Source organism: Pseudodonghicola sp., assembly GCF_048268305.1.
Lineage (GTDB): Bacteria > Pseudomonadota > Alphaproteobacteria > Rhodobacterales > Rhodobacteraceae > Pseudodonghicola.
The window spans coordinates 55,726-166,351 of sequence record NZ_JBLWVT010000004.1 but is presented as its reverse complement, the minus strand read 5'-3'; the positions used below and the strand labels follow the sequence as shown (position 1 = coordinate 166,351).

The 110,626-nt window shown below is 65.0% G+C and carries 116 protein-coding genes (2 of these 116 running past the window's edge); 35 read left to right on the top strand and 81 right to left on the bottom strand.

Translation table 11 applies throughout. The features are described 5' to 3' along the window. A protein-coding gene (locus tag ACN0V4_RS08940; protein ID WP_417675174.1) for a LacI family DNA-binding transcriptional regulator crosses the window boundary here: on the bottom strand, nt 1-971 show its 5' portion. 1 nt of this gene lie to the left of the window's left edge; 971 of the gene's 972 nt are visible here — the first part of the coding sequence; its start codon is at nt 969-971; its stop codon straddles the left edge of the window (only 2 of its three bases are visible, at nt 1-2). A gap of 183 nt (nt 972-1,154) precedes the next feature. Here ACN0V4_RS08940 and ACN0V4_RS08935 point away from each other — a divergent pair, with 183 nt between their 5' ends. The 6 genes from ACN0V4_RS08935 to ACN0V4_RS08910 are packed head-to-tail and all read left to right on the top strand — an operon-like array spanning nt 1,155 to nt 9,094. After that, entirely contained in the window at nt 1,155-2,231 is a 1,077-nt protein-coding gene (locus ACN0V4_RS08935; RefSeq protein WP_417675172.1) for an ABC transporter ATP-binding protein, read from the top strand. Between the two features lie 27 nt (nt 2,232-2,258). Beyond that, nucleotides 2,259-4,331 (top strand): hydantoinase/oxoprolinase family protein, encoded by a 2,073-nt coding sequence (locus tag ACN0V4_RS08930; RefSeq protein ID WP_417675170.1) that lies wholly within the window; start codon nt 2,259-2,261, stop codon nt 4,329-4,331. Next, the gene (locus tag ACN0V4_RS08925) at nt 4,328-6,325 is read left to right on the top strand and encodes a hydantoinase B/oxoprolinase family protein (RefSeq protein WP_417675168.1); all 1,998 of its coding nucleotides are present in this window, start codon (nt 4,328-4,330) and stop codon (nt 6,323-6,325) included. The genes ACN0V4_RS08930 and ACN0V4_RS08925 overlap by 4 nt, the downstream gene beginning before the upstream one ends. A 44-nt stretch (nt 6,326-6,369) precedes the next feature. Continuing rightward, complete coding sequence (locus ACN0V4_RS08920) at nt 6,370-7,407, top strand: ABC transporter substrate-binding protein (protein ID WP_417675166.1); 1,038 nt, start codon at nt 6,370-6,372, stop codon at nt 7,405-7,407. A gap of 51 nt (nt 7,408-7,458) precedes the next feature. Continuing rightward, nucleotides 7,459-8,301 (top strand): ABC transporter permease, encoded by an 843-nt coding sequence (locus ACN0V4_RS08915; protein WP_417675164.1) that lies wholly within the window; start codon nt 7,459-7,461, stop codon nt 8,299-8,301. A gap of 1 nt (nt 8,302) precedes the next feature. Further along, complete coding sequence (locus ACN0V4_RS08910; protein ID WP_417675162.1) at nt 8,303-9,094, top strand: ABC transporter permease; 792 nt, start codon at nt 8,303-8,305, stop codon at nt 9,092-9,094. A 212-nt stretch (nt 9,095-9,306) separates the two neighbouring features. Here ACN0V4_RS08910 and ACN0V4_RS08905 read toward each other — a convergent pair whose 3' ends face one another. Together ACN0V4_RS08905 and ACN0V4_RS08900 are read right to left on the bottom strand one after the other, a co-directional pair. Beyond that, nucleotides 9,307-10,521, bottom strand: coding sequence for a PLP-dependent aminotransferase family protein (locus ACN0V4_RS08905; RefSeq protein WP_417675160.1), 1,215 nt, complete (start codon nt 10,519-10,521; stop codon nt 9,307-9,309). A gap of 170 nt (nt 10,522-10,691) precedes the next feature. Then, complete coding sequence (locus tag ACN0V4_RS08900) at nt 10,692-12,323, bottom strand: MFS transporter (protein WP_417675158.1); 1,632 nt, start codon at nt 12,321-12,323, stop codon at nt 10,692-10,694. A 295-nt stretch (nt 12,324-12,618) separates the two neighbouring features. Here ACN0V4_RS08900 and ACN0V4_RS08895 point away from each other — a divergent pair, with 295 nt between their 5' ends. The 4 genes from ACN0V4_RS08895 (at nt 12,619) to ACN0V4_RS08880 (ending at nt 15,807) form a co-directional block, all read left to right on the top strand. Continuing rightward, the gene (locus tag ACN0V4_RS08895) at nt 12,619-13,968 is read left to right on the top strand and encodes an FAD-binding oxidoreductase (RefSeq protein ID WP_417675156.1); all 1,350 of its coding nucleotides are present in this window, start codon (nt 12,619-12,621) and stop codon (nt 13,966-13,968) included. 143 nt (nt 13,969-14,111) lie between these two features. Then, on the top strand, nt 14,112-14,570 hold the full coding sequence (locus ACN0V4_RS08890; protein ID WP_417675154.1) for a MarR family winged helix-turn-helix transcriptional regulator: 459 nt from the start codon (nt 14,112-14,114) through the stop codon (nt 14,568-14,570). Between the two features lie 193 nt (nt 14,571-14,763). Continuing rightward, on the top strand, nt 14,764-15,252 hold the full coding sequence (locus ACN0V4_RS08885) for an acyl-CoA thioesterase (protein WP_417675152.1): 489 nt from the start codon (nt 14,764-14,766) through the stop codon (nt 15,250-15,252). 15 nt (nt 15,253-15,267) lie between these two features. Beyond that, nucleotides 15,268-15,807, top strand: coding sequence for a MarR family winged helix-turn-helix transcriptional regulator (locus tag ACN0V4_RS08880; RefSeq protein ID WP_417675150.1), 540 nt, complete (start codon nt 15,268-15,270; stop codon nt 15,805-15,807). A gap of 250 nt (nt 15,808-16,057) precedes the next feature. On the opposite strand, the gene ACN0V4_RS08875 is transcribed toward ACN0V4_RS08880, so the two are convergent. From ACN0V4_RS08875 to choX, 9 genes are all read right to left on the bottom strand, one after another. Then, nucleotides 16,058-16,582 carry a YcnI family protein gene (locus ACN0V4_RS08875; RefSeq protein ID WP_417675148.1) on the bottom strand — a complete coding sequence of 175 codons (525 nt, stop codon included), beginning with the start codon at nt 16,580-16,582 and terminating at the stop codon, nt 16,058-16,060. A gap of 181 nt (nt 16,583-16,763) precedes the next feature. After that, complete coding sequence (locus tag ACN0V4_RS08870; RefSeq protein WP_417675146.1) at nt 16,764-17,126, bottom strand: hypothetical protein; 363 nt, start codon at nt 17,124-17,126, stop codon at nt 16,764-16,766. Nucleotides 17,127-17,193: 67 nt separating this feature from the next. Further along, the gene (locus ACN0V4_RS08865) at nt 17,194-17,940 is read right to left on the bottom strand and encodes a peptidase (RefSeq protein WP_417675144.1); all 747 of its coding nucleotides are present in this window, start codon (nt 17,938-17,940) and stop codon (nt 17,194-17,196) included. A gap of 39 nt (nt 17,941-17,979) precedes the next feature. Continuing rightward, on the bottom strand, nt 17,980-18,786 hold the full coding sequence (locus ACN0V4_RS08860; RefSeq protein WP_417675142.1) for a transglutaminase family protein: 807 nt from the start codon (nt 18,784-18,786) through the stop codon (nt 17,980-17,982). A 5-nt stretch (nt 18,787-18,791) separates the two neighbouring features. Beyond that, a complete protein-coding gene (locus ACN0V4_RS08855; RefSeq protein ID WP_417675684.1) occupies nt 18,792-19,736 on the bottom strand; it encodes an alpha-E domain-containing protein in 945 nt (314 codons plus the stop codon). A gap of 6 nt (nt 19,737-19,742) precedes the next feature. After that, nucleotides 19,743-21,173 carry a circularly permuted type 2 ATP-grasp protein gene (locus ACN0V4_RS08850; RefSeq protein WP_417675140.1) on the bottom strand — a complete coding sequence of 477 codons (1,431 nt, stop codon included), beginning with the start codon at nt 21,171-21,173 and terminating at the stop codon, nt 19,743-19,745. Nucleotides 21,174-21,365: 192 nt separating this feature from the next. Continuing rightward, complete coding sequence (gene choV, locus ACN0V4_RS08845; RefSeq protein WP_417675138.1) at nt 21,366-22,391, bottom strand: choline ABC transporter ATP-binding protein; 1,026 nt, start codon at nt 22,389-22,391, stop codon at nt 21,366-21,368. Between the two features lie 3 nt (nt 22,392-22,394). Then, the gene (gene choW / locus ACN0V4_RS08840; RefSeq protein WP_417675136.1) at nt 22,395-23,225 is read right to left on the bottom strand and encodes a choline ABC transporter permease subunit; all 831 of its coding nucleotides are present in this window, start codon (nt 23,223-23,225) and stop codon (nt 22,395-22,397) included. A gap of 197 nt (nt 23,226-23,422) precedes the next feature. Beyond that, nucleotides 23,423-24,352: a choline ABC transporter substrate-binding protein gene (gene choX, locus ACN0V4_RS08835; RefSeq protein ID WP_417675134.1), complete on the bottom strand. Its 930-nt coding sequence runs from the start codon at nt 24,350-24,352 to the stop codon at nt 23,423-23,425. Between the two features lie 173 nt (nt 24,353-24,525). Between choX and betB the strand changes: the two genes are divergently transcribed. After that, nucleotides 24,526-25,983 (top strand): betaine-aldehyde dehydrogenase, encoded by a 1,458-nt coding sequence (gene betB, locus ACN0V4_RS08830; RefSeq protein WP_417675132.1) that lies wholly within the window; start codon nt 24,526-24,528, stop codon nt 25,981-25,983. Nucleotides 25,984-25,994: 11 nt separating this feature from the next. Next, complete coding sequence (betA, locus tag ACN0V4_RS08825; protein WP_417675130.1) at nt 25,995-27,653, top strand: choline dehydrogenase; 1,659 nt, start codon at nt 25,995-25,997, stop codon at nt 27,651-27,653. Between the two features lie 12 nt (nt 27,654-27,665). On the opposite strand, the gene ACN0V4_RS08820 is transcribed toward betA, so the two are convergent. Both ACN0V4_RS08820 and pobA read right to left on the bottom strand, forming a co-directional pair. Next, a complete protein-coding gene (locus ACN0V4_RS08820) occupies nt 27,666-28,550 on the bottom strand; it encodes a crotonase/enoyl-CoA hydratase family protein (RefSeq protein WP_417675682.1) in 885 nt (294 codons plus the stop codon). A 161-nt stretch (nt 28,551-28,711) separates the two neighbouring features. Then, a complete protein-coding gene (pobA, locus tag ACN0V4_RS08815) occupies nt 28,712-29,896 on the bottom strand; it encodes a 4-hydroxybenzoate 3-monooxygenase (RefSeq protein ID WP_417675128.1) in 1,185 nt (394 codons plus the stop codon). A 52-nt stretch (nt 29,897-29,948) separates the two neighbouring features. On the opposite strand from pobA, the gene ACN0V4_RS08810 reads away from it, so the two are divergent. Next, nucleotides 29,949-30,854 (top strand): helix-turn-helix domain-containing protein, encoded by a 906-nt coding sequence (locus ACN0V4_RS08810; protein WP_417675126.1) that lies wholly within the window; start codon nt 29,949-29,951, stop codon nt 30,852-30,854. A gap of 117 nt (nt 30,855-30,971) precedes the next feature. Here ACN0V4_RS08810 and hemE read toward each other — a convergent pair whose 3' ends face one another. Next, complete coding sequence (gene hemE / locus ACN0V4_RS08805; protein ID WP_417675124.1) at nt 30,972-32,015, bottom strand: uroporphyrinogen decarboxylase; 1,044 nt, start codon at nt 32,013-32,015, stop codon at nt 30,972-30,974. A gap of 101 nt (nt 32,016-32,116) precedes the next feature. Here hemE and hemC point away from each other — a divergent pair, with 101 nt between their 5' ends. Next, nucleotides 32,117-33,076, top strand: a complete 960-nt coding sequence (gene hemC, locus ACN0V4_RS08800) for a hydroxymethylbilane synthase (RefSeq protein WP_417675122.1) — start codon at nt 32,117-32,119, stop codon at nt 33,074-33,076. Between the two features lie 148 nt (nt 33,077-33,224). Here hemC and ACN0V4_RS08795 read toward each other — a convergent pair whose 3' ends face one another. The 5 genes from ACN0V4_RS08795 to ACN0V4_RS08775 form a co-directional block, all read right to left on the bottom strand. Then, the gene (locus tag ACN0V4_RS08795; protein ID WP_417675120.1) at nt 33,225-33,806 is read right to left on the bottom strand and encodes an amino acid synthesis family protein; all 582 of its coding nucleotides are present in this window, start codon (nt 33,804-33,806) and stop codon (nt 33,225-33,227) included. Beyond that, nucleotides 33,799-34,641: a UPF0280 family protein gene (locus ACN0V4_RS08790; RefSeq protein WP_417675118.1), complete on the bottom strand. Its 843-nt coding sequence runs from the start codon at nt 34,639-34,641 to the stop codon at nt 33,799-33,801. Before ACN0V4_RS08790 ends, ACN0V4_RS08795 begins: the two co-directional genes overlap by 8 nt. A 1-nt stretch (nt 34,642) precedes the next feature. Further along, on the bottom strand, nt 34,643-36,103 hold the full coding sequence (locus tag ACN0V4_RS08785; RefSeq protein WP_417675116.1) for a 6-hydroxynicotinate reductase: 1,461 nt from the start codon (nt 36,101-36,103) through the stop codon (nt 34,643-34,645). A gap of 157 nt (nt 36,104-36,260) precedes the next feature. Next, on the bottom strand, nt 36,261-38,996 hold the full coding sequence (locus ACN0V4_RS08780) for a molybdopterin-dependent oxidoreductase (protein WP_417675114.1): 2,736 nt from the start codon (nt 38,994-38,996) through the stop codon (nt 36,261-36,263). Continuing rightward, on the bottom strand, nt 38,993-39,835 hold the full coding sequence (locus ACN0V4_RS08775; RefSeq protein ID WP_417675112.1) for an FAD binding domain-containing protein: 843 nt from the start codon (nt 39,833-39,835) through the stop codon (nt 38,993-38,995). Before ACN0V4_RS08775 ends, ACN0V4_RS08780 begins: the two co-directional genes overlap by 4 nt. 105 nt (nt 39,836-39,940) lie before the next feature. On the opposite strand from ACN0V4_RS08775, the gene ACN0V4_RS08770 reads away from it, so the two are divergent. Next, complete coding sequence (locus ACN0V4_RS08770; RefSeq protein ID WP_417675110.1) at nt 39,941-40,372, top strand: MarR family winged helix-turn-helix transcriptional regulator; 432 nt, start codon at nt 39,941-39,943, stop codon at nt 40,370-40,372. A gap of 156 nt (nt 40,373-40,528) precedes the next feature. Here ACN0V4_RS08770 and ACN0V4_RS08765 read toward each other — a convergent pair whose 3' ends face one another. The 7 genes from ACN0V4_RS08765 to ACN0V4_RS08735 form a co-directional block, all read right to left on the bottom strand. After that, complete coding sequence (locus tag ACN0V4_RS08765; protein WP_417675108.1) at nt 40,529-41,224, bottom strand: ABC transporter ATP-binding protein; 696 nt, start codon at nt 41,222-41,224, stop codon at nt 40,529-40,531. Continuing rightward, on the bottom strand, nt 41,224-41,934 hold the full coding sequence (locus ACN0V4_RS08760; RefSeq protein WP_417675106.1) for an ABC transporter ATP-binding protein: 711 nt from the start codon (nt 41,932-41,934) through the stop codon (nt 41,224-41,226). The genes ACN0V4_RS08765 and ACN0V4_RS08760 overlap by 1 nt, the downstream gene beginning before the upstream one ends. Beyond that, nucleotides 41,931-42,875, bottom strand: a complete 945-nt coding sequence (locus ACN0V4_RS08755) for a branched-chain amino acid ABC transporter permease (RefSeq protein ID WP_417675104.1) — start codon at nt 42,873-42,875, stop codon at nt 41,931-41,933. The genes ACN0V4_RS08760 and ACN0V4_RS08755 overlap by 4 nt, the downstream gene beginning before the upstream one ends. After that, entirely contained in the window at nt 42,872-43,798 is a 927-nt protein-coding gene (locus tag ACN0V4_RS08750) for a branched-chain amino acid ABC transporter permease (protein ID WP_417675102.1), read from the bottom strand. The genes ACN0V4_RS08755 and ACN0V4_RS08750 overlap by 4 nt, the downstream gene beginning before the upstream one ends. 14 nt (nt 43,799-43,812) lie before the next feature. Continuing rightward, nucleotides 43,813-44,448 carry a LysE family translocator gene (locus ACN0V4_RS08745; protein WP_417675100.1) on the bottom strand — a complete coding sequence of 212 codons (636 nt, stop codon included), beginning with the start codon at nt 44,446-44,448 and terminating at the stop codon, nt 43,813-43,815. Then, nucleotides 44,448-45,743, bottom strand: a complete 1,296-nt coding sequence (locus ACN0V4_RS08740) for an ABC transporter substrate-binding protein (protein WP_417675098.1) — start codon at nt 45,741-45,743, stop codon at nt 44,448-44,450. Before ACN0V4_RS08740 ends, ACN0V4_RS08745 begins: the two co-directional genes overlap by 1 nt. 102 nt (nt 45,744-45,845) lie before the next feature. Further along, nucleotides 45,846-47,282, bottom strand: a complete 1,437-nt coding sequence (locus ACN0V4_RS08735; RefSeq protein WP_417675096.1) for a hypothetical protein — start codon at nt 47,280-47,282, stop codon at nt 45,846-45,848. A 202-nt stretch (nt 47,283-47,484) separates the two neighbouring features. Here ACN0V4_RS08735 and ACN0V4_RS08730 point away from each other — a divergent pair, with 202 nt between their 5' ends. Both ACN0V4_RS08730 and ACN0V4_RS08725 read left to right on the top strand, forming a co-directional pair. Further along, on the top strand, nt 47,485-49,560 hold the full coding sequence (locus tag ACN0V4_RS08730; RefSeq protein ID WP_417675094.1) for a hydantoinase/oxoprolinase family protein: 2,076 nt from the start codon (nt 47,485-47,487) through the stop codon (nt 49,558-49,560). Further along, nucleotides 49,557-51,302, top strand: a complete 1,746-nt coding sequence (locus ACN0V4_RS08725) for a hydantoinase B/oxoprolinase family protein (RefSeq protein WP_417675092.1) — start codon at nt 49,557-49,559, stop codon at nt 51,300-51,302. Before ACN0V4_RS08730 ends, ACN0V4_RS08725 begins: the two co-directional genes overlap by 4 nt. Nucleotides 51,303-51,443: 141 nt before the next feature. Here ACN0V4_RS08725 and ACN0V4_RS08720 read toward each other — a convergent pair whose 3' ends face one another. Continuing rightward, nucleotides 51,444-52,034: a LysE family translocator gene (locus ACN0V4_RS08720; protein WP_417675090.1), complete on the bottom strand. Its 591-nt coding sequence runs from the start codon at nt 52,032-52,034 to the stop codon at nt 51,444-51,446. A gap of 117 nt (nt 52,035-52,151) precedes the next feature. Here ACN0V4_RS08720 and ttcA point away from each other — a divergent pair, with 117 nt between their 5' ends. The 8 genes from ttcA to ACN0V4_RS08680 all read left to right on the top strand — a co-directional run bounded on the left by ttcA (nt 52,152) and on the right by ACN0V4_RS08680 (nt 60,085). Then, nucleotides 52,152-53,048 carry a tRNA 2-thiocytidine(32) synthetase TtcA gene (ttcA, locus tag ACN0V4_RS08715; protein WP_417675088.1) on the top strand — a complete coding sequence of 299 codons (897 nt, stop codon included), beginning with the start codon at nt 52,152-52,154 and terminating at the stop codon, nt 53,046-53,048. A gap of 67 nt (nt 53,049-53,115) precedes the next feature. Further along, the gene (locus ACN0V4_RS08710; RefSeq protein ID WP_417675086.1) at nt 53,116-54,663 is read left to right on the top strand and encodes a putative bifunctional diguanylate cyclase/phosphodiesterase; all 1,548 of its coding nucleotides are present in this window, start codon (nt 53,116-53,118) and stop codon (nt 54,661-54,663) included. Between the two features lie 119 nt (nt 54,664-54,782). Next, nucleotides 54,783-56,597: a membrane protein insertase YidC gene (gene yidC / locus ACN0V4_RS08705; RefSeq protein WP_417675084.1), complete on the top strand. Its 1,815-nt coding sequence runs from the start codon at nt 54,783-54,785 to the stop codon at nt 56,595-56,597. Next, the gene (locus ACN0V4_RS08700; RefSeq protein ID WP_417675082.1) at nt 56,594-57,355 is read left to right on the top strand and encodes an MOSC domain-containing protein; all 762 of its coding nucleotides are present in this window, start codon (nt 56,594-56,596) and stop codon (nt 57,353-57,355) included. Before yidC ends, ACN0V4_RS08700 begins: the two co-directional genes overlap by 4 nt. Further along, on the top strand, nt 57,355-58,011 hold the full coding sequence (yihA, locus tag ACN0V4_RS08695) for a ribosome biogenesis GTP-binding protein YihA/YsxC (RefSeq protein WP_417675080.1): 657 nt from the start codon (nt 57,355-57,357) through the stop codon (nt 58,009-58,011). Before ACN0V4_RS08700 ends, yihA begins: the two co-directional genes overlap by 1 nt. 52 nt (nt 58,012-58,063) lie before the next feature. Beyond that, the gene (argB, locus tag ACN0V4_RS08690; RefSeq protein ID WP_417675078.1) at nt 58,064-58,927 is read left to right on the top strand and encodes an acetylglutamate kinase; all 864 of its coding nucleotides are present in this window, start codon (nt 58,064-58,066) and stop codon (nt 58,925-58,927) included. Between the two features lie 4 nt (nt 58,928-58,931). Beyond that, nucleotides 58,932-59,591 (top strand): ferredoxin, encoded by a 660-nt coding sequence (locus tag ACN0V4_RS08685; protein WP_417675076.1) that lies wholly within the window; start codon nt 58,932-58,934, stop codon nt 59,589-59,591. After that, nucleotides 59,588-60,085 carry a SixA phosphatase family protein gene (locus tag ACN0V4_RS08680; protein ID WP_417675074.1) on the top strand — a complete coding sequence of 166 codons (498 nt, stop codon included), beginning with the start codon at nt 59,588-59,590 and terminating at the stop codon, nt 60,083-60,085. The genes ACN0V4_RS08685 and ACN0V4_RS08680 overlap by 4 nt, the downstream gene beginning before the upstream one ends. A 48-nt stretch (nt 60,086-60,133) precedes the next feature. On the opposite strand, the gene ACN0V4_RS08675 is transcribed toward ACN0V4_RS08680, so the two are convergent. From ACN0V4_RS08675 to ACN0V4_RS08630, 10 genes are all read right to left on the bottom strand, one after another. Next, nucleotides 60,134-60,925 carry an amino acid ABC transporter ATP-binding protein gene (locus ACN0V4_RS08675; RefSeq protein ID WP_417675072.1) on the bottom strand — a complete coding sequence of 264 codons (792 nt, stop codon included), beginning with the start codon at nt 60,923-60,925 and terminating at the stop codon, nt 60,134-60,136. A gap of 9 nt (nt 60,926-60,934) precedes the next feature. Then, complete coding sequence (locus tag ACN0V4_RS08670; RefSeq protein WP_417675070.1) at nt 60,935-62,236, bottom strand: amino acid ABC transporter permease; 1,302 nt, start codon at nt 62,234-62,236, stop codon at nt 60,935-60,937. Between the two features lies 1 nt (nt 62,237). Then, nucleotides 62,238-63,506, bottom strand: a complete 1,269-nt coding sequence (locus ACN0V4_RS08665; protein WP_417675068.1) for an amino acid ABC transporter permease — start codon at nt 63,504-63,506, stop codon at nt 62,238-62,240. 132 nt (nt 63,507-63,638) lie between these two features. Continuing rightward, nucleotides 63,639-64,655, bottom strand: a complete 1,017-nt coding sequence (locus ACN0V4_RS08660; protein ID WP_417675066.1) for an amino acid ABC transporter substrate-binding protein — start codon at nt 64,653-64,655, stop codon at nt 63,639-63,641. A 210-nt stretch (nt 64,656-64,865) separates the two neighbouring features. Next, nucleotides 64,866-65,570, bottom strand: coding sequence for an ATP12 family chaperone protein (locus ACN0V4_RS08655; RefSeq protein ID WP_417675064.1), 705 nt, complete (start codon nt 65,568-65,570; stop codon nt 64,866-64,868). Next, entirely contained in the window at nt 65,567-66,238 is a 672-nt protein-coding gene (locus tag ACN0V4_RS08650; RefSeq protein WP_417675680.1) for an HAD-IA family hydrolase, read from the bottom strand. The genes ACN0V4_RS08655 and ACN0V4_RS08650 overlap by 4 nt, the downstream gene beginning before the upstream one ends. 2 nt (nt 66,239-66,240) lie before the next feature. Further along, entirely contained in the window at nt 66,241-67,290 is a 1,050-nt protein-coding gene (locus tag ACN0V4_RS08645; protein ID WP_417675062.1) for an RluA family pseudouridine synthase, read from the bottom strand. Then, nucleotides 67,287-67,667: a fluoride efflux transporter CrcB gene (gene crcB / locus ACN0V4_RS08640; protein ID WP_417675060.1), complete on the bottom strand. Its 381-nt coding sequence runs from the start codon at nt 67,665-67,667 to the stop codon at nt 67,287-67,289. Before crcB ends, ACN0V4_RS08645 begins: the two co-directional genes overlap by 4 nt. A gap of 42 nt (nt 67,668-67,709) precedes the next feature. Further along, the gene (locus ACN0V4_RS08635) at nt 67,710-69,026 is read right to left on the bottom strand and encodes a replication-associated recombination protein A (protein ID WP_417675059.1); all 1,317 of its coding nucleotides are present in this window, start codon (nt 69,024-69,026) and stop codon (nt 67,710-67,712) included. A gap of 5 nt (nt 69,027-69,031) precedes the next feature. After that, nucleotides 69,032-70,414, bottom strand: a complete 1,383-nt coding sequence (locus tag ACN0V4_RS08630; protein WP_417675058.1) for a trypsin-like peptidase domain-containing protein — start codon at nt 70,412-70,414, stop codon at nt 69,032-69,034. Between the two features lie 142 nt (nt 70,415-70,556). On the opposite strand from ACN0V4_RS08630, the gene ACN0V4_RS08625 reads away from it, so the two are divergent. After that, on the top strand, nt 70,557-71,009 hold the full coding sequence (locus ACN0V4_RS08625) for a host attachment family protein (RefSeq protein ID WP_417675057.1): 453 nt from the start codon (nt 70,557-70,559) through the stop codon (nt 71,007-71,009). A gap of 69 nt (nt 71,010-71,078) precedes the next feature. Here ACN0V4_RS08625 and rplQ read toward each other — a convergent pair whose 3' ends face one another. From rplQ to parC, 33 genes are all read right to left on the bottom strand, one after another. Next, nucleotides 71,079-71,498, bottom strand: coding sequence for a 50S ribosomal protein L17 (gene rplQ / locus ACN0V4_RS08620; RefSeq protein ID WP_417675056.1), 420 nt, complete (start codon nt 71,496-71,498; stop codon nt 71,079-71,081). 178 nt (nt 71,499-71,676) lie between these two features. Next, nucleotides 71,677-72,693 carry a DNA-directed RNA polymerase subunit alpha gene (locus ACN0V4_RS08615; RefSeq protein WP_417675055.1) on the bottom strand — a complete coding sequence of 339 codons (1,017 nt, stop codon included), beginning with the start codon at nt 72,691-72,693 and terminating at the stop codon, nt 71,677-71,679. Nucleotides 72,694-72,805: 112 nt separating this feature from the next. Next, the gene (rpsK, locus tag ACN0V4_RS08610) at nt 72,806-73,195 is read right to left on the bottom strand and encodes a 30S ribosomal protein S11 (protein WP_417675053.1); all 390 of its coding nucleotides are present in this window, start codon (nt 73,193-73,195) and stop codon (nt 72,806-72,808) included. A gap of 14 nt (nt 73,196-73,209) precedes the next feature. Then, nucleotides 73,210-73,578, bottom strand: coding sequence for a 30S ribosomal protein S13 (gene rpsM / locus ACN0V4_RS08605; protein WP_417675051.1), 369 nt, complete (start codon nt 73,576-73,578; stop codon nt 73,210-73,212). Nucleotides 73,579-73,780: 202 nt separating this feature from the next. Continuing rightward, nucleotides 73,781-74,425: an adenylate kinase gene (locus tag ACN0V4_RS08600; protein WP_417675049.1), complete on the bottom strand. Its 645-nt coding sequence runs from the start codon at nt 74,423-74,425 to the stop codon at nt 73,781-73,783. Then, nucleotides 74,422-75,792, bottom strand: a complete 1,371-nt coding sequence (secY, locus tag ACN0V4_RS08595) for a preprotein translocase subunit SecY (protein ID WP_417675047.1) — start codon at nt 75,790-75,792, stop codon at nt 74,422-74,424. Before secY ends, ACN0V4_RS08600 begins: the two co-directional genes overlap by 4 nt. A 107-nt stretch (nt 75,793-75,899) precedes the next feature. Next, nucleotides 75,900-76,373 carry a 50S ribosomal protein L15 gene (gene rplO / locus ACN0V4_RS08590; protein WP_417675045.1) on the bottom strand — a complete coding sequence of 158 codons (474 nt, stop codon included), beginning with the start codon at nt 76,371-76,373 and terminating at the stop codon, nt 75,900-75,902. 268 nt (nt 76,374-76,641) lie between these two features. Then, complete coding sequence (locus tag ACN0V4_RS08585) at nt 76,642-77,670, bottom strand: Atu2307/SP_0267 family LLM class monooxygenase (RefSeq protein ID WP_417675043.1); 1,029 nt, start codon at nt 77,668-77,670, stop codon at nt 76,642-76,644. Between the two features lie 176 nt (nt 77,671-77,846). Next, nucleotides 77,847-78,035, bottom strand: a complete 189-nt coding sequence (rpmD, locus tag ACN0V4_RS08580) for a 50S ribosomal protein L30 (protein ID WP_417675041.1) — start codon at nt 78,033-78,035, stop codon at nt 77,847-77,849. Nucleotides 78,036-78,038: 3 nt separating this feature from the next. Further along, nucleotides 78,039-78,617 carry a 30S ribosomal protein S5 gene (gene rpsE / locus ACN0V4_RS08575; RefSeq protein ID WP_417675039.1) on the bottom strand — a complete coding sequence of 193 codons (579 nt, stop codon included), beginning with the start codon at nt 78,615-78,617 and terminating at the stop codon, nt 78,039-78,041. A gap of 115 nt (nt 78,618-78,732) precedes the next feature. Further along, nucleotides 78,733-79,092 (bottom strand): 50S ribosomal protein L18, encoded by a 360-nt coding sequence (gene rplR / locus ACN0V4_RS08570; protein WP_417675038.1) that lies wholly within the window; start codon nt 79,090-79,092, stop codon nt 78,733-78,735. 11 nt (nt 79,093-79,103) lie between these two features. After that, nucleotides 79,104-79,637, bottom strand: a complete 534-nt coding sequence (rplF, locus tag ACN0V4_RS08565; protein ID WP_417675036.1) for a 50S ribosomal protein L6 — start codon at nt 79,635-79,637, stop codon at nt 79,104-79,106. A gap of 11 nt (nt 79,638-79,648) precedes the next feature. Beyond that, entirely contained in the window at nt 79,649-80,041 is a 393-nt protein-coding gene (gene rpsH, locus ACN0V4_RS08560; protein ID WP_417675034.1) for a 30S ribosomal protein S8, read from the bottom strand. 13 nt (nt 80,042-80,054) lie between these two features. Further along, entirely contained in the window at nt 80,055-80,360 is a 306-nt protein-coding gene (gene rpsN / locus ACN0V4_RS08555; protein ID WP_417675032.1) for a 30S ribosomal protein S14, read from the bottom strand. Nucleotides 80,361-80,378: 18 nt separating this feature from the next. Continuing rightward, nucleotides 80,379-80,939 (bottom strand): 50S ribosomal protein L5, encoded by a 561-nt coding sequence (gene rplE, locus ACN0V4_RS08550; RefSeq protein ID WP_417675030.1) that lies wholly within the window; start codon nt 80,937-80,939, stop codon nt 80,379-80,381. Beyond that, nucleotides 80,932-81,243: a 50S ribosomal protein L24 gene (gene rplX / locus ACN0V4_RS08545; protein ID WP_417675028.1), complete on the bottom strand. Its 312-nt coding sequence runs from the start codon at nt 81,241-81,243 to the stop codon at nt 80,932-80,934. The genes rplE and rplX overlap by 8 nt, the downstream gene beginning before the upstream one ends. A gap of 2 nt (nt 81,244-81,245) precedes the next feature. After that, nucleotides 81,246-81,614: a 50S ribosomal protein L14 gene (rplN, locus tag ACN0V4_RS08540; protein WP_005621870.1), complete on the bottom strand. Its 369-nt coding sequence runs from the start codon at nt 81,612-81,614 to the stop codon at nt 81,246-81,248. Between the two features lie 75 nt (nt 81,615-81,689). Next, nucleotides 81,690-81,920, bottom strand: a complete 231-nt coding sequence (rpsQ, locus tag ACN0V4_RS08535) for a 30S ribosomal protein S17 (RefSeq protein WP_417675026.1) — start codon at nt 81,918-81,920, stop codon at nt 81,690-81,692. Nucleotides 81,921-81,932: 12 nt separating this feature from the next. Further along, complete coding sequence (gene rpmC / locus ACN0V4_RS08530; RefSeq protein WP_417675024.1) at nt 81,933-82,139, bottom strand: 50S ribosomal protein L29; 207 nt, start codon at nt 82,137-82,139, stop codon at nt 81,933-81,935. A gap of 173 nt (nt 82,140-82,312) precedes the next feature. After that, nucleotides 82,313-82,786, bottom strand: coding sequence for an acyl-CoA thioesterase (locus tag ACN0V4_RS08525; protein WP_417675022.1), 474 nt, complete (start codon nt 82,784-82,786; stop codon nt 82,313-82,315). Between the two features lie 87 nt (nt 82,787-82,873). After that, entirely contained in the window at nt 82,874-83,494 is a 621-nt protein-coding gene (locus ACN0V4_RS08520; protein WP_417675020.1) for a 2OG-Fe(II) oxygenase family protein, read from the bottom strand. Between the two features lie 223 nt (nt 83,495-83,717). Then, a complete protein-coding gene (gene rplP, locus ACN0V4_RS08515; protein ID WP_417675018.1) occupies nt 83,718-84,131 on the bottom strand; it encodes a 50S ribosomal protein L16 in 414 nt (137 codons plus the stop codon). A 13-nt stretch (nt 84,132-84,144) separates the two neighbouring features. Continuing rightward, a complete protein-coding gene (gene rpsC, locus ACN0V4_RS08510; RefSeq protein ID WP_417675016.1) occupies nt 84,145-84,861 on the bottom strand; it encodes a 30S ribosomal protein S3 in 717 nt (238 codons plus the stop codon). Next, nucleotides 84,861-85,241 carry a 50S ribosomal protein L22 gene (rplV, locus tag ACN0V4_RS08505; RefSeq protein ID WP_417675014.1) on the bottom strand — a complete coding sequence of 127 codons (381 nt, stop codon included), beginning with the start codon at nt 85,239-85,241 and terminating at the stop codon, nt 84,861-84,863. Before rplV ends, rpsC begins: the two co-directional genes overlap by 1 nt. A 3-nt stretch (nt 85,242-85,244) precedes the next feature. Beyond that, the gene (rpsS, locus tag ACN0V4_RS08500; protein WP_160892467.1) at nt 85,245-85,523 is read right to left on the bottom strand and encodes a 30S ribosomal protein S19; all 279 of its coding nucleotides are present in this window, start codon (nt 85,521-85,523) and stop codon (nt 85,245-85,247) included. A 3-nt stretch (nt 85,524-85,526) separates the two neighbouring features. Beyond that, entirely contained in the window at nt 85,527-86,369 is an 843-nt protein-coding gene (gene rplB / locus ACN0V4_RS08495) for a 50S ribosomal protein L2 (RefSeq protein ID WP_417675012.1), read from the bottom strand. A 339-nt stretch (nt 86,370-86,708) separates the two neighbouring features. Next, nucleotides 86,709-87,005 (bottom strand): 50S ribosomal protein L23, encoded by a 297-nt coding sequence (locus tag ACN0V4_RS08490; RefSeq protein ID WP_417675010.1) that lies wholly within the window; start codon nt 87,003-87,005, stop codon nt 86,709-86,711. Next, complete coding sequence (gene rplD, locus ACN0V4_RS08485; RefSeq protein ID WP_417675008.1) at nt 87,002-87,619, bottom strand: 50S ribosomal protein L4; 618 nt, start codon at nt 87,617-87,619, stop codon at nt 87,002-87,004. The genes ACN0V4_RS08490 and rplD overlap by 4 nt, the downstream gene beginning before the upstream one ends. Beyond that, the gene (gene rplC / locus ACN0V4_RS08480; RefSeq protein WP_417675006.1) at nt 87,616-88,344 is read right to left on the bottom strand and encodes a 50S ribosomal protein L3; all 729 of its coding nucleotides are present in this window, start codon (nt 88,342-88,344) and stop codon (nt 87,616-87,618) included. The genes rplD and rplC overlap by 4 nt, the downstream gene beginning before the upstream one ends. An 18-nt stretch (nt 88,345-88,362) precedes the next feature. Further along, complete coding sequence (rpsJ, locus tag ACN0V4_RS08475) at nt 88,363-88,677, bottom strand: 30S ribosomal protein S10 (protein ID WP_008756422.1); 315 nt, start codon at nt 88,675-88,677, stop codon at nt 88,363-88,365. Between the two features lie 426 nt (nt 88,678-89,103). Continuing rightward, a complete protein-coding gene (tuf, locus tag ACN0V4_RS08470; RefSeq protein WP_417675003.1) occupies nt 89,104-90,279 on the bottom strand; it encodes an elongation factor Tu in 1,176 nt (391 codons plus the stop codon). Between the two features lie 128 nt (nt 90,280-90,407). Further along, nucleotides 90,408-91,052 (bottom strand): hypothetical protein, encoded by a 645-nt coding sequence (locus tag ACN0V4_RS08465; RefSeq protein ID WP_417675001.1) that lies wholly within the window; start codon nt 91,050-91,052, stop codon nt 90,408-90,410. Between the two features lie 85 nt (nt 91,053-91,137). Then, complete coding sequence (parC, locus tag ACN0V4_RS08460) at nt 91,138-93,486, bottom strand: DNA topoisomerase IV subunit A (protein WP_417674999.1); 2,349 nt, start codon at nt 93,484-93,486, stop codon at nt 91,138-91,140. Between the two features lie 250 nt (nt 93,487-93,736). Between parC and ACN0V4_RS08455 the strand changes: the two genes are divergently transcribed. The 6 genes from ACN0V4_RS08455 (at nt 93,737) to ACN0V4_RS08430 (ending at nt 98,110) form a co-directional block, all read left to right on the top strand. Then, nucleotides 93,737-94,354: an SH3 domain-containing protein gene (locus tag ACN0V4_RS08455; protein WP_417674997.1), complete on the top strand. Its 618-nt coding sequence runs from the start codon at nt 93,737-93,739 to the stop codon at nt 94,352-94,354. A gap of 198 nt (nt 94,355-94,552) precedes the next feature. Continuing rightward, a complete protein-coding gene (locus tag ACN0V4_RS08450; RefSeq protein WP_417674995.1) occupies nt 94,553-95,380 on the top strand; it encodes an SDR family NAD(P)-dependent oxidoreductase in 828 nt (275 codons plus the stop codon). Nucleotides 95,381-95,449: 69 nt separating this feature from the next. Then, on the top strand, nt 95,450-95,656 hold the full coding sequence (locus ACN0V4_RS08445) for a twin transmembrane helix small protein (protein WP_417674993.1): 207 nt from the start codon (nt 95,450-95,452) through the stop codon (nt 95,654-95,656). A gap of 2 nt (nt 95,657-95,658) precedes the next feature. Then, nucleotides 95,659-96,234: a cob(I)yrinic acid a,c-diamide adenosyltransferase gene (locus ACN0V4_RS08440; RefSeq protein ID WP_417674991.1), complete on the top strand. Its 576-nt coding sequence runs from the start codon at nt 95,659-95,661 to the stop codon at nt 96,232-96,234. A gap of 191 nt (nt 96,235-96,425) precedes the next feature. After that, nucleotides 96,426-97,184 carry an electron transfer flavoprotein subunit beta/FixA family protein gene (locus ACN0V4_RS08435; protein ID WP_417674989.1) on the top strand — a complete coding sequence of 253 codons (759 nt, stop codon included), beginning with the start codon at nt 96,426-96,428 and terminating at the stop codon, nt 97,182-97,184. Beyond that, entirely contained in the window at nt 97,184-98,110 is a 927-nt protein-coding gene (locus tag ACN0V4_RS08430; protein ID WP_417674987.1) for an electron transfer flavoprotein subunit alpha/FixB family protein, read from the top strand. The genes ACN0V4_RS08435 and ACN0V4_RS08430 overlap by 1 nt, the downstream gene beginning before the upstream one ends. A 109-nt stretch (nt 98,111-98,219) precedes the next feature. Here ACN0V4_RS08430 and ACN0V4_RS08425 read toward each other — a convergent pair whose 3' ends face one another. Beyond that, nucleotides 98,220-99,047, bottom strand: coding sequence for a DUF6473 family protein (locus ACN0V4_RS08425; protein ID WP_417674985.1), 828 nt, complete (start codon nt 99,045-99,047; stop codon nt 98,220-98,222). A 161-nt stretch (nt 99,048-99,208) separates the two neighbouring features. Between ACN0V4_RS08425 and ACN0V4_RS08420 the strand changes: the two genes are divergently transcribed. Then, on the top strand, nt 99,209-100,084 hold the full coding sequence (locus ACN0V4_RS08420; RefSeq protein WP_417674983.1) for a 3-hydroxybutyryl-CoA dehydrogenase: 876 nt from the start codon (nt 99,209-99,211) through the stop codon (nt 100,082-100,084). A gap of 150 nt (nt 100,085-100,234) precedes the next feature. Here ACN0V4_RS08420 and ACN0V4_RS08415 read toward each other — a convergent pair whose 3' ends face one another. Genes ACN0V4_RS08415 through ACN0V4_RS08385 form a run of 7 tightly spaced genes read right to left on the bottom strand, consistent with a single transcriptional unit; the run spans nt 100,235 to nt 105,648 of the window. Beyond that, a complete protein-coding gene (locus tag ACN0V4_RS08415) occupies nt 100,235-101,149 on the bottom strand; it encodes a lysophospholipid acyltransferase family protein (RefSeq protein ID WP_417674981.1) in 915 nt (304 codons plus the stop codon). A gap of 43 nt (nt 101,150-101,192) precedes the next feature. Next, nucleotides 101,193-101,462, bottom strand: coding sequence for an HPr family phosphocarrier protein (locus ACN0V4_RS08410; RefSeq protein WP_417674979.1), 270 nt, complete (start codon nt 101,460-101,462; stop codon nt 101,193-101,195). Nucleotides 101,463-101,470: 8 nt separating this feature from the next. After that, nucleotides 101,471-101,869, bottom strand: a complete 399-nt coding sequence (locus tag ACN0V4_RS08405; protein ID WP_417674977.1) for a PTS sugar transporter subunit IIA — start codon at nt 101,867-101,869, stop codon at nt 101,471-101,473. A gap of 7 nt (nt 101,870-101,876) precedes the next feature. Further along, nucleotides 101,877-102,761 (bottom strand): RNase adapter RapZ, encoded by an 885-nt coding sequence (gene rapZ, locus ACN0V4_RS08400; protein WP_417674975.1) that lies wholly within the window; start codon nt 102,759-102,761, stop codon nt 101,877-101,879. Next, on the bottom strand, nt 102,758-103,189 hold the full coding sequence (locus ACN0V4_RS08395) for an HPr kinase/phosphorylase (RefSeq protein WP_417674973.1): 432 nt from the start codon (nt 103,187-103,189) through the stop codon (nt 102,758-102,760). The genes rapZ and ACN0V4_RS08395 overlap by 4 nt, the downstream gene beginning before the upstream one ends. Nucleotides 103,190-103,192: 3 nt before the next feature. Next, a complete protein-coding gene (locus tag ACN0V4_RS08390) occupies nt 103,193-104,899 on the bottom strand; it encodes a sensor N-terminal transmembrane domain-containing protein (protein WP_417674971.1) in 1,707 nt (568 codons plus the stop codon). Nucleotides 104,900-104,946: 47 nt separating this feature from the next. Further along, complete coding sequence (locus tag ACN0V4_RS08385; RefSeq protein ID WP_417674969.1) at nt 104,947-105,648, bottom strand: response regulator transcription factor; 702 nt, start codon at nt 105,646-105,648, stop codon at nt 104,947-104,949. 338 nt (nt 105,649-105,986) lie between these two features. Here ACN0V4_RS08385 and ACN0V4_RS08380 point away from each other — a divergent pair, with 338 nt between their 5' ends. Further along, on the top strand, nt 105,987-107,585 hold the full coding sequence (locus tag ACN0V4_RS08380) for a phosphoenolpyruvate carboxykinase (RefSeq protein WP_417674967.1): 1,599 nt from the start codon (nt 105,987-105,989) through the stop codon (nt 107,583-107,585). Nucleotides 107,586-107,733: 148 nt separating this feature from the next. On the opposite strand, the gene dgt is transcribed toward ACN0V4_RS08380, so the two are convergent. Both dgt and ACN0V4_RS08370 read right to left on the bottom strand, forming a co-directional pair. Continuing rightward, a complete protein-coding gene (gene dgt / locus ACN0V4_RS08375) occupies nt 107,734-109,065 on the bottom strand; it encodes a dGTP triphosphohydrolase (RefSeq protein ID WP_417674965.1) in 1,332 nt (443 codons plus the stop codon). A gap of 64 nt (nt 109,066-109,129) precedes the next feature. Next, entirely contained in the window at nt 109,130-109,897 is a 768-nt protein-coding gene (locus tag ACN0V4_RS08370) for a sulfite exporter TauE/SafE family protein (protein WP_417674963.1), read from the bottom strand. Between the two features lie 177 nt (nt 109,898-110,074). Between ACN0V4_RS08370 and ACN0V4_RS08365 the strand changes: the two genes are divergently transcribed. Beyond that, on the top strand, nt 110,075-110,626 hold the start of the coding sequence (locus ACN0V4_RS08365; RefSeq protein WP_417674961.1) for an acyl-CoA dehydrogenase family protein. 1,110 nt of this gene lie beyond the right edge of the window; 552 of the gene's 1,662 nt are visible here — the first part of the coding sequence; the start codon lies at nt 110,075-110,077; its stop codon lies beyond the right edge, outside the window.

Genomic DNA, 110,626 nt, shown 5'->3' with positions numbered 1-110,626 from the left:
CAGGCGCTCTGACGGATTTCCAGCGCAAAGCGGGTGCGCAGCGGCGCCGCGACCGCGCGAAGTTTGGGGTCGAGCAGGACCGTGATCGCCCCGGTCCCGATCTCGTCCGCATAGGGCACGATCGTCGTCAGCGTCGGATAGAGCTGCCGGCCGATGTCGTAATCGCCCCAGCCCGCCACCGCGACCTCTCCCGGAACCTCCAGCCCGCGGCGATTGCATTCGAAAACGGCGCCAACCGCGACCACATCGGTCGGGCAGAGGATCGCGTCGAGGCGCGCGTCCCGCGCCAGAAACTCGTCCACGATCCGCGCCCCGGCGCCGAAACCGTCGGCCGCCCGGACCGTCAGCACCAGATCGTCGGCGAGGCCGGCGGCGAACATCTCCTGCCGGAAGGCCGGCAGGCGCATCGAATAGCGCTGGCCGCCACCGCCCGAAACCTCGACAAACCCGATGCGCCGGCGCCCCTGAGCGATCAGATGTCGGGTCAACTGCCGGCTGGCCGCGCCCACATCATAGCCGACGCCGCGGCCGATCGCCTGCTCCCCGCCCCAGCTTTCGACGACCGGGGTATCGGCACGATCCAGCAGGCGGCGCAGTTCCGGCAGATGCGGCCCGGCCACAAGTGCCAGCCCGGCGACCCGCAAGCCCAGCAGGCTCTGCACCGCGGCAAGCTCCTCCTCCGGGGTTTCGGCGATCATCGTGATCAACTGATAGCCCCGCTCGGCGGCGGCCCGGCGCAGGCCGACGGTATAGTTGTAGAAGGAGGAGTTCCGCATCGACGGCAGCACCGCGCCGATCACCTGACTGCTGCCCGCCGCCAGAAGTCCGGCCGACAAATTGGGCACATAGCCCATTTCCGAAGCCATCTTCAGCACAGCGTTGCGGGTTTTTTCCTGCACCCGGTCCGGATAGCGAAAGCAATTGGACACGGTCATGGGGGACACGCCAGCGGCCCGCGCAACGTCTTGCATCGTCAGTCTTTTCTGAACTTCGGATCTTGGCGCGTCAGGCATGCTGTCTCTCTGGCTTGCAGCAGGATGCGGCGGGGCGCCCCGATTGACAAGAGGCCCCGGGCACCGCGATTTGCGCTTTACAAAGAATTTGTAGCGCTACAAATTCAATACAGACGCCTTTCCGGCACCAGTGGAGCCTGCATGACCGACGCGCCATCTGCCCTGACCCTTTCCGCGATCCGCAAGAAATTCGGCGCTCTCATGGCGGTCGACAATCTGGATCTCGCGGTCGCCCCCGGCGCGCTCGTCTCCCTGCTCGGGCCGTCGGGCTGCGGCAAGACCACCACCCTGCGCATGGTCGCGGGGTTCGAACAGCCGGATTCCGGCCGGATCGAGATCGGGGCCGAGGATGTGACCCGGCTCGCCCCCAATCGCCGCGGTCTGGGCATGGTGTTCCAGAGCTATTCGCTGTTCCCCCATCGCACGGTGGCGGAAAACATCGCCTTCGGCCTGCGGATGGCCGGCGCCTCGCGGCAGACCCAGACCGAGGAGGTGCGCCGCATGCTCGACATGGTGCATCTGTCCGGGCGGGAAGATGTCTTTCCTGCGCAGCTCTCCGGCGGGCAGCAACAGCGCGTCGCCCTCGCCCGGGCGCTGGTGGTCAACCCCCGCGTCCTGCTGCTGGACGAACCGCTCGGCGCGCTCGACAAGGCGCTGCGCGAGAGCATGCAGTTCGAAATCCGCGAGATGCAGCAGCGGCTTGAGATCACCACCCTACTGGTCACCCATGATCAGGAAGAAGCGATGTCGATGTCCGACCAGATCGCGGTGATGAACGGCGGTCGCATCCTGCAGCTTGGCGCGCCAAACGAAATCTACGACCGGCCGCAAACCGCCTTCGTGGCGACCTTCCTTGGCACCTCGAATCTGTTCGAAGGCAAGGTCGGCGCCGATGGCAAGATGCTTGAGAGTGTGGCCGGGTCGCTACCGCTGCCCGCCCCGGCGATGCCGGGCAGCGCGCTGACCCTGTCGATCCGTCCCGAACGGGTGGTGCTGGGCGGCGCCGCCGCCGGCCTGCCGGTGCAGCTTGCCGGGCGGGTGATCGCCAGCTCCTTCCGCGGCTCCTATGCCGCCTATCGCATCGCCCTGGACGCCACCGGGGTGGAGATCACCGCCTATCGGCAGGCCGACGCCGCGCTTGGCGCCGAAGGCCTCGCCATCGGCGACCGGCTGAGCCTCGGCTGGCCGGCCGAAGACAGCATCATCGTGACGGCCTGAGCCAGAGGGCGAAGAATGAGAGAAGACATGAAAGATACTGCCACGGGATCACAGGGGCGCCTGAGAATCGGCATCGACGTCGGCGGAACCTTCACCGATTTCGTCATGGCCGATGCCGACACCGGCCGCGTCGCGTTGTTCAAGGAGCCCTCCACCCCCGATGACCCGTCGCGCGCGCTGATCGAGGGGCTTGAAAAGTTCCTCGATCGCGAGGGCGTCGGCCCCGAGGAAATCGGCGGCCTGATGCATGGCACCACCATCGGGTTGAACGCCATCATCCAGCGGCGCGGCGCCCGGATCGGGCTGATCGTGTCGAAGGGCTTTCGCGACATCCTGGAAATCGCCCGCTGCCGCATGCCCTCCTCCTTCGATCTGCACGCCGACAAGGAGGTGCCATTGGTGCCCCGCGCCCGGGTGATCGAGATCGACGCCCGTTTCGACCGCGCCGGCCGACTGAGCCGCGAGCCCGACGCCGCCGAACTGGACCGGGTGGCGCAGGAGATTGCCGCGCTCAACCTCGACGCGGCGGCGCTGATGCTAATCAACGGCTATGCCGATCCCGAGACCGAGGGCCGCATCGCCGCCGCCCTGTCCGACCGGATCGAGGCGCTGTCGATCACCTCGGCCGCGACGATCTGGCCCGAGATCCGCGAATACGAACGCACCCTGGTGGCTTGCCTGAACGCCTATATCCAGCCGCTGATGGACGCCTATTTCAATCGCCTCACCAAAGGGTTGGAGCGGATCGGAGTGACCGCGCCCCTGCTGGTCACCGCCTCGAACGGCGGCAGTCTCTCGGTCGGCTCGGCGGTGGCGCGGCCGGTGGAAACCATCCTGTCCGGCCCGGCCTCAGGCGTGATGGCGGCGGTGCGGCAGGCCAGCCAGTCGGGGATGCAGAACATCATCACCTTCGACATGGGCGGCACCTCCTCCGACATGGCGGTGGCGACCGATGGCGTCGCCGGCATCGCCACCCGCACCGATATCGGCGGCCTGCCGCTGGTGCTGCCGGTGGTCGACGTGAACGCCATCGGCGCCGGTGGCGGCTCCATCGTCTGGGCCGATGCGCTGGGCATCCTCAAGGTCGGCCCGCACAGCGCCGGCGCCTTCCCGGGCCCGGTTTCCTACGGCCAAGGGGGCACCGAACCGGCGGTGACCGACTGTTTCATCGCCGCGGGCTTCATCGATCCGGCGAATTTCGGCGGCGGCCGCATGCCGCTTGATGGCGAGGCCGCCCGTGCCGCGCTCGATACCGTGGCCGAACGCATCGGCATGACCGGCGACGACCGTCCGGCGCGCCTGGCCGAAGGGGCTCTCTCGGTCGCCTCGGCCGGCATGGCGGGGTCACTGTTCCGCACCATGGCCGAACGCGGGCTCGACCCGCGCGATTTCGTGCTGCTGCCCTTCGGCGGCGCCGGGCCGACGCATGCTAACCTGCTGGCCGAGGAGATCGGCATTGACCGGATCCTGGTGCCCCAGGCAGCCGGCGCCTATTGCGCCATGGGCGCTGCCGGCGCCGATCTGCGGCGCGATTTCGTCCGCTCGCTGCGCGTCGCGCTCAGTGCCGAGACCGCCGCGCAGACCGAAGGCGTCTTTGCCGCGCTGGAGGCCGAGGGCAACGCCTGGCTCGACGCCGAGCTGCCGCTGATCGAGGGGCGCCGCGCCGAACGCTCAGCCGACATGCGCTATGCCGGCCAGGCCTATGAGCTGCGGGTGGAACTGGAGCCCGGCGCCGATGTCGTCGCCCTGGCCGAGGCCTTCCACCGCGAACATGAACGGATCTATGGCTTCCGCGACATCGGCGCCCCGGTCGAGATCGGCACCATCCGGCTGGCCATGATCGGCGCCGGCCATCCGCTGGCCGCCTCTGCCGCCACCGGCGTCGATGGCGCCGCCCCGGTGCGCGTCCTGCGGCCCCTGTTCCACAAGGGCGCCTGGCACGAGGCCCGCATCCATGATCGCGAGACGCTTGGCGCCGGGGCCCTCCTGCCCGGCCCGGCGGTGATCGAACAGCCAGAGACCACCACCGTCATTCTTCCCGGTTGGACCGGCACGGTCGACGCCCGGGGCAATATCGTCATCGAAAGGACCAAGGCATGACGCAGGAGACCCTGGACCCCGTCCTGCTCGAGATCCTCGGCAACAAGTTCGCCTCGGTCACCGAGGAGATGTGCCTGACCCTGCAGCGCACCGGACGCACGCTCTATGTCAAGGAAACCGCCGATTTCGCCTGTGCGCTGGCCGGGGCGGATGGCCGGTTCTTCGCCTATCCCCGCTCGATCGGGGTTTCCGGCTTCGTCGGGCTGGAATGCCTGCCCGCGATCGAGGCCGCGGTCGCCGCCGGCGGACCCTTGGAGCCCGGCGACGTGATCCTGACCAACGATCCCTATCGCTCGGTCGGGCTCGCCACCCACCTGCCTGATCTCCATATGATCGAGCCCTATTTCCACGATGGCGCCATCGTCGCCTATGGCTGGTGCTTCGTTCACTGTTCCGACGTGGGCGGCCGCGTCGCCTCCTCGATCTCGCCGGTCAATACCGAGATCTTCCAGGAGGGGCTGCGCATCCCGCCGGTCAAGCTGATGAGGCGGGGCGAGATGTCGGCCGAGGTGAAACTGTTCCTCGACGCCAATTCCCGCACCCCCGAGGCCAATATGGGCGACATCCGCGCCATGCTCGCTTCGCTGGCGACCGGCCGGCGGCGTCTGGCGCAGATGCTGGAACAGCACGCCGCGGCAGAGCTGGCCGTGGCGCAAAAGGCGCTGATGGACTATGCCGCCGGCAAGGCCGAGGCGGTGCTGCGGCAAATCCCCGAAGGCCGCTACAGCTTTTCCGACTATCTCGACGACGATGCCGCCAGCCGGTTGCCGGTGCGCCTGTCGGTGACGGTTGAGATCGCCGAGGGCAAGATCCATCTGGATTTCACCGGCACCGATCCGCAGGTGGCGACCGCGATGAACATCCCCTCTTGCGGGCGGCCGCATGCCTGGCTGACGCTGCGGATGCTGGCGCTGGTGCAGACGCTGGACCGCCACGCGCCGCTGAACGCGGGTCTTTTGGCGCCGCTGTCGGTCACCACGCCCAAGGGCAGCCTGGTGAACCCCGAGGAACCCGCCGCCACCGGCGTGCGCCATGCGGCAGCGATCCGGGTAAACGACATCCTGAACGGCGCCTTCGGCCTGGCGTTGCCCCAGGTGATGCCCGCCGCCGCCTCGGGCACGGTGATCCCCATCGTGATGAGCGAACCGGCCGCCCATGGCGGCCGCATGGTGCAGGTGATCGAACCGCTGATCGGCGGCACCGGCGCACGGCAGGGGCATGACGGCGTCGACGGGCGCGACAGCGGCATTTCCAACCTTGCCAACAACCCGGTCGAGACGGTCGAAGCCGAGCTTGGCGTCGAGGTGCTGCAATACAGCCTGCGCCCGGATTCCGGCGGTGCCGGCCAATGGCGCGGCGGCTGCGGCATGGAGCTGTCGTTCCGGGTGCTGACCGATGGATCCCACGTGCTGGGCCGCGGCATGGAACGGCTGCTGTTCCGTCCCTGGGGGCAGGCCGGCGGCCAGCCCGGGCTGCCCGGATCGCTGGTGGTGAACGAAGGCCAGCCGCGCGAACGCCGCTTGGGCAAGATCGACGTGCTCGAGGTCGAGGCCGGCGATATCGTCACCTTCCGCACCCCCGGCGCCGGCGGCTGGGGCGATCCGATGCAGCGCGACCCGGCGGCGGTGCTGGCCGATATCGAGGCCGGCTTCGTCACCCCGGATGCCGCGCGGCGCACCTATGGCGTGGCGCTTTGCGCCGGGCAGCTCGACCTGGAGGCGACCCGGGCGCTGCGCAGCGACACCAAGGGCGCCACGGGCACCATCTTCGGCCCCGAACGCGACACCTGGGACAGCATCTTCAGCCCGGCGCGGATGGATCGGCTGAACGCCGCCCTGCTGGCGCTGCCGCTGTCGCGCCGCCACAGCCGCCGGCGCGAGATCTTCGAAACCGTGCTGGCCGATCTCCCCTCGACCTTCCCCCGCACCCCCGCCAGCGACACCCAGCGCGAAGCGGCGGTCAAACGTCTTGAAACCTGTCTGAGCACCCTGTGAACCAGAGCCGGGAGCGACCGGCCACATCCCCAACGGAGAGCCCGATGAAACTGAACAGACGCACCTTTCTTGGCAGTGCCGCCGCCAGCGGCCTGATCGGCCTGAGCGGCCAGCCCCTGCGCGCCGCCGGTGGCACGCTGAACGTCACCGCCTATGGCGGCGTGTGGGAAAAGGCGATCCGCGATTGCTTTGTCGCCCCCTTCGAGGCCAAGACCGGTGCCACCGCCACCGTGTCGCTCGGTGGGCCGGCGCAATGGCTGGCCCAGGTCGAGGCCAATCCGGAGACCCCGCCGCTCGACGTGCTGATCATGACGCCCGATCTGGCCGTGATCGCGGCCGAAGGCGATCTGATGGACGATTTCACCGTCGACAAGCTGCCCAACCTTGCCAATATCCCGCAGGAGTTCACCGACGCCTGTCTCGGCAAGGGGACCTATTTCGACTATGGCGTCGGCGGCATCACCTACAACAAGCAGACGGTTGCAGAGCCGCCGAAAAGCTTTGCCGCCTTCGTCGATCGGGTGTCAGCCGGCGAATTCGTCGCCTCCGTTCCCTCGATCTCCTATGGCGTTACCCCGGTGTTCTTCATCTGGGCGATGAACCACGCGCTTGGCGGCACCGTCGACAATGTCGACCCCTTCTTCGCGGCGATGGCGAAGATGAAACCGAACCTGGTGTTCTGGGCCGGGCCGAACGACTTCTTCAACCACCTGGCCTCGGGCGAGGCCGATCTGGGGATCTATTTCGACGGTCGCACCTGGAACCATGTCGACGAGGGGGTCGACTGGATCGACTTCATCAATCCCGAAGAGGGCGGCGCGATGACCGCAGTGGCGATCCAGAAGCCCAAGCATGCCTCGGATCTCGCCTGGGACTATCTGAACGAGGTGCTCGCGGCTGAGAACCAGGCCAAGTTCGCCGAGATCCTGAATTACGGCGTCACCAACACCAAGGTGCAGTACAGCGAGAAGCTGGCGTCGCGGGTCACGCCGCTGAGCAAGGCCAACCTGCCGCCCTATGCCGAGATCGCCCGCGTTCGCAATGCCTGGGTCGATCGCTGGAACCGCGAAATCGGCATGTAACACTCATCTCCCGCCGGGCCACCGGCGGGAGCCCCGCCCTGAGGAACCGCCATGTCCGACACCGCATCCCTTGCCGCCCGATACCGCCGTGCCCTGCTGCTGGCGCCGGCGCTGGTCTTTCTTGCGGTGTTCTTCGTCATGCCGCTGTTCGACAATTCGCTGCGCTCGTTCCGCGACGATGCCGGCGGGATCACTCTGGCGCGCTATGTCGCCTTCCTGACCGACCGTTTCTATCTGGGGGTCATCGTCGAGACCGTGGCGCTATCGGCCGCGGTCACCGCGATCTCGGTGGTGATCGCCTATCCGGTGGCCTATGTGCTGGTGCGCAAGGCGGGGCGGCTCTCCGGGCTGATCATCTTCCTGCTGATCGCACCTCTGCTCACCTCGATCATCATGCGCACCTTCGGCTGGCAGGTGCTGTTCGCCCGGCGCGGGCTGGTCAACCAATGGCTGGTGCATGACCTCGGCCTGCTGGACGCGCCACTGCGCTGGCTGAACACGCCCGGCCTCGCCATCGCCGCCCTGGTGCATGTGCTGGTGCCCTTCGCGGTCCTCTCCATCGCCTCGGTGCTGCAGGGGGTCGACCGCCGGCTGGAGGAAGGCGCGCTGATCCTCGGCGCCTCGAAAATCCGCACCTTCTTCGAGGTCACCCTGCCGCTGACGCTCGACGGGGTCGGCACCGGCGCGATCCTGGTCTTCATGATCGCCACCGGTTCCTTCGTCACCCTGGTGCTGCTGGGCGGCGGGTTCCAGACGCTGCCACTGCTGATCTATCAGCAGTTCAACACCACCCGCGATTTCGCGCTGGCCTCGACCATGAGCACGATCCTTCTGGTCATCGCCGTCGCCTGCCTGTGGCTGCAACTGCGCCTGGTCCGGCGCCAGGGGGTCTGAGATGAAACTGATCGACACGCTCCTCTGGGTTTTCACCATCGCCTTCTTCATCTTCATGATGCTGCCGATCCTGGTGGTAGTGGTGATCTCCTTCACCTCGGCCGGCTATGCCGCCTTTCCGATCCCGGGCTGGTCGCTGAAATGGTTCGCGCGGATCTTCGACTACCAGCCCTTCATCGACTCGCTCTGGGTCAGCCTGGAGCTGGCGGTGGTCGCCACGGTGGCAAGCTGCATCTTGGGCATTCCCGCCGCGCTGGCCCTGTCTCGCAGCCGTTCGGGCTGGGCCACCGCCTTGACCACCTTCCTGTTATCGCCGCTGTCGATGCCGATGATCGTGATCGGCTTCGCCTCACTGTTCTTCCTTTCGGCGATGGGCTTCGGGATTTCCTTCCTGGCGCTGACCATCGTCCACACGGTGATCTGCCTTCCTTACGTGATCCGCACCGTCACCGCCGTCTATCGCACCGTCTCCCCGGCCTATGAGGAGGCGGCGCTGATCCTCGGCGCCTCACGCGTCACCACCTTTCGCGAAGTCACCCTGCCGCTGATCCGCCCCGGCATCGCCGCCGGCTGCCTGTTCTCTTTCCTGACGTCTTTCGACAACCTGCCGGTCAGCTATTTCTTCGGCTCGGCCCAGACCAACACCCTGCCGGTGGTGATGCTGGCCTATATGGAGCATCAGTTCGACCCCTCCATTGCCGCGCTCTCGACGCTGCAACTGGCGCTGGCGGTGGTGGCTCTGCTGGTCGCTGACCGGCTCTATGGGATCGAGAAGATGACGGTGGCGACCTGACCGCAACCGGCGGCGGGCCCTCTTCGATCGTCATGGGGAAGAACTGGGCCGGCGCGGGATCGGCGCAGGGCGGCACGATCCTGTGTTGAACGGCGGCGGGTGGCCGACCAGCCCCCGGCCGCGCCGGATATCGCCGCATCCAGATCTTGCGGATGCGGAGGCAAAGGGGGAAGCGGCGGCCGTTCACCGCCCCTCCCCCGACGCCAAGGCGCCTATTTCATCGCATCGCGGATCAACCGGCCGAGACGGGCGATGCCGTCGTCGGTCTTCTCCTTCTCGTGCAGCGAGAAGCTGAGCCGCAGGGTATTGCCATGGGTGCCGTCGGCATAGAAGGCCCGGCCCGGCACGAAGGCGACCCTTTCGGTCTTGAGCGAGGTTTCAAGCAGATCCGCGCCGTCCAGCCCCTCGGGCAGTTCCAGCCAGATGAACATGCCACCTTCGGGATGGGTCCAGGTGACGCCCGCGGGCATCTCGCGCTCCAGCGCCGCCAACATCAGGTCACGGCGACGGCCATAGATCTCGCGCAGGCGGGCGACATGGGTGTCGAAGCTCTTCGCCGCCACCTGGGCAATCGCCATCTGGTTCAGCGTCGCCGAATGCAGATCGGCGGCCTGTTTCAGCAGCACCAGCCGGTCGATCACCTCGCGCGCGGCGACGATCCAGCCCACCCGCAGCCCCGGCGACAGGGTCTTGGAGAAGGAGCCGGAATAGACCGTGTGGCATTTCTCGATATCGCCCTTGCGCTCGATCTCCAGCGCCAGAACCGGCGGGATCGCCTCGCCATCATAGCGCAGCTGCTGATAGGCGCCGTCCTCGATGATGGCGCAGTCCAGCTCATCGGCCAGGTCGATCAGCCGCTCGCGCTCCTGCCGCGTCAGGCTCAGCCCGGTCGGGTTGGCGAAATCGGCAGAGAGATAGGCGAACTTGACCCGCCCGCCGGCATCGGCCGCAGCCGCCTGATATTGCGCCGCGGTGCGGTTGCCGCGCAGCGACAGCCGATCATAGACGGGCTCATAGGCGTTGAAGGCGCCGAGCGCGCCCAGATAGGTCGGCCAGGAGACCAGCGCCGTGTCCTGGGGGCTGAGCAGCAGCTTGCCGAGGTAATCCAGCGCCTGCTGCGAGCCCGAGGTGATCAGGATGTTCTCTTCGGTGCAGGTGATGCCAAGCTGTTCCATCCGGCCGCGAATCCAGGTCCGCAGCGGCAGGTAACCTTCGCTGACCGAATATTGCAGCGCGACATGCGCCGACGTCCCCGACAGCGCGTCGGACATCGCCTGGGAGAAATCCTCGGCCGGGAAAAGCGCCGGGTCGGGAATGCCGCCGGCAAAGGAAATGATATCCGGCTGATCCAGCAGTTTCAGCAGTTCCCGGATTTCCGAGGCCTTCATGCGAAGGGCCCGAGACGCCAGTATATCAGACCATTGCACCGATCGTTCTCCTTGCCAGCCCCCGGCCGGGACTTGCCTTATCTGCGGGGGAAAAATTCATCGACCTGCCTTGTGCCATCGGAAAGAAAAGTTCAAGCGGATTGGCACGAGCAAAGCCCACAAGCGGTAAAATGTGAACGCAGCGAAATAATCCGCAAGCGCCGCGCCCGCTACCCTTCCCCGGACCCGCCCTGCCGACGGGGGATGTCGTCGCGGGGCGACACGGTCTGGCGTTCGATCATCCGGTGCACCCTGAGCGGCAGCGGCCCCTTGTGCAATGCGCGGATCTGGTCGAACACCCCGGCGTCGGCATGAGTGCGACGTTCGTTGTGGCGGATGTATTCGACCCAGGTGGGCACGTGATAGGATTCGGTCCACAGATCGGGGTTTTCCAGATCTCGCAGCAACGACCATTGCTGCGCCCCGTCGCGAACACGGACCCGGCGGCGCTGGCTCATCAGCTCGAGAAACCGCGGCACATCGGCCTGGTCGATCTCGTAATCCACCATGATCATGATCGGTCCGCTGCGCGGGGTGATATCCAGTTGCAGCGGCGGTTCGGTGAAGCGGTTGAGCGGATCCAGGTTCAATTCGTGAGAATCCGGCAAAGGCGCCACAAAACCCACTAGGATGCCGACGAAAAGCGCGCCACAGGCGATGAAAAGCGCCACGTTCAGCCCGGCGTTTTCTGAGATCGCCCCCCAGATCCAGCTGCCCGCCGCCATACCGCCGAAGGTGCCGGTCTGATAGAGCGCCAGCACCCGCCCGACCACCCAGCGCGGCGTCGACAGCTGCATGGTCACATTGAACAGCGACAGCGAGATCACCCAGCAGAAGCCCGCCAGCAATAGCGAGATGCCGCTGAACAGCGCCGAGGAGCTGAGCGCCAGCACCAAAAAGGTGATGATGAACCCGGCAAAGCCAAGCTGGGTGATCACCTCGTTGTGGAACCGCTCGCGCAGCCGGCTGTTGGCCAGGGCGCCCCCCACGGCGCCGAAGCCGAAGCAGCCCAGCAGCACACCATAGGTAAAGGCATTGCCGGCCAGATGGTCCCGGACCACCAGCGGCAGCAGCGCCAGCACCGCCACGGCGGATACCCCGAAGATGCAGCCGCGCAGGATGATGCGAATCAGATTGGGCGACAGCGCGACATAGCGCAGCCCGGCGGCAAAGGCGCTGCCGAAGGGTTCGCGCGGCAGTTTTCGCGGCGGTCGCTGCGGTTGCCAGCTGAACAGCGCGGCGATGATGGCGATATAGCTGAAGGCATTGACCGCAAAGGCCGCCGCCGCCCCGGCAAGGGCCACGATGGCACCGCCCGCCGCCGGGCCGACGCTGCGCATCATGTTGAATCCCATGCTGTTCACCGACACCGCTGCCGGCAACTCCTCCCGGCTGACGATATCGCCGACCGAAGCCTGCCAGGACGGTGTGTGCAGCGCCGTGCCGCAGCCGATCAGGAAGGTGAAGGACAGCAGCAGCCAGGGCGTCAACAGCCCCTCATAGGCCAGAAAGGCGAGCATGATGGAGACCACGCACATGAAACCCTGTGCCCAGAGCATGATCTTGCGGCGGTCGTAATTGTCGGCGAAGACCCCGGCGGTCAGCGAAAAGATCATGATCGGCAGGGTGACCGAGGATTGCACCAGCGCCACCATCGACTGCGACGAGGTGAGCGTCGTCATCATCCAGGCGGCGCCCACCGATTGCACCAGCCCGCCGAAATTCGACGCCAAGGTCGCGATCCAGAGCATCCGGAAGGTTCGGTTGCGAAAAACCACGAGCGTCGGAACGGAATTGGGCATCAGGTCTCTCCGCCGGGCGAGGGCGCCATTTCTGTGAAGCCAGGTATCTGCCCCGCGCCTTTGACGCGGGAACTTTTAAGGTATGGGGATCTCTGCGAAATCTGGCAAGCCCGCAGGTGATCGGGGGCGAGATCCCGCAGGCGAATTCCCTCCGACCCGGTCCCGTCGCACCACGGTCAGGGATTATGCAACCGCGCGGGATCACCGCCCGTTGTCGCGCTTTGCCGCCCCAGGGGATTGACCGGCGGGGCCGAACAGAGAATGCCTTTGGCATGGCAATGCAGCGGAGCAGAAGATGACAGCCGATCTGATCAGTGAACTGCGGACCCTTCTGGGGCCGGCCGGCTGCCTCACCGGCCCGGAGATGGCCGAGGTCGCCAAGCTGTCGGACAAGACGACCGAGGTCTCCGAGGCTGAGCTGCCGGTCGCCCTGCTGCGGCCCGAGAGCGTCGAACAGGTGTCGCAGGCGCTGGCGATCTGCCATCGCCACAACCAGCCGGTGGTGCCCCAGGGCGGCATGACCGGGCTGGCCGGCGGCGGCAATGTCGGGCCCGGTGAGGTGGCGCTGTCGCTGTCCCGGCTGAGCGGGATCGAGGAAATCGACCCGATCGCCGGCACCATGACGGTGCGCGCCGGCACCGTGCTGGAAACCGCGCAACGCGCCGCCGAGGACGCGGGGTTCCTGCTGCCGATCGACCTCGGCTCGCGCGGGTCGTGCCAGGTGGGTGGGGTGATTTCCACCAATGCCGGCGGGCTGCGGGTGATCCGCCAGGGGATGACACGCCAGCACCTTCTGGGGATCGAGGCGGTGCAGGCCGATGGCACCGTGCTGTCACACCTGTCGAAGGTCACCAAGGACAACAGCGGCTATGCCCTGGGCCAGTTGATCGCCGGATCAGAAGGCACGCTGGCGGTGGTGACCCGGGCGGTGCTGGCGCTGAAACCGCTGCCCCGCGCGGTCGAGACCGCGCTTTGCGCGCTGGACAGCTTCGATGCGGTGATCCGCCTGCTGGAACGTGCCCGGCGCGATCTGGTGCTGTCGGCCTTCGAGGTGATGTGGAGTGACTTCTTCATCTTCGGCGGCGGCGAGGGCCTGTTCCCCGAGGTGCCCCCCTTCACCGTGATCATCGAGGCCGAGGGGGCCGGACTGATGGAAACGCTCGAGGCGGCGCTGGAGGAAGGCTATGTCCAGGACGCGCTGGTGGCGCAATCCCTGACCGATGCCCGCCGGTTCTGGAGCCTGCGCGAATTCGGTGCGCCGATCCGGCCGATCGTCAACCTCTACAATCTCGACATCAGCCTGGCCGTCGGCGACATGGAGGCCTTTGCCACCGCCTGCGCCGCCGAGCTGAGGGCCGAGGTGCCCGGCATCATCATCTACATCTACGGCCATGTCGGCGACGGCAATCTGCATCTGACGCTTGATCTGCCCTCGACCGACCCGTCGCTGCCCGAACGGATCTGCCGCATCGCCTATGGTCATGTGCGGGCGCGCAATGGCTCGATCTCGGCGGAACATGGCATCGGCACCTACAAGCGCGACTGGCTGCCCTATTCTCGCAGCCCGGCCGAGATCGCCGCGATGCGGGCGATCAAGGCGGCGCTCGACCCCAGGGGGCTGCTGAACCCGGGCAAGGTGATCTGAGACCCGGGACATGTCTTCAACGCGCTTGACCAAACGATCAAAATTTCGCCATCTGCTCACTGTCGCGCCTTGTCGAAACCACCCAGGGTTGCGACGATCCCCTTCGTAGCCTGGCGCGCTGCGCCACGATGGTTGGTGAGACAATGAGCGGTCCTGACGAAGACGAGTCTTTCCGGACATCCCTTCTCTATTGGGTCGGCGCGTTCGAACAGCTCGCCAACCAGCAATTCTTGCGAGAGACCGGTGGAGGGAAATCCGCAGTGTCGATCTGGCGGACGCTGTCGGTCCTGTCCGAGATGAACGGGTTGACGATTTCCGAATTGTCCCGCCAGACCCGGATCGAACGCACCGCGCTGAGCCATCTGCTGACGCAGATGGAGCAACAGCGGCTGATTGAACGCCGCCCACGCGCCGGCGACCGGCGCACCATCGAAGTGCATCTGCGCCAGGCCGGGCAAGACACCTTTCAGCGAATGCGCCCGATCCGCCGTGCGGTGTTGAACCGGGCCACCGAAGGGTTCACCCCGGATGAGCTGGACGGCCTGATGACGATGCTGCTCAGGCTGGTCGACAACCTCAGGACCGCCGACACTGGCGGTTAGCCCCCGGCCCCGGTCGGTGTTGTTCTGCGGTTTCCGGTCGCGTTCCGGGCATTTCCCCTTGCGAAACCGCATCCCTCCTGATTTGCTTTATACATAAAGAGAATTCAGGGCACTCCTCAGGCTCCGCCATGGTGAAGATCGCGACAGAGCCACCCCAGAATGGATGCGCCCCGTCAAACCGTTGAGACCGCCCATGACCACCGACACCCCGGCCGTATCCCGCCCCACCCCGCTGACCCGCGCAGAGCTGCCCAAGGATCTGTGGTCGCACCCGATCATCTTTCGCCATGGGCAATGCGATCCGGCCGGCATCGTCTATACGCCAAAATTCTTCGACGTCTTCAATCAGGCCATCGAGGCCTGGTTCTGCGAACGTCTCGGGCTGAACTATTATGATCTGCTGGGGCCGCGTCGGCTGGGTCTGGGATATGCGCAGGCGTCGGCGGTCTTTTTTGCCCCTTGCAGGATGGGCGACCAAGTCGATATCTTTATTCGAGTGGCAAAAATCGGGACGAGTTCTTACAGCTTGACCCTGCACGCCATGAAAGGCGAGAATGAAGCCCTGCGCGGGGAGTATACGACCGTGACGACATCACTGGAAACGCTGCGCCCCATTCCCATTCCCGCAGACATCAAAGATGCTCTGACCACTTATTACGAACACAGCAATTCACTTACATAAAAACGGGATTTAGACATGAGCCTTCCTTCCCTCCCTCTGGCCGATGATGATCGGCACGACATCCTGGTCGAGGGGGAGGCGGCCTTGACAGAGCGTCAGCAGGCCGAGACCCGGTTCTGGCTGCAGGTGCTGAAGGTGCACCGGCTGATCTTCGATGACCTGAACAGCGCGCTCTTGTCGGGTGCCGGGCTCAGCATCGCGAAATTCGATGTCCTGGCACAGCTTTACCGCTTTCGCGACGGGCTTTCGATGAGCGAGCTTTCAACCAATCTCAAGGTCACCAACGGCAATGTCTCGGGCCTGATTGCCCGGCTGCAAAAGGACGGCTACGTGACCAAGACGGTCGCGCCCGGCGATCGCCGGTCCTTCCGCGCCGCGATTACGAAAGAGGGGCTGGCGGTTTTCCAAAAGGCGCTGCTTTTGCATCGCGGCGAAACCGCGCGCAAATTGCGCAATATCCCGCTGCATGAAATCGAAAGGATGGCGAGCGGACTGAAACACTTTTCGGAAGAGATCATAGATTCCGAGACAGAAAGCGCCAAGGCCGCCGAATAAATCCGGCGACAATCAGACATCCGAAAATCTTTTCCGCCATTTCGAAATCATATCCGGAAAAATTGATTCATTTAAGAAGTATCGGGGCGGCTTCTAAGCCAACCCGAATTGGTCCACCGGCCCGTGGCGGAATAAAAAACCCCGCCGGGTCGCCACCCGGCGGGGAAAGTCGGCCAGACCTCACACGCAGAACGATCTGACCGGGCATAGACCCGCGAAGAAAGGGACGTCCCTCCGCGGGCCCATGAACTCAGTGATGGCCGTGCTCCGGGCCGGTGATCGTCAGCCCGGCGGCAGGGCTTTCCAGATCATGGGCGTTCTGCCCCTCGGCCGGGATCTCGACCCAGGCGTTTGACCCCGTGGCGCAATCCTGCACCACCGGGAAATAGACCGTGCTGCCTTCGGGAAGCGCATCGGTCAGCTTGGCGCGAAAGACGAATTCATCGTACCAGTCATCCGGCAGCTCGCCGGTCCAGATGATTTCCTTCACCCCCTCGCTCAGCGGCGTGCCGTAATAGTCATAGGTGGCCGCATAGGCGCCGGTGACGGTTTCCAGCCTCCAGCCGGGCTTGGGCATCGGCTTGACCGCGATCACCCCTTCGGGGATCGTCACCCGCAGCACTTTCGTCGCCTCCCCCTCGCAGCCATGGCCAACCCGCAGCACGGCCTTGTAGGTCGCGCCCTGCGCCGCCTGCTGCTGTTCCAGCGTCACATGGGCCATCGCAGCCGGCGCGGTCAGTGCAAGCGCGGCGAGCGTGGTCAGAATTCGGTTCATCGTGTTCCTCCTCGGGGCATCAGAGTGGATTGAGGTGGCCGGCATGCCCAACCGGCCCAGAGCGTTCGGCCCTGGCGGGGGCGCGGCTCTGTTTTCGGACTAATCGGAAGACAGCACATCACCCCGACCCCGGGATCGGCCGACAAAGGGCAGGATCAGGTCAGGGATGGCTGGGGGTGGGTCAGACCAGCGGTGGCGCCCGCAGTCCCAGCGCGGGATCGAGCACGGCACGCACGGCACGGCTTTCACGCGGGGCGATGACCCGCGCGACATAGCGATATTCCGCAAGATAAAGCGTTTCGGCCGGATCGAGAACAAGCGCGCTGCCGGTCAGATGACAGGCCGGGCAGCCATGATCGGCCAGGCCGTCACCATCGCTGTCGCCGCAGATATCGGCGGGATTGCCACCTGCCAGCACATAGGCAACCAGCGCCTCATGATCCGCCGAGGGTGGCCGATGGGCAAATCCCAAGGCACCCGTCGCAACGGCAAGGATCAGCACCAGCAAGATCCCGAGCGATCGAAGGCGGCCATTCAAGGTCATGCGGCAAACTCTGCCCGGTTTCCCGGACAAAGGCAATTCCCCGCCGCCCGCGACAGATCAGCCCGCCTCAGGCGCCCTGATCGGGAAAGGTGAAATCCGGCAGATGCCCGAAGGCGTCGCGCAGCGCGATGCCCCAGCCATTCGAGATTTCCTCGAAATAAGGGTCATGCTGCTGGATGCGGAACAAGCGCCCGGTCCGCAGGCTGTCGCGCTCATAGACATGCACATCCAGCGGCAGGCTGACCGAGAGGTTCGCCTTGATGGTGGAATCGAAGGAGACCAGCAGAAGCTTGATCGCCTCTTCAAAGGTCATCTCGGGATTATAGGCCCGGACCAGGATGGGGCGGCCATATTTGGTCTCACCGACCTGGAAATAGGGGGTATCAAAGCTCGCCTCGATGAAGTTCCCCTCGGGATAGATCAGGAACAGCCGCGGTTCTCCATCCTTGACCTGACCGCCCAAAAGCATCGTCGCGTTGAAGGTCGCATCGGCCCGCTGCCCGACTTCGGCATGGGTGGCGATCACCTCCTTCAGCGTATTGCCGACCAGGGTGGCAACCTGGAACATCGACTTGGCCTCGAGAATGCCGGGCTGGCGCGCGGCGGGCTCCTTGCTGCGTTCCTCCAGGAGGCTGACCACCGATTGCGTGGTCGCCAGATTGCCGGCGGTCATCAGGGTGATCGACCGGTTCCCCGGCACCTCCCAGGTGAACATCTTGCGGAAGGTCGAGATATTGTCGACGCCCGAATTGGTGCGGGTGTCCGACATGAACACCAGCCCCTTGTTCAACATGAGTCCCACACAATAGGTCATTTGACGGCACCTCTTTAGCGACCGCGCCTATCAATCAGCCTATTGCTGGACTTGCAAGGAAACATGCAGCCTCTCGCCACCCGCGCCTTGCCGCAGCCCATGCACCGGAGCGGCATCGCGATAATCGCGCCCGGTTGCCACCCGCACATAGCGGGCATCCGGACAGATGCTGTTCGAGACGTCGAAACCGACCCAACCCAGCCCCTCTGCCCAGACTTCGGCCCAGGCATGGGCGGCATCCTGATCCACCAGATCCTCGACCAGCAGATACCCGCTGACATAACGCGCCGGATAGCCAAGCAACCGGGCCACGGCGATCATGATATGGGCGTGATCCTGGCAGACTCCGCGGCCGGCGGCCAGAGCCGCCTCGGCGGTGGTGGTGCTGTCGGTATGGCCGGTTTCATACTCCACCAGTTCGGAAATCTCGGCCATCAGCGTATGCAGCGGCTCCACCCCGCCAAGTTCCTTGAACTCACTGCGGATACGGCTGGCCAGATGTCGAAGCTGCGCCCCGCTCGCGGTCAATGGCGTCGCCTGGCGAAACAGCCAGAGCGGGGCGAAACCGCGATGCGGGCCGATGATACCATTGCGATCCTCGACCTCGACCACACCGTCGATCACGATCTCGACCCTGGTTGTGCCGGGCTCGATCGTGACCAGCTCGGTCAGATTGCCGAACTGATCCTCGAAGCTCAGCTCCTTCTTGCCGCCGGTGATGGAGGTGGACCATTCGATCACCTCCTGCCCGTCGCCGCTCTGTGGCGTCATCCGCAGTTGCTGCAGCGCGTAATAGACCGGCAGCTCGAATTCATAGGTGGTCGCGTGGGTAATCTTCAGCCGCATTTATCTCATCCGTAGAAGCGGAAGTCGGTCTCGATATGGTGAGAAAGGGTGCCAGTGTCGGCGATCAACGCGCTGAGAAACTCGTGCAGCCCCTCGTCGAAGATCGACTCCACCGTCGCCTTGTCCAGCCGTGCGCAAATGCGTGACGCCTGCACCTGGCTGTCCTGGCGTATTCCGTATTCCTCTTCCAGGAGATCCAGATACTGGCCGATCTTCAGATAGCAGAAGGCCAGCGATCGCGGCACCCGCTTGTCGAGGATCAGGAATTCGGCGATCCCCTGCGGCGTGACCTCTCCCCCGTTCAGCCAGTGATAGGACCGTTCCGCCGACACCGACCGCAGGATCACCTCCCATTGCACATTGTCCATGCTGGAGCCGACGAAAGAGGCCGAGGGCAGCAGCACATAGTATTTCACGTCCAAGATGCGCGCGGTGTTGTCGGCCCGCTCGATGAAGGTGCCGAGCCGCGAGAAGGCATAGATATCGTTGCGCAGCATGGTGCCATGCAAGGCGCCGCGCACCACCGAGGTCCGGTTGCGCACCAGCGTCAGCGTCTCATGCAGGTTGCGTTCGGTCACCGGCCGCGCCAACGCCGCCTTCAGGTCCATCCAGCATTCGTTGACCGCCTCCCAGACCTCGCCCGACAGTGCGGTGCGCACCATCCGGGCGTTCGATCTTGCCGCCTCGATCGCGCTCATCACGCTGGAGGGGTTGGAGCGATCGCGCAGCAGAAAGTTGATCACGCTGGGCGCGTCATAACTGTCGTTCTTCTCCAGAAAGGTGGCGTTCATCCCGGCCGTGGTCAGGATCGATTCCCATTCGTTCGACCCGTCGTCATTCACGTGGGTCAGCGCGATGTACCAGCCTGCCTCAAGCAGGCGGGCGGTGTTTTCGGCGCGTTCAAGATAGCGGAACATCCAGAACAGTCCGCCGGCGTTCTTTCCCAGCATCATGCCTCAGTCCCCCAGAACCCAAGTATCCTTGGTGCCACCGCCCTGCGACGAGTTCACCACCAGAGAGCCCTTTTTCAGCGCCACCCGCGTCAGCCCGCCCGGGGTCATGTCGATCCGGTTGGGCGAAACCAGCACGAAGGGCCGCAAGTCCACATGGCGCGGCGCCAGCCCCGCCTTGGTCAGGATCGGCACCGTCGACAGCGACAGCGTCGGCTGGGCGATGTAATTGCCCGGCTTGGCGCGCAGCTTCTTCTCGAAGGCGGCGATTTCCTTCTTGCTGGCGACCGGCCCCACCAGCATGCCATAGCCGCCCGAGCCATGAACCTCTTTCACCACCAGTTCCGCCAGATGCTCCAGCACATAGGCCAGCGCATCGGGCTCGGAACAGCGCCAGGTCGGCACGTTGGGCAGGATCGCCTTTTCACCGGTATAGAATTCGATGATGTCCGGCATGTAGGAATAAAGCGCCTTGTCATCGGCGATACCGGTGCCCGGCGCATTGGCCAGCGTGATGTTTCCGGCGCGATAGACATCCATGATCCCCGGCACGCCCAGCAGGCTTTCGGGATTGAAGGTCAGCGGGTCCAGATAGGCATCGTCGACCCGGCGATAGATCACGTCGATCGGCTGATAGCCCTGGGTCGTGCGCATCACCACCCGGCCGTCCTCGATCCGCAGATCATGGCTCTCGACCAGCTCGGCCCCCATCCGATCCGCCAGGAAGGCATGTTCGAAATAGGCCGAGTTGTGGATGCCCGGCGTCAGCACCGCCACCACCGGCTTGTCGTTCGGCGAATTCTGCGGCGCGCTGTCCGACAGCGACCGGCGCAGAAGCTGCGGATAGGAGCTGACCGGACGCACGTTCAGCCGGGTGAAGAGTTCGGGGAACATCTGCACCATCGTCTCGCGGTTCTCCAGCATGTAGGAGACGCCGGAGGGCGTGCGGGCGTTGTCTTCCAGCACGAAGAATTCATCCTCGCCGGTGCGCACCAGATCGACGCCGACGATATGGGTATAGACGCCGCCCGGCGGGTTGACCCCGATCATCTCGGGCAGGAAGGCATCGTTGCCCGCGATGATATGCTGCGGGATGCGTCCGGCACGCAGGATTTCCTGGCGGTGGTAGATGTCATGCAGGAAGGCATTGATCGCGCGCACGCGCTGTTCGATGCCGCGTTCGAGCTTGGCCCATTCGCGCGCCGAGATGATCCGCGGCACGATGTCGAAGGGGATCAGCCGCTCGTCGGCCTCTTCCTGCCCATAGACGTTAAAGGTGATGCCGATGCGGCGAAAGAACGCTTCGGCCTCTGCCGATTTGCGCCGGAGCCCCTTCAGGTCTTCGCCGCAAAACCAATCGTAATAGCCTTCGTAAGGCGGCCGGGCCCCGTCGAGGCCGGCAAGCATTTCATCAAACTGTTTATCGGTGTGGGCCATGAGATGATCAGCCTCCGTCGTTAACGGAACAGCAAGGGATCGGCGAAGCGCCGCGCCGTCCCGGCGCTCCGGCCGAAAACAATCGCACAATTATTGTGCTTAACGCCTAATTTTTGATCTAATATTGTCTGTCTCATGACGAACTCCCCATCACAGCCCGTCTTGACGCGGGCTGAGATCAGGACAGCACAGTCAACCGCGCGGGTCCAGAAGCTTCGTCAGCACCGCATCCTGGGTAATCTCGCCCAGCAGCTTTCCGCCCTCGGCCACACCCAGCGGCGCACCGGCGGCGACCATGCAGGCCATGACTTCCTGGATAGGCGCATCCGGCGCGACGCACCGTTCCGGGGCGCCGGTCGCCGGGCCCATCACATCACGCGCCCGCAGCACACCCAGGGGATTCATATGCGCCACGAATTCAGCGACATAGTCATCGGCGGGCTGGGAAAAGATCTGTTGCGGCGTGCCACATTGCACGATCCGGCCGCCTTCCATGATGGCGATGCGATTGCCCAGCTTGAACGCCTCGTCCAGATCGTGACTGACGAAGATGATGGTGCGTTTCAGCGTCTTCTGCAGGTCCAACAGCTCGTCCTGCAGGCGGGTGCGGATCAGCGGGTCGAGGGCCGAGAACGGTTCGTCCATCAACAGGATCGGCGCCTCGGTCGCGAAGGCGCGGGCCAGACCCACGCGTTGCTGCATGCCGCCCGACAGTTCCGCCACCTTGTGATCACCCCAGTCCGCCAGCCCCACCAGGGCAAGCTGCCCATCGACCCGGCGGGCGCGCTCTGCCTTCGGTACGCCGGACAGCTCCAGCCCCAGCCCGACGTTTTCGCGCACCGTGCGCCAGGGCAGCAGGCCGAACTGCTGGAACACCATGGCCACCTGCCGCTGGCGGATATGGCGCAGGCTGGCGGCATCGGCCCCGGTGACGCTGACCATCTGGTCGCCATCCTTCACCCAGACCGCGCCACGCGCCACCGGGGTCAACGCATTCACCGCCCGGAGCAGCGTCGATTTGCCGGACCCCGAAAGCCCCATCAGCACCAGGATTTCGCCCTCTTCCACCTCGAGCGAACAGTCGTGGACCCCCAGCACCTGGCCGGTCTTCTCCTGCACCTCGGCGCGGGAGTGCATCTTGTCCATCAGCGGCAGCGCCACTTCGGGTGCCTCGCCGAAGACGATCGAGACATTTTCGAATTTCACAGCCGTGGTCATGGGTTAACGCTCCATCCGCAGCATGCGGTCCAGCATGATGGCCAGCACCACGATGATCGAGCCGCTTTCGAACCCAAGCGCGATATTGACCGTGTTGATCGCCCTGAGCACCGGCACCCCCAGCCCATCGGCCCCGACCAGCGCCGCGATCACCACCATCGACAACGACAGCATGATGGTCTGGTTCATCCCGGCCATGATCTGCGGCAGCGCATAGGGCAGCTCGACCTTATAGAGCGTCTGCCGCCCGGTGGCGCCAAAGGCCTGCGCCGCCTCCAACAGCGGCTGGGGGGTCGAGGAGATGCCCAGATGCGTCATCCGGATCGGCGCCGGCAGCACGAAGACCACGGTGGCAAGCAGCCCCGGCACCATGCCGATACCGAAGAAGACGATGGCGGGGATCAGATAGACGAAGGTGGGCAGCGTCTGCATCAGATCGAGGATCGGCCGCAGCCCCTGATAGAGCCTGGGCCGATGCGCGGCGGCGATGCCGATCGGCACCCCGATCACCATGCAGAAGACGCAGGCCGACAAGACCAGCGTCAGGCTTTCGGTGGTCTCGGTCCAATAGTCCTGATTGAGGATGAACAGGAACCCCAGCGCCACGAAAAGGCAGGTTTTCCAGTTCCGCTGCAGCCCCCAGGTGATCGCCACGAAGACCAGGATGACCACCAGCGGCGGCGGTGTCTGCAAGCCCCAGAGGATACCGCCGATCAGATTCTCCATCGCGGTCGCGAGCCCGTCGAAGAACCAACTCCCATGATCCTGGAGCCAGAGGAAAAATGCCTCTGCCGCGTCGCCGATGGGAATCTTGTGATCGCTCAGCCAGGTCATTCAGCTCGCCTTGTTGTTTCAGTGTCGTCTCGGTGTCTGGCGCCAGGCCTGGCAGAGCCGCGCGCAGCAAGGCCCTCTGGGCGGAAGATGCAACCACCCCGTCCCTGAGCGGCATCGCCCACGGATCATTGGCGCCAGCAGGATGGGCGCTGTCAATCGCCGGAAAGGCCCCGCCAGCGGCAGGGCCCGGGGCGGGGTCAGAGCCCCAGCGCCCCTTTGACCGCCGTCATGGCGTTGCCGCCGTCCTTGGTGGTGACGCCGTCGAGCCAGGGGGCCAGGACATCCGGATGCGCCGCCAGCCAGGTCTTGGCGGCCACTTCCGGCTTGGTGCCGTCGTTCAGGATGGCGCCCATGATCTCATTCTCCATCGCCAGGGAGAATTCGAGGTTTTGCAGGAGCTTGCCCACGTTCGGGCAGGTCTCGGCATAGCCGGCGGAGGTATTGGTATAGACCGTTGCGCCGCCGAAATCGGGGCCGAACCAGTCATCGCCCCCCTCAAGATAGGTCATCTTGAAATTGGCGTTCATCGGGTGCGGCTCCCAGCCGAGGAAGATGATCGGTTCCTCCTTGCGATCGGCACGGGCCACCTGCGCCAGCATCCCCTGCTCCGAGCTTTCCTTGACCTTGAAATCCTTCAGCCCGAAGGCATCGGCCGCGATCATGTCCATGATCAGCCGGTTGCCGTCATTGCCCGGCTCGATCCCATAGATGGTGTCGTGCAGCTCTTTGCCATGTTCGGCGATCGCCTTGAACGAGGTGATGCCCAACTTGGCCCCGGCGGCATTGGTGGCCAGCGTGTATTTCGCCCCATGCAGGTTGGCGCGCACCGTATCGACGGTGCCAGCGTCGCGATAGGGGGCGATATCGGCCTCCATCGTCGGCATCCAGTTGCCCAGGAAGACGTCGATATCCCCCTTGGCGAGCGACGTATAGGTCACCGGCACCGACAGAACCTTGACGTCAGTGTCATAGCCCAGCGCCCCCAGAATCGTCGTGGTGGCCGCCGTGGTCGCCGTGATGTCGGTCCAGCCCACATCGGAAAACCGCACCTTGCCGCAATCCGCGGCACTCGCGGCGCCTGTCATGGCCACCAGGGCCAGCGCCGAAATCGACAGTCTGAACGTCATGATCACTCCCCATGTTCAATTTGTTCCGACTCAAGAACCACAATTTTGAGATTCCCGCAACCGCACTGATTGACTGGTCAATCAATATACGGTCTAGAGAAACTGTTCTGCCCGAAATTGCGGCCTCGGCGACTCCCCCGCCCGGATGGCCCAGAAGACCTCGAAGGTGCCCCATGACCGCGCTTTGCCAACCGCCCGCCAGCCATTTCATCGACGGCCATTATCTTGAAGATGCCGCCGGCGATCCGATCCCGGTGATCTCCCCCGCGACGGGAGAGGAGATCGCCCGCCTGCATGCCGTGACACCGGCACTGATCGACCGCGCGCTTGACGCCGCCACCCGCGCCCAGGCGGAGTGGGCAAGGCTCTCCGGCGGCGCGCGCGGCCGCGTGCTGCGCCGCGCCGCCGAGATCATGCGCACGAGGAACCGCGAGCTGTCAGAGCTGGAGACCCGCAACACCGGCAAGCCGCTGCAGGAAACGCTGGTCGCCGATGCCGCCAGCGGCGCCGACGCGCTGGACTATTTCGGCTCCATCGCCGCCGGTCTGACCGGGGAGCATATCCCGCTGGGGGCCGATTTCGCCTATACCGTTCGGGACCCCCTCGGTGTCTGCGTCGGCATCGGCGCCTGGAATTATCCGATCCAGATCGCCAGCTGGAAATGCGCCCCGGCGCTGGCCTGCGGCAATGCGATGGTGTTCAAACCCTCTGAGATCACACCGCTTTCCGCCCTGAAGCTGGCCGAAATCCTGATCGAAGCGGGGGCGCCTGCGGGTCTGTTCAACGTGGTGCAGGGCATGGGGCCGGTTGGCGCCGCCCTGTCCACCGATCCCCGCGTCGCTAAGGTCTCGCTCACCGGCTCGGTCCCCACCGGGCGGCGCGTCTATGCCGCAGCGGCCGAGGGGCTGAAACATGTGACGATGGAGCTGGGCGGCAAATCCCCCCTGATCGTCTTCGAGGATGCCGATATCGAAAACGCGATCTCCGGCGCGATCCTCGGCAATTTCTATTCCTCCGGCCAGATCTGCTCGAACGGCACCCGTGTCTTCGTGCAGAAGCGCATCAAGGAGAAATTCCTGAAACGCCTGACCGAGCGGCTGCAAGGTGTCGTCATGGGCGACCCGCTGGATGAGGCGGTGAATTTCGGCCCGCTGATCAGCCCGGCGCAGATGGAAAAGGTTCTCTCCTATATCGGGATCGGCAAGGCCGAAGGCGCCCGGCTGATCACCGGCGGCACCCGCGCTGACCGCGACGGTTGTTTCGTCGCCCCCACCGTCTTTGCCGATGTCACCGACCAGATGACCATCGCCCGCGAAGAAATCTTCGGCCCGGTCATGGCGGTTCTGGATTTCGACGACGAGGCCGAGGTGATCGCACGCGCCAACGCCACCCAGTTCGGCCTGGCCGCCGGGGTGTTCACCGCCGATCTGACTCGCGCCCACCGGGTGATCGGGCAGCTCAAGGCCGGCACCACCTGGATCAACACCTATAACCTGACGCCGGTGGAAATGCCGTTCGGCGGCGTCAAGGCCTCGGGCTTCGGGCGCGAAAACGGCCATGCGGCGATTGAGCATTATTCGCAGCTCAAATCCGTCTACGTCGCGCTGACCCCCACCCAAGCGCCCTATTGAGGAGCCCCGCGATGGAAGCGGATTTCGTCATCGTCGGCGCCGGTTCCGCCGGCTGCTCCATGGCCTATAGGCTCACCGAGGCCGGCGCCTCGGTCCTGGTCATCGAACATGGCGGCAGCGACGCGGGCCCCTTCATCAAGATGCCCGGCGCGCTCTCCTATCCGATGAACATGAAGGCCTATGACTGGGGCTTCCAGTCCGAGCCCGAGCCGCACCTGGGCGGCCGCCGCCTCGCCACCCCGCGCGGCAAGGTGATCGGCGGATCGTCTTCGATCAACGGCATGGTCTATGTGCGCGGCCATGCCTGCGACTTCGACACCTGGGCCGAGATGGGGGCGACGGGCTGGTCCTATGCCGATGTCTTGCCCTATTTCAAACGAATGGAAAGCTGGCACGACGGCGGCCATGGCGGCGATCCCGCCTGGCGCGGCGAGAGCGGCCCGCTGCATGTCACCCGCGGCAAGCGCGACAACCCGTTGACCCGCGCCTTTGTCGAGGCAGGCCGCCAGGCCGGCTATCCCACCACCGACGATTACAACGGCGAACAGCAGGAAGGCTTCGGCCCGATGGAGGCGACCATCTGGCAAGGGCGCCGCTGGTCGGCGGCAGAGGCCTATCTGAAACCAGCGCTGAAACGCCCCAACTGCGACCTGATCCGCGCCCATGCCCAGCGCGTGGTGATCGAAGACGGCCGCGCCAAGGGTGTCGAGGTGCTGCGCAAGGGTCGGACCGAGGTGATCACCGCCCGGCGCGAGGTGATCCTTGCCGCCTCCTCGATCAACTCGCCGAAACTGTTGATGCTGTCGGGGATCGGCCCGGCGGCGCATCTGGCGGACCATGGCATCGCGGTGGTGGCCGACCGCCCCGGCGTCGGTCAGAACCTGCAGGACCATCTTGAGCTTTACCTGCAGATGGCCGCGACCCAGCCGGTGAGCCTCTACAAATACTGGAACCCCTTCGGCAAGGCCTTCGTCGGCGCCCAGTGGCTGCTGACCAAGGGCGGCCCCGGCGCCTCAAACCAGTTCGAAAGCGCCGCCTTCATCCGCTCGCGCGCGGGCGTCCGCTACCCCGATATCCAGTACCACTTCCTGCCCATCGCCGTGCGCTATGACGGCAAGGCGGCAGCCGAGGGCCACGGGTTCCAGGCCCATGTCGGCCCGATGCGGTCGAAAAGCCGCGGTGCGGTAACGCTGGCCTCGGCCGACCCGATGGCGGCGCCGAAGATCGCCTTCAACTACATGAGCCACGAGAACGACTGGCGTGATTTCCGCGCCTGCATCCGGCTGACCCGCGAGATTTTCGCGCAAGCCGCCTTCAAACCCTTCACCGGACACGAGATTCAGCCGGGCCGCGCGGCGCAAAGCGACGAGGCGCTGAACGATTTCATCCGCGCCCATGCCGAAAGCGCCTATCACCCCTGCGGCAGCGCCCGCATGGGCCGCGCCGACGATCCGATGGCGGTGGTTGACCCGGAGTGCCGGGTGATCGGCGTCGAAGGCCTCCGCCTCGCCGACAGCTCGATCTTCCCGCAGATCACCAATGGCAATCTCAACGGGCCGTCGATCATGGTCGGCGAAAAGGCCGCCGACCATATCCTGGGCCGCACGCCGCTGGCCCCGGAAACCGCCGAGCCCTGGATCAACCCGAACTGGCAGATCTCACAACGCTGACCCCCCGCGCCGCTAACGGTTGCGGCGCGGCAGTTCCTCGTTCGCGGTCCAGTCCCAACTGCCCTCGTCACGCTCCCGCACCGCCTGCTTCCAGCCCACCGCCTCGGCCCGGGTCTTGAAGTTGATGCCTTCCGGCGAATGCCGGGTGATGCCGTCAAAGATGGTCGCCAACCGCTGGGTCTGCATCATCCCGGTCTGCTCGATCGCCTGATTGATCACCAGCTTCTGCATCGCAAGCTGATTGATCGGCACGCTCGCCATCCGCGCCGCAAGCGCTTCGACCCGATCGTCCAGCCGATCCGCCGGCACCGCCTCCAGCACCAGCCCCATATCGGCCGCCTCGCGGCCCGAAATCTTGTCACCGGTGAACAGCATCCGCTTGGCCCGCTCCGCCCCCAGCCGATAGACCCACATCGCCGTGGTGGGACAGCCCCAGACCCGCGCCGGCATATAGCCGATGGTTGCCTCCTCGGCCATCACCGTCAGATCGGCGCAGAGCGCGATATCCGATCCCCCCGCCACCGCGGCCCCATGCACCTTGCAGATCACCGGCTTCATCGACCGCCAAAGCGACATGAAATGCTGGGTGTTGCGCCACATGAAGCTGTAATCCTTGATCGGATCCCAGGGCATCTCCTGCGTCACCTCACCGCTGCCATTGCCCTCGGCATAATAGGTCAGGTCATAGCCGGCGCAGAACGCCGGCCCGCGCCCCGACAGCACGATCACATGCACGCCCGGATCGGCATCCGCCCGCGCCACCGCCGCCGCCAGCTCCACCGGCAGCTCGTCATTGATCGCATTCATCACCTCGGGCCGGTTCAGCGCGATCCGCGCAATCCGCCCGTCGACCTCATAGTCCACGACCGCCATGGTCTCTCCTCCCTCTCTCCTCACCCGACAGGGAAGCACGCCGTCCGCCAAAAGAAAACGGGGCCCCGAAGTGACCCCGCGTTCCGCCTGTTTCTAGCTGAAAGTATCCCGGGGGCTGAGCAGGCAGCCCGGAAACGCTCCGGCGGAGCGTTTCGCCTGCGAAGGGGCAGAGCCCCCCGCCCGCCTCAGAACGGCAATCCGACGTAATTCTCCGCCAGGGCCGCCTTCGCCGCATCGGAGGAGAGCAGATATTCCATCTCGGTCTGCTGCAACCGCTGGTCATAGGTGGAATTCTCCGGGAAGCTGTGCAGCATCGAGGTCATCCACCAGGAGAACCGCTGCGCCTTCCAGACCCGCGCCAGCGCCTTTTGCGAATAGCTTTCCAGCCCGCTGTCATCGCCCTTCAGATAGTGGTCCATCAGCGCGTGATAGAGGTAATAGATATCGGATGCCGCTGAATTCAGCCCGCGCGCGCCGGTCGGCGGCACGATATGGGCGGCATCGCCCGCCAGGAACAGGTTGCCATAGCGCATCGGCTCGGCGACGAAACTCCTGAGCGGCGCGATCGACTTCTCGATGCTCGGGCCGGTGATCAACTGATCCGCCACCTCCTGTGGTAACCGCTTCTTCAGCTCCTCCCAGAACGCCTCGTCCGACCAATCCTCGACCCGGTCGGTCAGCGGCACCTGGATGTAATAGCGGCTCAGCACCTGGCTGCGCAGGGAACAGAGCGCAAAGCCACGCTCGGTCTTGGCATAGATCAGCTCCGGCGACACCGGCTTGGTGCGCGACAGCACCCCCAGCCAGCCGAAGGGATAGACCTTCTCGTATTCGGTCAGCACGTCCTTCGGGATCGACTTGCGGCTGACGCCGTGGAAGCCATCGGCACCGATGATGTAATCGCAATCGATCCGGTACAGATCATCGCCCAGCCGATAGGTCAGCCAGGGCGCGTTCGAGGTCAGATCATGCGGCGTCACGTCCAGCGCCTCGTGGATCACCTCGCCGCCCATCTTGTCGCGCGCCTCGTAAAGGTCGCGGGTCAGCTCGGTCTGGCCATAGACCATGACGGAATTGCCACCGGTGTACTTGTGCAGATCGATCCGGTCCTTCACCCCATCATGGGCGATGAAGAAGCCTTCGTGGATCTCGCCCTCGCGGTCCATCCGCTCGCCGCATTGCGCCTCGCGCATCAACGCGGCGAACCCATGCTCCAGCACGCCGGCGCGGATCCGGCTCAGGACATAATCCCGACTGTGCTTTTCCAGCACGATATTGTCGATTCCCTTCAGGTGCAGCAGCTGCGACAGCAGCAGGCCCGACGGGCCGCCGCCGATGATGCCAACCTTGGTTTTCCTGGACGTGGTCATGGGTGCTCCTCCTTCGATTGGCAGAATATGCCTCTCGTCAGGCGGTCCGGGAATGGATCAACCGCGCAACTTCTTGTATATTTCGAACATGGCCGAGCCCTCAGACAGCACCGCGATCCGCAATTACAATCTCTTCGGCGAAATCGCCGAGGTGCCCGATGTGGTGCATTGCGAAACCATCCCCGAGCGGTCGGAGCTGCACAATTGGGAATTGCGGCCGCATCGCCACGCCCGGCTGCACCAGGTCCTGATCCTCTGTTCGGGCGGCGGCAACGCGCAGATCGAGGGGCGGAGCCTGCCGCTGATCCCGCCGGTGCTGATCAACATGCCACACGGCTTTGTCCACGGCTTCCGCTTCCAGCAGGGCACCGAAGGCTGGGTGATCACGCTGAGCGTCGATCTGATGGACGAGGCGCTGCGCGACCGCGAGGGGCTGCGCCTGCCGCTTTCCGAGCCCTGCGCGGTCCCGTTGCCGCCGGAGATCGAGACGCTGGCGCGGCGCATCCTCACCGAATATCACAACCGCGATTTCGCCCGAGCGCAGATCCTGCGGTCGCAGGCCGGCGCGCTGCTGGGGCTGGCGGCGCGGGCGATCCACGCCGATCAGGCACCGCCCGATCCCCATGCCGACACCCCGCTCCTGCGCCGGTTCGAGGCTCTGGTCGAAGAGAATTTCCGCCAGCGGCTGCCGGTCGCCGCCTATGCGGCGCGGCTCGCGGTTTCGCCCACCCATCTGAACCGGGTGATCCGCCAGGCCACCGGCCGCCCGGCTTCGGCGCTGATCGCCGAACGAATGCTGCGCGAGGCGCGGCGGCTGCTGACCTATACCACCCTCAGCGCCGCCCAGATCGGCTATGAGCTGGGCTTCGCCGACCCGGCGCATTTCTCCCGCGTCTTCACCCGCGGCACCGGCCTGCCCCCGCGCGCCTTCCGCCAGCGCATGGAGCAGGGCGATTAGCGCCGCACCCCTCCGGATCGTTCCCTTGCGACAGCAGGAAGACCCGCGCCCTGCCGCTTCTTCTCGTCGCAAATACGGCCGCCGGAGGCACGCCCCGAAGGGGCGCCCCCTTCCCGATCAGCCCCGCGCGCCCTGCCGCAGGGTATCGACCATCAGCTGCACATTCTCCGGATCGGCGTCCGGGGTGATGCCATGGCCCAGGTTGAAGATATGCGGCCCCTTGGAAAAGGCCCGGGCGATTCGGCGGGTCTCCTCGACCAGCGCCTGCCCGCCGGTCACCATATGCTCGGGCGCCAGATTGCCCTGCACACAGCCGTCGATCTGCACATGGGCCGCCGCCCAATCCGCGTCCACCGATTGATCCAGCGCGACGCAATCGACCCCGGTGGTCCGCGCGAAGCCCACATATTTCTCACCCGCACCACGCGGAAAGCCGATCACCGGGATGCCCGGGTGACGCGCTTTCAGCGCCTGGGTGATCACCCGCGCAGGCTCCACCGCATATGTGTCGAAGGCCTCGCCCTTCAGCGACCCGGCCCAGCTGTCGAACAGCTTGATCACCTCGGCCCCGGCCTCGATCTGGGCGGAAAGATATTCGATCGTCGCCTCGGTGATCCGCGCGATGAGCGCATCGAAGAGCGCGGGGTTGCCCTCGCGCAGCGCATGGGCCGGCTCCTGTGCCGGGGTGCCGCGGCCGGCGATCATATAGGTGGCCACCGTCCAGGGGGCGCCGGCAAAGCCGATCAGCGCCGTCTCCTCGGGCAGCTCGCGGGTGAGGATGCGCAGGGTTTCATAGACCGGGGCAAGGGTCTCGTGGATGGCCGAGGCCGGTTTCAGCGCGGCGAGATCCTCCGGCGCCTGAATGGTGGAGAGCCGCGGCCCCTCGCCTTGGGCAAACCACAGCTCGGCCCCCAGGGCCTGCGGCACCAGCAGGATATCGGCGAAGAGGATGGCGGCATCGAAGCCATAGCGGCGGATCGGCTGCAGCGTCACTTCAGCCGCCAGATCGGGCGTATAGCAAAGCTTGAGAAAATCGCCGGCCTTGGCACGGGTGGCGCGATATTCCGGCAGATAGCGGCCGGCCTGACGCATCATCCAGACCGGCGGCACCTCTTGCACCTCGCCGCGCAGCGACCGCAGCAGTTTCTTGTCCTTGCTCATATCCGCCCCCTTTTCACATCCGGGCTACGCGTCCCTTTCACGCAGCCATTTGTCAAGCCCACGGTTGCCAGGCCAGAGCGCTCCGACTAAAGGAGATCCTCATGAAAACCGCTCTGCCCTCTCCTGCCGCGCCGCTGAAAATCGGCACCCGCGGCTCCCCCCTGGCGCTGGCCCAGGCCTGTGAAACCCGCGACCGGCTGGCGGCGGCCTTCGACCTGCCGCTGGAGGCCTTCGAGATCATGGTGATCAAGACCACCGGCGACGATGCCGCGCTGATCGCCAAGGACCGGCCGCTGAAGGAACTGGGCGGCAAGGGGCTGTTCACCAAGGAGATCGAGGAGCAGCTTTCACGCGGCGATATCGACATCGCGGTGCATTCGATGAAGGACATGCCGGTGGAACAACCGGCGGGGCTGATCCTGGACTGTCACCTGCCGCGCAGCGATGTGCGCGACGCCTTCGTGTCGCCGGTGCTGTCGGGCTGGGACGAGTTGCCGCAGGGCGCGGTGGCCGGCACCTCGAGCCTGCGGCGGCGGGCGCAATTGCTGAACCGGCGCCCCGATCTGCGGGTGGTGGATTTCCGCGGCAATGTGCAGACCCGGCTGAAAAAGCTGCATGACGGGCTGGCCGATTGCACCTTTCTGGCCATGGCCGGGCTGATCCGGCTGGGGCGGATGGATGCGCCGGCGACGCCGATTGATCCCGACATCATGCTGCCGGCAGTGGCCCAAGGGGCCATCGGGGTCGAGCGCCGGAGCGCCGACAGCCATGTGGCCGAGATGCTGGCGGCGATCCACGATACCCCCACCGGCCAGCGTCTGGCGGCCGAGCGCGCCTTTCTGGCCAGGCTCGACGGCTCCTGTGAAACCCCGATCGCCGGGCTGGCGGAGCTTTCCGGCTCCACGCTGCGCCTGCGCGGCGAGGTTCTGCGCCCCGACGGGTCAGAGGCGATCGCCGACGACCGGAGCTGCCCGATCGAGGATGGCGCCGCCCTGGGGGCGGAGATGGCCCGCGATCTGCTCGACCGCGCCGGCCCCGGCTTTTTCGACTGGCGGCGATAAGCCGTTCCCCCGGGAAATCTGGGGGCGCTGCCCCCACCGGGGCTCCGCCCCTTCGCAGGCGAAACGCTCCGCCGGAGCGTTTCCGGGTAGCCTGCTCAGCCCCCGGGATATTTTCAGCTAGAAAAAGGCGGAAAAAAGGGCCGCAGGGTCAGCGCAGCCCATCCTCGCCCTTGACGTCCTCGGCGGCGAGGCCGCCCATGCGGTTGTGGATGCGGGGCCCCCGGCTCATCGCCAGGGCGAACAGAAGCTCTCCCGCGCGGGGGGCGTCAGGCACTCCCACCTCCATCGCATCGAAGTGGCTGCGCACATAGGCGGCGTTGATATGGCCCAGCGGCACGTCGATCCGGGTGCCGGGGCCCCCCACCTTCATGGCAGAGGGCACGATGGCCTTGGCCTCGCCCAGCCGTTCGCGCATGGCATAGCCGCCGGGCACGTGCCAGAGCGCGGTATGCTCCAGCTCGCCGCCCTCGCCGGCCAGCGCCGCCTTGCCATAGCCATCGATTCCCTCGATCCCGCCCATCGCCTCGATCAGCCGGTCGGTCATCATCAGGCCCAGCGGCTTGAGGTCGTCCATCGCCGGCCGCAGTTCCTCGACATAGCGCCCGGCAAAGGGGTTCTGGACGATCGCGATGATGGCGGCGCGGCGACGCGGCAGCTTCGGCGCCGAGCCACCGTCGTGATGGATATCCTCGATGAAGATCATCGTCTTGCGCAGGGGAAAGTCAGGCATGGCTTAAGTCCTTGAGTTGCAGTGTCTGCACCGCGCCGACCGCGAGGGACTGGCCCGCGAGGGAAAGCACGGCGGCAATGATAAGTGATCGGGCGCGGCAGGTCTCGGCAAAACCGGCGCCGCGGGACAGTGCGAGGGTGGCCTCTGACGCGCTGAGGGGGGCAAGGTCGACGGTGACGAGCCGGTCGCCCAGATCGCTGTCGGGGGCGAGGCTGCGCGCCGGCACGCGGGTCACCTTGGCGCTGCCTGGCAGATCGACGGCATTGGCGATCATCGTGGCGGCGGCATCAGCCTGGGCGGCGCTGCCGGCCAGCACGGTGACGCTGTCGGCGATGCCAAGGGAGTGGCTGCGGCCATTGCGGCCGGAGGTGGCGATGCCGCGGATCGGGGTTTCGGCGCGGATCACCACCCGGCCCGGCGTGCCGCCCGCCAGCGCGGCGGTGAAGCTTTCGCCCGGGGCGAGATGCAGCGCCACGTCGCCGCCGTTGTTGACATAGGCCCGTGTCAGTTCGCCGGCCCCAGTCATCCCCGCCAGCACCTCTTCCGCCACGGCGCCGGCGACGGCGGCCATGGGGGTGATGAAGCGGGGCGCGAAAGGCAGGGTGGCGGCGTGCATCCGCCGGGCGATCGCGCCCCGGGGCAGGGTGCCCACCGGCGCACGCAGGAGAGGGAGTTCCCCCACCAGCTCCTCCAGCACGGTGTCGAACCTCTGGCTGGCGGCCTCAATCGCGGCGGCGCGCCCCGGCCCCTCGGCGTCAAGGATCAGGTCGATCGGCCCGTGCTGCAGGTGCAGGCGCCGTCCGTCGGGCAGAAAGGCGGCCTGAGGGCCCGGCATCTCAACCCGCCTTGTCCGCCGGCGGCACGGCGCGCAGATCGGCGCCATATTCGCCGCCATGTTCCAGAATGTCGTCGATGGCGCGGGCCTTGTCGTCATGCCCGCCAAGTGCCCGGTACTCGGCGCGCGGCAGGGTGAATTCCAGGGGCGCGACGATGGCCGGGGTCGGCACATAGCCGAAGGCATTGTCGGGCATCCGGGTCACATCGGCCATGATGGTGATGCCACCGCCGGGCCAGACATAGGCCGGCGCGCCCCCCACCGTCACCCGGGTGCGTTCGGCCTGGACCGAGCGGGTCAGCCGCACCGGATTCTTGGTCACACCAGAGCGCAACGAACCGCCGGCGCCGCCCATGAACATCACGGTGCAAAGCGCGGGTTCGCAATTCTCGGCAATCAGATCGACCGAGGGTTTCAGCTTCTCGGGCAGCGGATGCGGCCGCGGCACCAGATCGGCGTCGAGCACGTAATAGCCATATTGCTCGCCGGTGGTGGAGACCATCAAGAGGCTCAGCCCCGGCCGCGCGCCCTTCTTCGGGTTCCAGGCGCCGAGGATGGTCAGCGGATCGGAGACATCGGTGCCGCCCCAACCCAGCCCGGGCTCTGCCACCTGGAAATAGCGCCCCGGAGTGGAGCGGCGGCCGTTGATCCTGATCCCGGTATCGGGCCAGCCCAGCACCTTGCCGGCCTGATGTTCGCTGACCACGCCGGTGATATGGTCGTCGACCACCACCACCTCGTCCACCAGCCCCTGCCATTGCGAGGCGAACATGCCGATGGTAGCCGAACCGCAGCCGACGCGCATCCGTTCCTCGCGATGACCATCGACGATCGGGGGCTGTCCCGCCTGCACGATGACGGTGGCGCCGCCGTCGACCGCCAGTTCCACCGCCTCGCGGTTGCAAAGCCGCATCAGCGTGTCGCAGGTGATGCGCCCTTCGGGTTTCGATCCGCCGGTGAGGTGATCGACCCCGCCCAGGGACATCATCTGCGAGCCGTATTCCGAGGTGATCATCAGCCCCACTGCCTCGCCCTGCGCACGGATCACCGCGCCCTCGGGGCCGAGGTGACGATCGGTGTCGATCTTCACCTTGACGCCGCAATAGGAAAAGATCGCCTCGGTCACCACGGTGACGAAATCGGCGCCGTCGACCTCACGCGAGACGATGAAGGGGGCGGGCTTGTAATCGGGATAGGTGGTGCCGGCGCCCACGGCGGTGACGAAGAGATCGTCATCATGGATCAGCCGACCGTCCCATTCCGCCTTGAGGAAGGGGCGGATCTCGTCGCCCTTGGCGATGCGGCGGTCGAGCACGGTCAGCGGGTCGCAACGGACGATGCGACCGCCCTGATTGGCATAGCGGTCGCAGGCCCCGGCGCGGCCCTCGGCGATATAGCACATCACCGGGCAGGCATCGCAGCGGATCTTGTCTTCGCGGGGACGTTCGGCACGATCCGTCATGAGCGGTGCTCCTGACGATCCGGACGCGCGCTAAACAACCGCTCCGCCCGGCGTTTACGCCGGGCAGCGCCCGCCCCGCCCCCAAGGCGGGCGCTGCCGCACCCGCCCGGGCTGAGCGCCACCCTCCGTTCTCTGCCTATACTGATGAATCCCCTCCTCATCCCCGCGCCTCCCGGATTGCTGCCAAGACCCGATGCGGCAGCGCCGGCAGCCGGGTGATCTTGGCCCCACTCGCATGGCGGATCGCGTTCAGAATCGACGGCGCGGTGGGGATCAGCGCGTGTTCGCCCAGCCCCTTGGCGCCATAGGGCCCCTCCGGGTCGGGGGTCTCGATCAGGATCGGCACGATCTTGGGCATATCCCCGGCGGTGGGGATCAGATAATCATGCAGGTTCTCGGTTCGGCCCGGAATGAATTCCTCCATCAGCGCCAGACCCAGCCCCTGCGCCACGCCGCCCTCGATCTGGCCCTCGGCCAGCATCGGGTTGATCACCCGGCCCAGATCATGCGCCGCGGTCAGCCGGATCACCCGGACGGTGCCCAGCGCCAGATCGACCTCGACCTCGGCGAGATGGGCGCCATAGCCGTAGACGGCATAAGGCCGCCCCTGCCCGTTTTCGTCCAAGGCCTCGGTCGGCGGGTCATAGCTTTCCTCGACCGCCAGGGCATAGCCATGGGCATCGACCGGAAGCCCCGCCAGGTCGATCCGCCGCCGCTCCGCCCCCTCCGCGACGATGACAGCGCCGGGCTCGAAGCCGATGCGAGCGGTCTCTCCCATATTACTCAGCGCCAAAAGCTTCGCCCTGAGCGCCTTGCCGGCGAGATAGGCCGCATTCCCCGACACCACTGTCTGGCGCGAGGCCGAGGTCTTGCCGGCGTCGGGGGTCAGCGCGGTATCGGGGCCGATGAAGGTGAATTCAGACAGCGGCACCCCCAGCGCATCGGCGCAGATCTGCGGGATCACCGTATTCGATCCCTGGCCAAGATCGGTGGCCCCCTGATGCAGCCGCAGCCGCCCCTCGGGCGTGATCCCCAACCGCATGGTCGAGGGGTTCGGCATGCCGGTATTGCCGCAGCCATACCAGCAGGAGGCGACGCCGACGCCGCGCTTCACCCCGGCATGGCGGGCGTTGAACGCCTCGGCCTCGTCCAGCGCCCGCGCCCAGGGCGCTTGCAGCGCGTCAAGGCAGGGGCCGATCCCCACCCCCAGCATCTCCTGCCCGCAGACGCTGCGATCACCATCGCGCAGGGCGTTGCGGCGGCGGAACTCCAGCCGGTCGATCCCGGCCATCAGCGCCAGATCATCAAACAGCGTCTCTTGCAGGATGCCTGCCTGCGGCACCCCGAAGCCCCGGAAGGCGCCCGAAGGCGGCCCGTTGGTATGCACCGCCCGCGCCTCGGCATGGTAATTCGGGATGCGATAGGGACCAGAGGCATGGACCGGCACCCGCACCGCCACGGTGGGACCCCAGCTGGCATAGGCGCCGGTGTCGAAATCGCCGTCAAACGCCATCGCCAGCAGCCGCCCGTCGGCATCTATGCCGGCCCGCGCCACCATCTTCGCCGGGTGCCGCTTGGTGGTCGAGGCCATGCTTTCCCGGCGGCTATAGACCATCCGCGCCGGCCGCCCGGTCTTGAAGGCCACCAGCCCGATCAGCGGCTGCAGGGAGAGATCGAGCTTCGATCCGAAGCCGCCGCCGATGGCCGAGGGGATCACCCGCACCCGATCCTGCGGCAAGCCCATCAGCCGGGCCATATCGTCGCGATCCATCACCGGCGCCTGGGTACAGGCGCGGATGACCAGAACGTCGCCCTCCATCCAAGCCACGCCCGCCTCGGGTTCGATATAGGCATGTTCGACGAAAGCGGTCGCGGCCCGCCCCTCGGCGATATGGGCGGCCCCGGCAAAGCCCGCCTCAGGATCGCCGGAATGGACCAGGCCACCGATCAGGATATTGCCCTCGCGCCCCGGATGCAAAAGCGGTGCCCCCGCCGCCCGCGCGGCGGCAGTCTCAAGAAGCGCCGGCTCCTCCTGCCAGGTGACCGGAAAATCATCGAGCTCCAGCGCCTCGATCACCGCCTGCGCCCCGGCGATGGCGGCCACCGCCTCGCCCCGCATCCGCACGCGCCCCTCGGCCAGCCCCGGCTGATCGGCGCAATCGGGGATCACCCCGAAGAGGTTGCGCCCCGGGATATCCGCCGCGGTAAAGACCTGAACCCCCTTCGCCGCCGCCCAGGCCCCGACATCGCCCAGCGTGAAACGCGCCGCGAAATGCGGCGCCCGCAGGGCGCGCACCCAAAGGGCGCCCTCGGGCATGTGATCGGCGCCGAAACTCTCCCGCCCGTCGACCTTGGGCGCGCCATCGAGCCGTTCGATCCGTGCCCCCACCGCCTGACCCGCGCCCGGCATCGCGACAGGATCAGGCCGCGCCCCCTGCCCCGCCGCATCCAGCACGGCCGAGATGATCTTGGCATAGCCGGTGCAGCGGCAGAGCACGCCCCCCAGCGCCGCCTCCACATCCGCGCGCGTCGGCGCCGGGTTGATCTCCAAGAGCGCCGCCGCCGTGGTCAGCATGCCCGGCGTGCAGATGCCGCATTGCGCCGCGCCGTGACGTAGAAAGGCCGCCTGCAGATCGGCGGCACGCGCCGCCAACCCCTCGACCGTCACCACCTCGCGCCCCTCGGCGCGGATCGCCGGGGTCAGACAGGCGCAGACCGGCTGACCGTCGATCAGCACCGTGCAGGCGCCGCAATCCCCCGCGTCGCAGCCCACCTTGGTCCCGGTGAGCCCCAGATCGCCGCGCAGCGCCTCGGACAGCCGCCGTCCCGGCGCCACCTGCAGCAGAACCGCCGCGCCGTTGAGCGTCAGCGAAATCCCGACCGTGTCTGTCATGCCAGGGCCTCCCCGCAGTCCGCCACCGCCCGCCGCAGCAGTTCCACCGCCGCCTCCAGCCGATAGCCGACATCGGCGCGGATATCGTCGATCGGCGACAGCGCGTCAGCCACCTCCGCCGCCCGGATCGCCCCGGCCAGATCGGCCAGAGGCAGACCGGTCAAACCCGCCTCCACCGCCGGCAGACGGCTGGCCACCGGCCCGCAGGCGCCGATGGACAGCGCCACCTCGGCCACGCGCCCATCCCGCGCCACCAGCCGCGCCGCCACCATGACGATCGAGATCACCAGCGACTTGCGCGCGCCCAGCTTCAGAAACCGGCTGGCGCCCGCCCCGGCGGCCTTCGGCACATGCACCGCCAGCAGCAATTCCCCCGGGCCGAGCGCGGTACGGCGCGGCCCCCGCAGGAACTCCGCCAGGGCCAGTCGCCGCCCGCCCTGTGCAGAGGCCAGTTCGACCTCCGCCCCCAGCGCCAAAAGCGGCGGCACCCCATCGGCGGCGGGCGAGGCGTTGCAGAGATTGCCGCCGATGGTGCCGGCGTTCTGGATCTGCCAGGCGCCCACCTCGCGCGCCGCCTGGCGCAGCATGTCGAAGCCGCCCGGCAGATCAGCTTGGGCGATCTCGGCCCAGGTGGTGGTGGCGCCGATCCGCCATCCCTCCGCCGTCTCGGAAATCCCGCCCAAAGCCGCGATGCCGGTGATATCCAGCACCGGCCCCGGCAGGGTCGCGCGCTCCGTCGCCGGGAACAGATCGGTGCATCCGGCCGCAACCCGAACCGGAGCCACCGCCAAAGCGGCCAGCGCCTCTTGCAATTCGCTGGGGCGCAGATACAGGCTCATGGCCACACCCTCGCTCTGTTGGACAGGATTATTGTTAGTATACAAACAGACTCTGAGACAGCGCCCCCGATCTGTCAACAAAACTGACCCCGAAGGGGGATACTGATGACCCAGCACGATGACAATCTGCCCAGCTACAGGCTCGATCCCCAGGTGGGTTTCCTGCTCAGGCGGGCCAACCAGCGACACCTGGCGATCTTCGCCCGTGGTATTCCGGATCTGACCTCGACTCAATTCGCCGCCCTCGCCAAGCTCTGTGAGCTGGGCCAGGCCACCCAGAACGCGCTTGGTCGCGCCACGGCGATGGACGCGGCCACGATCAAGGGGGTCGCCGACCGGCTGCGCAAGCGCGGACTGATCGCCACCGCCCCCGATCCCGACGACCAGCGCCGCCTGACCCTCACTCCGACGGCCGAGGGCCGCGCGCTCTATGCCAGCTTGGTGCCCGCCGCCCATGCCATTACTGCCGAGACGCTGGAGCCACTCAGCGAAGAGGACCGCGCCACTTTCCTGAGTCTGCTCGAAAAACTGACCTGAGCGCCCATATGGCGCTCCGCGCCATGCCTCCGGCGGCCGTATTTGCGCCGAGAAGAAGCGCCAGAGCGCGGCGCCCGCCTGTTTCTCTTCGTGACAAATACGGCGGGGGACGGCCGCAGGCCGGGGGGCAGAGCCCCCTGCCCGGTCGGAGCCGGCTCAGACGCCCAGATGTTTCGCGATCAGCCCAGGATCGCGGCGCAGCGCCTCGGCCTCCAGCGTCTCGAGGTTGCGGCCGTTCTCGATGAAGGCGACCCGATCGGCGACCGAGAGCACCGCGTCGACCCGCTGTTCGACCAGCAGGATGCCGACGCCGCGGTCGCGCATCACCGTGGTGACATCGCGGATCGCCGCGATCATCGAGGGTTGCAGCCCTTCGGTCGGCTCATCCAACAGCAGGATGCGTGGTCGCAGGCACAGCGCGCGGGCGGTGGCGAGCATCTGCTGTTCGCCGCCCGACAGCGTCTGCGCCCGTTGGTTCAGCCTTTCGCGCAGGCGGGGAAACAGCTCTAGCGCATCCTCCAGCACCTCCGGCCCGGACCTGCCGGCGCGCAGCCCGATCTCGAGGTTCTGCGCCACCGTCAGTTCGCCGAAAAGCCGGCGGCCCTGCGGGATATAGCCGATGCCGCGCCCGGCGATCTTATGGGCGGCCAGCTTGCTGATCTCCTCCCCCTCCAGCCGCACGGCGCCGGACATCAAGGGCAACAGCCCCATGATCGCCTGCATCGTGGTGGTCTTGCCGGCGCCATTGCGGCCCAGCAGGCAGAGGATTTCGCCCGGGCTGACGGTCAGGCTCAGGTCGCGCAGGATCTGGGCGCGGCCGTATCCGGCGTTGATCTTGTCAAGCTGCAGCATCATCCGGTCCCCAGATAGGCGGCCTGCACCTGCGCATTGGCATGAATCTCGGCCGGGGTGCCCTCGGCCAGGATTTCACCGAAGTTCAGCACAGTCACCCGGTCGGCAGTCTCCATCACCACGCTCATGTTGTGTTCGATCAGCAGGATGGTGGTCCTGTCCTTTAGGCCCCGGATCAGCGCCTTGAAGGCGGCGACCTCGCCATCCGACAGGCCCTGCGTCGGCTCGTCGAGGATCAGCAGGCGCGGCGCCTGTGCCAGCCCCATGGCGATCTCCAGAAGCCGCTGGTGACCATAGCTCAGATCGCCGGCGGGCTGATCGGGGCGGTCGTGCAGCCCGGCCTGTTCCAGCGCCCGCATCACCACGCGGTCGACCTCGGCCCGGCCATGCACCCGCCGGCGGGCAGCCAGCGCCACGTTCTCATAGGCGCTGAGCCGCGAGAAGACCGAGGTGATCTGGAAGGTATAGGCCATCCCCAGCCCGATCCGCCGGTGCGCCGGCAGGGCGGAAATGTCGCGCCCGTCGAAGAAGACCTGGCCCGAGGTCGGCAGGATGCGACCGCAGAGCAGGCTGACGAAGGTGGTCTTGCCGGCGCCATTGGGGCCGATCAGGGCGCGGATTTCGCCCTCGGGCAAATCAAAATCAACCTCATGCACCGCGCGCAGGCCGGAAAAGCTGCGCGACAGGCCGCGGGTGGACAGAAGGCTCATGGCAGCCCCCTCCAGACCCTTGCCCGCAGCTCACCCGCCAGGCCTTGCGGCGCGAAGAGGGTGAGCAGCACCAGTACCACCCCCGCGACCAGCATATAGGCGCTGGTGACCGCGCTGGAGAGGTCGATCAGGTAGAACATGAAAAGCGTGCCGATCAGCGGCCCGATCACCGTGCCGGCGCCGCCGAGCAGCACCCAAAGGAGCGGGAAGATCGAATATTGCACCGAGGCGAAGGTCGCCCCGACATAGCCGAACAGGAGGCCATAGGCGGCACCCGCCAACCCGCAGAGCGTGCCGGAGATCACCACCGCCGCCAGCTTGTAGCGGAAGACATCATAGCCCAGCATCCGCGCGCGTTCCTCGTTCTCGCGGATGGCGATCAGCACCTTGCCGAAGGGGGAGCGCATCATCCAGAGCGTCAGCAGAAAGCCCGTCGCGAAAAGACCGAGGGCGGCGAAATACCGTGGCCCCGGTTGCGAGAAGTCGATCGCCCCCAGCATCCTGAGCGCCTGCGGCATCACCAGCCCCTCGTCGCCGCGGGTCCAGGCGCCATAGTAGAGGATGATCAGATACCCCGCCTGGGCGAACATCAGCGTCACGATCATGAAGCCGACCCCGGCGGTGCGCAGGGCCAGAAGCCCCACCACCAGCGCCACCGCGACCGAGGCGACCAGCCCCGCGCCCATCGCCAGCACCGGGCCGGCGCCGGCATATTGCATCGCCAGCCCCATGCCATACATGCCGGCGGCGAAGAACAGCGCGTGCCCGAGGCTCAGAAGCCCGGTATAGCCGAACATCACGTTGTACCCCATGGCGAAGGTCGCCAGCACCATGATGCGGGCGAGATTGCCGTGGTGATAGGCCGGCAGCAGGAATTGCAGCAGGAACAGAAGGACCAAAAGCCCGCCGTGCAGGATCACCGTCTTGGTGCTGTCGCTCATCGTGGCTTCACTCCGAACAGGCCCTGCGGGCGGAACACCAGCACCAGCGCCACCAGCAGCGTGGCGAAGATCTTGGCCAGCGTCGGCGAGAAGAAGACCGAGATGATGCCATCGCTCAGACCGATCAGGATGGCGGCCACCACGGTGCCGGGCAGGCTGCCCAGGCCGCCGATGATCACCACGATGAAGGACAGCAGCAAGGGATCTCCCCCCATCAGGTAATGCGCCTGCTGGATCGGCACGATCAGCACCGCCCCCAGCGCGGCGAGCGCCCCGCCCAGGCCGAAGACCGTGGCATAGACCCGCTCGACCGGGATGCCGAAGGCCAGCGCCATGTCGCGATCAAGCTGGGTGGCCCGCATCAAAAGGCCGATCCGGGTGCGCGACATCAGCGCCCAGACCCCCAGCAGCACCACGACGGCGGCGGCGATCACGAAGAGCTTGTAGCTGGTCGTGCTCAACCCCCAGGGCCAGTACATCTGGAATCCCTTGTCGCCCCATTCGAACCAGGGCAGCGCCAGGCGGCTGTTGAAGGGCGGCTCGACCGGGCGCGCCTCGGGGCCATAGGTCATCAGGGTGACCTGCTGCAGGATATAGAGAATGCCGATGGTCGCCACGATGGTGCGTTCGGGGTCGTAATCAACCCGCCGCAGGATGATGATATCGGCGAGCGCCGCCAGGGCCCCGACAGCAAGCGGCGCCAGGATCAGCGCCGCCAGAAAACCCAGCGCCGGCGGCCCGCCGACATGGCTGGCGATCCACCAGGCCAGCACCGCGCCCAGCATGAAGAATTCGCCATGCGCCACGTTGACCACCCGCATGACGCCGAAGACAAGGCTCAGCCCCACGGCGGTCAGCGCGAGAACGGCGGCCATCACCGCGCCCTCGAGCGTGGCGAGCATAAGGTAGGGTCCGAAATCCATTGCGTCCTTGCCTGCTAACTGCTGCGCCGCGCCGTCGCCAGAAGCCCCGCCATCGCCAGAAGAATGGCGCCGCTGACCCGTGCCGCCATGGCCTCGCGTCCCGGCGTGGTCACGATCCGGCCCATGCGGGCACCGGTAGCGGCATAAAGGCTTGCAACGGTGAATTCGATCATCAGATAGACCAGCCCCAAGGCCCAGAGCTGGGCCGCGAAATCCGCGCCCGAGAGGACGAATTGCGGCAGGAAGGCGGTGAACAGTAGGATCGCCTTCGGATTGCCGATGGCGACCAGGAATTCATGCCGGGCCATGCGCGCGGTGCTGCGCGGCGCCGCCTGCTGTGCCTCGGCCAGACCCAGCGAGCCGCGCCGGATCATGCCGATCGCCATCCAGGCCAGATAGGCGACGCCGGCCCATTTCACGACGCCGAAGATCAGCGCCGAGGTTTCGAACAGGGTTCCAAGCCCCAGCGACACCCCCGCCAGCAGCAGGGCAAAGGCGGCCATGCGGCCAAACAGGCTCAGCATCGTGCGGCCGGTCCCGGCCCGGATGCCATTGACCAGCGACAGCATGTTGTTGGCCCCCGGCGTGGCGGCGACCAGAGCGGCCGCCGGCACGAAGAAAGCCAGATGCGCGAGGCTCAGAACCTCCATCAGAACGACATCTTGGTATAGTCGGTCTCGTCCGGATAGAACCCATCCTCAAGCGAGGTGGTGTGTTTCACCAACAGTTTCCCGTCGGTCACCTGGCTGATGTACTGCTGGCCAAAGACCTGATGGGTCTTGCCGTTGAACAGCTTCGGCCCCTGCGGGTGTTCGTTCGACTGCGCCATGTCGGTCATCGCCTCGACCGCCTCGATCAGCGCCGGACGATCCTTGAAGGACTGATAGCCCGCGGCCTCCATCCCTGCCTTGATGACATAGAGCGTCTCCCAGCAGGCGAACATATGGGCGTAGGTCGACACGTCCTTGGGATCGGCGACCGATGCGCCATTGGCATCGACGCCCACCTGTTCGCGATAGAACTTGTCGAACGAGGTCTGATCAGGCTGGGCATAGCGCGGCATGCCTTCCCAGAAATACGACCCTTCCAGGAATTCGAGCCCCGGGCTGGCGATATCAACCGCTTCGAGGCTGTCGATGAAGCCGAACATCTCGGGACGGGACGGCCCGAAGAATTCGCCCAGTTCCTTGACGAAGGTCAGCACGGCCGGGCCGACCATGACGTGATAGATCACCTCGGTCTCACGCGGGATCTTGGGGAAATACTTGGTGAAGGAGGTCTCGGTCGGCGGGATCGCCAGCTTGGCCACCACCTCGCCGCCCTGCGCCGCGATCGCCTCGGAGAAGAAATCGCGGTGGTCATGGCCGAAGGCATAGTCGGGATAGATCATGGTGACCTTCTTCCCGAGGTTCGCCGCCACGAAGGGCGCCATCGCCTTCACCTGGCTTTTCACATCGGTGATGCCGGGCTGGATGGTATAGCGGTTCAGCGCGCCCGAGGCGAGCTGATGGCCTTCGGAGACGATGAAATAGGGCAGCTTCAGCTCGCCCGCGCGGGGGGCGGAGCCCGCCACCACATGGGAAAACAGCGTGCCATACCCGATATCGCATTTCAGCTGGGTGGCGAATTTCTCGACCACCTCGGCGCCGCGCTTGGGATCGGTGCCGTCATCCTCGATGACGATCTCGACCGGGCGTCCGTTGATGCCGCCAGCCTCGTTGATCAGCCGGGTCGCGGCCTCGGTGGTGCGGCCATACCAACGGCCATAGGCGGCGCCGATCCCGGTCCGGTGCATCTGGAAGCCGATACGGATCGGCTCGGCGGTCTGGGCCTGGGCATAGCGCGCCCAGAGCGGCAGGCTGGTGGCTGCGGCTGCGCCGCCGGCCAGGGTCTTCAGCGCGCCGCGCCGGGTGGTTCCGGTGGATGTCGTGGTCTTGATGGTCATGGCATGTCCCCCATGCGACAAAGATGCGTGTCCGTTGCCCGGCTTCTGATCTTGTTAGTGTGCAAACAAACTGGTAACGGATCCAGCCGATTCGCTTGTTTTCTATACGCCACGGGGCGAGGCAAGCAACCAAAGCCCAAAAAATGTGTATCCAACCATGAAGGCCGCGAGCGGCGCCTGGCTGAGCAGGGCACGACGATTGCTGCCGAAGGCGCGCAGCGCCAGCCCATGCGCCAGCATCACCGCGATCACATGCCCCAGCACCACGGCGCCGGCCTGGGTCAGCCAGATCGCCCGCATCGTGTCAGTGGCGTTGAAGAAGCCGGTGGTGACGTGCAGGTGCTGCAGCTCCTCGGTATGGGCATGGTCGTGATCCGGCATCAGCCCGTGCTCCAGCCCATGGCCCAGCGCCCCGGCCCAGTCGCGCAGCAGCTCCAGCACATATTGGCCATCGACCAGCAGCGCAGTGTAGTAATGCGCGATGTGATAGCCCAGCGCGATCGGCAGCAAGGTGGGGGCAAAGATCCGCATCGCCGCGCCCAGCGCCATGTCGGAGCGGTTCAGCAGCAGCCCCGCCTTGATGGTCCCGGCGAAGATCGCCACCAGCAGGGCGTTTGCAGTCAGCAACCCCACCACATTCTGCCAGACCACGGCGGAGCGGCCGGGAAACTCCAGCGGGTTGATCCCCAGAACCCCAAGCCACCAGAAGGTTTCGTTCACCCCGTCGAAACTGCCGCAGGCGAGGATCACCAGCATGAAGATCGCAAGGCCCCCCTTTGGCGCCCGCGTCTTCAGGATCTGCCAGCCGAACAGCCCGAGTTGCAGCCGCCCGCCGCGCCGCGCCAGCAGGGACATCTGGCGATAGCAGCGCAGCAGCCCCGAAAGCCCCTCGCCCCGGATCAACCAGCGCGGCCCGAAGACCAGCCCGGCGATCAGCGTCAGCAGCCAATAGGTGCCGGCAACAAGAGCAAGCCGCGCCGGATCGGCCGGCGCCGGATCGGCCATCAGGAAACCGGCGAAGCCCAGAAAGGTGACGATCGCCGGCGCATGGCCCAACCGGGCCGGCAGGTGCATTGGTGACCGCACCCCGGTCAATTGCCGGATCAGCGCCAGCGGCCCACGCCAGGGGTTGATCCAGCGCCAGATGTCGAACAGCAGCCCCTGGGTTACCACCACGCAGATCCAGAACACCGTCCAGATGGCCAGCACCAGCGGGTTCTCCACCGGATCGCGCGGCCCGGCGAAGCCGCTTGCCACCAAGGCCAGAAAACCCAGCGCCGCGAAGGTCGAAGTGACCAGCGGCGCGGCGCTCATCGGCAGGCGCATCAGCCGCAAGGGAGAGAAGATCACCTCGAGCACCCGCTCGGGCAGCACCGCCATCAGCAGCACGGTCAACGCCACCGCCGCCGCGCCGGAGGCGATATAGACATCCGTCGGCAACAGCAGCACCAGCCCCTGTTCCGAGGCATGCGCCAGGGCCGCCCCGGTTCCGAGGATCAGGGCGAGAATCGCGGCGCCGATAAGGCGCGGGGCAAACATCTGTCTCATGCGCACGAGTGTACCCGGAGCCGGTAACAGGGAAAGCCTGTTCCCCGCACCTGCGCCCTTTCCTTGCAATCGCCGTCCCTTTTGGCAGCGCCCGCGCCTCCTTCGGCACCAGAGGATCACCATCGTTGACAGGACCACCCGCTTGCGCAGATCATTTGTGTACGAACAATATATATAGTGTGAGCGGATGGGCATGGCTGAGAAGACCCCGGGCGCGGTTGTCGGCGTCGATGTCGGCGGCACTTTCACCGATCTGATCGAGCTTGACCCCGGCAGCGGCCGGGTGCGGCTGGCCAAGGTGGCGAGCACGCTGGACAATCAGGCCCATGGGGTGCTGACCGCCTTGCGCGAGGCTGGATCGGATCTGGCCGCGCTCGACCTGATCGTGCATGGCACCACCACCACCACCAACGCGGTGCTGGAACGCAAGCTGTCGAAGACCGGGTTGATCACCACCGCCGGCTTTCGCGACGTGCTGGAACTGGGCCGCCGCACCCGACCGCAGGCCTACGGGATGAAGGGGGATTTCAAACCGCTGATCCCCCGCAACCTGCGGCTGGAAGTGGCCGAGCGGATGGATGCCGCAGGCCACGTGCTGGTGCCGCTGGACGAGGCCGGGCTGCGCGCCGCCGGTCAGGCGCTGCTGGATCAGGGCTGCGAGGCGCTGGTGATCCATTTCCTGCACGCCTATGCCAACCCCGCCCACGAGCTGCGCGCGGCGGAAATCCTGCGCGCGATCTGGCCCAACGATCACATCACCCTGGGCCATGCGCTGCTGTCGGAAAGCCGCGAGTTCGAACGCGGGGTGACGGCGGCGGTCAACGCCTCGGTCCAGCCGCTGCTCGACCGCTATATCCGCCGGCTCACCGACCATCTGGCCGCGGGCGGCTATACGGGCGAAGTGCTGGTGATGAACGGCAACGGCGGCATGGTCTCGGCCAGACGTGTGGCGCTGGAAGCCGCCAAGACGGTGATGTCCGGCCCCGCCTCGGGCGTGATGGCGGCGGCCTATACCGGGCGGCGGTCGGGGCATGAGAACCTGATCACCTATGACATGGGCGGCACCTCGACCGACGTGGCGCTGATCCGGGGGGCGGAGCCCACGGTGTCGAACGAGATCGAGATCGAATATGCCATGCCGATCCATGTGCCGATGGTCGATGTGCGCACGGTGGGGGCCGGCGGCGGCTCCATCGCGCGGGTGAACCCGGCCGGGCTTTTGGAGGTCGGGCCGGAAAGCGCCGGCGCCCGGCCCGGGCCGATCTGCTATGGCCGCGGCGGCGAAAGGCCGACGATTTCCGATGCCAACCTGCTGTTGGGCCGGCTCGATCCCGCCGGGCTGAACGCGGTGGAGGGCGGCGTTTCCATCGACCATGTGCGCGAGATCTTCGCCCGCGATCTGGGCGCGCCCCTAGGATTGGAGGCGACCGAGGCCGCCGCCGCGGTGATCCGGGTCGCCAATACCAAGATGGCCGGCGCCATCCGCATGGTGTCGGTCTCGCTCGGCGCCGATCCGCGCGACTTCGCGCTGTTTGCCTTTGGCGGTGCCGGGCCGCTCCATGCCACGGCGCTGGCGCGGGAGCTGTCGATCCCCCGCGTGCTGGTCCCGGCCCGCCCCGGCATCACCAATGCTTTGGGCTGCGTGGTGGCCGACCTGCGCCATGATTTCGTCACCACGGTCAACCGTCCGCTCGATACGCTCGACCCCGGCCATCTGGCGCAGGTCTTCGCCCGCCAGACGGCAGAGGGCGAGGCGCTGATCGGCAAGGAGAATATCGAAATCCGGGGGATCCGCCGGCTTTACAGCGTCGACATGCAGTTCCAGGGCCAGACCCATCTGCTGCGGGTTCCGCTCGACCGCCCGGATGTGGCGGTCGAGACGCTGAGAGAGCTGTTCGAGGCCGCCTATTACAAACGCTTCCGCGTCGCGCTGGACGATATCCGCGCCAATCTGGTGAACGCCAATTGTTCGGTCATCGGAGCACGGGCCGAACTGGACCTGTCGTCGCTGATCAACCCGGCAGAACGCAAGGCGACGCTGGACCAGGCCCAGATGTCGCGCCGCCCGGTCTGGTTCGCCGACGCGGGCGCCGGCGGCGGCTGGCACGATACGCCGGTCTATTGGCGCGATCACCTGCCCGAGCGGTTCGAGATCACCGGCCCCGCCATCGTCCAGCAGATGGACACCACTTTGCTGATCGAACCGGGCGACCGCGCCACCGGCGACGCCGACGGCAATATCATCGTCGAAATCGGAGGTGCGGCATGAGCCTCGATCCCGTCACCCTTTCGGTCATCCAGGCCGGGCTGCAACAGGTCTGCGACGAGATGGACTTGAGTTTCTCCCGCGCCGCCTTCTCGCCGGTGATCGCCGAGGCCAACGACCGCTCGGACGGTATCTATGCCGCCGAGGATGGCGCGCTGATCGCGCAAGGAAGCCAGGGATTGCCGGTCTTCGTCGGCACCATGCAGGATTCGACCCGGCAGCTGATCGACCGCATCCGCCGCGGGGTGACGCCGGGACCCTCGCCCGGCGATATCTATATCGTCAACGACCCCTATCTGGGCGGCACCCATCTGATGGACGTGCGCTTTGCCATGCCGTTCTATCGGGGCGGCGCGCTCTATTGCTGGCTGTCGAATACCGGGCATTGGCCCGATACCGGCGGCTCGGTCCCCGGCGGCTTTTCCGCCTCCGCCACCGCGGTGGAGCAGGAGGGGCTGCGGCTGCCGCCGGTGCGGTTGTTCAAGCAGGGCGAGTTGGATCAGGAAATCTATGCCATCATCTGTTCCAACATCCGGGTGGCCGACCAGCGGATCGGCGACGTCAAGGCGCAGGCCGCCGCCCTGCTGGTGGGGGAGGAGCGGCTGAACGCGCTCCTCGACCGCTATGGCGACGACACCGTGAGCGAGGCGATCGAGGAACTCCGCCGCCGCGCCGCCACCCAGATGCGCGCCTTCATCGCCGATATTCCGGAAGGGACCTACCAGGCCACCGCCTGGATCGACAGCGACGGGGTGGTGAACCAGCCGCTGGCGATCCGGCTGACGGTAACGAAGGCAGAGGGCCGTCTGGTCTTCGACTTCACCGGCTCCAGCGCCCCCTGCGCCGGGCCAATGAACTCGGTCCGCGCCACCACGCTCAGCGCCGTCTATCTGGCGATCCGCCATATCTTCCCCGAGGTGCCGATGAGCGCCGGGGCGTTTGAACCGCTGGAGGTGACGGGGATCGAGGGCACCTTCCTTGATGCGCAATACCCCCGACCGGTGTCGGGCTGCGCGGCGGAGGTGTCGCAGCGGATCGCCGAGGCGGTGTTCGCCGCGCTGGTGGGCCCGTTGCCCGACCGGGTGACGGCGGCGCCGGCGGGCACCAGCGGCAATTTCGCGCTCGGCGGCCACGATCCGGCGCGCGGGCGGGATTACGTGATGTATCAGATTTCGGGGGGCGGCTATGGCGGCAATGCCGATCACGACGGGCTGTCGAACGGCTGCTCCACCATCGGCATCTCCAAGGCGCCGCCGATCGAGATCATGGAGCAGGCCTATCCGGTGCTGTATCATCGCTATGCGCTGCACGAGGGATCGGGCGGCGCCGGGTTCCATCGCGGCGGCTTCGGTCTCGATTACGAGGTGGAGTTGCGGCGCGGCGAGGCGCGGGCGAGCTTCGTGATGGATCATGGGCGGACCGGGCCGCAGGGCGCGCTTGGCGGCGGTGACGGGGCGGTCAACCATGTCACCGTCTGGCGCGGCGGCGAGGCCTATGTCCCGCCGCATCTGTCCAAGGATCAGGACATCCCGCTGGGCCCCGGAGACCGGGTGCATGTGCGCACCCCGGGCGGTGGCGGCTATGGCGACCCCTTCGCACGGCCCACCGAGGCGGTGCGCTACGACGTCGAGATGGGCCGCTATACCGCGAAACAGGCGGCGCATCTGTTCGGCGTGGCGGTGACCGGCACCCCGCCGCAGGTGGATGAGGCGGAAACGGCGCGGCTGCGCCAAGGAGCGGGCTGACATCGCCCACCTCCACGGGTCGGGAAAGAGGCTTTGGGGCTACGGGGGGATGACCTGTCGAACCGCGGCGCCCCCGCTGCGGGTGGGAGCCTCCGGCGGCCGTATTTGGGACGAAGAGAAGGCAAAGGCGCGCGCTTTACCTCAGCCCAGCGCCATCCAGAGCGCCACTGCGGCGAGGAGCGCGCCCAGGGCGCGATTGAGCCGACGCGCCTGCTGCGGATCGCGGAAGTGGATCGCCAGCCGATCGCCGATCAGGCTCCAGACCGCGAAGGCCAGCGTGTTGTTCAGGGTGAAGACCGTGGTGATCCAGAGCACGCCGGCGGGCCCGGTCGCGGGGCCGAGGAATTGGCTGAACATCAGCACGATGATCACATAGGCCTTGGGATTCAGAAGCAGGAGCACCGCGCCGTCGCGCGCGCCCATCGGCCGGGCCCGCGCCCCCTGCGCCACCGCCCCCGCGCGCCAGAGGCCGAGTGCCAGCCAGAGCACATAGGCGGCGCCGGCCCATTTCAGCAGCGAGAACATGAGCGGCGCCTGCGCCAGAGCAGTGGCGAAACCGAAGCCCAGGGCGGCGGTGACGATCCAGGTGGCGAGGTGATAGCCAAGGCTCGCCGGGGCGGTGGCGATCAGGCCAAACCGCGCGCCGGTGGCGGCGAAGATCATGTTGCCCGGCCCCGGGCTGTAGGCCAGCGGGAACAGGAAGGCGAGCAGCGGCAGGGTCAGATCAGGCATGGCGGGCTCCCAAACATCGGTGGCCCCTTCATCGCCCCGGACAGCACCGCCCCGCGACCCGGTTCCTGCGCATTGCCGCCGCTTGCCCGAACCGATGGATTCAACTAAAGCCGACCCATGCTTGACGAGTCCGACGATATCCATCCGCTGTTTCACGGTGCGCCCTCGACCACCGAGTTCAAAAAGCTGCGCAAACGCATCGTGCGAGCCACGCGCGAAGCGATCGAACACTATGGGATGATCGAAACCGACGCCCATGACAAGGATGCCAAGCCGGCGCGCTGGCTGGTGTGCCTGTCGGGTGGCAAGGACAGCTATACCCTGCTCGCCGTGCTCTACGAGCTGAAGTGGCGCGGCCTGCTGCCGGTCGATCTTCTGGCCTGCAACCTGGATCAGGGCCAGCCGGGCTTTCCCGCCACCGTGCTGCCGGAGTTTCTGGAACGCATGGGGGTGCCGCACCGGATCGAATATCAGGACACCTATTCGATTGTGATGGACAAGGTGCCGGCCGGGCGCACCTATTGCGCGCTCTGTTCGCGGCTGCGGCGCGGCAACCTCTATCGAATCGCCCGGGAAGAGGGCTGTTCGGCGGTGGTGCTGGGGCATCACCGCGACGATATCCTGGAAACATTCTTCATGAATCTGTTCCACGGTGGCCGCCTCGCGACCATGCCGCCGAAACTGGTAAATGAAGAAGGCGATCTTTTCGTTTACCGTCCCCTGGCCCATGTCGCCGAGGAGGATTGCGAGAAATTCGCCCGGGCGATGAACTATCCCATCATCCCTTGCGACCTATGCGGATCGCAGGACGGGCTGCAGCGCCAGCAGGTCAAGCAAATTCTTGATAATTGGGAGAAAAACTCTCCCGGCCGGCGGCAGGTGATGTTCCGGGCGCTGACCAATATCCGCCCCTCGCACATGCTGGATCCGAAGCTGTTCGACTTCGCCGGGCTGACGCGGGGCATGGGGACCCCCGGCAACGACGAAGACGACAAAATTCCGCGTCTGCGTTAACATCCCAGTCAGAACATCGGGTTAGGGTCATCTTGCGCGAACTGACGCAAAGGTGAAAGGCCCCGTGATGCAACTGCCCAAATCCAGCCCCATGACCCGGCTGCGCAACAGGATCCTGCCGATCCTGATGGGGCCGCCGATCCTGGCCTTCCTGCCGGCGCTCACCCTCGGGGTCTTCTGGCTGTGGGGAGAGGCTGCACTGGTCATCGTATCGCTCGGACTGCCGCTGCTCTTCGCCTTCGTCGGGGCCTTCGACGAGCGGGCCCGCGCCCCGGCGCTGCCGCGCGACGGGGTCACCGGGCTGATGCTGCGCGAGGGATTCGAGGCGGCGCTGGCCCGTGTCTATGCCGATACCAAGCGCTCTGGCCTGCGCTCGGCCTGTTTCGTGCTGGAACTGGATGAGTATAAGGAACTGAGCGAACGCCACGGCATGGCCGCCGCCGACCGCGTGGCGCAGAGCACCGGCGAACGCATCTGCGCCGCGCTGCGCAGCGACGATATCGTCGCCCGGATCGGCGACAGCCGCTTCGCCGTCTGCCTGACCCCGGTGCGGATGCTGGATCTGGAACTCTGCATCCAGCTTGCCGGCCGCATGCAGAGCGCGGTGGAGGATCCGATCTCGCTCGACGCCAGCACGATCTACATGACCGCCTCGGTCGGGCTGTGCATGCGCCGCCGCGCGCCGGGCAGCGATGCCTCCGCCTGGCTCGAGGCGGCAAGCGAGGCCCTGGCCGAAGCGCAGCGCAGCGGGCCGTCGGGCATCCGGGTCTATACCAGCGACACCCACCGCCGGTCGCAGGCGCGCAACGATCTGCGCGAAGAGGCCGCCTTTGCACTGGAAAACGGTCAGATCCAACCCTGGTACCAGCCGCAGATTTCCACCAATACCGGGCTGATCACCGGTTTCGAGGCCCTGGCGCGCTGGGTGCATCCGGTGCATGGCATGCTGCCGCCCGACAATTTCCTGCCGGCGCTGGAAGAGGCCGGGCTGATGGAACGGCTGGGTCAGGTGATCCTCTATCACGCGCTGACCGCGCTCAAGGCCTGGGACAGCGCCGGGGTCGAGGTGCCGCAGGTCGGCGTCAACTTCTCGCCCGAGGAGCTGCGCAATCCCGGGCTGGTCGAGCGCATCCGCTGGGAGCTTGACCGCTTCGACCTGACGCCGGACCGGCTGTCGGTGGAAATCCTGGAATCGGTGGTCAGCACCGACCCCGACGACACCATCGCCCATAATATCGCCGGGCTCGCCAAGCTGGGCTGCAGAATCGACCTGGACGATTTCGGCACCGGTCACGCCTCTTTCTCCTCGATCCGCCGCTTTGCGGTATCGCGGATCAAGATCGACCGCTCCTTCGTGATGAAGGCGGACCGCGACCCGGAACAGCAACGCATGATCGCCGCGATCCTGACGATGGCCGAACGGCTGGAGATCGAGACCCTGGCCGAAGGCGTCGAGACGGTGGGGGAACACGCGCTGCTGGCCCAGCTCGGCTGCGATCACGTACAGGGCTTCGGCATCGGCCGGCCGATGCCCTTCGAACAGACGCTCGACTGGATTGCCGCCCATCGCGCGAAACTGCGCGATGCGCCGCGGATCGGCCGCGAAACCGGCTGATCCTTCCCGCCCGGGTCCATCCGGCCCGGGTTGCGCCCCGGAAATCGCTTGACCTTTGGGGCGCTACTCTGTTGAACCCACCCTGTCATAGCATAGGCAGCACAAGGTGGCGGTCCCCGATGGACGATCAGAACAAGAACCTCATCCTCGCAACGGCGCTTAGCTTCCTGGTGATCCTCGGGTGGTTCTTCTTTTTCCCGCCAGAGGACAAGACCGTGGATCCGAACGCGCCGCAGGTCGCCCAGACCGATACCGGCAACACCACGGGCAGCCTGCCCGCCACGCCCGACGCCCCGGCCTCTGCCGCGGCAGAGACCTCGACCGCACCCGAGGTGGCCGATGCGCCGCGGCTCAGGATCGACACCCCGCGGCTGTCCGGCAGCATCTCGCTGCTCGGCGGGCGGATGGATGAGCTGGCGCTGAAGGATTACCACGACACCGTCGATCCGACCTCGCCCATCGTGCAGATGCTGCACCCGGTCGGCGCCTCAGACGCCTATTACGCGCTTTATGGCTGGGCGCCCGGCGCCGGTCTGACGCTGGACGACGTGCCGGGCCCCAACACGCAGTGGAGCCTGCTCGCCGGCGACACGCTGGGCGTCGGCAAGCCGGTCACCCTCGGCTGGGACAACGGCAAGGGCCTGACGTTCAAGCGCGAAATCTCGATCGACGACAATTACATGTTCACCGTCACCCAGTCGGTCGAGAATGCCAGCGGCGGCACCGTCGGCCTTGCCCCCTATGGGGTGCTGGCGCGCCACGGCCTGCCGGTCGGCCCCAAGGGCTTCTCGGTCGTGCATGAGGGTGTGATCGAAATGACCGACGGCACGCTGTCGGAAACCAAATACAAGAAGATGAAGGACTTCGACTTCCAGGAGCGCGAAGGCGCCCGGGCCGAGGTCAAGCAGGTGGAGAAAGACGGCTGGATCGGTTTCACCGACCACTATTGGATGACCACGCTGATCCCCTCCAGCGGCAGCGCCTTCAAGCAAGTGGCGAAATACGACGAGCGCCGCGACATCTATCAGACCGAGGCGGTGCTGCCGACCGAGACGCTCAGCGACGGGCAATCGACCACCGTCACCACCCGTCTGTTCGCCGGCGCCAAGGAATGGGAAACCATCCGCGCCTATGAGCGCGCCGGCATCGACCGCTTTATTGATTCGATCGACTGGGGCTGGTTCTTCTTCCTGACCAAGCCGATCTTCTGGCTGCTGCACAATATCCACAAGCTGATCGGCAACATGGGCTGGTCGATCATCGCCCTGACCCTGATCCTGAAAGCGATCCTGTTCCCGCTGGCATTCAAATCCTACGTCTCGATGGCGAAGATGAAGGAACTGCAGCCGCAGATGGAAGCGCTGAAGGAAGCCGCCGGCGACGACCGCCAGAAGCTGCAACAGGGCATGATGGAGCTTTACAAGAAGGAAAAGGTGAACCCGGCCGCCGGCTGTCTGCCGATCCTGCTGCAGATCCCGATCTTCTTCTCGCTCTACAAGGTGATCTCGGTCACGATGGAGTTGCGCCACGCCGCCTGGTTCGGCCCGTTCCAGGACCTGAGCGCGCCCGATCCCACCTCGATCATGAACTTCTTCGGCTGGGCCCCCTGGGCCGGGCCGGTGCCGGGAACCCTGCTGGCCACGGTGCTGATCGGCATCCTGCCGCTGCTGCTGGGGATTTCGATGTTCCTGCAACAAAAGCTGAACCCGGCGCCGACCGATCCGACGCAGAAGATGATCTTCGCCTGGATGCCTTGGGTCTTCATGTTCATGCTGGGCGGCTTTGCCAGCGGGCTGGTGGTCTACTGGATCACCAACAACACGATCACCTTCACCCAGCAGTATCTGATCATGCGGATGCAGGGCTATAAGCCGGACGTCTTCGGCAACATCAAGCAGACGTTCAAAAAGGCCCCGCCCGAGGACAAGAAGTGACGGCAACGGTCAGGGAAATCTGGCGCCATCCGATCAAGGCCCACGGGCGCGAGCGGTTGGCGCGGGTCGATCTGACCGCAGGCGCCGCCCTGCCCTGGGACAGGGCCTGGGCGGTCGCCCATGACGCGGCGCGCTTTGATGAAGCCGCCCCCGCCTGGGCCCCCTGCCGCAACTTCACCCGTGCCGCAGGATCGCCATCGCTGATGGCGATCGAAGCGCGGGTGGATGAGGCGACCGGGCAGATCACCCTGACCCATCCGGAGCGGCCCGCGATCACCATCGACCCGACCGATCCCCAGGACGCAGCGCGCTTCGTCGCTTGGGCCGGCCCCGTCACCAACCCCGACCGTCCGCAGCCCGCCCGACTGGTGCGCGCGCCGGATCAGGCGATGACGGATACCGATTTCCCCTCGATCTCGCTGATCAGCCTCGCCACCCATGCCGCTGTCGAGGCGGAGCTCGGTCAGGCGCTCTCACCGCTCAGGTGGCGCGGCAACCTGCTGTTCGACGGCCTGGCGCCCTGGGCCGAGCTGGACTGGCCGGGCAAGACCCTGCGCCTGGGCGAGATCGAACTGGAGGTGATCGAACCGATCACCCGCTGCATGGCCACCACCGCCAACCCCGTGACGGGGATTCGCGACGCCGATACGCTTGGCGCATTGAAAACCGGCTGGGGGCACCAGATCTGTGGCGTCTATGCCCGGGTCACCCGCGGCGGCACCCTGACCGAAGGCTGCCAAATCGAGGTTATGAACTGATGCAACTGCCCTTTCCCCCGGCTGAAGAGCCTGATGCGCCGACCGCCGAAAAGGGCCGCCTGCTGTTTGCCGGTCCTTCGGAATTCGTCAAGGGCGTGGTCGCCATGTCCGGCCTGCCCCCCGCCGACCGGGTCGAGATCTGCTTTGCCGGCCGCTCGAACGTCGGCAAATCCTCTCTGATCAATGCGTTGACCGGAACCAAGGGGCTGGCGCGCGCGTCGAATACCCCGGGCCGCACGCAAGAGATCAACTTCTTCGCCCAAGGCCCCGGCCTCTATCTGGTCGACCTGCCCGGCTATGGCTATGCCAACGCGCCGCTGGCGGTGGTGGAGAAATGGCAAAAGCTGCTGAAACAGTATCTCTCCGGCCGCCAGACCCTGCGCCGCGCCTTCGTGCTGATCGACGCGCGCCACGGGGTGAAAGCCGTCGATGACGAGATCATGAAACTGCTCGACAGCGCGGCCGTGACCTTCCAATGCGTGCTGACCAAGACCGATAAGGTGAAGGCGGCGGATCGCGACAAGGTGCTGACCCAGGTGCGCGGCGCATTGGCGAAACACCCCGCCGCCTATCCCGAGATCGTGCTGACCTCGAGCGAGAAGGGCGATGGCATCGCCAGCCTGCGCGCCATCATCGCCGGGCTGACCGAGGAATAACTTGCGCCAAAAGCGCAAAACATGAGAACCCGCTCCGAAACGGACACAATCGATGAAGACTCAGGACATGAACCGCGACTGGATTGCCACTGCCGCCACTTTGTCGAGCGCGCTGCCCTATCTGCAGCGCTATGACGACGCCATCGTCGTGATCAAGCTGGGCGGTCACGCCATGGGCAGCGACGAGGCGATGGAAAGCTTTGCCCGCGATGTGGTGCTGATGCGCCAGGTGGGCGTGAACCCGGTGATCGTCCATGGCGGCGGCCCGATGATCAACGCCATGCTGGACAAGCTGGGCGCCAAGTCGGAATTCGTCAACGGCAAGCGGGTGACCGACAAGCTGACCGTCGAAGTGGTCGAGATGGTGCTTTCCGGTCTCGTCAACAAGCGGATCGTGCAGGCGGTGAACCGGCAGGGCGGCATGGCCGTGGGCCTGTCGGGCAAGGATGCCAACCTGATGATCTGCGATCAGACCGATCCGGCGCTGGGGTTCGTCGGCACCCCCGCCGACATGAACCCCTCCATCCTGCGCGATCTCTTCGCGCATGACATCATCCCGGTGATCGCCCCGATCGGCGCCGGCCGCAATGGCGAGACCTTCAACGTCAACGGCGACACCGCCGCCGGCGCCATCGCCGCCGCGTTGAAGGCCGACCGGCTGCTGCTGCTGACCGATGTGTCGGGCGTAAAGAACGCCGCGGGCGAGGTATTGACCGAACTGACCGCGGCCCAGATCATCCAGATGACCGAAGAGGGCGTGATCGCCGGCGGCATGATCCCAAAGACCGAAACCGCGCTGGATGCCATCGAAGGCGGCGTGCGGGCGGTGGTGATCCTGGACGGCCGCGCGCCCAATGCCGTGCTTTTGGAACTCTTCACCGAACATGGCGCGGGATCATTGATCCGCAAGGGCTGACACCATGAGCGCCCGCTATGAGGCGATCCGCCAGGCTGCCGAGGCGGCGGGGCTGATCGTCATGGGGGCGCTCGACGTCGCCGCCTCCGATGCCAAGGGGATCGAGGGCGGCACGTTGATCCTGCTGGGCGCCGGACCGGGCTTTTGGGACACGTTCACCGCCGCGCCCGAATCGGTCGACGGCGTCCCCGACCCGATCGACCGCTGGTCGACCCGGGTGGTGGGCGGGCTGGCCGCAGGCTTTGGCGCCCGCGCCCATTATCCGTTCGGCGGGCCACCTTACGCCCCCTTCATCGACTGGGCGCTGAAATCCGGCCGCGCCTTTTCCAGCCCTACCGGCATGTTGGTGCATGACCGGGTCGGCATGATGATCTCTTATCGCGGGGCGCTGCATTTCGCGGAAACCATCGCCTTTCCCCTGCCAATGGCCCCCTCCCCCTGCGACGACTGCCTTGAAAAACCCTGTCTTTCGGCCTGCCCGGTCGGGGCCCTGGGCGCGGGGCACCCCTATGATGTGCCAAGATGTCACGTCTTTCTGGAGTCCAACGCGGGAAAATCCTGTATGATGGAAGGGTGCGCGGTGCGCCGCGCCTGTCCGGTCAGCCAGGGCGCCGAACGGCGCCCGGCGCAATCCGCCCACCACATGAGGTCTTTTCACCGATGACCCGCCGCCTGATCCTGACCCGCCACGCCAAATCCGCCTGGGACAAACCCGAGCTTTCCGATCCCGAGCGCCCGCTGAACAAACGCGGCAAACGCTCGGCCGAAGCCCTGGGCCACTGGTTGCGCCAGAAGGGCTATATGCCCGATCAGGTGCTGACCTCCTCCGCCCGCCGGACGCAAGAGACCTACAAGCGGATGGGCTTCGATATCCCCCCCGAGGTGACCGATCATCTGTATCTGGTCACCGCCAACCAGATCCTGCGGGTGCTGTCGCAGGCCAAGGGCGAAACCGTGCTGCTTCTGGGCCATAATCCCGGCATCGGCCAGTTCGCCGCCGAGATTTTGGGAGACCCGCCAGAGCACCCGAAGTTCGACGATTACCCCACCGGTGCCACGCTGGTGGCGGATTTCGATGTCGACGACTGGTCTCGCATCGCCTGGCGCGGCGGCGAGGCGGTGGATTTCATCGTGCCGCGCGACCTGATCGAGGCATGAAAAAGGCCGGGCACAAGGCCCGGCCCTTCCCTCGTCATCCAAAGCCCCTCAGTGGCCCAGAATCTGGCTGAGAAACAGCTTGGTCCGTTCGCTCTGCGGGTTGTTGAAGAACTCTTCCGGTTCGTTCTGTTCGACGATCTGCCCCTGATCCATGAAGATCACCCGGTTCGCCACCTGGCGGGCAAAGCCCATCTCGTGAGTGACGCAGAGCATGGTCATCCCCTCTTCCGCGAGCTCGATCATGGTGTCGAGCACCTCCTTGATCATCTCGGGATCAAGCGCCGAGGTCGGCTCGTCGAACAGCATGATGCGCGGCCGCATGCACAGCGACCGGGCGATCGCCACCCGCTGCTGCTGACCACCCGACAACTGCCCGGGGTACTTGTTGGCCTGATCGGGGATCTTCACCTTCTCCAGGAAGTGCATCGCGGTGGCGATCGCCTCCTTCCGGGGGATCTTGCGAACCCAGATTGGCGCCAGCGTGCAGTTTTCCAGAATGGTCAGATGCGGGAACAGGTTGAAGTGCTGAAAGCACATGCCGACGTCCGAGCGGATCTTGTCGATATTCTTCAGATCGCTGGTCAGCTCGGTCCCGTCGACGATGATCTTGCCGGACTGGTGTTCCTCCAGCCGGTTGATACAGCGGATCAGCGTCGATTTCCCCGACCCCGAAGGGCCGGCGATGACGATGCGTTCGCCTGAGTTCACCGTCAGGTTGATGTCGCGCAGCACGTGGAACGTTCCGTACCACTTGTTCATATTCAGGATTTCGACCGCGATCTCGTCCGAGACGGTCATCTTCGAGCGGTTGATTTCACGGTCGATAGCAAGTTCAGACATTGCGTTTCCTTACCTGTGGCCGGTCTGAAGCTTGCGCTCCAGATACATGGAATACCGGGACATGCCGAAGCAGAAGATGAAGAAGATCAGCGCGATGAAGCCGTAAAGCTCCCACACGATGCCGTTCCAGTCGGCATTGGCGCGGATCGCGTTCGACAGGCCAAGCGGATCAAGCAGACCGATGATCGACACCAGCGTGGTGTCCTTGAACACCCCGATGAAGGTCGACACGATCCCGGGGATCGAGATCTTCAGCGCCTGCGGCAAGATCACCAGCCGTTGCGCCTGCCAGTAATCGAGGCCGAGCGAATCGGCGCCCTCGTACTGCCCCTTGGGCAGCGCCGCCAGGCCGCCGCGGATCACCTCGGCCATATAGGCCGACGCGAAGAGCGTGACCATGATCAGCACCCGCAGGATGATGTCGAAATTGGTCCCCGGCGGCATGAAGATGTTCAGCAGCGTCGAAGCCACGAACAGCAGGGTGATCAGCGGCACGCCGCGGATGAACTCGATGAAACCGACGCAGAGGTATTTGACGATCATCAGATCTGACCGCCGCCCCAACGCCAACAGGATGCCCAGCGGCAGCGAACAGGCGATGGCGACGATGCCGATGGTGATCGACAGCATGAAGCCACCGAACCTGCGGCTTTCGACCGGCTCCAGTCCGATCGGCAGGATGCTGTCGAGCGCGCCGGTCGCATTATGTGACAGCACCAGCCACCACAGCAGCGTCATGACGACACCGGCGATCACCCCCGGCAGGCTGCCGAAGGATGCGGCGACCAGACGATAGGCAATGAACCCCAGCACCAGACCCATGGCGGCCGAGATCGGCCCCCAGATCATCCCGCCCCACAGAAGCCAGGGGAAGATGAAGGGATAGGCCGCCGAGAACCACAGAAGTTTCGCCGGCACCTTGTCGGAAAACAGGATCGGCGCCAGCGCCACCCCCAGAAAGACGAAGGCCAGGATCGGCCGCCAATAGAGTTCCGGCGGGTAGAAGCCGAACAGGAGCTGCACCCAGCGTTCCCGGATCACCCCCCAACAGGCGCCGCCGCCATGATCGACAGCGGCCAGTATCTCGCGGCATTGATTCAGCGAGGTGCCGCTCCAGGTCGGCGATATGATCCAAGGCAGGCTCTCCGCCAGGATCAAGAGGATCACCGCAGCCGACAGGATGCTGAGGATTGCATTCAGCCAGCTTGAGAACAGGTTTGCCCTGGCCCAGCCGATCGCGCCCACCGAGGTGGAGGGAGGCGGCAGTTGTGGAAGCATTTCGGTGCGGACATAGGCGAGTTGCTTGCTCATCTCAGCGCTCCCTCAGCTTGACGGATTCATTGTACCAGTTCATCACCCCCGAGATCGTCAGGCTGATGACGAGATAAATCGCCATCAACAGCAGCACGCATTCCAGCTCGCGTCCGGTCTGGTTCATGGTGATGCCCCCAAGGGTGCCGGTGATGTCCATGTAGCCCACGGCGATCGCCAGCGACGAGTTCTTGGTGAGATTGAGGTATTGCGAGATCAGCGGCGGCACGATGACGCGCAGCGCCTGCGGCAGGATCACCAGCCGCATCACCCGGCCAGGACGCAGTCCCAGCGCGGCGGCGGCCTCGGTCTGGCCCTTCGAAATCGCCAGGATCCCGGCCCGCACGATTTCAGCGATGAAAGCGGCGGTATAAAGCGACAGCGCCAGCCAGAGCGCGATCAGGGAGTTGCGCAGATGGGTGCCGCCCGAAAAGTTGAAGCCCTTGAGTTCAGGCATCCCCAGATGGAACCCCAGCGCCGCCAGCAGGGCGACGACGGGCACCAGCACCACGCCCGCGCGCAGATACCAGGTGGTCGGGCGATCGCCGGTCTCCTCCTGAATGCGGTCGGCGCGCAGCTTGATCCGATGCGAGGCCCAGAGCCCGGCCGCCAGGACGATCAGGAAGGCAACCAGATCGAGGCTGACGTCGAACCGCAGGCTACTGCTGCCGAACAGGTGGATATTGCCCAGACTGTGGGAAAACAGCGCCTCGGGGACATAGATGCCGCGGTTGGTCAGCGCGACGCTATCGCCCAGGATCATGCTGGCGCTGGCGTTGCTGCCGCGAAACGCGCTTGGCGCCGGCAGCATCTCGATCAGGATCGCCATGATGAAGACGATCCACAAGAGCACCGGCACGTTGCGGAACATCTCGACATAGACTGTCATCAGACGGGCGATCAGCCAATTGTGCGACAGCCGCAGCACCCCGACGCAGACACCCAAGATGGTCGCCGTCACGCAGCCCAGAATCGCCACCACCAGCGTATTCAAGAGCCCGATCAGCGCCGCCCGGAGATGGGTATCCTGCGAGGTATAGTCCAGCAGCCGCTGATTGATGTCATAGCTGGCGACTTCGCCAAAGAACCCGAAGTCGATGGGCTTGCCCAGTTCGGCGAGGTTATGGGCCGTGTTGTTGATAAGCCATGCTGCCAAAAGCATGAAGACGAACAATGCGACCACCTGGATCGTGGCGGCGCGATAGCGCGTATCGTAAAGCAGCATGGACAGCCGAAATTGGTGTTTCGGCGGGTCAGTAATAGTGGTCATGACCGTTGCAATCCCCGTGCGTCGCGGTCTTCTCCTCCGGCGGGGTTGATCCCCGCTCCGTGATGACCGGACCTGTTATGTCATCAATGCAAAAGGGCGCGGAATGCTCCCGCGCCCTGATGGTCGTTCGCCTTACCGGAACGGCGGCGAATAGAGCAGACCGCCGTTGGTCCACTGCGCGTTCAGGCCGCGCGCCAGACCGACGGGAGTGTTTTCGCCGATGGTCTTGGCGAAGATTTCGCCATAGTTGCCGCCGGCGGAAATGGCGCGCTTGGCCCATTCCTTGTCCAGGCCCATCATCTCGCCCAAGGTGCCTTCGGTGCCCAGCATCCGGTTGATTTCCGGGTTGTTGGTGCCCTTCGACAGTTCCTCGATATTGGCCGAGGTGATGCCGTATTCTTCGGCGGCGATCAGCGCGTTCAGGGTCCAGCGGGCGACGTCGGCCCATTCGCTGTCACCATGGCGGACCAGCGGGCCCAGCGGCTCTTTCGAGATGATCTCGGGCAGGATCACATGATCGCCCGGGTTCTCGAAGGTGGCACGGGTCGCGGCCAGACCCGAGGCGTCGGTGGTATAGACGTCACAGGCGCCGGCCAGATATTGCTGCTGCGCCTCGGCGTTGGTCTCGATCGGCACCGGCTCATAGCTGATGTTGTTGGCGCGGAAGAAATCCGCCAGGTTCAGCTCGGTGGTGGTGCCGGTCTGGATACAGACGGTGGCGCCGTCCAGTTCCTTGGCCGAGGACACGCCCAGCGACTTCGGAACCATGAAGCCCTGACCGTCATAATAGTTCACGCCGATGAATTCGAACTTCAGATCGACATCGCGCGAGAACGTCCAGGTGGTGTTGCGCGCGAGGATGTCGATTTCGCCCGAGGCCAGCGCGGTGAAACGGGTCTTGCCGGTGGTGGGCACGAATTCGACAGCCGTCGGATCGCCCAGCACGGCGGCAGCGATCGCACGGCAGACCGCCACATCGAAGCCACCCCATTCCCCGTTTGCATCGGGCGCGGAGAAACCGACCAGGCCGGTCGAGACGCCGCAGTTCAGCTTGCCGCGGGCCTTGACGTCGTCCATCGTCCCCGCAGCGGCTGCGCCCGCAGCCAGACCGGCGACGGTAAGCACACCCCAAAATACGGTTTTTTTCATTTTCACCTCTTCCTGATTTTCCGCCACCTGCGTTGGCGGATTTATCCGGCAGAATTCACGCCGGTCCGGTTACCGAAATGGAAACTCCCCTTCAGTGGCCTCAAGTGTGGGCGGATTCATCAAGCTACGTCAAGGGCACGATCAAGCAATTGAATGGGTGCGCCCCTCACCGGGCCGCGGTTGAAGAACCCGCGCCCAGTCCGTGAACAATCACGCAAAATCAAAGAATTTCTTGGCGTGCAGGAAGGCCCCGCGCTTGAGTTCGGCAGCAGCTTGCGCCTCTTCGTCCTGGCCCCACTGCTCTTCCTGCCACAGCTCGTCCAGGCGCGACATCTGCCAGATCGCATCGGCATCACGCCAATTCTGCGCCGCAGCGAAGCCAAGGATCAGCGAGCCGGTCAAGCTCACAAGATCGTGAAAGGCGGCGAGCTGGAAGGGATCGAGCGCGTGGACCTGCGCCCGAAGCCGTGCCTGGCCCTGGGGCTCCTGCGGCTGATGCATGATGCCGACCCGCGGTTCCAACCGAACCCCCAGCGCGGCCGCGGCCCACTCCAGCGCCGGATCCCAATGCTCTGCCTGACGGTCCACCAGATGCTGCGGCGCATCGGCGCGATAGCACAGAAGATCGCTGTCGCCGTAATCGGCCAGCATATCGGCAACCTCGGCCTGTTGCGGGCGCACCTTGTCGATCGCCGCATTGGCCGAGCGGGTGAAGGGCATGCTGCCCGGGTCGATCTCGCCCTCCTGAGCCGCCCATTCGGCAGCGACCGCCTCGGCCATCTCGGGGGTCGGCAGGATCAGCGCCGCCTTGGCCGGAGTTTTCAGCCCCCGCCCGTCCAGCAACACGGCAAAGCCGCCATCCTGTTCCGTGACGCTGGCCTCATCCCAAAACCGTTTGCGTTTCCATTCGCTCATGTCCGATCCCTCCAAAGTGCGTCCAGTGCCGGGGGCAGATCGTCAAAGCGCTGCACCACCCGGCGCGCCACCGGCTCCAGCACCGTCACCGGGTGATAGCCCCAGCCGACGCCAAGCCCGGCCACCCCGGCAGCGCGCGCCATTTCCATGTCGAAACTGGTATCGCCGATCATCACCGCCTCGGCGGCTTCGGCCCCCGCGTCGGCGAGCGCCGAGAAGATCATCGAGGGGTGCGGTTTCGACGGGTGATCGTCGGCCACCTGGCGCGAGATGAAGAAGCGTTCCAACCCATGCGCCTCGATCAGCGCATCGAGGCCGCGGCGCGATTTGCCGGTGGCCACCGCCAACAGCGTGTCGGGTTGGGCATGAAGCTGTTCCAGCACCTCGCGCGCACCGGGGAACAGCGGCGAATGGGCCGCCCCCTGCACCAACCGCTCGGCCTGATAGGCCTGTTTGTAGCCGTCGACCAGCCGGGCACGGGTATCGGCGCTGGCCTCGGGCACCAGCCGCAACATGGCGTGATCCAGCGACAGGCCCACGATCGACAGGATCGCCGCCCGCGATGGCACCGGCAGGCCCTGAGCGGCAAAGGCCGCCTCCATCGCCCCGACGATGGCGGCCTGGCTGTCGACCAGGGTGCCATCGACGTCGAAAATCGCCAGTCGCAGCGTCACCGAAGCGCCTCGAACGGATCGTCCTCGGCCAGATCCTCGGTCCAGCCGAAGGTCTCCCAGGTGTGTTTCATATGCTCCGGCAGATCGGCGGTGATGGTCATCTTCTTCTTGGTCACCGGATGTTGGAAAGTCAGGCTGCGAGCATGCAGGTGCAGCTTCTTGCTGATGATGCCACCCAGTTGCGCGCCCCAGCCATCGCCGAGGTTTTCTTGGCCCGAGCCGCCGTATTTGCCATCCCCCACGATCGGATGCCCCATCTCGGCCATATGCACGCGAAGCTGGTGGGTGCGACCGGTCAGCGGCTCCAGCGCCACCCAGGCGGCGCGGCTGCCAACGCGGTAGAGCGTGGCGTAAAGCGTATGCGCCCGCTTTGCCCCCGGCGTGCTGTCGATCTCGCGGGGGTGAACCGCGATCATCTTCTCGCCCTCGCCCTTGGCACCATGACCGCCGGCCTTGACCAGACCGGCCTTGATCTCGCCCAGATAGGGGGTCGGCACACCGGCGACCACGGCCCAATAGATCTTGTGGGTATCATGGTGGCGGAAGCTCGCGGTCAAGGCGGTGGCGACCTCGCGCCGGCGCGCCAGGAGCAACACCCCCGAGGTATCCTTGTCGAGCCGGTGCACCAGCCGCGGATTCTCATCCAGCCCGAAGCGCAACGCCTCGCTCAGCCCGTCCACATGCTTGGCCATGCCAGAGCCGCCCTGCACCGCCAGCCCGGGCGGCTTGTTCAGCGCGATGATATCGTCGTCGCGATAAATCACGCAGGATTGGATCATCTTGGCGTCGGCCTCGCTGACCCGGGTCCGCGTCACCGCAGGCGCCGGTCTCTGGTCGGCCTCGGTCAGCGGCGGCACCCGCACCTGCTGGCCGACCTCCAGCCGGGTGGAGGCCTTGACCCGGCCACCATCGACCCGCAGCTCGCCCTTGCGGCACATCTTCTCGATCCGACCCTGACTGATATGGGGGAACTGCCGCTTCATCCAGCGATCAAGCCGCTGGTCGCCGTCGCCCTCGGCCACGGTGATGGTTTGAACCTTGCTCATGCGAAAACCCCACGCGCCAGCATCATGCCGCCGGCCAATGCCAGGACAGAGACGCCAACCGAGAGACCCACATAAAGCGCCGCCTGCGCCATGTCGCCCCGTTCGATCAACGTCACCGTCTCCAGCGAGAAAGAAGAAAAGGTGGTGAAACCACCCAGGAACCCGGTCACCACCAGCGGGCTGAGATGGGTCAGCCCCTTATGCGCCGCAGTCACCACGAAAAGCCCCATGATGAAGGAGCCGAGGATATTGACCGTCAGGATCGCCATGGGAAAGGCCGGGTGATCCAGCAGCCATGTGACCGCCAGCCCCGTCAGATAGCGTAAAGAGGCGCCGATCGCGCCCCCCACCGCCACAAGTGCAACCGAATAGATCATTGCCGGTCTGTCGCGCGGGGGCGCATCAGAGTCAAGCGCAGCCTAGTTTCCCTGCCGCTGCAGCCTGAGCCGGGTGAAGAAATCGAGCCGTTTCTTCAGCTCCCGCTCAAAACCGCGCTCGACCGGGGAATAGATCACCGGGCGGCGCATGTCCTCGGGGAAATAGTTCTGCCCGGAAAACCCGTCCTCGGCGTCGTGATCATAGGCATAGCCGGCGCCATAGCCCTGATCCTTCATCAGCGAGGTGGGCGCGTTCAGGATATGCTTGGGCGGGGGCGCGCTGCCGCTTTGCTTGGCGAGCTTTCGCGCCGCCTTGTAAGCGACATAGCCGGCGTTGGATTTCGGGGCGAGCGCCAGATAGATCACCGCCTGCGCCAGCGCCAATTCGCCCTCGGGCGAGCCGATGCGCTCATAGATCTCCCAGGCGTGCAGGCAATGGGTCTGCGCCTGCGGATCGGCCAGGCCGATATCCTCGATCGCCATGCGCACCAGCCGGCGGGCCAGATAGCGCGGATCTTCCCCCCCCTCGAGCATTCGCGAGAACCAATAGAGCGCCGCGTCCGGATCCGATCCGCGCACCGATTTGTGCAGGGCCGAGATCAGGTTGTAATGCTCGTCGCCCGACTTGTCGTATTTCGCCGCCCGCCGCATCAGCCGGGTGGCGAGCTGGTCGGTATTCAGCTTGCCGGTCACCTTCCAGGCCATCGCCTGTTCGATCAGGTTCAGCAAGGTTCGCCCGTCGCCATCCGCCATCTCCAGCAGGGCTTCGCGCGCCGGACCATCGAGCGGCAGCGGCCGACCCAGTTCCTTTTCGGCCCGCTGCGCGAGGCGTTCCAGATCGGCAAGGCCGAGCCGCTCCAGCACCAGCACCTGCGAACGGGACAAAAGCGCCGCGTTCAGTTCGAACGAGGGGTTTTCCGTGGTCGCCCCGATCAGCAGGATGGTGCCATCCTCCATATAGGGCAGAAACCCGTCCTGCTGCGCCTTGTTGAACCGGTGGATTTCGTCGACGAAAAGCAAAGTGCCCTTGCCGGCACGTCGGTGCAGCTTGGCGGCCTCGAACACCTTCTTCAGATCGGCGACGCCGGTGAAGATGGCACTGATCTGGACGAAATGCAGATCGCTCTTTTCCGCCAACAGCCGGGCGATGGTGGTCTTGCCCACGCCCGGCGGCCCCCAGAGGATCAGCGAGGACAACGAATGCGCCGCCAGCATCGCCCCCAGCGGCCCGTCGGGGCCCAGGATGTGCTGCTGGCCGATCACCTGATCCAACGCCTGCGGCCGCAGGCGATCTGCCAGCGGCCGGTTCGGGGCGGCAGGTTCAGCCTCCCCGTCAGGACTGTCGAAAAGATCCGCCATGACGGTTACAGCCGGAACCTCAGGCTCAGCTTTTGGCCCTGCCGCATCAGGTCCATCTGCACCCAGCGACCGGGGTCAGTCAGCGCCTTTTGCACATCCTTGGTACGGGTGATCTCCTGATCGTTGATGGCGATGATCGCATCGCCCGGCTGCAAGCCCACCCGCGCGCCATAGGGGCCCGGGTCTATGACCAGAACGCCTTCCGCCGAGAGCGGCACGTTAAGGTGGGAGATCACCGCCGGATTGGCGCGCGCCACCCGCAGCCCCGGCAACACCGATCTGTCGCCCAGCGTGATCGGCTCCGAGGCCGGCGAATCCGGCGCCTCGATCATCTGCACCTCGATATCGGTCGCCTCGCCATCGCGGATACGGGTGAATTTCGCCGTCTCGCCGATGCCGGTGACGGTCATCCGGAAGATCATCTCCGGGGCGGAGTTCACCGGCAACCCATCGACCTGGGTGATCACATCGCCCACCTTGAACCCCGCCTTGCCAAAGGGGCTGTCGGGATGCAGATCGGAAATCAGGATACCTTCGGGCGTCTCGAGCCCCAGCGAATGGGCCAGATCGGCGTCGACCGGCTGGCCGGCCATGCCGGCCCAGGGACGCTCAAAGGTATCCTTGCCCTCGCGGGCCTGCTTGACGAATTGTTCGACCAGATTGGCCGGAATGGCGAACCCGATCCCGTTCGATCCCCCCGAACGGGTGAGAATGCGGGAGTTGATGCCGATGAGATTGCCGTTCACGTCGATCAGCGCCCCGCCGGAGTTGCCGGGGTTGATCGGCGCATCGGTCTGGATGAAGTACCCAAGCCCGCTGCCGCCGGCGCCGCCGGTGCGCGCCAGGCCGGAGACGATGCCGCTGCTGACGGTCTGGCCGACGCCGAAGGGGTTGCCGATGGCCAGGACCAGCTCACCCACCTCGACCCGATCGGAATTGCGCAACCGCAGATAGGGCAAATCCTTGGCCCCCTGAAGTTGCAGCACCGCGAGATCCGCATCCTTGTCGGCCAGCACCACCTTGGCGTCATATTCCTTGCGGTCGGCGGTGACGACGCGGATTTCGCTCGCCTCGGCGACCACGTGATAGTTCGACACCACGATGCCATCGGGCGACAGGATCACCCCGGAGCCGAGCGAATTCTGCACCCGCTGCCGCGGCGTGCCCAAACCCTGGAAGAAATTGCGAAAGAACGGATCCCCCGCAAAGGGGCTGTCATAGCCCTGGGTCACGATCTTGGCGTAGATATTGACCACGGCGGGCGCCGCGGCTTTCACCAGCGGCGCGAAGCCCAGCGAGATTTCGGCCTGCGACTGCGGCACCTCGGTCTCTGCCAGAACGGGCTGAGCCATCGACAGCCCAAGAACAATCAGGAGAATACGGAACATCGGGCCTCCTTTCCATTGGCTTCGGATATGCGCCGCGCGCCCTGCGATTGCAAGCCGCAGCCCCCTTGCTGCTGGTGACGGTTTCTTGAACGCCTCGCAGCGGCTACAGTCGAACCACCCAGCCGAGAAAGGGAGTCTCGCAATGCCTGAACTGACAAACGGAACCTGGATCGTCGTGGCCGATGGCGAAAAGGCGCTGCTGATGCGGAACCTGACCGACCATCGCGACCCGAACTTCGAAGTCATTGCCCGCGAGGATCAGCCCGAGGTGCCGGAAAATTCCGACCGCCCCGGACGCATGCCCGATCCGGGCCCCAATCAAATGTCCGCGATGGAGGCGACGGACTGGCGTGAGCTGGCCCGAGACCGCTTTGCCAAGGAGTTGGCGGAGATCCTCTATACCCATGCGCATCGAGGCGACTTCCACCGGCTGGTGCTGGTGGCGGCACCGAAGATTCTAGGGGAAATCCGGGACGAGCTTCACCCCGAGGTGGAAAGCAAGATCATCGCCGAGATCGACAAGGACCTGACCCACCATTCGCGCGACAAGATCGAGACCGAAGTGAAGGCCGCGCTCGACGCGATGGAAGATTGAAATACGAAAGGGGCGCCCCGACGGGACGCCCCTGAATTCTGTACCAGAGCCTTTGCCAGGCGGCCGAGATCAATCCTCGGCGACTTCCTCGGCAGCGACGCGGGCCTTGTCGGCTGCGCCCTTGGCGTCGACATCACGATCGACGAATTCGATGATCGCCATCGGTGCCATGTCGCCATAGCGGAAGCCGGCTTTCAGAACCCGGACATAACCGCCCTGACGATCCTTGTAGCGCGGGCCGAGAATTTCGAACAGCTTGGCAACATGCGCGTCTTGTTTCAGACGGGCAGCGGCCTGACGGCGGGCGTGCAGATCGCCGCGCTTGGCCAGCGTGATCATCTTTTCGATGATCGGACGCAGTTCCTTGGCCTTCGGCAGAGTCGTCTTGATCTGCTCGTGCTCGATCAGCGAGCCGGCCATGTTGGCGAACAGCGCCTTGCGGTGTTCATGGGTGCGGTTCAGGCGGCGATAGCCACGTGCGTGACGCATTGTCTTTCTCCATCTTTTGCCCTCTACGGGCGGTTTTGCTTTGTCCGACCGGCGATGCGTGTCACCGGCTCTCCTTGGGGCGCAGCAGGATCAAATCCCGCTTGGCCCGGGCAGTTGGGGCGGGCGAAGGGCCCGCACCCGGGTGGCGCAGGGCGGACCACCGGTCCGCCCCCCGCAATCAGAAGGAATCTTCGAATTTCTTCGCCAGATCCTCGATGTTGTCAGGCGGCCAGTCCTCGACATCCATGCCAAGGTGCAGACCCATGCCGGACAGCACTTCCTTGATCTCGTTCAGCGACTTGCGGCCGAAGTTCGGGGTGCGCAGCATCTCGGCTTCGGTCTTCTGGATCAGGTCGCCGATATAGACGATGTTGTCGTTCTTCAGGCAGTTCGCCGAACGGACCGACAGTTCCAGCTCGTCCACCTTCTTGAGAAGCAGCGGGTTGAATTCCAGCCCGTCATCCTCGTCCTGGCGGCCGGCGGCCTCGGGTTCGTCGAAGTTCACGAAGATCGACAGCTGGTCCTGCAGGATACGCGCAGCGAAGGCCACGGCGTCGTCCGGAGTGACCGAGCCATCGGTTTCGATCTTCATGGTCAGCTTGTCATAGTCCAGAACCTGACCTTCACGGGTCGGCTGGACGTCATAGCTGACGCGCTTGATCGGCGAATAGATCGCGTCGATCGGAATCAGACCGATGGGGGCATCTTCCGGCCGGTTCTTGTCGGCCGAGACATAGCCCTTGCCGGTGTTCACGGTCAGTTCCATGAACAGATCGGCGCCATCATCCAGATGACAGATCACGTGATCGCGGTTCAGAACCTCGATCCCGGCGGTTTCGGCGATGTCACCGGCGGTGACCACGGCCGGGCCTTTGGCGGAGATCGACAGGCGCTTGGGCCCTTCGACTTCCATCTTCAGCGACACGCCCTTGAGGTTCAGGATGATGTCGGTTACATCCTCGCGCACGCCGGCGACCGACGAAAACTCGTGCAGGACGTTGTCGATCTGGACGCTGGAGATGGCCGCGCCTTGCAGCGACGACATCAGAATCCGGCGCAGCGCATTGCCCAGAGTCAGACCAAAGCCGCGCTCAAGCGGTTCAGCAACCAGAGTAGCCTGGCGTGCGGGATCGTTGCCCGGCTTCACCTCAAGCTGCGTCGGCTTGATCAGTTCGGCCCAGTTCTTATGGATCATGCGGTCCCTCCATTCCTGTCTGCGCTCCATGTCCTAAAGCCCAGACGCCCGAGGTTTCAAATGACGGACCGGGGCCGTGCAGTGGCACAGCCCCGTTCAAATCGTTCTGCCCTTAGACGCGGCGACGCTTCGGAGGGCGGCAGCCGTTATGGGCGATCGGGGTGACATCCCGGATCGAGGTGATGTTGAAGCCGACGGCAGCCAGCGCGCGCAGTGCCGATTCACGGCCCGAGCCGGGGCCCTGCACTTCGACTTCCAGGGTCTTCACACCATGTTCCTGCGCCTTGCGGCCAGCGTCTTCAGCGGCCATCTGGGCGGCGTAGGGGGTCGACTTCCGCGAGCCCTTGAAGCCCATGGTGCCGGCCGACGACCAGGAGATCGCGTTGCCTTGAACGTCCGAGATCAGGATCTTGGTGTTGTTGAACGAGCTGTTCACATGCGCCACGCCGGCGGCAATGTTCTTGCGCTCTTTTTTCTTAGCGCGAGTCTTTTCACGTGCCATTGATCAGCCTCCCCTTACTTCTTCTTGCCGGCGATGGGTTTCGCCGGGCCTTTGCGGGTGCGCGCATTGGTATGCGTGCGCTGACCACGGACGGGCAGGTTGCGGCGGTGACGCAGACCACGATAGCAACCCAGGTCCATCAGACGTTTGATGTTCATCTGGGTTTCGCGGCGCAGGTCGCCTTCGACGGTGTAATTGGCGTCGATATGTTCGCGGATCTGCAGAACTTCGGCGTCGGTCAGTTCGTTGACCCGGCGGGTCTGGTCGATGCCGACGGCGTCGCAGATGGCTTTGGCCGAAGTATGGCCGATACCGGTGATATAGGTGAGGGCGATCGGGACCCGTTTAGAGGTCGGGATGTTTACGCCGGCAATACGTGCCACGTGTCACTTTCCTTTCGTTGCGGTTCCGTATCTCCAGAACCTTTTTTCACAACGCTCGACCGCTGATCAATACCAGAAGCCGGCACTTTTGCGAGGTGATCGGCGCGCCGGGCGAATCCCGCCACGCCTTTGATTCCCCATGGGGATGCGGGTCGATATGGGGTTTTGCCCCAAGCGTCAACCCCCGGCTGTATGTCCGGCCCTATTTATGCAGCACAGCGGCGATCTCGCCCTGCACCGTGTCGATATCGGCCAGCCCGTCGATCTTGGTCAGCATGCCCTTGGCATAGTAGTACCCGATCAGCGGCGAGGTCTTCTTGTAGTATTCCATCAACCGGGTCTTGAGGCTTTCCTCATTGTCGTCGGCGCGCCGCTTGAACTCGGTTCCGCCGCAGACCGTGCACTTGCCATCGGCCGGGATCGGCTTGGTGATGTCGTTATAGACCTCACCGCAATGGGCACAGGTCGACCGCGCGGTGATCCGCTGCACCAGGGCGGCGTCGTCAACCTCCATCTCGATGACGGCGTCCAGTGTCTGGCCTTCGCCTTCCAGCAGCTTGCCCAGGGCATCAGCCTGCGCCAGGGTGCGGGGGAAGCCGTCGAAGATGAAGCCATTGGCCTTCACCGTCTCCAGCTTTTCCTTGATCAGCCCGATCACGATCTCGTCGGTGACGAGCTGCCCCTTGGCCATGACCTCGGCGACGATCTTGCCCATCTCGGTACCGCTATCCTTGGCCTCGCGCAGCATGTCGCCGGTCGACAGCTGCACCATGCCGCGGGTTTCCACCAGATTGCGCGCCTGTGTGCCCTTGCCCGCCCCCGGCGGGCCCATAAGAATGATATTCATCGCCGTGCCGGCCCTCGTTTTGCACGTTTCTTGTTACCGCTGCGACCCCGCAGCTGGGATTTCTCGATCAGCCCCTCGTATTGATGGGCCAGAAGATGGCTTTGCACCTGCTGGATGGTGTCCATGGTCACCGACACGATGATCAGGACCGAGGTGCCGCCGAAGTAGAACGGCACATGGAACTGGCCGCGCAGGATTTCCGGCATCAGACAGACGAAGGCCAGATAGGCCGCGCCCAGCACCAGGATGCGGTTCACCACATATTCGAAATATTCCGACGTCTTCTTGCCCGGCCGAATCCCCGGAACGAAACCATTCTGGTTCTTCAGGTTGTCCGCCACATCGTCCGGTTTGAACGAGACGTTGAAGGTATAGAAATAGGCGAAGAAGACGATCATCGCGCAGAAGAACAGCAGATAGAGCGGCTGCCCCGGCCCGAAGTTCGCCAGCAGCCAGGACATCACCGGACCGCTCGCCGCGCTGCTCGAGAAGGTCGAGATGGTGGTCGGCAGCAGGAGCAGCGACGAGGCGAAGATCGCCGGAATCACCCCGGCCGGGTTCACCTTGATCGGGAGGTGCGACGAGCCGCCGTCATAGACCTTCATCCCGACCTGACGGCGCGGGTATTGGATATGGATCTTGCGCAGGGCGCGTTCCATGAAGACCACGAAGGTGATCACCGCGATCACCAGGACGATGGCGCCCACGATCACCGCCGGGCTGACCGCACCGGAGCGACCGGAGGCCAGGAACTTTGCCAGCGCGGCCGGAACCTCGGCAATGATGCCGACGAAAATGATCAGCGAGGTGCCGTTGCCGATCCCGCGCGAGGTGATCTGTTCGCCCAGCCACATCAGGAACATGGTCCCGCCGACCAGCGTCACCACGGTGGAGAAGCGGAAATAAAGCCCCGGGTCGGTGGCCAGATCGCCCGCCTCAAGCGAAACGGCAAGCCCGTAGGCCTGCACCGTCGCCAGCACCACCGTGCCATAGCGCATGTACTGGTTGATCTTCTTGCGGCCCTGCTCGCCCTCTTTCTTGAGCTGTTCGAGCGCGGGCACCATGGCGGTCAGCAACTGCACGATGATCGAGGCCGAGATATAGGGCATGATCCCGAGGGCCAGAATCCCCATCCGCCCAAGCGCGCCGCCGGTGAACATCGACACCATGCCGCCGATCCCCTGCCCCGCACCTTCCATGAAGTTACGCAGCGCGGCCCCGTCGATCCCCGGCACGGGGATGAAGGTGCCCAGCCGGTAGACGATCAGCAGGCCCAGGGTGAAGAGGATGCGGTTGCGCAGATCGGTGGCTTTGCCGAGCGCGGCCCAGCTCGTGTTCGCCGCCATTTGTTCCGCTGCTGATACCATGAAAGAGGTCTCTCTTATGACTGCGCCGCCCGGGCCGTTTTCCGGCACGAGCGGCGTCATGGAAAACTGAGGTCTATTTAAGCGGCTCGGAAGCCGCCCACAACCGCTTAGGCGTCAGCTTCGACGGTTGCGACCTTCAGAGCGCCGCCGGCTGCCTCGACCGCAGCAATTGCGGGCTGCGAAGCACCGGTGACCTCGATGGTCACTTTCGAGCTGAATTCGCCCTTGGCCAGCACGCGGATGCCGTCCAGCTTGCGGCGCACCAGGCCACAGGCGACCAGCGCGTCCTCGGTGATGGCCGAGCCGGCGTCGAGCTTGCCAGCTTCGATGAATTTCTGGATCAGGCCCAGGTTCACAACGGCATAGTCCTTGCGGTTCGGCTTGTTGAAGCCGCGCTTGGGAAGCCGTTGGTACAGCGGCATTTGGCCGCCTTCATAGCCATTGATGGCCACGCCCGAACGGGATTTCTGACCTTTGATACCGCGACCGGCGGTCTTGCCCTTGCCCGAGCCCGGACCACGGGCAATGCGCTTGCGTTTCGGTGCGGCGCCGGGATTGTCGCGAAGTTCGTTAAGTTTCATGTCGCTTCTCCTTGCCGGATGCGCCCCCGAAGCGGATGGGACGACCACGGCGTTTCTTGTTTGTTGCTGAGTCGGGCCCAAGGGGCCACCGGGCGCGTATAGACGCCAGCGGGCTTCGTTGCAAGGATTTGGTGGCAGCCTCCCCCTCGCCGCCGCGCCTTCAAATGAATTTATTCAGAGCAGAACTCGCCTCCCGCCCCGCGGAAGAATCGGCCTCGAACCCGATCGCAAGACCCGGCGTTCTTCCGGGTCTTGCTGAAAGCGTCCCCTACCCCGCCTTCCTCAGCTCGGGCGCGACCTTGGTGCCCAGCACCTCGATCGCCTTCAACATTTCCTTGTGTTCGATCACCCCGATCGCCATCTGGATCGACACCCGGTCGAAGCCCAGATCTTCCTTCAGTCCGAGGATCTTGTCGACCACCTGCGCCGGAGATCCCACGAACATCGCGCCTTCCGGACCCATGGCGGCGTCGTATTGCGCCCGGCTCTGCGGGGGCCAGCCGCGTTCGCGGCCGAGCTGGTCCATCACCGCCTTCTGCGCCGGGAAGAACAGGTCAGCCGCGGCCTTGCCATCCTCGCCCACGAAACCGTGCACGTTCAGCGACACCCGCGCCTTGTCGCCATTGCCCGCCTGATCGGCAGCGCGGCGATAGAGATCGGCCAGCGCCTTGAACCGGCGCGGCTCCCCCCCGATGATGGCCAGGGCCAGCGGGCAGCCGAGGACGCCCGCGCGGATCATGCTGTTGGGTGTACCACCGGCGGCGATCCAGACCGGCAGCTTGCCCTTCACCGGGCGCGGATAGACCCCCAGCCCTTCGACCCGCTGGGTGTGCTTGGTCCCCTTCCACCGCAGCTTTTCCCCTTCGTTGATCGCCAGCAGCATCTGCAGCTTTTCCTCGAAGAGTTCGTCGTAATCATCGAGATCATAGCCGAAGAGCGGAAAGCTCTCGATGAAACTGCCGCGCCCCACCATCAGCTCGGCCCGGCCGTTGCTCAGGCTGTCCAATGTCGAGAATTGTTCGAACACCCGCACCGGATCGTCGGAGCTGAGCACCGAGACCGCGGAACTCAGCCGGATCGACTTGGTGGTCCGGGCCACCCCCGCCAGCGCCACCGCCGGCGCGGTCACGGCATAATTGGGCCGGTGATGTTCGCCCAGGCCGAAGACATCCAGCCCGACCTGATCGGCCAGCTCGATCTCCTCCATCAGATTGTCCAGCCGCGCCTGCGCGTCGACCCGATGGCCGGTGACCGGATCAGTGCCGATATCGCCGAAGGTGTAGAGCCCCACTTCCATGACCGTCTCCCAAGATTTCGAAAGGGAAACTAGGTCACCGGGCCCCTTCTGCCTAGCCACCCCGCCGCACAAGTCCTGTGCGATGCCCTCACCGCCAAGCGAAAAGGCGCCCCGGGAGAACCCAGGACGCCTTGTCAGATCGCTGGAGCTGACCCGGGCCGAAGCCCGGCGCAGGCTCAGCCGCGTTCTTCGATGATTTCGACCAGATGCGGGATCGAGTTGACCATGCCGCGGACCGAAGGGGTATCCTCAAGCTCGCGGGTCTTGTGCATCTTGTTCAGGCCCAGGCCGATCAGCGTGAGGCGCTGTTTGGCGGGGCGACGGATCGGCGAGCCGATCTGTTTGACAACGATGGTCTTGGCCATGGATTACGCCTCCTCTGCAACCGGCTCGGCGGCCGGCGCGTGATGCTCGTGCTTGGGCAGAATGTCAGCGACCTTCTTGCCCCGACGCTGCGCGACCAGACGCGGCGACTGCTCTTTCTTGAGACCGTCGAGCGTGGCGCGGATCATGTTGTAGGGGTTCTGCGAACCGATCGACTTCGACACCACGTCTTTGATGCCGAGCATTTCGAAGACGGCGCGCATCGGACCACCGGCAATGATCCCGGTCCCTTCCGGAGCCGCCCGCATGACGACCTTGCCCGCGCCCCAACGGCCGTGCATGTCGTGGTGCAGGGTACGGCCTTCACGCAGCGGCACGCGGATCATCTGGCGTTTCGCTTGCTCGGTGGCCTTGCGGATCGCCTCGGGGACCTCTTTGGCCTTGCCCTTGCCGAAGCCGACACGGCCCTTTTGGTCACCGACCACCACCAGAGCGGCGAAGCCAAAGCGCTTACCACCCTTTACGGTTTTCGACACCCGGTTGATTGCGACCAGACGATCGGCAAATTCGGGGGTTTCCTCGCGTTCGCGACGGTTACCCCGACGGTTATCACGTTCTGCCATACGGCATTCCTTTCATCCTGGCGCCAGGCGCCGGCTTGTCTCAATCCTGGTGAGCCGCCGCGCCAGCGCCGCGGCTCCCGGATCATCGGGGCGGTGTCGCCACCGCCCGCACTGTTTAGATCTTCAGACCACCTTCACGCGCAGCGTCGGCCAGAGCCTTCACCTTGCCGTGATAGAGGAAGCCGCCACGATCGAAATAGGCCTCTTCCACACCGGCTTTCTTGGCGCGTTCGGCAATCGTCGCGCCCACTTTGGTGGCCGCTTCGATGTTGTTCTTGCCGACCACACCCAGATCTTTCTCCAGGGTGGAAGCCGAGGCCAAAGTCACGCCACGAACGTCGTCGATCAGCTGCACGCTGATGTTCTTGTTCGAGCGGTGCACCGAGAGGCGAAGCCGCCCCGCGTTGACCTTGCGAAGCTTGTTCCGAACGCGCAGGCGGCGTTTCAGAAACAGGGTACGTTTGCTGTTTGCCATCTTGAGCGTCCTTACTTCTTCTTGCCTTCCTTGCGGAAGATATACTCACCCTTATAGCGGATGCCTTTGCCCTTATAGGGCTCGGGCGCGCGCCATTCACGGATATTCGCGGCGACTTGGCCGACCAGTTGCTGGTCGATGCCCTCGACGACGATTTCCGTCTGCTTGGGTGCGGTCACGGTCACGCCGGCGGGGATTTCGAAATCCACGTCATGGCTGTAGCCGAGGTTCAGCTTCAGGAAATTGCCCTGCACCGCAGCGCGGTAACCCACACCTTGGATTTCAAGCTCTTTCTTGAAGCCTGCGGTCACGCCGGCCACGAGGTTGGCGACCTGAGTCCGCGACATCCCCCATTGCTGGCGGGCGCGCTTGGATTTGCCACGCGGCTCGACCTTCACCGTGCTGTCATCGACAGTGATGGTGACGTCGTCGGTGGCGGTAAAGCTGCGGGTGCCTTTCGGCCCCTTCACTTCGACGGTCTGGCCGGACACAGTGGCAGTTACGCCGCTGGGCAGCTCGACCGGTTTCTTACCAATACGAGACATGTCTGACCTCCTTAGAAGACGGTGCAGAGCACTTCGCCGCCAACATTGGCACTGCGAGCGTTCACATCCGACATCACACCCTTGGGGGTGGAGACAATCGACACGCCCAGGCCCTGACGGACCGACGGGATGTCCTTGACGCCCATATAAACGCGACGACCGGGTTTGGAGACCCGCTTCAGTTCGCGAATAACAGGTTCGCCTTCGAAATATTTCAGGCTGATTTCCAGCGCCGGATGACCGTTAGCACCGGTCACCTTGTCGTAGCCGCGAATATAGCCTTCGTCCGCCAGCACATCCAGAACCCAGGCGCGCAGTTTCGACGCCGGAGTCATGACGGTGCTTTTGCCGCGCATCTGCGCGTTGCGGATACGGGTGAGCATATCGCCGATAGGATCGTTCATATCTATGCCCTCCTTACCAGCTCGACTTCACGAGACCGGGGATCTGGCCATTCGAGCCCAGTTCCCGCAGCATGATCCGGCTGACCTTCAGCTTACGATAGTAAGCGTGCGGACGGCCGGTGAGCTGACAACGGTTGTGCAGACGGGTCGCCGAGCCATTGCGCGGCAGTTTCGCCAGTTTCAGGTGCGCCTTGAAGCGCTCTTCCATCGGGCGGCTCTCGTCATTCGCGATTTCTTTCAGCGCGGCGCGCTTGTCGGCGTATTTCCCCACCAGCCGCTCGCGCTTTTTCTCGCGTTCGATCATTGCTTTCTTAGCCATGTCTTTTCCTTCCCGCGATCAGCTGTTGAACGGCATGTTGAAATGCTTCAACAGCGCCTTCGCTTCCGCGTCGGTTTTCGCTGTGGTGGCGATGATGATATCCATCCCCCAGACCTCGTCGACCTTGTCGAACTCGATCTCGGGGAACACGATGTGCTCCTTCAGGCCCATGGCAAAGTTGCCGCGGCCATCGAAGGAGGGCTTCACACCGCGGAAGTCGCGCACGCGCGGCATCGCAACGGTGATCAGACGATCGAGGAATTCATACATGCGGTCACCGCGGAGGGTCACCTTGGCACCCAGCGCCATGTCTTCACGCACGCGGAAGCCAGCGATGGATTTCTTCGCCTTGGTGACGACGGCTTTCTGGCCGGCGATCATGGTCAGGTCTTCCTGAGCCGATTTCGCCTTCTTGCTGTCCTTGACCGCCTCGGCGCCACAGCCGATGTTCAGAACGATCTTGTCCAGCTTGGGCAGCTGCATCCCGTTCTTATAGCCGAACTCTTCAGTCAGAGCGGCGCGGATGGTGTCTTTGTACAGCGTTTTCAGGCGCGGGGTGTAGGTTGCAGCATCAAGCATCGATCACGTCCCCCGTGGTCTTGGCAAAACGCACCTTCTTGTCGCCTTCCATGCGGAAGCCGACGCGGGTGGCTTTGCCGTTCTTGTCCAGAAGCGCCAGGTTGCTCAGCTCGATCGGCACGGCCTTGGTCAGGCGGCCGCCCTGGCTGGTCTGGCTTTGGCGGGTATGGCGGATCGCCATGTTGACGCCGTCAACAACAGCTTTGCCGGCCTTCGGGTCGACAGAGGTGATAGTCCCCTCTTTGCCCTTGTCCTTGCCGGCCAGCACGACGACCTTGTCGCCTTTGCGGAGTTTCGCAGCCATGATTACAGCACCTCCGGAGCCAGCGAAATGATCTTCATGAAGTTCTTCGCGCGCAGTTCGCGAACAACCGGGCCGAAGATACGGGTGCCGACGGGCTCGTTGTTGTTGTTGAGGATCACGGCCGCGTTGCGGTCGAAGCGGATCGCGGTGCCGTCTTCACGGCGGACTTCCTTGGCGGTGCGCACGACGACGGCCTTGCGGACGTCACCTTTCTTCACGCGGCCGCGCGGGATGGCCTCCTTCACGGAAACGACGATGATATCACCCACCGACGCGTATTTCCGTTTGGAGCCACCCAGGACCTTGATGCACTGCACCCGGCGAGCGCCGGAGTTGTCAGCGACATCCAGATTGGTCTGCATCTGGATCATGAGGTTTCTCCCGACCTATGGGGGTGTGTCTGTTGTTCCCCCCAGGGTTTCGACAAGCCAAAAGGCTCTGGCGGCTTAGGCCTCCAGAACCTCCCAGCGTTTGGTCTTCGACTTCGGCGCGCACTCAATGATGCGAACCGTATCGCCCACCTTGTAGGCGTTCTTCTCGTCGTGAGCCCGGTATTTCTTGGACTTACGAATGGTCTTCTTCAGAACCGGATGGGTGAAGCGACGCTCCACCAGAACGGTGACGGTCTGTTCGTTGGCGTCGCTGGTCACGGTGCCGGAAAGAATACGTTTGGGCATCTGTCAGGCTCCTTATGCGTTGCCGGCTGCAGCAGCAGCTTTTTCGTTCAGGATGGTCTTCACGCGGGCAGCATTGCGGCGCGCCGCCTTGATGCCAGCAGTGTTTTCCAGCTGACCGGTCGCCTGTTGAAAGCGCAGGTTGAAGCTTTCTTTTTTCAGGTTGGCCAGCTCTTCACGCAGCTGGTCCGGCGTCTTGTCACGCAGTTCTTTGGCGTTCATCGCCTCTTCCTTTTCTCAAAACACCAGAAGGCCCCTTTTGACGGGTCACCTTGAACCTGGTGGATGAATTGCAAACACACGAATCCCGCCAGGGCGGGAATCCGTGAGATGGGGCTCACTACACGGGGGGCGCATGAAGGGCAAGGGAAAACTTGGAGCCCTGGCGCTCCGCCTCAGCCCTGGGAGGCCTTCTTCATTTCGTCGGAGAACTGGCGGCGCAACTTCTTGCGCATCTCGGCCGCCCGCTGGCGCCGGGCCTCGGTCTCGTCCAGCACCGCGAGCGGCGGCACTTCGGTCGGCGCGCCGGCCTCGTCCACCGCGACCATGGTGAAATAACAAGAATTGGTATGCCGGCTGGTGCCGGCGCGGATGTCCTGCGCCTCAACCCGAATGCCGATTTCCATCGAGGTTCGCCCAGCCAGGTTGACGCTGGCCCGGAAGGTCACCAGCTCGCCAACGTTGATCGGCTCCTTGAAGGTCACCTGATCGACCGAAAGCGTCACCGCGTATTGTTTGGAAAACCGCGATGCGCAGGAGAATGCCACCCGGTCCAGCAGGTTGAGCAAGGCGCCGCCGTGCACCTTGCCGCTGAAATTCGCCATGTCGGGCGTCATCAGCACGGTCATTTCGAGTTTGCGAGGATCCATCGACAGGCCCTTCGGAGAATGAGGATCGCGGACAGGGCCGCGGCGCACCGCGACCCGGTTAGGCTGTCTCTCCTCCCTGTCGGGCGATCAGGCCCAGCTATAGTTGAAGCTGACGCTGATCCGTTCTTCCTCGGCCTGGTTCAGCGGCACCTCGTGGCGCAGCCAGCTTTCCCACAGCAGCACATCGCCAACCTCGGGAGCCACGTAGACGAAGGTCTGCAGCTCGCGCCGGGCGTCCTTGCGCCGCGGCGGCGCCGCCATCAGCATGGCAGAGCGCGGATCCTCGTATTTGATCGCGCTGGCGCCCTCGGGCATCGACACATAGGTGGTGCCGCTGATGACACTGTGCGGGTGGATATGCGACGCGTGGGTGCCACCCTCGGGCAGGATATTGATCCAGATGTCTTCCAGCTTCAGCTCGCGCCCATCCAGATCGAATTCCAGATCCTCGAGGAAGGCCGCCACATGGGCATCGAGCGATTTGACCAGATCGGCAAAGATCGGGAACCGCCAGGGCAGATCGGTGAGCGAGGCATAGGAGGTATAGCCGGGATAGCCGTTGTCCTCGCACCACTCCTGCCCCGCCTCGTCATCCTCGGCGATGGAATAGCACGACGCCTCCAGCTCGGCAGGGTCGATGACGGGGCCATGTTCGCGCAGCGCGGCACGGTACAGGCGGGTGACGAAGAGCGATTCGATCTGTGACATGGTCCTGTTTTACCGCGCCGCGCTGGCCGGCGCGAGAGGCGCGTTGCCCCACTGCCGTCGCCCCGCCCCTCCCCTTCGATCTGGCAGAAATATCCCGGGGGGATCGCCACAGGCGATGGGGGCAGAGCCCCCCCTTCTGCCCGACCGGCCGCAACAAAAAACCCCCGCCGATCGCTCGACGGGGGTTTCGATGTCATCGTCCGGGGGTCATCCCGGACCGCGATTACCAGTCCTCGCGGACCACGACCCGGGTCTTGATCGGCAGCTTCATCGCGGCGAGGCGCAGGGCCTCACGAGCGACGTCTTCGCTGACGCCTTCCAGCTCGAACATGATCCGGCCGGGTTTGACCTTGGCGGCCCAATAGTCCACCGAACCCTTACCTTTACCCATCCGGACTTCGGTCGGTTTCGACGTCACCGGGGTATCCGGGAAGATGCGGATCCAGACGCGACCCTGACGCTTCATGTGACGCGTCATGGCACGACGGGCGGCTTCGATCTGACGGGCGGTGACCCGCTCAGGTTCGAGCGCCTTGAGGCCGAAGTGACCGAAGTTCAGGTCGGAGCCGCCTTTGGCTTCGCCCTTGATCCGGCCTTTGAACATCTTGCGGAATTTCGTACGCTTAGGCTGAAGCATTTTCTATCACTCCTTAGCGATCACGACGACCGCCGGTCGCCCCACGGGGGGCCGGGCCATCCTGGATTTCCTGCATCTTCCGATCGCGCGCCGAAGGATCGTGCTCCATGATCTCGCCTTTGAAGATCCAGACCTTGATCCCGATGATGCCATAGGGGGTCATTGCTTCGGCGTGAGCATAGTCGATGTCGGCCCGCAGGGTATGCAGCGGCACGCGACCTTCACGATACCATTCGGTCCGGGCGATTTCGGCACCGCCCAGACGGCCGGCGACGTTGACCCGGATGCCGAGGGCACCCATGCGCATGGCGTTCTGCACGGCACGCTTCATGGCGCGACGGAAGGACACCCGACGTTCCAGCTGCTGCGCGATGGATTCACCCACCAGGGCGGCATCCAGTTCGGGCTTGCGAACTTCGACGATGTTCAGGTGCAGTTCGCTGGCGGTCATTTTCGCCAGCTTCTTGCGCAGAACTTCGATGTCAGCGCCCTTCTTGCCGATGATCACGCCCGGACGTGCGGTGTAGATGGTCACACGGCACTTCTTGTGGGGGCGTTCAATGATCACGCGAGCAATGCCGGCCTGCTTGCACTCTTCCTTGATGAACTCACGGAGCTTGAGATCTTCCAGCAGAAGATCACCGTAGTCCTTGGTATCGGCGTACCAGCGGCTGTCCCAGGTGCGGTTGACCTGGAGGCGCATGCCGATCGGATTGACTTTCTGACCCATTAGGCTTGCTCCTCGACTTGACGCACCTTGATGGTGAGCTCGGAAAACGGCTTCACGATCTTGCCGAACCGGCCACGGGCGCGCGGACGACCGCGCTTCAGGGTCAGGTTCTTGCCGACGTAGGCCTCGGCCACGATCAGCTCGTCCACGTCCAGGTTGTGGTTGTTCTCAGCATTGGCGATAGCGGACTGAAGGCATTTCTTCACGTCCTGCGCGATCCGCTTGTTCGAGAAGGTGAGATCGGTCAGCGCCTTCTCGACCTTCTTGCCACGGATCATGGCCGCAACCAGGTTCAATTTCTGCGGGCTGGTGCGAAGCATGCGGGCCTTGGCCATCGCTTCGTTCTCGGCCACGCGGCGGGGGTTCTTTTCCTTGCCCATGACTTACTTCCGCTTCGCTTTTTTGTCCGCGGCATGACCGTAATAGGTCCGGGTCGGCGAATACTCACCGAACTTCTGACCGATCATGTCTTCCGTGACGTTGACGGGGATGTGCTTCTGACCGTTGTAGACGCCGAAGGTCAGCCCAACGAATTGGGGCAGAATCGTCGAACGACGCGACCAGATCTTGATGACTTCATTGCGCCCGCTTTCGCGTGCCGCTTCCGCCTTCTTCAGGACGTAAGCGTCAACAAAGGGGCCTTTCCAAACAGAACGAGCCATGGATCAGCGGCCTTTCTTCTTGGCGTGACGCGAGCGGATGATCAGCTTCTGCGACGCCTTGTTCTTGTTGCGGGTACGGGCACCCTTGGTCGGCTTACCCCAAGGGGTCACCGGGTGACGACCACCCGAAGTCCGGCCTTCACCACCACCATGGGGGTGGTCGATCGGGTTCATGACAACACCGCGAACGCTCGGGCGGACGCCCTTGTGACGCATGCGGCCGGCCTTGCCGTAGTTCTGGTTGCTGTTGTCGGGGTTCGACACGGCACCGACGGTGGCCATGCATTCCTGACGCACCAGGCGCAGTTCACCCGAAGACAGGCGGATCTGAGCATAGCCGCCGTCACGACCGACGAACTGGGCATAGGTGCCAGCAGCACGGGCGATCTGACCGCCCTTGCCGGGCTTCATTTCGATATTGTGGACAATCGTCCCGATCGGCATGCCCGAGAACGGCATCGCGTTACCCGGTTTGATGTCGACCTTGGCGCCGGCGACAACCTTGTCACCAACAGCCAGACGCTGCGGCGCCAGGATATAGGCCTGTTCGCCATCTTCGTATTTGATCAGCGCGATGAAGGCGGTCCGGTTCGGGTCGTATTCGATCCGCTCAACGGTCGCGGCAACATCGAATTTGTTGCGCTTGAAATCAACGATCCGGTAGAGGCGTTTTGCCCCGCCGCCACGACGACGCGAGGTAATCCGTCCGGTGTTGTTACGGCCGCCCGACTTGGTCAAACCCTCGGTAAGGGATTTGACCGGACGTCCTTTCCACAGCTCCGAACGGTCGATCAGCACCAGCCCGCGCTGGCCCGGCGTCGTCGGCTTATACGACTTGAGTGCCATGCTTTCTGTCTTCCGTCTAGCACACGGATCCCTCGGCGCTTGCCTGCGGATCCGCTATGTTAAAGCCCCCCGAAGGTGGCCAATTGAAGGGCCCCGAAGGTCCCCGGTTACAAAATCAAGCAGCCCCGGAACGAATCCGGGGCTTCAGGATTGCTGGCGTGTAGCAGAGGCGGAGGGAGGTGTCTAGGGCTCGGCTTACCGTCACTGCGCCACAAGGGAGGAATTCCGCATCTGGAAAAGACGCGAGAGCCCATGTCACCCTGAACAAAGGGAAAACCAAACGAAGAGCCCCCCGCCTTGCGGCGAGGGGCTTTCCAATCTTCAAGACCTGAAGTCAGATCAGAGGCCGGTCGACACGTCGATCGTGTTGCCCTCTTCGAGGGTGACATAGGCTTTTTTCACGTCATTCCGCTTGCCGATCTGGCCGCGGAAGCGCTTCACCTTGCCTTTGGTGATGGTGGTGTTCACCGCCTTCACCTTGACCCCGAACAGCGCTTCGACCGCTTCCTTGATCTGCGGCTTGCTGCTGCCCATCGCGACTTGGAAAACGACGGCGCCGTTTTCCGAAGCCATGGTGGCCTTTTCAGTGATGACCGGCTTGCGGATCACGTCGTAGTGTTCTGCCTTCGCGCTCATTTCAGTCGGGCCTCCAGAGCTTCGACACCCGCCTTCGTGATCACGAGGGTGTCACGCTTCAGGATGTCATACACGTTTGCGCCAATGGTCGGCAGCACGTCCAGCCCTTCGATGTTGCGCGCGGCGCGGGCAAAGCCCTCGTTCACTGCGGCACCATCGATGATCAGGGCGCGCTTCCAACCCAGGTTCTTGACCTGCTTGGCCAGCAGCGCGGTCTTGCCTTCCGACTCAGCCGCGTCGATCACCACCAGGGCGCCGGCTTTCGCCTTGGCCGACAGCGCGTGACGCAGACCCAGCTTGCGGAATTTCTTCGGCAGGTCATGGGCGTGGCTGCGCGGGGTCGGACCCTTGTAGATACCGCCGTGACGGAAGATCGGCGCGTTCTTGTCACCGTGGCGAGCGCCGCCGGTGCCTTTTTGGCGATACATCTTCTTGGTCGAATAGCTGGTTTCCGAGCGGGTCTTGACCTTGTGGGTACCGGCCTGCGCGGCAGCACGCTGCCAACGCACAACGCGGTGCAGGATGTCCGCACGCGGCTCCAGCCCGAACAGCTCATCCGACAGCTCGATGTCGCCGGCCTTGCCGCCGTCCAGTTTGATCACGTCCAGTTTCATGCTTCACCACCTTCCGCCGGGGCTTCAGCCACTTCGGCAACGGCCGCAACCGCCCCCTTCAGGCCGGCCGGGAACGGCACGCCTTCCGGCAGCTTCTTCTTGACGGCGTCCTTCACGGTGACCCAGCCGCCCTTGGAGCCGGGAACGGCACCCTTGACGAAAACCAGGCCGCGGCCGGCATCGGTGCGGACCACTTCCAGGTTCTGGGTGGTCACACGGGCGGCACCCATGTGGCCGGCCATCTTCTTGCCTTTGAACACCTTGCCGGGTTCCTGACACTGACCGGTCGAACCGTGCGAACGGTGCGAGATCGACACGCCGTGCGAGGCGCGCAGACCGCCGAAGTTGTGCCGCTTCATGGCACCGGCGAAACCCTTACCGATCGAGGTGCCCGACACATCAACCTTCTGACCTGCCAGGAAGTGCTCGGCCGAGATTTCGGCGCCGACTTCGATCAGGTTTTCCGGGTCAACGCGGAATTCGGCCAGCTTGCGCTTGGGCTCGACTTTCGCGGCGGCGAAATGGCCGCGCATCGCCTTGCTCACGCGCTTGATCTTGGGGCTGCCCGCGCCGAGCTGAACGGCGGTATAGCCGTCTTTCTCGGTGGTGCGTTGCGCCACGACCTGCAGGTTGTCCAGTTGCAGGACGGTCACAGGGATCTGCTTGCCGTCTTCCATGAACAGCCGGGTCATGCCGACTTTCTTTGCGATAATTCCAGAGCGCATCTTCACTACCCTCCGAACTTACGACTGAAGCTTGATTTCGACGTCCACGCCGGCGGCGAGGTCGAGCTTCATCAGCGCGTCCACCGTCTGCGGGGTCGGATCAACGATGTCGAGCAGCCGCTTGTGGGTGCGGATTTCGAACTGGTCGCGGGATTTCTTGTCGACGTGAGGCCCACGCAGAACGGTGAACTTCTCGATCTTGTTCGGCAGCGGAATCGGGCCGCGCACATTGGCGCCGGTCCGCTTGGCGGTGTTCACGATTTCCTGCGTGCTGGCGTCCAGCACGCGGTAATCGAACGCCTTAAGCCGGATACGGATGTTTTGGCTTTGCATTGAATTGCCTTTTTATTCAGGCGTTGGGGTTGAGAGGAGGGTCCGCGCTCATCGCAACCCCTCTTCGAACCCAAAAGGCGGGAATCGTCCCGCCTTTATTCGCGTCAGCGAACCCCGGCCACATACACGGCAAAACCCAACAGGACAAGCAGGAACTGAAGAAAACATGGGGAATCCCGCCCTGCGCCCCAACCGGCACTAGGCGGTTTGTGCAGGAAGGGGGCTGTCTGCCCCCTCTTGGCCCTTTGGGCCAATTCACCCCCGAGGATATTTGCGGCTAGAAAAAGGGGGCGGGGCGGGCCCGGCGGGGCGGCGGGCGTTTTTGGGGCGGCGGGAAAACTCTGATGCGCGCTTCAGGGCCGCGTCGGGGATGCACAAAGGGCCTCCCGAGGGAGGCCCTTTCCGTTCGAGAATCAGCTCGGCTGATTATTCGAGGATCTTCGACACCACGCCGGCGCCAACGGTGCGGCCGCCTTCACGGATGGCGAAGCGCAGGCCTTCTTCCATCGCGATCGGTGCGATCAGCTGGACTTCGAACTTCAGGTTGTCGCCCGGCATCACCATCTCGGTGCCTTCCGGCAGCATCACAGTCCCGGTCACGTCGGTGGTCCGGAAGTAGAACTGCGGACGGTAGTTCGCGAAGAACGGGGTGTGACGGCCGCCTTCTTCCTTGGTCAGGATATAGGCTTCGGCTTCGAACTTGGTGTGCGGCTTCACCGAACCCGGTTTGCACAGCACTTGGCCACGCTCCACCGCGTCACGGTCGATGCCGCGCAGCAGCGCGCCGATGTTGTCGCCGGCTTCCCCGCGATCCAGCAGCTTGCGGAACATTTCCACACCGGTGCAGGTCGTGGTCTGGGTGTTCTTGATCCCCACGATCTCGATGCTGTCGCCGACGTTGATCACGCCGCGCTCGATACGGCCGGTCACCACGGTGCCGCGGCCCGAGATCGAGAACACGTCTTCGATCGGCATCAGGAACGGCTGGTCGATCGCCCGTTCCGGCGTCGGGATATAGGCATCCACCGCCGCCATCAGTTCGCGGATCTTGTTCTCGCCGATTTCCGGATCACGGCCTTCCAGCGCCGCCAGCGCCGAGCCCGCAACGATCGGAATGTCGTCGCCCGGGAAGTCGTAGGACGACAGCAGCTCGCGGACTTCCATTTCCACCAGCTCCAGCAGTTCCTCGTCGTCCACCTGGTCGACCTTGTTCAGGAACACCACCAGCGCCGGAACGCCGACCTGACGCGCCAGCAGGATGTGCTCGCGGGTCTGCGGCATCGGGCCATCGGCCGCGTTCACCACCAGGATCCCGCCGTCCATCTGCGCCGCACCGGTGATCATGTTCTTCACATAGTCGGCGTGGCCGGGGCAGTCGACGTGGGCGTAGTGACGCGCTTCCGTCTCGTATTCAACGTGCGCGGTCGAGATCGTGATCCCACGGGCCTTTTCTTCCGGCGCCGCGTCGATCTGGTCATAGGCTTTGAAGTCGCCGAAATACTTGGTGATCGCAGCCGTCAGCGTCGTCTTGCCGTGGTCAACGTGACCGATCGTGCCGATGTTCACGTGCGGTTTCGAACGGTCAAACTTTTCCTTTGCCATGTCTTAGGCGCCCTTTTGCACTCGTGGGGTCCCAACGACCCGGTTTCCTCTGCGCGGGGCACATATTGGGTTCGACAGGGAAAATCAAGCGCCTCCTGCGCCCGAAGGAGGGCCGGCAGCCGCCTGCCTCAGCCCTCTGCGGCCGGGAGGGGCGTGCTGGTAACGCCCCCATCGGACAGCGGCGCGATCTCGGTCACCGACGTCACGCCATGAGCCTCGCTCTCGGCCCCCTCGCGCCGATCGAACCAGCCCTCTTCCTTGTGCATCTGCACCAGCCAGCCCTCGATCTGACCGACCGCGTTACGGGCCAGCCCCTGCATCTGCTCCTCGCGGCTGCGTTCGCGCCCCGAGCCCATCAGAAGCGTGTTGCCGGTGGTGGTTTCGAAGACGGTGAACTGCTTGACCTTGTCGTTCAGCTTCTTGGCCGCGGCGTCATCCCAGACCGTGACGTTGATGATCAGCGCCGATTTCGGATTGTAGATCACCGGCACCCCCTTGGGAGCGAGCATATAGCCCTCGACCGAGATCCCCAGGTGATAGAGCTGGCTGCCCTCGTAGCGACCGAAGCGGTCGGCGACCGCCTTGGTCATCACCGAAACCCATTCCTCAGAGGTCGCATCGCGCGAAATCGGCCCCTTTTGCGCCTTCGAGGCGACCACGATGTTATGGCCCAACCGGAATTCACCCAGATCCGCCAGCGGCTCGTCGGGAGAGGAGGCGGTGCAGGCCGACAGAAGGGCGAAACCGGCAAGCAGGGCAAAGATGCGGATCATGATCTCTCCGAAGCTGAACATCGCCTCTCGGGATAGACTACCGCGCAGCAGGGTGCAAACCTTCTGCGCGGCGCGATGATCCCGGTCACGTGAACAGGTTGTCGCGCGGGAAGCCATGCGGCGGACGTTTGCCGACGCCGGCGCGCTTGCCCAGCCATTCCGTCAGATCGGGTTCATGCCGGGTCTTGCCGCCACCCATCTGCCAGCGCAGCCCCTCGGCCCAGTCGAAGGTGGTCAGATCCGACAGCCCGCCATCAAGCTCGAGCGCCCCCTGCTTGCCGCGGGCCTGATTGTATTTCTGCAACCGCACCCCCTTGCCGCGGGCCATCTCGGGCAACTCCTCCAGCGGGAAGACCAGGAACTTGCCGTTCTCGCTGACCACGGCAACGTGATCGCCGGCGACCGGCTTGCAGATCAGCGCCCGCTCGCCCTCCCCGACGTTCAGCACCTGCTTGCCGCTGCGGGTCTGGGCGATCACGTCATCCTCGGCCACCACGAAACCATTGCCCGCATTCGAGGCGACGACCAGCTTCTGCCCCGGCTTGTGGACCAGAATATCGACGATCTCGGCCTCGTTCGGGAGATCGACCATCAGGCGCAGCGGCTCGCCCAGGCCACGACCGCCGGGCAGATTCGCCGCCGAAAGCGTATAGAACCGCCCGTTCGAGGCGAAGACCAGCAGCTTGTCGGTGGTTTCGGCATGGAAGACGAAGCGCGGCCCGTCACCGTCGCGGAACTTCAGCTCTCGCGTCAGGTCGATATGGCCGGTCATGGCGCGGACCCAGCCCATCTTGGAACAGACCACGGTGATCGGCTCGCGCTCGATCATCGCCTCGATCGGCACGTCCTCCGCCTCGCCGGCCTCGGCGAAGAGGGTGCGCCGGGCGCCGCCCGCGAAATCCTTGCCGAAGGTCTTCTTGGTCGCGCGCAGTTGCTCGGAGATCCGGGCCCATTGTAGCCCCTCGTCGTCCAGCAGATCCTCGAGCCCGGCACGTTCGGCCATCAGGGCATCGCGTTCGCGGATCAGCTCGATCTCTTCCAGCCGCCGCAACGACCGCAGGCGCATGTTCAGGATCGCCTCGACCTGAACCTCCGACAGCTCGCCCTCGCCCGGACCCGGGGTGCGATAGTCCTTTTCCGACATCGCGCGCGGATGGTCGATTGCCCAGTCCTCGCGCATCAGCGCCGATTTGGGATCGTCGTCATATCGGATGATGTCGATCACCCGATCGAGGTTGAGGAAGGCGATGATAAAGCCTTCCAACACCTCGAGCCGGTGGTCGATCTTGGCCAGCCGGTGGCGGGAGCGGCGCAGCAGCACCTCCTGCCGGTGGTCGAGGAAGGCGCGCAACACCTCCTTCATCGAACAGACCTTGGGCGTCACCCCGTCGATCAGCACGTTCATGTTCAGGCTGAACCGCACCTCGAGATCCGAGTTGCGGAACATCATGTTCATCAGCACCTCGGGATCGACGTTCTTCGACTTCGGCTCCAGCACCAGGCGAATGTCATCGGCACTCTCGTCGCGGACATCCCCCAGAATCGGGATTTTCTTGGTCTGGATCAGCTCGGCGATCTTCTCGATCAGCTTCGATTTCGGCACCTGATAGGGGATCTCGGTGACCACGATCTGCCAGGTGCCGCGCCCCAGATCCTCGACCTCCCACTTCGCGCGCAGGCGGAAACTGCCGCGCCCGGTGCGATAGGCCTGGGCGATATTCTCACGCGGCTCGACGATGGTGCCGCCGGTGGGGAAATCGGGGCCGGGAACATATTTCAGCAAGGTGTCGTCATCGGCGCCCGGCGTCTTGATCAGATGCAGGCAGGCGTCGCACAGCTCGGCGATATTGTGCGGCGGAATGTTGGTCGCCATCCCCACGGCGATACCGCTGGCGCCATTGGCCAGCAGGTTGGGAAAGGTCGCCGGCATCACGATGGGTTCGGTCAGCGTGCCGTCGTAATTGTCGCGAAAATCGACCGCGTCCTCGTCCAGCCCCTCGAGCAGCGCCTCGGCCACCACGGTCATCCGCGCTTCGGTATAACGCGAGGCCGCCGGATTATCGCCGTCGATATTGCCGAAGTTACCCTGGCCGTCGACCAGCGGGTAGCGGACGTTGAAGTCCTGCGCCAGCCGCGCCATGGCGTCATAGATCGCGGCATCCCCATGCGGGTGATAGTTGCCCATCACGTCGCCCGAGATCTTGGCGGACTTGCGGAAGCCCCCGGTCGAGCTCAGCCGCAACTGCCGCATGGCGTAGAGAATCCGCCGGTGTACCGGCTTCAGCCCGTCGCGCGCATCGGGCAGCGCCCGATGCATGATCGTGCTCAGCGCATAGGTCAGATAGCGGTCGCCAATGGCCCGGCGCAACGGCTCTGCCGTTTCCTTGCCCGTCTCGGGCGGCTGCATATTGGGGTCGTCGATAAGGTCGTTCATAAATCCTGTGATACGCCGGGGCGCGGCGGGCGTAAAGCGGCCCCGACCGCGGGCGGCCCAGCTATCCACAGGAATAAGCCACCCGCATCCGACCGTCCCGATATCCCCGCAAAATCTCCGCAGAGGGCCAAGGCGCCGAACGAGGCGCGGCGCTTGTTTCCCCTTCTCCCCAGGAGGGATGTCGACGTTTCCCGCCACCTTCTCCGACGGGGAAATTGACGCCGGGCTTCCCGGTATCCCGAATCGCGGAATGGTCTATAGTTTCTTTATGCGGCGCTTCGTCTTCCTCTCTTTCCTGCTGCTCGGCTGGGTCTTCTATGTCCTTAGCGGAGGAGCCGACTTCGTGCCGCGCGGGGTGCGACCGGCGCCCGTGGTCGCGGCGCGAACCGACCCCGCGCCGATCCGGCCGACCGGCACTTTGGCGGCACGCACCACCCCGGTGCTCGCGCCGCGCCAAACGACCCAGGCGCCCAAACCCACCCCCACCCTGGCCGTCGACACCCCGCAGAGCGTGGCGCCGCGCGGCAACCTCGCCGCCGCGCTGGCCACCGACCAGCCCCGGGGCGAGCTGCAGCTTGCCTCCCTGGCCCAGGGTGCCGCGGGACTTCGCGAGATGGCCACCGCCACCGAGACGCCGCAGGACGCGCCCGCCGTCGAGGAAACCGCCGCCGACATCCGCCAGATCACCGGGCTCAGGGTCAACATGCGGGAAGGCCCCGGCACCATCTATCCAGTGATCGCCCGGCTGCAGCTTGGCGACGAGGTCGAGGTTCTGGACAGATCGGGCACCGGCTGGCTGCGGCTGCGCGGCCCGGACCGGCAGATTGGCTGGATCGCCGCCTCTCTGGTCGGTCGGAAAGCACCCTGAGCAGACCCCGGGATGACCGCGCGTCGCGATGCCGCACGGCCGATGGACATGTGAGTATTTGTGCAGAGATAACAGCGGGAGGGCGCGAAAACCGGCCCGCCACCCGCCCTCGCGCCGCCCGGGTCAGCCGACGGATTGCCCCGGCGCGGATTTCCGCTCATAGCTTGCGGCGGGCACAGGATCAAAGACGGACAAGCGATGCAGAAAACCATCCTGATTACCGGCTGCTCCTCGGGCATCGGACATGACGCGGCGATGGGGCTGCGGGAAAGGGGCTGGCGCGTCTTCGCCGCCTGCCGTCAGCAGCGCGATTGCGACCGGCTGCGCGCCCAGGGCTTCGACAGCCCGCGGATCGACTATACCGACACCGCCAGCATCGAGACCGGCCTCGCCCAGGTGCTGACGGCAACCGGCGGCCGGCTCGACGCCCTGTTCAACAATGGAGCGCATGGGCTGAACGCGGCGGTGGAGGATCTGCCCGTCGAGGGGCTGCGTGCCATCTTCGAGGCGAATTTCTTCGGCTGGCACGAGCTGACCCGCCGGGTGATCCCGGTGATGCGGGCCCAGGGGCACGGGCGGATCGTGCAATGCTCTTCCTCGCTCGGGCTGGTCTATATGCCCTGGCGCGGCGCCTATGCCGCGACCAAACACGCGCTCGAGGCGTTTTCCGACACCATGCGGATCGAACTGGCGCCGGCCGGCATCGCGGTGGTGCTGATCGAACCCGGCCCCATCGGCACCAAGTTCCGCGAAAACGGGCGGGCCTATTTCGAACGTTTCATCGACTGGCAGTCCTCGCCGCGCCGCAAGGATTATCAAGACAAGCTGATCCCCCGCATGTACGAGGCGACCGGCCCCGACCCTTTCGAGCTGCCGCCCCGGGCGGTCACCGCCAAGCTGATTCGCGCGCTCGAGGCGAAACGGCCGCACCCGCGCTATTATGTGACGGTGCCGACCTATCTGGGCGGCTATCTGCGCCGGGTGCTGTCAAGCCGTGCCACCGACTGGCTGGTCAGGCGACTCTAGAAAAACGGGTCGCTTTTAGGCGCCCCCTGGCTTAGATGTCAGGCAAGAGGAGAGCCAAGCGAGGGCAAGATGGGAGATCCGCTGTTCGTGATCGTGTTGCTGGCGGTGCTGGCAGTGGCGGTCGTGCTGATGCTGGGCATCGGCGGCTTCGCCAAGGGCGGCGCCTTCAACGCCAAATATTCCAACAAGCTGATGCAGCTTCGCATCGTGCTGCAGGTGATCGCGGTTCTTCTGATCCTGCTCTATATCTATCTCAAACGACAGGGAGGGGCCTGAGCTTGGTCGTTCTCAACAAGATCTACACCCGCACCGGCGACAAGGGCGATACCGCGCTCGGCAATGGTGCGCGGGTGCCGAAATACGCCCCCCGCGTTGATGCCTATGGCACGGTGGACGAACTGAATGCCTTTCTGGGCGTGGCGCGTCTGGCTTCCACCGGCACCGAGATGGACACGGCACTGGCCCGGATCCAGAACGATCTGTTCGACCTGGGCGCCGATCTCTGCCGGCCGGAGATGGAGAAAGACGCCGAGACGGACTATCCGCCGCTGCGCATCATCGCCAGCCAGGTGACCCGGCTGGAACATGAGATCGACGCGATGAACGCGAGCCTGCAACCGCTGCGCAGCTTCATCCTGCCGGGCGGATCGACGCTGGCCGCGCAGCTTCACGTCTGCCGCACGGTGTCGCGCCGGGCCGAACGCGCCACTGTCGAGTTGGCGGCGCGGGAAGCCGTCAACCCCGAGGCGGTGCGCTATCTCAACCGGCTGAGCGACTGGTTCTTCGTCGCCGCCCGCAGCGCCAATGACGGCGGTGCCGGCGACGTGCTCTGGGTGCCCGGCGCCACCCGCTGACGCGGCAGCTTTCCCTTCCCCCTCGCACAGAACCCCGCGGCATTTTCGCGATTTCACGTTCAAACGCGGCGTCTCTGCGAGAAATCCCTTCGATTTTCCTCTGTTTTCCGCGTGACACAGAGGCTAACACATGGCGGAACGTACGAGCCGCCCTGATTTTCTGGGCACACCAACCAAGGAGACACACGCATATGAAGGTGCTGGTACCTGTCAAGCGCGTGATCGATTACAACGTGAAAGTCCGTGTGAAAGCGGATGGAACGGGTGTCGATCTTGCGAACGTGAAGATGTCGATGAACCCGTTCGACGAAATCGCGGTGGAGGAAGCGATCCGTCTGAAGGAAGCAGGCAAGGCCGAAGAGGTCGTGGTTGTTTCGATCGGCGTCAAGCAGGCGCAGGAAACCCTCCGCACCGCGCTGGCCATGGGCGCCGACCGCGCGATCCTGGTTGTCGCCGCCGATGACGTGCACACCGACATCGAGCCGCTGGCGGTCGCCAAGATCCTGGCGAAGATCGTCGAAGCCGAACAGCCGGGCCTGGTTCTGGCCGGCAAGCAGGCGATCGACAACGACATGAACGCCACCGGTCAGATGCTGTCGGCCCTGCTGGGCTGGTCGCAGGCTACCTTCGCAAGCGAGCTTAGCGTTGATGGCGACAGTGCCGTGGTCACCCGTGAGGTCGACGGCGGCCTGCAGACCATCAAGGTCAAGATGCCGGCGATCATCACCGTCGACCTGCGTCTGAACGAGCCGCGCTATGCGAGCCTGCCGAACATCATGAAGGCGAAGAAGAAGCCGCTGGATGAGAAGACCGCCGCCGATTACGGCGTCGATGTCTCCCCGCGTCTGGAAATCGTCAAGACCACCGAGCCTGCCGCCCGTCAGGCCGGCGAGATCGTGGCCGATGTCGACACGCTGGTGGCGAAACTCAAAGAGAAGGGGATCATCTGATGGCTGTTCTGCTGCTTGCCGAAGTCACCGATGGGGTGCTGGCCGTTGACGCCACCGCCAAGGCGGTCTCTGCTGCGAAAGCCCTGGGCGATGTGACCGTTCTCTGCGCCGGGGCCTCGGCCGCCGCCGCGGGTGAAGCCGCCGCCAAGATCGACGGCGTGTCGAAGGTGCTGGTCGCCGAGGATGCGGCGCTGAGTCATCGCCTGGCCGAAGCCACCGCCGCGCTGATCGTGTCGCTGGCCGGCGACTACAGCCATATCGTGGCGCCCTCGACCACCGATTCGAAGAACATCCTGCCGCGCGTCGCCGCTCTGCTGGACGTGATGGTGCTGTCGGATGTGACCGCTGTGGTCGATGCCGACACCTTCGAGCGCCCGATCTATGCCGGCAACGCGATCCAGACCGTGAAGTCGAAGGACGCCAAGAAGGTCATCACCTTCCGCACCTCGACCTTCGAAGCCGCTGGTCAAGGTGGTGCAGCGGCAGTCGAAACCGTCGCGGCCGCCGGCAACCCCGGCCTCAGCGAATGGGTCGAGGACAAGGTCGCGGCCTCGGATCGTCCGGAACTGACCTCGGCCAAGATCGTGGTCTCGGGCGGCCGTGGCGTCGGCTCGGAAGAAGACTTCAAGATCATCGAAGCCCTGGCCGACAAGCTGGGTGCCGCCGTCGGCGCCTCGCGCGCTGCGGTCGATTCGGGCTATGCTCCGAACGACTGGCAGGTGGGTCAGACCGGCAAGGTGGTCGCCCCCGATCTCTATGTCGCAATCGGCATCTCCGGCGCGATCCAGCACCTCGCCGGCATGAAGGACTCGAAGGTCATCGTCGCGATCAACAAGGATGAAGAGGCGCCGATCTTCCAGGTTGCCGATTACGGCCTCGTCGCGGACCTGTTCCAGGCCGTGCCCGAGCTGACCTCGAAGCTCTGATCACTCATCAGTCCTTCCGGACCTCTTCGCCGAGATCGGGATCGGAAGGATCACATGGGACAAAATAGAAGGCCCGCCGGTTTCGGCGGGCCTTTTGCTTGGCGCCCGCTCACCCCAGGGCGCGCAGCCGGTCCGCCACCCGGGCCGCGATGGTCCGATGCATCGCGGGCCCCGGCATATGTTCGGCGCTTGGCGCCTGCAGCGGGCCATAGACCATCTTCTCCAGCTCGCCGTCCTGTTCTCCGGCCGGCACCACCGGCACCTCGATCAGACCGAGACTGCGCCCCGCGACCCGGTCGATCAGTGACCGCGTGACCAGCAGGGGATCAGCACCGAGCGGCTCACCGCCCTGCGGCCAGTGATCGGGATATTGCAGCCAGAGGAGCAGCACCCGCCCCTCAAGCGCGCGCAGCAGCCGTTCCATCCGGTCCAGCCAGATGCCACGCAGTTCCGCCCGAATCTCGGCGAACCGGTCGGAGCCGCACCGCAGCAGGCTGTTGAGCAGATGCTTGGTGAAGTGGAACTCGGTGAAATCGACCTCGGGATAGAGCGCGATCAGCCGGTTGCTCGGTGCCAGGAACCGGTCATTGCGGCGCGGATGCACCCGGTAATAGCGATTCGACAGGTTCTGCGCCCCGGGCAGTTGCAGCACCACAGCCTCGGCCCCGGCCGCGGCCCGCATCAGCGCGGCGTCGCTCAGCAGCGTGTCGAGCCCGGAGTTGGCGCAGCCCAGATTGAGACAGGCCTGCCCGGTCAGCCGGTCGATCAACGCCGGGAAAGGTGTCTGCACGAAGCGCCCGAAGGTCTCGCTGCCGCCGAGAAAGGCGAAATATGGGGTCTCTGGCACCCCACAGGGCCCCCGCACCCAGAGCTGAGAGCCCGGAAGCCGGCATGTCGGCTGGTCCAGCGCCCCGGCGCCCGAAATCTGATAGCTCATTTCGCCCCCCGGCAGTCACGGCAAGGACTTAGCCTGCGACCGGCAAGGTTGCGATTCGGCTAATGCGCGCATTTGAGGCAAATTGAGTCGTTCACGCCCTCTTGTCCGCCCCGGGGCCGGCCCGGTATGGTCACGCCGAAACCGCTAGGAAAGGCAGGCTCATGAGCATTCAGACAATCGGCGTGATCGGGGCGGGACAAATGGGCAACGGGATCGCCCATGTCATGTCCCTCGCCGGTTACGACGTGGTGATGTCCGATATCAGCCAGGATGCGCTGAACCGGGCGATGGAGACCATCCGCAGCAACATGAGCCGCCAGGTCTCGCGCGGGAAACTGCCCGAGACGGAGATGAACGCCGCGCTGGCGCGGATCAAGACGACGCTCGATCTGGCCGATATCGGCGCCTCGGATCTGGTGATCGAGGCCGCGACCGAGCGTGAGACCGTGAAGCAGGCGATCTTCGAGGATCTGCGGCCGCATCTGCGCCCCGACACCATCCTGACCTCGAACACCTCCTCGATCTCGATCACCCGGCTGGCCAGCCGCACCGACCGGCCGGAAAAATTCATGGGCTTCCACTTCATGAACCCGGTGCCGGTGATGAAGCTGGTCGAGCTGATCCGCGGCATCGCCACCGACGAGCCGACCTATCGGGCCTGTCTGGGCGTGGTGGAACGGCTGGGCAAGACCGCAGCCAGCGCCGAGGATTTCCCCGGCTTCATCGTCAACCGCATCCTGGTGCCGATGATCAACGAGGCTGTCTATACGCTCTATGAGGGCGTCGGTAACGTGAAGTCGATCGACATGGCGATGAAACTGGGCGCCAACCATCCGATGGGGCCGCTGGAACTGGCGGATTTCATCGGGCTGGACACCTGCCTTGCGATCATGAACGTGCTGCACGACGGGCTGGCGGATACCAAATACCGCCCCTGCCCGCTCCTGACCAAATATGTCGAGGCCGGCTGGCTGGGTCGCAAGACCAAGCGCGGCTTTTACGACTATCGCGGCGAGGAGCCGGTGCCGACGCGCTGAGATCGCGCATCGGCGACACGGAGGGGGGCCCATCGGGCCCCTTTTCTATTCGACAGTAGGCGATCGCGGCGCGGGTCGGAGCGGGGCGCTGCCCCGCACCCCGGGATATTTAAAGCTAGAAAAAGGCAGGGACAGCGCAGAGCGACCGTGTCAGAGCCGGTCGGGGTGCTGGTCCAGTTCCAGCACGTAGTTCCGCAGCCAGGCCATGAAGCCGCGGGTGTCTTTCTGCAGCGGCGCCATCTGATCGTCGGTCAGCACCTTGCCGATCACCGGCGCCTGCGGCTTGTGGCAGGCGCGGACGATTTCGTGCAGCAGCAGGCCCTGGCGCAGGATCGGGGAAATCTGGCAGGAGATCTGATAGGCGCGCGAATTGCGGCCCGGGAAATAGATCGGCACCACCTTGGCACCCGACTTGCGGATCATCTTGGCGGTGAAGGCATGCCATTCACGTTCGACCGGCGGCCCCCACCATGTATCCGAGGACATCACCACGCCCGAGGGGAATAGCGCCACGACGCCGCCCTCGGCCAGATGCGACATCGCCTTGCCACGCATCTCGACCATCTTGCGTTGCGCATCGGGGTCGTGCGGGAAGGGCACCGGGATCATGAAAGAGGTCGCAGCCTCGTCCAACCCGGTCAGCACCGAGCGGGTGAGGATCCGGTAATCGAGCCGGACGCGGCCGATCAGCTCGGCCAGGATCATGCCGTCGACCATGCCGTGCGGATGGTTGGCCACCACCACCACCGGTCCGTCCTTGGGGATATTGGCGATCTGTTCCGCCGGCGTCTGCAGGTCGATTCCCATCACGTCGAGCGCGCCGCGCCAGAATTTCTGGCCGCGGAAATCGGCGTTCAGCTTCTCGAACTTGTTGACCATCCTGAGGATGCTCGGCTTGCCGGTCACCCATTCGATCGCCTTGATCGCCAGCGAGGTCCAGCGATCATCGAAAGAGTTGGAATAGGTCAGCGTGCGGCGGTCGTAGACCTCGCCCTCAGCCTGAGCTCCGGGCACACCCGCAGGTGTGGAGAGCCCGGAATTGCTGTTATGCGAAGTCTCGACCAATGTGCCTGTTCCCGTTTATCACGACGCCGGCGCGTGATCGCGCTCAGTACTCCTCGCCGAACTTGTCGGCGACCAGCGCCTCAAGCGCATCGGCCAGCGCTTCAGAGTCTGGCCCCGTCGTCTCAACGTCAATAGTCGTTCCCTTGGACGCTGCCAACATCAAAAGCCCCATGATGCTGTCTCCCGAGGCGGTCATACCGTCGCGGGAGACCTCGGCACGGGCATCGAAACCTTCGACCACCTCGACCAGCTTGGCCGAAGCCCGGGCATGCAGCCCCTTTTCGTTCACGATTTTCAGTGTGCGTCGTGTCATTTGGTCCGTCAGGCGTCGTTGAGGCTGATGTTGCGGCTGTTGATATACTTGCGTCCCGCCTCCATGGCATCGCGGACCGCATCGCCGATCGGCAACTGGCGGCTTTTCGCCAGCTTGATCAGCATCGGCAAATTCGCCCCATAAAGAATGCGGCGATCGGAGGGGGTGCAGGCCCGCAGGCTGAGGTTCGATGGCGAACCGCCGAAGAGATCGGTCACCAGCACCACCCCGTCGCCGGTATCGACGGCATCGGCGGCGACGCAGATCTCTCGCTGCTTGGCATCCCGGTCATGCTCCGGTTCGATCGAGATCGCCACCATGCCCGGCTGCTTGCCGATCACATGTTCGATGGCAGCCAGATATTCCTTGGCCAGCCCCCCATGCGCGACAATGACAATTCCGATCATCCGATCCCTATCCGTTCCGCTGGCTGTCCAGCTCGCGGTGCCTAATTGACACCTGCCGGCCATCCTCTGCAAGGGCCTTCGCCAGCGTTTCCGCCAAGGTGACCGATCGGTGCTGGCCACCGGTACAGCCGAAAGCGATCGACAGATGCGCCTTGCCCTCCTGGGTATAGGCCGGCAGCAGAAAGCGAGTGAGATCGAGCACCCGTTCGAAGAAGGGCGCGAACAGCGGGTCGGCGGCGACATGGGCGGCGACCGCCGGGTCACGACCATCGAGAGCGCGCAATGCTGGCACCCAATAGGGATTCGACAGAAAGCGGCAATCAAACACCATGTCGATGCCGCGCGGCAGCCCGCGCTTGTAGGAAAAGCTGTGCACCGTCAGCGCCAGGGCGCGACCGGTATCGGGGGCGAACCAGCGTTCGATCTCTTCCCGCAGCTGATGGACGTTCATGTCCGACGTATCGATCAGCGTATCGGCCCGCTCCCGCAGCGGCGCCAGCAGCCCGAGTTCGCGCCGGATGCCGGTTTCCGGGCTTTCCGCCGGGGCCAGCGGATGTCTGCGGCGGGTTTCCGAGAAGCGCCGCAGCAGCACATCGTCGCGGCAATCGAGGTAGAGCACCGTCAGTTCGGTATCGGCACGCGACGAGAGCGTCTCGATCAGCTCGAGCAGACCCTCGGCCGAGAATTCGCGGTTGCGCGGGTCCATCCCCAGCGCCAGCGGACGGGTCGGGGCCGGGCCGTCGAGCAGCAGCGGCACCAGCCTGAGCGGCAGGTTGTCGATCGCCTCGAACCCCAGATCCTCGAGCGCGTGGATGGCAGTCGACCGCCCGGCCCCCGAAGGGCCGGTGACCAGTACCAGCCGGAATGGACTGTTGGAGCTGTCCTCTGTCATGTCGTGCGCTGCCCGGTCCTGAGAAATTGCATCAGAGATGCAGCAAAATGTGGGATCTCGCTGCGCAGAAGCAAGGTGATCTCACATCCCAGTATCGAAGTGTTGCGCGCGGGCGGCAGGCGGTGCACCTCGGGCGTGTCGAGATCGAGAAGCGCAAAGACCGGGGTGGGCCCGGTGGGCTCCGCATGCAGCAGGCCGAGGCCACGGGCCTCGATCAGCCCTTCGATGGCCTCGGGGGCGGAGGCGACCAGCCCGTCGCCCTGCCGGGTGAGGATGGTGCGGTCATCGCTGACCAGTCCGGCGCCCAGGGCCATCAGGTTCAGCGCCATGCCGGACTTGCCGCTGCCCGAGGCGCCGGAGATCAGAAGAGCGCGGCCGCACAGGGCGACGCAACTGGCATGCAGCGTCTCGCTGTCTCTGTCCGCCATGGATCAGACCGGCAGGCCGACGACGAAGCGCGCACCCAGCGGGTCAGAGGTGACATCGGCTTCGGTCGGGCGGATGTTCTCGGCCCAGATCACCCCGCCATGCGCCTCGACGATCTGTTTCGAGATCGCCAAACCGAGGCCGGAGTTATTGCCGAAATGCTCCTCGGGGCGCTGCGAATAGAACCGCTTGAAGATCTTGGTCAGCGCCTCTTCCGGGATACCGGGGCCGGTATCCTCGACCACCACCAGCACCCGGTTCTGCCGCTTGCGGGCCCAGACGCGGATCGCGTCGCCCTCTTCGCAGAAGGAAATCGCGTTGGTGATCAGATTGACGAAGACCTGCGCCAGCCGCGCCTCGAGCCCGAGAATCACGATCGGCTCCTTCGGCAGATCGGCGATATAGTCGATCCCCTTGGCGCGGGCATCCTCGCCCAGATACTGGTTGAGATTGCCCAGCATGGTCAGCAGGTCGAAGCTTTCCTGCTCTTCCTTCACCAGCTCGGCATCCAGCCGCGAGGCGTTCGAGATGTCGCTGACCAGCCGGTCCAGCCGGCGCACGTCATGTTCGATGACATCCAGCAGCTTTTCGCGCTGATCCTCGCGCTTGATCATCCTCAGGGTGCCGACCGCCGATTGCAGGCTGGCCAGCGGGTTCTTGATCTCATGCGCCACATCGGCGGCGAATTGTTCATTGCCGTCGATCCGGTTGTAAAGCGCCGAGACCATGCCCCTGAGCGCACGGCTGAGGCGGCCGATCTCGTCCGGACGCGCGGTCAGATCGGGGATGCGGACGCGTCCGGGGCTCATCTTGCGGGCGTTGCGGTCGCGCCCGAGTTCCGCCGCCTCGGCCAGATCACGCAGCGGATTGGCAATGGTCGAGGCCAGAACCAGGCTGAGACCGACCGAAACCAGCAGCGCGATCACGAACATCTGCAGCACCCGTTCGCGTTCGTCGCGGATCAGCGCCTCGATCTCTCCCGCAGGGCTGACCAGCGCCAGCGCCCCGACCGGCTTGCCGGCCTGCAGGATCGGGGTAACGGCGGCAAGTTCGGCGCGGCGGCTGCCGGGGCTCAGGGTTCCGACCTGGGTGGCGCCGGTTTCAAGCGCCGCGGGCACCACCGTCCTGAGCTGGACCTCGACCGGCGCGTCCTGCGTCGGGTGGTTCGCAGCCAGAAGCCCCGCCAGCCCGCCCCAGAGCGCCGACAGCCCATCGCTGATCGGAGTGCGCCCGCTGCCAGCCTCGGGCCGGACGGGCAGGTCTGCGCCAGTCCCCCGGATCTGTCCCACCACCTGACCGGTCGTGTCGAAGATCACGACCTCGCTGCCCTCGCGCAGGGTCAGCGCCGCCAATGTATCCGCCACGTCGACACCGTCGCCGGTAACCAGATTCACCGGCCCGCGCTTGGGGAGCTGCGCCTCGAAGACATTGGCGATCAGCCGCGCCTCTCCCGCCAGCACATTGGCGCGCTGCGCCACCAGATTGTCGCGCGAGCTGTTGAGATAGAGCAGGCCGGCAACCAGGATGATCAGGGCGATCAGATTGAAGATGATGATCTTGCGGGTCAGCGGCGAGCCGCGCAGAGAAAAGAACCCGCGCCGGTCGCGCTTGGCGCGCAATTCCTCGGCCACGGTGCTGCGCGGAGCGACCCAGTCGTCGCCCAGCACGACATCACCGTCGTGACGCAATTGAGAGGAACCGGTATCGCGCACATCAACCCTTTCGGCAAACACATCCGGGGAACATCCCCGGACAGCCGTTATTCTTCGTTATAGCGATAGCCAATCCCGTAGAGCGTCTCAATCGCCGAGAAATCGGGATCGGCGCTGCGCATCTTCTTGCGCAGACGTTTGATGTGGCTGTCGATGGTGCGATCATCGACATAGACCTGATCATCATAGGCCACGTCCATCAGCTGATCGCGGCTTTTGACGAAACCGGGGCGCTGTGCCAGGGCCTGCAACAGCAGGAATTCGGTGACGGTCAGCGACACGTCCTTGCCCTTCCAGACCACAGAATGGCGCAGCGGATCCATCCGCAGGTTGCCCCGCTCCATCACCTTGGCCTCGGGGCCGGCGCCGACGGCATCGCCCGACACTGCCTCTTGCCGGCGCAGCAGGGCGCGAATCCGTTCGACCAGCAGACGTTGAGAGAAAGGTTTCTTGACGTAGTCGTCCGCGCCCATGCGCAGGCCGAGCACCTCGTCGATCTCATCATCCTTGGAGGTGAGGAAGATCACCGGCATCTGGGTCTTCTGCCGCAACCGCTGCAGCAGATCCATGCCGTCCATCCGCGGCATCTTGATGTCCAGGACCGCCATATCGGGCAGTTTCTTGTTGAAGGCGTCCAGCGCCGCCTGCCCGTCGTTGTAGGTTTCGACCTCGAATCCCTCGGCCTCGAGGGTCATGGAAACGGAGGTCAGGATATTTCTGTCATCATCAACCAAAGCGATCTTTGACATCGGGTTCACCTATCTGCTCGAGACTGCCATATTTTTTCCCATATCCTGCCCTTTTTTCGCGTTGCGAATCAATCCTTAACTGCGAATCGCGCGGTCTTTGCGTTCTCAGGACAGCAGAAATTCCTTAAGCGCGGTTGAATTGTCGCATGTCTCCGAGGCAACGCGTCGCATGGTTGCGCTAAACATCGCCATGGTGGCGCTAACTGTGCCAAAGCGTCCTGTTCAAGCCCGAAAACGTCATGCTAAGAGGCGCCGCATCGGGAATTACGCCCGATCATCGCCCCGAACAGCGATTGAACGACACGCGACGCCAGCCGCCGCCACAGGAGAATGAACGTATGACATCTGGACGGGTCAATCCCCAATTCCGCCTCGAAGACCAAGGCATCGAGGGTCTGGGCAATGTGTATTACAACCTGATTGAGCCGGCCCTGATCGAAGCCGCGCTTAAACGCGACGAGGGCACCCTGGGCAAAGGCGGCGCGTTCCTGGTCACCACCGGCAAGTTCACCGGCCGCTCGCCCAAGGACAAGCACATCGTCAAGACCGACAGCGTGGCCGACACCATCTGGTGGGAAAACAATGCCGAGATGTCGCCCGAAGCCTTTGACGTGCTCTATGCCGATATGCTCGAGCACATGAAGGGCCGCGACTATTTCGTCGAGGATCTGGTCGGCGGCGCCGACCCCGAATATGCGATCAACGTCCGCATGGTGACCGAACTGGCCTGGCACGGCCTGTTCATCCGCCACCTGCTGCGTCGCCCCGAGCGCGAAGCGCTGAACAGCTTCGTCGCCGATTTCACCATCATCAACTGCCCCAGCTTCAAGGCCGACCCGGCCCGTCACGGCTGCCGCACCGATACGGTGATCGCGCTGAACTTCGACAAGAAGCTGATCCTGATCGGCAACACCGAATACGCGGGCGAGAACAAGAAATCGGTCTTCACCCTGCTGAACTACCTGCTGCCGGAAAAAGGCGTGATGCCGATGCATTGCTCGGCCAACCACGCGGTCGGCAACCCGGTCGACACCGCGATCTTCTTCGGCCTGTCGGGCACCGGCAAGACCACGCTTTCGGCCGACCCGGCCCGCGTGCTGATCGGCGACGACGAACACGGCTGGTCGGAGAACGGCACCTTCAACTTCGAAGGCGGCTGCTATGCCAAGACCATCAACCTGAGCGCCGAGGCCGAGCCGGAAATCTATGCCACCACGCATAAGTTCGGCACCGTGATCGAAAACATGATCTACGATCCGGAAACCTTCGAGCTGGACTTCAAGGACAGCTCGCTGACCGAGAACATGCGCTGCGCCTACCCGCTGGACTATATCTCCAACGCGTCGGAAACCTCGCTGGGCGGCCATCCGAAGAACATCATCCTGCTGACCTGCGACGCCTATGGCGTGCTGCCGCCGATCTCGCGGCTGACCCCGGCCCAAGCGATGTACCACTTCCTGTCTGGCTTCACCTCGAAGACCCCGGGCACCGAGCGCGGTGTGGTCGAACCCGAGCCCACCTTCTCGACCTGCTTCGGCGCCCCCTTCATGCCGCGCCGGCCGGAAAGCTATGGCAAGCTGCTGCAGGAAAAGATCGCCAAACACGGCGCCACCTGCTGGCTGGTCAACACCGGCTGGACCGGCGGCTCCTTCGGCGTCGGCTCGCGGATGCCGATCAAGGCCACCCGCGCGCTGCTGACCGCCGCCCTGGAAGGCTCGCTGAACGAGGCCGAGTTCCGCAAGGACGAAAACTTCGGCTTCGAGGTTCCGGTCGCGGTTCCGGGCGTCGACACCCAGCTTCTGGACCCGCGCCAGACCTGGACCGACAAGGATGCCTATGACGCCCAGGCCGCCAAGCTGGTCAAGATGTTCGCCGCGAACTTCCAACAATATGTCGACCATATCGATGACGACGTGAAAGCCGTCGCCATCGGCTGAGGGGTCCCTCAGCGCTGAGACAGCAGACCCCGGCCGCAACGCCGGGGTTTTTCTTTGCCGCAAATCCAGGCCTGGAACAGATCGCGGACGGGGGCGCTGCCCCCGCACCCCCGCCGTATTTTCACCGAGAAGAAGGGGGACGCCGGCCTCAGCCCACCCGGCCGGCGATCATGTCGCGGGTGCGCACGGCGTATCGGTCCGTCATGCCCGAGACGAAATCGGCCAGCGCGTGCAGCGCGGTATAATCGTCCACGACGCCGCGCAGATCGAGATCGGTGGCGCGGATCAGCTTGCCCCAATAGCCGCTTTTCAGGGCCTCCGGCTCCCACCCCTCGGCCTTCAGCGCCTCGAACAACCCGTGGAAATGATCCAGCAGGTCATGCAGCACCTGCCGCCCGGCGATCTCAAGTTCAGTCTTGCGCCGCGCGGTGAAGATGCGCGCGTTGGAGATATCCTTCAGTTCACCGAAGGCGCCGGCCTTGGCGGAGACTTCCATCAGCCCATCGCTGAAGGTTCCCTCCATGATCGCCTCATAGTGATCCATGAAGGCATCGACCGCCGCGTCGATCGCGCGGCCGATCGCCAGCGCCCGACGCGATGCCACGATCTCATGCGCCGTCATCCCCTCGGCATCGGGCCAATCCGGGGCGGCGATGCTTTCGAGGATTTCGATCACCTGCGCTGTCGGCAGATCGCCGATGGTGGCGGCGTCCTCGAGATCGAGAATGCGGTAACAGATGTCATCCGCCGCCTCGACCAGGAAGGCCAGCGGATGGCGCGCCCACCAACGACTGGCACCCTCGCCCCGTTGCGGCAGGCCGAGCGCGGCGGCGGTTTCGGCAAAGAGGCTTGCCTCGGTCTCGAACACGCCGAATTTCTTCAGCCCGACATAGGGGGCGGAGCCGCTGACGGCGGCCGTGCAGGGGTATTTCATGAAGGCGCCCAGCGTCGCGTAAGACAGCCGCATGCCACCCTCGCGCCGCCCCATCTCCAGCGATGCGGCGATGCGGAACCCCTGGGCATTGCCCTCGAAAGCGGTGAATTCGGCCTGACGCGCCCCGATCTTTGCCGCCAGCGCCGCATCCCGCGCGAAGAGCCCAGCAAACCATTCGCCGATGCTCGCCTCGCCGGAATGGCCAAAGGGCGGATTGCCGATATCATGCATCAGGCAGGCGGCCTGGACCACGCCGGCGATCACATGCTGCTGACCCTCGTCGAGCCTTGCCTCGTCGACCAGCCGCTGGCCCACCGCGATCCCCAGCGAACGGCCGACGCTGGAGGTTTCCATCGAATGGATCATCCGGTGATGCAGGTGATCATGATGCACCAGGGGGTGCACCTGGGTCTTCTGCGCCAGCCGGCGGAACGGTTGGGAGAACAGGATGCGGTCGTAATCTTGCAAAGAGGCCGGCCGGCCGGCGGTTTCCGTATACTCCGGGCGGCAGAGCCGTCCCGGGTTCAGCAGAGTATCCCATTCCATCGTCAGTCTCCGGCCTCTTGCAACTCAGGCCGGCAGAAAGTCACAGATCGCAGGTGGGGGCAACCTAGCCCATCAGGGCGCGGCGAATCAGGTTCAGCCCGGCGATCAGCAGCACCACCAGGGTGATCCTGCGAAAGGTGTCCTGTTCGATCCGGTCATGCACCCGACCGCCCAGCCACATGCCCAGGAGCACCGGCACCAGCAGCGCCACGGAAAACGGCAACGACGCCCGATTCAGCACACCCGAGCTCAGATGCGCGCCCAAGAGCGCCAGCGCGCCGAGCCCGTAGATCACCCCCTGCACCCGCACCTGTTCGGTCTTCGGCGTGCTGATGGCGGTGAGATAGGCCACCGTCGGCGGCCCCCAGACCCCGGAGACCCCACCGATCGCGCCCGCCAGCGCCGCCACCATCGCCTCGATCCGGGTGGAGGGTTCGGCCATGTGGAATTTCACCCCGACAAGCTGCATCAGGCAGAAGAGGGTGATCAGCACCCCCAGCACCAGCAACATCACCTGCACCGGGATGATCGAGACCATCTGCGCGCTCGCCATCAGGAAGACACCGCCGACGATCAGGAACACCCGGAACCGCTTGATCGAATCGACCGCCGCCGCCACCCCCTGGCGCAGCGCCTGGATGCCATTGGTCACCAGCGTCGGCAGGATCAGCCCGGCCAGTGCCAGTTCGGGGGGCAGAAAGCTGCTGAGCCCCGAAATCAGGATCAGGGGCAGGGCAAATCCCACCATGCCTTTGACCAGCCCCGCCACCAGGGCAAGGGCGAAGGCAAGGATCATCTGGTCGGGGCTCATCAGGGCGGTCATCATATCCATGCGCCTCTCTTAGCATCCCGAACCGGCGCTGCACTGCAAAATTTACCACGCAACTATCGAACGCAAGCAATGCCTTGAGTGAATTTTTGTTGCGCTGCGACTGCGAAAGAATTAGGAGCAATCGACCGCTGCCCGCGCGGACGATTCATGCCCCATGCTGATGAGGAGCCCAAGCCGATGACCGATACCGCCCTTCTGCCCGACCTGCTGACGCTGACCGGCGCCGCGATTCCCTCTGCCGTGATCGTGATGGATGTCGCCAAGGCGAAACTGCGCGACGAGCTGAGCGAGGGCGGCAAGGTCTCGGCCGCGCTGCTGGAGCAGAATCAGGCCGCCGCCCATGGTCTGTCCTGGCTTGCCACCTATGTCGAGGCGCTGCGCCAGATGCAGGCCTGGGCCGAGCGGCTGCGGGCAGATGGCAAGTTCGGCGAGGTGGAGCAGTTGATCCATCAGATCACCTTCGGCGAATACCTGGCCCAGATGCAGGGCGGCATCCCGATGAGCCAGGGGGAAATCCTGCGTCTCCCCGCGCTGGGGCTGACTGCCGAGGACATGGCGCCGCTGCACGACGCCCCGGTCGCCGCGCTGGTGGCCGGCGGCAATACCCCCGCCGCCCGCGCCCGTCTGGTCACCCTGATGCAGGAGCGCGCGGCGGAAACCACCGTCGGCGCCACCGGGCTGGACGAAGAGCTGGAGATGATCCGCGACCAGTTCCGCCGCTTCGCGCTG

Excerpts from the sequence above, each read along its gene's own strand:
- ACN0V4_RS08920 (WP_417675166.1), top strand. The coding sequence starts at position 6,370 with ATGAAACTGAACAGACGCACCTTTCTTGGCAGTGCCGCCGCCAGCGGC.
- rapZ (WP_417674975.1), bottom strand. The coding sequence starts at position 102,761 with ATGACAGAGGACAGCTCCAACAGTCCATTCCGGCTGGTACTGGTCACC.
- ACN0V4_RS08860 (WP_417675142.1), bottom strand. The coding sequence starts at position 18,786 with ATGCGGCTGAAGATTACCCACGCGACCACCTATGAATTCGAGCTGCCG.
- ACN0V4_RS08760 (WP_417675106.1), bottom strand. The coding sequence starts at position 41,934 with ATGAGCCTTCTGTCCACCCGCGGCCTGTCGCGCAGCTTTTCCGGCCTG.
- ACN0V4_RS08745 (WP_417675100.1), bottom strand. The coding sequence starts at position 44,448 with ATGGAGGTTCTGAGCCTCGCGCATCTGGCTTTCTTCGTGCCGGCGGCC.
- rplF (WP_417675036.1), bottom strand. The coding sequence starts at position 79,637 with ATGTCTCGTATTGGTAAGAAACCGGTCGAGCTGCCCAGCGGCGTAACT.
- rpsE (WP_417675039.1), bottom strand. The coding sequence starts at position 78,617 with ATGGCAGAACGTGATAACCGTCGGGGTAACCGTCGCGAACGCGAGGAA.
- ACN0V4_RS08405 (WP_417674977.1), bottom strand. The coding sequence starts at position 101,869 with ATGATCGGAATTGTCATTGTCGCGCATGGGGGGCTGGCCAAGGAATAT.
- rplN (WP_005621870.1), bottom strand. The coding sequence starts at position 81,614 with ATGATCCAGATGCAGACCAATCTGGATGTCGCTGACAACTCCGGCGCT.
- rpsJ (WP_008756422.1), bottom strand. The coding sequence starts at position 88,677 with ATGCAAAGCCAAAACATCCGTATCCGGCTTAAGGCGTTCGATTACCGC.
- ACN0V4_RS08445 (WP_417674993.1), top strand. The coding sequence starts at position 95,450 with ATGGGAGATCCGCTGTTCGTGATCGTGTTGCTGGCGGTGCTGGCAGTG.
- ACN0V4_RS08660 (WP_417675066.1), bottom strand. The coding sequence starts at position 64,655 with ATGAAAAAAACCGTATTTTGGGGTGTGCTTACCGTCGCCGGTCTGGCT.
- ACN0V4_RS08930 (WP_417675170.1), top strand. The coding sequence starts at position 2,259 with ATGAAAGATACTGCCACGGGATCACAGGGGCGCCTGAGAATCGGCATC.
- ACN0V4_RS08395 (WP_417674973.1), bottom strand. The coding sequence starts at position 103,189 with ATGGCGGACAGAGACAGCGAGACGCTGCATGCCAGTTGCGTCGCCCTG.
- ACN0V4_RS08765 (WP_417675108.1), bottom strand. The coding sequence starts at position 41,224 with ATGCTGCAGCTTGACAAGATCAACGCCGGATACGGCCGCGCCCAGATC.
- ACN0V4_RS08925 (WP_417675168.1), top strand. The coding sequence starts at position 4,328 with ATGACGCAGGAGACCCTGGACCCCGTCCTGCTCGAGATCCTCGGCAAC.
- ACN0V4_RS08645 (WP_417675062.1), bottom strand. The coding sequence starts at position 67,290 with ATGAGCAAGGTTCAAACCATCACCGTGGCCGAGGGCGACGGCGACCAG.
- ACN0V4_RS08735 (WP_417675096.1), bottom strand. The coding sequence starts at position 47,282 with ATGTTTGCCCCGCGCCTTATCGGCGCCGCGATTCTCGCCCTGATCCTC.
- rplX (WP_417675028.1), bottom strand. The coding sequence starts at position 81,243 with ATGGCTGCGAAACTCCGCAAAGGCGACAAGGTCGTCGTGCTGGCCGGC.
- ACN0V4_RS08585 (WP_417675043.1), bottom strand. The coding sequence starts at position 77,670 with ATGGAAGTGGGGCTCTACACCTTCGGCGATATCGGCACTGATCCGGTC.
- choW (WP_417675136.1), bottom strand. The coding sequence starts at position 23,225 with ATGACCTGGCTGAGCGATCACAAGATTCCCATCGGCGACGCGGCAGAG.
- parC (WP_417674999.1), bottom strand. The coding sequence starts at position 93,486 with ATGAACGACCTTATCGACGACCCCAATATGCAGCCGCCCGAGACGGGC.
- ACN0V4_RS08755 (WP_417675104.1), bottom strand. The coding sequence starts at position 42,875 with ATGAGCGACAGCACCAAGACGGTGATCCTGCACGGCGGGCTTTTGGTC.
- ACN0V4_RS08895 (WP_417675156.1), top strand. The coding sequence starts at position 12,619 with ATGACAGCCGATCTGATCAGTGAACTGCGGACCCTTCTGGGGCCGGCC.
- rpmD (WP_417675041.1), bottom strand. The coding sequence starts at position 78,035 with ATGGCCAAGACCATCGTTGTCAAACAGATCGGCTCGCCGATCCGTCGC.
- ACN0V4_RS08880 (WP_417675150.1), top strand. The coding sequence starts at position 15,268 with ATGAGCCTTCCTTCCCTCCCTCTGGCCGATGATGATCGGCACGACATC.
- rpsH (WP_417675034.1), bottom strand. The coding sequence starts at position 80,041 with ATGAACGATCCTATCGGCGATATGCTCACCCGTATCCGCAACGCGCAG.
- ACN0V4_RS08385 (WP_417674969.1), bottom strand. The coding sequence starts at position 105,648 with ATGTCAAAGATCGCTTTGGTTGATGATGACAGAAATATCCTGACCTCC.
- yihA (WP_417675080.1), top strand. The coding sequence starts at position 57,355 with ATGCAACTGCCCTTTCCCCCGGCTGAAGAGCCTGATGCGCCGACCGCC.
- ACN0V4_RS08425 (WP_417674985.1), bottom strand. The coding sequence starts at position 99,047 with ATGAGCTATCAGATTTCGGGCGCCGGGGCGCTGGACCAGCCGACATGC.
- ACN0V4_RS08865 (WP_417675144.1), bottom strand. The coding sequence starts at position 17,940 with ATGACCTATTGTGTGGGACTCATGTTGAACAAGGGGCTGGTGTTCATG.
- ACN0V4_RS08790 (WP_417675118.1), bottom strand. The coding sequence starts at position 34,641 with ATGCCGGGCCCTCAGGCCGCCTTTCTGCCCGACGGACGGCGCCTGCAC.
- ACN0V4_RS08490 (WP_417675010.1), bottom strand. The coding sequence starts at position 87,005 with ATGAGCGCGAAGGCAGAACACTACGACGTGATCCGCAAGCCGGTCATC.
- ACN0V4_RS08520 (WP_417675020.1), bottom strand. The coding sequence starts at position 83,494 with ATGTCACAGATCGAATCGCTCTTCGTCACCCGCCTGTACCGTGCCGCG.
- rplP (WP_417675018.1), bottom strand. The coding sequence starts at position 84,131 with ATGCTTCAGCCTAAGCGTACGAAATTCCGCAAGATGTTCAAAGGCCGG.
- ACN0V4_RS08850 (WP_417675140.1), bottom strand. The coding sequence starts at position 21,173 with ATGGCCCACACCGATAAACAGTTTGATGAAATGCTTGCCGGCCTCGAC.
- ACN0V4_RS08625 (WP_417675057.1), top strand. The coding sequence starts at position 70,557 with ATGCCTGAACTGACAAACGGAACCTGGATCGTCGTGGCCGATGGCGAA.
- ACN0V4_RS08435 (WP_417674989.1), top strand. The coding sequence starts at position 96,426 with ATGAAGGTGCTGGTACCTGTCAAGCGCGTGATCGATTACAACGTGAAA.
- ACN0V4_RS08740 (WP_417675098.1), bottom strand. The coding sequence starts at position 45,743 with ATGACCATCAAGACCACGACATCCACCGGAACCACCCGGCGCGGCGCG.
- ACN0V4_RS08935 (WP_417675172.1), top strand. The coding sequence starts at position 1,155 with ATGACCGACGCGCCATCTGCCCTGACCCTTTCCGCGATCCGCAAGAAA.
- rplV (WP_417675014.1), bottom strand. The coding sequence starts at position 85,241 with ATGGGCAAGGAAAAGAACCCCCGCCGCGTGGCCGAGAACGAAGCGATG.
- rplO (WP_417675045.1), bottom strand. The coding sequence starts at position 76,373 with ATGAAACTTAACGAACTTCGCGACAATCCCGGCGCCGCACCGAAACGC.
- ACN0V4_RS08680 (WP_417675074.1), top strand. The coding sequence starts at position 59,588 with ATGACCCGCCGCCTGATCCTGACCCGCCACGCCAAATCCGCCTGGGAC.
- ACN0V4_RS08465 (WP_417675001.1), bottom strand. The coding sequence starts at position 91,052 with ATGATCCGCATCTTTGCCCTGCTTGCCGGTTTCGCCCTTCTGTCGGCC.
- argB (WP_417675078.1), top strand. The coding sequence starts at position 58,064 with ATGAAGACTCAGGACATGAACCGCGACTGGATTGCCACTGCCGCCACT.
- ACN0V4_RS08720 (WP_417675090.1), bottom strand. The coding sequence starts at position 52,034 with ATGCCTGATCTGACCCTGCCGCTGCTCGCCTTCCTGTTCCCGCTGGCC.
- ACN0V4_RS08770 (WP_417675110.1), top strand. The coding sequence starts at position 39,941 with ATGACCCAGCACGATGACAATCTGCCCAGCTACAGGCTCGATCCCCAG.
- ACN0V4_RS08750 (WP_417675102.1), bottom strand. The coding sequence starts at position 43,798 with ATGGATTTCGGACCCTACCTTATGCTCGCCACGCTCGAGGGCGCGGTG.
- ACN0V4_RS08795 (WP_417675120.1), bottom strand. The coding sequence starts at position 33,806 with ATGCCTGACTTTCCCCTGCGCAAGACGATGATCTTCATCGAGGATATC.
- yidC (WP_417675084.1), top strand. The coding sequence starts at position 54,783 with ATGGACGATCAGAACAAGAACCTCATCCTCGCAACGGCGCTTAGCTTC.
- ACN0V4_RS08775 (WP_417675112.1), bottom strand. The coding sequence starts at position 39,835 with ATGAGCCTGTATCTGCGCCCCAGCGAATTGCAAGAGGCGCTGGCCGCT.
- rplE (WP_417675030.1), bottom strand. The coding sequence starts at position 80,939 with ATGCTTGATGCTGCAACCTACACCCCGCGCCTGAAAACGCTGTACAAA.
- ACN0V4_RS08655 (WP_417675064.1), bottom strand. The coding sequence starts at position 65,570 with ATGAGCGAATGGAAACGCAAACGGTTTTGGGATGAGGCCAGCGTCACG.
- ACN0V4_RS08915 (WP_417675164.1), top strand. The coding sequence starts at position 7,459 with ATGTCCGACACCGCATCCCTTGCCGCCCGATACCGCCGTGCCCTGCTG.
- rpsK (WP_417675053.1), bottom strand. The coding sequence starts at position 73,195 with ATGGCACGTGAAAAGACTCGCGCTAAGAAAAAAGAGCGCAAGAACATT.
- ACN0V4_RS08900 (WP_417675158.1), bottom strand. The coding sequence starts at position 12,323 with ATGCCCAATTCCGTTCCGACGCTCGTGGTTTTTCGCAACCGAACCTTC.
- rpsS (WP_160892467.1), bottom strand. The coding sequence starts at position 85,523 with ATGGCTCGTTCTGTTTGGAAAGGCCCCTTTGTTGACGCTTACGTCCTG.
- ACN0V4_RS08710 (WP_417675086.1), top strand. The coding sequence starts at position 53,116 with ATGCAACTGCCCAAATCCAGCCCCATGACCCGGCTGCGCAACAGGATC.
- ttcA (WP_417675088.1), top strand. The coding sequence starts at position 52,152 with ATGCTTGACGAGTCCGACGATATCCATCCGCTGTTTCACGGTGCGCCC.
- crcB (WP_417675060.1), bottom strand. The coding sequence starts at position 67,667 with ATGATCTATTCGGTTGCACTTGTGGCGGTGGGGGGCGCGATCGGCGCC.
- ACN0V4_RS08870 (WP_417675146.1), bottom strand. The coding sequence starts at position 17,126 with ATGACCTTGAATGGCCGCCTTCGATCGCTCGGGATCTTGCTGGTGCTG.
- ACN0V4_RS08665 (WP_417675068.1), bottom strand. The coding sequence starts at position 63,506 with ATGACCACTATTACTGACCCGCCGAAACACCAATTTCGGCTGTCCATG.
- ACN0V4_RS08615 (WP_417675055.1), bottom strand. The coding sequence starts at position 72,693 with ATGATCCATAAGAACTGGGCCGAACTGATCAAGCCGACGCAGCTTGAG.
- secY (WP_417675047.1), bottom strand. The coding sequence starts at position 75,792 with ATGGTATCAGCAGCGGAACAAATGGCGGCGAACACGAGCTGGGCCGCG.
- ACN0V4_RS08780 (WP_417675114.1), bottom strand. The coding sequence starts at position 38,996 with ATGACAGACACGGTCGGGATTTCGCTGACGCTCAACGGCGCGGCGGTT.
- rplD (WP_417675008.1), bottom strand. The coding sequence starts at position 87,619 with ATGAAACTGGACGTGATCAAACTGGACGGCGGCAAGGCCGGCGACATC.
- rplC (WP_417675006.1), bottom strand. The coding sequence starts at position 88,344 with ATGCGCTCTGGAATTATCGCAAAGAAAGTCGGCATGACCCGGCTGTTC.
- ACN0V4_RS08785 (WP_417675116.1), bottom strand. The coding sequence starts at position 36,103 with ATGACGGATCGTGCCGAACGTCCCCGCGAAGACAAGATCCGCTGCGAT.
- ACN0V4_RS08675 (WP_417675072.1), bottom strand. The coding sequence starts at position 60,925 with ATGTCTGAACTTGCTATCGACCGTGAAATCAACCGCTCGAAGATGACC.
- ACN0V4_RS08380 (WP_417674967.1), top strand. The coding sequence starts at position 105,987 with ATGACATCTGGACGGGTCAATCCCCAATTCCGCCTCGAAGACCAAGGC.
- dgt (WP_417674965.1), bottom strand. The coding sequence starts at position 109,065 with ATGGAATGGGATACTCTGCTGAACCCGGGACGGCTCTGCCGCCCGGAG.
- ACN0V4_RS08890 (WP_417675154.1), top strand. The coding sequence starts at position 14,112 with ATGAGCGGTCCTGACGAAGACGAGTCTTTCCGGACATCCCTTCTCTAT.
- rpsC (WP_417675016.1), bottom strand. The coding sequence starts at position 84,861 with ATGGGTCAGAAAGTCAATCCGATCGGCATGCGCCTCCAGGTCAACCGC.
- ACN0V4_RS08635 (WP_417675059.1), bottom strand. The coding sequence starts at position 69,026 with ATGGCGGATCTTTTCGACAGTCCTGACGGGGAGGCTGAACCTGCCGCC.
- ACN0V4_RS08450 (WP_417674995.1), top strand. The coding sequence starts at position 94,553 with ATGCAGAAAACCATCCTGATTACCGGCTGCTCCTCGGGCATCGGACAT.
- ACN0V4_RS08455 (WP_417674997.1), top strand. The coding sequence starts at position 93,737 with ATGGTCTATAGTTTCTTTATGCGGCGCTTCGTCTTCCTCTCTTTCCTG.
- rpsN (WP_417675032.1), bottom strand. The coding sequence starts at position 80,360 with ATGGCTAAGAAAGCAATGATCGAACGCGAGAAAAAGCGCGAGCGGCTG.
- tuf (WP_417675003.1), bottom strand. The coding sequence starts at position 90,279 with ATGGCAAAGGAAAAGTTTGACCGTTCGAAACCGCACGTGAACATCGGC.
- rpmC (WP_417675024.1), bottom strand. The coding sequence starts at position 82,139 with ATGAACGCCAAAGAACTGCGTGACAAGACGCCGGACCAGCTGCGTGAA.
- ACN0V4_RS08910 (WP_417675162.1), top strand. The coding sequence starts at position 8,303 with ATGAAACTGATCGACACGCTCCTCTGGGTTTTCACCATCGCCTTCTTC.
- betA (WP_417675130.1), top strand. The coding sequence starts at position 25,995 with ATGGAAGCGGATTTCGTCATCGTCGGCGCCGGTTCCGCCGGCTGCTCC.
- ACN0V4_RS08810 (WP_417675126.1), top strand. The coding sequence starts at position 29,949 with ATGGATCAACCGCGCAACTTCTTGTATATTTCGAACATGGCCGAGCCC.
- ACN0V4_RS08525 (WP_417675022.1), bottom strand. The coding sequence starts at position 82,786 with ATGGATCCTCGCAAACTCGAAATGACCGTGCTGATGACGCCCGACATG.
- ACN0V4_RS08420 (WP_417674983.1), top strand. The coding sequence starts at position 99,209 with ATGAGCATTCAGACAATCGGCGTGATCGGGGCGGGACAAATGGGCAAC.
- rplR (WP_417675038.1), bottom strand. The coding sequence starts at position 79,092 with ATGGCAAACAGCAAACGTACCCTGTTTCTGAAACGCCGCCTGCGCGTT.
- hemC (WP_417675122.1), top strand. The coding sequence starts at position 32,117 with ATGAAAACCGCTCTGCCCTCTCCTGCCGCGCCGCTGAAAATCGGCACC.
- rplB (WP_417675012.1), bottom strand. The coding sequence starts at position 86,369 with ATGGCACTCAAGTCGTATAAGCCGACGACGCCGGGCCAGCGCGGGCTG.
- ACN0V4_RS08685 (WP_417675076.1), top strand. The coding sequence starts at position 58,932 with ATGAGCGCCCGCTATGAGGCGATCCGCCAGGCTGCCGAGGCGGCGGGG.
- rpsQ (WP_417675026.1), bottom strand. The coding sequence starts at position 81,920 with ATGCCCAAACGTATTCTTTCCGGCACCGTGACCAGCGACGCCAACGAA.
- choX (WP_417675134.1), bottom strand. The coding sequence starts at position 24,352 with ATGACGTTCAGACTGTCGATTTCGGCGCTGGCCCTGGTGGCCATGACA.
- ACN0V4_RS08410 (WP_417674979.1), bottom strand. The coding sequence starts at position 101,462 with ATGACACGACGCACACTGAAAATCGTGAACGAAAAGGGGCTGCATGCC.
- ACN0V4_RS08730 (WP_417675094.1), top strand. The coding sequence starts at position 47,485 with ATGGCTGAGAAGACCCCGGGCGCGGTTGTCGGCGTCGATGTCGGCGGC.
- ACN0V4_RS08370 (WP_417674963.1), bottom strand. The coding sequence starts at position 109,897 with ATGGATATGATGACCGCCCTGATGAGCCCCGACCAGATGATCCTTGCC.
- ACN0V4_RS08875 (WP_417675148.1), bottom strand. The coding sequence starts at position 16,582 with ATGAACCGAATTCTGACCACGCTCGCCGCGCTTGCACTGACCGCGCCG.
- betB (WP_417675132.1), top strand. The coding sequence starts at position 24,526 with ATGACCGCGCTTTGCCAACCGCCCGCCAGCCATTTCATCGACGGCCAT.
- ACN0V4_RS08725 (WP_417675092.1), top strand. The coding sequence starts at position 49,557 with ATGAGCCTCGATCCCGTCACCCTTTCGGTCATCCAGGCCGGGCTGCAA.
- pobA (WP_417675128.1), bottom strand. The coding sequence starts at position 29,896 with ATGACCACGTCCAGGAAAACCAAGGTTGGCATCATCGGCGGCGGCCCG.
- rplQ (WP_417675056.1), bottom strand. The coding sequence starts at position 71,498 with ATGCGTCACGCACGTGGCTATCGCCGCCTGAACCGCACCCATGAACAC.
- hemE (WP_417675124.1), bottom strand. The coding sequence starts at position 32,015 with ATGAGCAAGGACAAGAAACTGCTGCGGTCGCTGCGCGGCGAGGTGCAA.
- ACN0V4_RS08630 (WP_417675058.1), bottom strand. The coding sequence starts at position 70,414 with ATGTTCCGTATTCTCCTGATTGTTCTTGGGCTGTCGATGGCTCAGCCC.
- ACN0V4_RS08430 (WP_417674987.1), top strand. The coding sequence starts at position 97,184 with ATGGCTGTTCTGCTGCTTGCCGAAGTCACCGATGGGGTGCTGGCCGTT.
- ACN0V4_RS08600 (WP_417675049.1), bottom strand. The coding sequence starts at position 74,425 with ATGAATATCATTCTTATGGGCCCGCCGGGGGCGGGCAAGGGCACACAG.
- ACN0V4_RS08885 (WP_417675152.1), top strand. The coding sequence starts at position 14,764 with ATGACCACCGACACCCCGGCCGTATCCCGCCCCACCCCGCTGACCCGC.
- ACN0V4_RS08670 (WP_417675070.1), bottom strand. The coding sequence starts at position 62,236 with ATGAGCAAGCAACTCGCCTATGTCCGCACCGAAATGCTTCCACAACTG.
- choV (WP_417675138.1), bottom strand. The coding sequence starts at position 22,391 with ATGACCACGGCTGTGAAATTCGAAAATGTCTCGATCGTCTTCGGCGAG.
- ACN0V4_RS08855 (WP_417675684.1), bottom strand. The coding sequence starts at position 19,736 with ATGCTGGGAAAGAACGCCGGCGGACTGTTCTGGATGTTCCGCTATCTT.